Consider the following 115343-nt stretch of genomic DNA (forward strand, 5'->3'; position numbering starts at 1 on the left):
ATATTTGCGGATGGTGGAGGATGGAAAAAATAAAACCGGGCAGACCTCTCAGCCTGCCCGGTTTTTTATATCAATTTCAGTTAGGCCAGCATTTTATCTTTCAGGCCGTTCACAGCATCATCTTCTGTTTCGAAAAGATCGAAAACTTTGTGCAGGGCGGCGATGTCGATGATTTTTTTTACCCGCTCACTGATGTTGAACATGGCGATGTTGCCTTTTTCTTTCATCAGCTTGTTGCGCAGTGTGATCAGGGTTCCGATCCCCATACTATCCATAAAGTCAACACTATCCATATCAAGTGCTATATTGAATTGCTTTTCTTCAAAAATAGGCTGAATCTGGCGCTGAAAATCATGGCTTACAACATGATTCAGTTCCGGGGATTCAATTTTAACAACGGTAATTTCATCTATCTGTTTAAAGCTGAGTTCCATTTTTTTTCCTTCTTCTGTGGTTCTATTGCAAGGATCACGGGTAGCAAGCTACACCGCCTTTTGATTTCAATCAAGTCTGAGTTTAGCCCGGAAAACTGATTTGAAAGGTTGCTCCATTGTCATTAAAAAAATGAACTTCTCCATTTAACTGCTGCGCAAGTGTTTCCACAAGGGTCATACCCAAAGTTCTTGAACCGCTGATGGAAAAATCATCAGGTAAACCGACACCGTTATCAGATACTTCCAGTTTAATTTGTTCATTATCCCTGTGCATGGAGACTCTCAGTTCCCCGCCTGAATTCATTTCATAGGCATGGGTTAAGGCATTTGAAACCAGTTCATTAATGATCAATCCGCACGGGATGGCAGAGTCAATGCCCATGTGGATGTCATTAATGTTGTAGGTGGGGCTGACTTTGCCATCAACAGAGTACGAGCGAAGCAGGAAGTTTATTAGGGTCAGAGCGTACTCATTCATGTCGATGCGGGAAAGGTCTTCAGAGCGGTAAAGCTTTTCATGCAGCATTGACATGGAACGAACCCGGTGCTGACATTCCCGAAGCAGGTTGCTTGCTTCATCATCGTCTGTGTAGCCGCTTTGCAGGCTGAGCAGGCTTGAAATAACTTGCAGATTGTTCTTGACCCTATGGTGGATTTCCTTAAGCATGACCTCTTTTTCTGCCAAGGAGGCCCGGACCAGACCTTCTGATTTTTTACGGGCTGTAATTTCTTCCGAAAGGACTTTGTTCATTAATTGGAGTTCTTCGGTCCTTTCACGGATTTTGCGTTCAAGTTCTTCCTTGTAGCGTTCGTTTTCAACAAGGAGTCTCGCTCTAGCCCGGGTCCGCAGAATGGCATTCTCCAAATCAGTAAGATCAGTAATCGGCTTTGGGATATAATCCCATGAACCTAGTCTTACCGTGGCAATAACATCTTCAAACGATCCTGTTCCGGAGACTACTATTACCGGGGTTTGAGGTGCTTCCTGCCCTAGCTGTTTTAAAACGGAGAGGCCGTCCATTTCGGGCATTCTCAGGTCAAGAAGGACCACGTCAGGTTCCTGTTCGTGAAATATTCTTAATCCTTCATGTCCATTGCTGGCCTGTAGTACTTCGTACCCACTATCTTCAAGATAGTGGGCAATAGATAGACGTACGCTTTCATCGTCATCTATGGTCAATATTTTAGGAGTTTCACTCATGTACAGTATCCGATTTAGAGTTGGGTGGATTTTTGAATTATAAATATGCTGTCTTATGGTCTGAGATGTTGGTTGTTTGAAGTATGAGCTTAAGTTATATTAATGCCTGAAAACCTTTATAACTGTGTATTTTTTGATTTTGTGAGTATATATTGTTAATGGCTGTAAGCCAAGCGGATTTTATTTTATGGAGGGTAACTAAGGGTGGACAGAATGAGAATCCTGCTCGTTGCAGCCCCCGGGGATAACCGGGGGGTATATATTCAGGCTTTGAAAAGCTTTGATCTGGATTGCGACGTTGCTGAATCCCTTCATGAGATTTCTATCAAGCACAATAAGGTTAAATATAACGGGTTCTTGATTGATATTCCGACTTTGCTTCGCTCTACTGCAGCGGATAAAGCAGAGGCAAATCTTTTGAGTGACAATTTTCCAGTTATGCGGCTTAGTTATAAAGCTGCTGAGGGAATTCGTTGTATACCGACAGGTAAATTTTCAGGGCATGGGAATTCCTTGGATGAGTTCTTCAGGGAAAGTTGCCAGAACTTTACAGCGAGGTCTTTACGTGGCACCAAAAGGGCCAACAGGGTTTTAAATGTCTTGTTGAACAGGGATATCAGGTCTTCAAAAAGCCAGATGGAAAAAAGTGTAGCCTTAAACTTTTCAGCAGAAGGCTGTTTCTTGTTTTCTGTTTCAAGGTGGAAGAAGGGTGATACCCTCTGGGTGGCGTTTATGGAGTTGGATGATAAAACTCCCATTAAGTCGGAAGTCTTGTGGAGTGTGCCTTGGGGGGTAAAATCCCAGATGCCCGGTGTCGGGTTGAGGTTTTTGTCTTTATCTGAGGAACAGGCTGACCAGCTTGACGAACTAATTCAGGCTAAGAAGGTGTGAAGTGGGTGAATTAAAAGAAGATAAGAATTTTGAGAGACTGCTGGAATGCATGGCTCGCGGGATTCTTGTGGGTGGATCAGTAGGAGCCATTGCGGGATGGTTTTTCATGGACCTTCAGCGGGCATTATTGTTGGGAATGCTTGTGGGCTGCGTTGCTGGATTAACCATGAAGAATGTTCGCGATAAGCGTGATACAAAAGATTAAATTTTTACATATTTCTAATAAAAAAGGGCCGCTTCCATATGGAAACGGCCTTTTTTATTAATTTGTTCACAAAGACTAAAGAATCTGGCTCAAGAAAGCTTTGGTTCTGTCTGATTCAGGATTGGTGAAGAAGTGGTCCGGGCTGCCTTTTTCAATGAGCATGCCCTGATCCATGAAAACTACTTCATCAGCTACTTCACGGGCAAAGCCCATTTCGTGAGTAACCACGACCATGGTCATACCTTCTTTAGCAACGGTCTTCATTACATCCAGAACTTCGCCGACCATTTCAGGGTCAAGAGCTGAGGTAGGTTCATCAAAAAGCAGGACCTTGGGTTCCATAGCCAGAGAACGGGCGATGGCAACACGCTGCTGCTGTCCACCGGAAAGCTGGGTGGGATAGACACCAGCTTTGTCATGGATGCCTACTTTCTTGAGCAGTTCCATAGCCACTTCACCTGCTTCTTTCTTAGACCTTTTACGTACTACGGTCTGAGCGATGGTCAGGTTTTCCAGCACGGTCTTGTGCGGGAAGAGGTTGAAGGACTGGAATACCATGCCAACTTCTTCGCGGATTTTGTTGATATTTGTCTTGGGAGAAAGGATATCAATGCCGTCAATGAAGATGTGGCCTGAATCAGCGTATTCAAGTCTGTTCAGGCAGCGCAGGAAGGTTGATTTCCCGGAGCCCGAAGGTCCGATAACAACTACGACCTGTCCTTTGTCCACGGTATGGGAAACATTGGAAAGGGCTTGAACTTCATGGGGAACATAGAAAGTTTTGTATATATTTTTTACTTCAATCATTATCTCTGCACCATTCTTTTCTCAAGGTACTGTACAAACATGGAGAAAGCAAAAGTCAGCACGAGGTAGAGCAGAGCACAGAGGAACCACAGCTCAAAAGGCTGCAGACTTGTGGAAACTGCTTCTCTGGTGCCTTTGGTCAGCTCCCTGATGGCGATTACGCCGAGCAGCGAGGAGTCCTTGATCATGCTGATGAACTGTCCTGCCAGCGGGGGGAGGATTCTCCGGAAAGCCTGAGGCAGGATGATGTGCTTCATGGCATAGTATTTTGACATCCCCAGTGAGCGGGCTGCTTCCATCTGTCCGCGGTGCACGGACTGGATACCTGCACGCACAATCTCAGCAACATAAGCACCCGCGAAAATAGCGAGTGAGGCGATACCGAACCAGAGCGGTGGAATCTGGGATATATCGTATTTTGCGAGCATGTTGTTGACCAGAGTTCCCAGCACGAAATACCATATGAACATCTGTACCAGCAGCGGTGTGCCGCGGATGAGTTCAATGTAGGTAATTGCGGAAAGCCTCAATGCCGGGTTCTGTGAAATACGGGCCAATCCGGTAAAAAGGCCGAGCAGGATACCGAAAACAATGGCTATGGCACTTACCTTGAGGGTTACAAATAAACCGTCGAGGATAACACCGGGCTTCCATTCTTTTTCGATTCCGATAGTGTCGCCGACAAAAACAGTATCATCTTCGTAAACTCGTACTCCGGAAGCAGGCACTTCATATTGCTCGGATTCGTGGTTTTCCCCGGTTACAGTAACGATGGCGTTATCACCCTGTTCCTTAATGGATGTGATACTGCCTTCGATATCTGTATTGATGCTGATTTCATCCTGGTAGTAGAAGTAGTTCGGAATACGCTCCCAACGCCAGACGTAGTCAACCTGCTGTGTTGCCCAGTAAAGACCGAACATGGTGGCAAACAGGCCGATGAAAAATACAGTCTTCCAGAAAATTTCGTAGTTCCGGCCTTTGCCGGGAGCTCTCATTGATGTTCCACTCATAATATAAGCCGATTTTTAAAATTTATGTTCTTACTACAAAAAGCAAAAAATTCAGATTGCCGGGAAAGGGTCGATGAATATGGCGCTATCGACCCTTTGTCAACAATCTGAATAAAGGGGCGGATATACCGCCCCTCTTTAAAATCCTGGGTGTTACTACATGTTTTTACGCCAAGAGGTGCTTTCGAACCACTTGTGGTAAAGTTTGTCGTAACGTCCGTCGTTCTTGATCTGGTGCAGGAAGTTTCCGAGGAAGTTCAGGAAATCGGGATCACCCTTGCGGATACCCCAACCCAGAGGCTCGTAAGTGAAAGGCTTATCGAGGAATACGAGCTTGCCGTTGCCCTGCTCAGCCATGAAGATAGCGTTGAAGGGCAGGTCGTAGATCATAGCGTCAGCTTTGCCGTTGAGAACTTCAAGAGCAGCGTCGGTTTCAAGGTCGAAAGACTTGTATTTGGCTTTAGGGATAAAGCGTTTTGCAGCCTGTTCGCCAGTGGTACCGAGCTTGGAAACAATGGTGTACTCAGGCTTGTTCAGGTCTCTGTAGGACTTGATTTTGCCTTCAAGTTTTTTGTTCAGCAGAACAGTCTGACCTACAACCATAAAAGGCTCTGCAAAGTTGATCTGCAGGTTACGCTCCTGGTTGACGGTCATACCAGCGGTGATGATGTCAATTTTGTCAGTAAGGAGAGCGGGGATGATGCCGTCGAATTCCATGTTGACCGGAACGAATTTAACACCCATGGCTTTTGCCATTTCGCGGGCAAGGTCGATTTCGAAACCGACGATGCGGCCTTTTTTGTCAGTCATCTGAAAGGGGATGTAGCCGGAAGCGATACCGCAGCGGAGTTCACCGCTTTTCAGGATGGAGTTGAGGGTTGATTTCTTGGCCAGATCGATGTCGGATGCATTGGCAGTGGCTGCAAAGCCGAGTGCCAGCACCATGATCAGCATCATGCAAATTCTTTTCATAGCTGTCTCCTTTAAAGTCCTTGTCTGCAATTAAGTCAAAATACCTGTGGGAAATACCGATCAACCGTATTTGCCTTCAGTAAGTACTTCCTTAACAATCATTTCAACCTTGCAGACAGGGCAGGTCGGCATTGATTCCTTAGGAAAGTAGACGATACGTGTTTCACGGCACTTGGGGCAGATCACCTCAACGGCTTCCTGCCTTTCTTCTTTGACTTTGTTTTTCATGAGTAATGCCCCTTTGAAAAAAAGAATCTGGAAAATTAACTTTTTTTTGAATAAAGTTCAAGAAAACATTTTTTTACATGCTTTATAATTCAAAGAAAACAATATTGTCCATGGAAACCGTTATTGACACGGTTACTTTTTTGTATAATTTTCATGTTTGTTATTTAGAGGGTATTTTAACTTATTGGAGGAATATTTATGAAGAGGATTATAGTTGCTCTGTTGTTGACTATTCTTGCTGTAACACCTGCTCTTGCCGGAAAAAAGGTGATTAACATAGCATCTGACTGCACATGGCCCCCCATGGAGTTCGTCAATAAAGATAAACAGATCGTTGGTTTTTCCGTTGATCTTATGAAAGCTTGTGCTGTTGCAGCTGGCTACGATGTAAAGATCAAGAACGTTGCCTGGGATGGTATTTTTGCTGGTCTTGCTGCCGGAAAATACGATGCCATTTGCTCTTCAGTTACAATTAACGAAAAGCGCAAAAAAGTAATGGATTTTTCCGCTCCTTACTTTGAGGTTCAGCAGTCAGTTGTTACCGCAAAGGATTCCACTGCTAAATCTCTTGCAGATTTCAAAGGCAAAAACCTCGGTGCCCAGATTGGAACCACCGGTTATTTTGCAATCAAAGCGGTTGATGGTGTAACCCCCAAATCTTATGATGAAATCGGTCTCGCAATGGAAGATTTGTACAATGGTCGCCTTGCAGCGGTTGTTTGTGATGATCCGATCGCAGCTGACTTTGCTCTTCAGCAGGAAGAATACTCCAAGAAGCTCAAAATTGCTTTTGTTGTAAAAAGCGACAAAGCTGAATACCTCGGTGTTGCTGTTAAGAAAGGTAATTCCGAAGTTCTTGACATGATCAATAAAGGGCTCTCTGCTGTAAGAGCAGACGGTACTTACGATAAAATTAAAGCCAAGTGGTTCGGCAGCAACTAATTGCCCAGACCAGCAGGCTTGAGTTGAAAACAAATGGCCGGGATCGGACTTTAGCCGGTCCCGGCATTTTCATGCAGCCCGGATATTATATATGAAAGAAAAACAAGTTAAGATTGAGGTTACGGACGGGGCCAGCATTCCTGACAGCAGTGATAAAGGTCTGCTGAATGCGTGGTGGGTTTCCTTTATCGGTGCCGTAGGTATCATAACCTATCTGATCATCGCCAAGCCTGATCCTTATAGGGATATCCTGCTTTTTATTCCTGATGGAATTGTTGTTACGTTTGAGGTTACCATCTGTTCCATTTTCGGGGCGTTGATTATCGGCCTTTTTACCGGGCTGGGACGAATTTCAAGTAATAAATTTATCAATCTGATTGCTTCTACTTATGTTGAAGTTGTCAGGGGTATTCCGCTTCTCGTACAGCTTTTTTACATTTATTATGCAATGGGCCGGGTACTGCAGGTCCCGGACATGCTTTCGGCTATTATCGCCATGAGTGTCTGTTACGGTGCATATATGGGTGAAGTTTTCCGCGCCGGTATCGAGTCCATTGACGAAGGACAGACCGAAGCCGCAAGATCTCTCGGATTCAGTAAAAAAGAAACAATGTTTCTGGTTATCCTCCCGCAGGCATGGCGGACTATCCTGCCCCCGGTCGGTAACGAATTTATTGCTCTTTTGAAGGATTCCTCTCTCGTATCCATTCTGGCCGTTGCTGATATCCTCAGGCGCGGGCGTGAATTTGCTGCTGAGAGTTTCCAGTATTTTGAAACCTATACAATGATCGCGCTTGTTTATCTGTTGATTACTCTGATTCTCTCAAGAGCGGTGAGCCACATGGAAGAGAGGTTGAACCATTATGACCGCTAATCCCATTATTGAAATCAAGAATGTATACAAGTTCTTTGGCGATCTGGCTGCACTCAGTGATGTTTCACTTGATATCAAGCAGGGCGAAAAGGTTGTTATCATCGGGCCGTCCGGTTCCGGTAAAAGTACCTTGCTGCGTTCCATCAACCGCCTTGAGGAAATCAACAAAGGCTCCATCATAGTTGACGGCCTTGATGTGCATGACAAGGAAAACGACATCAACACCATCCGTCAGGAATTGGGTATGGTGTTTCAGTCATTTAACCTTTTTCCTCATAAGACTGTTCTTGAAAACCTGACCATGGCTCCGATTCGCCTCAAGGGCATGGAGAAGGAAGAAGCCAAGGCTATTGCGGTTGATCTGCTTAAGAAGGTCGGTATCCGCGAGAAGGCTAATGTTTATCCTTCCAAGCTTTCCGGTGGACAGCAGCAGCGTGTGGCAATTGCCCGTGCGCTGGCCATGAACCCCAAGATTATGCTTTTTGATGAACCGACTTCCGCTCTGGACCCGGAAATGATCGGGGAGGTTCTGGATGTAATGAAGAATCTGGCTCGCGAAGGTATGACTATGGTCGTGGTAACCCACGAGATGGGCTTTGCCCGTGAAGTTGCGGACAGGATCGTTTTCATGGAAGACGGCAGAATTATTGCTTGTGCACCGCCGGAGGAGTTCTTCAGCAGTGCCGATCATCCGCGCTTGAAGCAGTTTTTGGATCAGATTTTGTAAAGACGTATTTAAATCCACGTATCAAAAAGCCGACTCTGAATATTCAGGGGCGGCTTTTTGTTTATTAAATAAACAGAATGTGTTTTCAATTCTGTAAATATTTATTATACCGTGAATGATCCTTATTTTTAAATGAATGCTAATGGGGTAGAGTTGATGGCTGGTAAGCGGATTCTGGTTGTTGATGATGAAAAGATAGTTAATCTCGATATTCAGGCGACATTAAAGCGCTTAGGCTATATTATAGCCGGTGATGCCGGAACCGGAGATGAAGCAATTGATAAAGCCGGTGCGACCCGTCCAGACCTCGTTTTGATGGATATTAAGCTTCAGGGGGCAATGGATGGAATTGAAGCTGCTAATATTATTATTAAAACGTACGATATCCCTGTTGTCTTTCTTACTGCTTTCTCTGATGAAAAGACCCTATGCAGGGCTAAGCTTTCAGGCCCGTTCGGCTATTTGCTGAAGCCATTTGAAGAACGCGAGTTGCGCTCGTCTATTGAAATTGCCCTCTATAAACATGCTATGGAGCAGGAGTATCGTCAGGCTGTGGCTGATGCCGAGGCGGCTAATGAGGCCAAGAGTTCCTTTCTTGCAACCATAAGCCATGAATTGCGCACCCCTATGAATGGAATTTTGGGGTTGAGTGAAATACTGCTGGGCAGCGGGCTTAGTACCGAGCAGCAGGAGTATGTTGAATTGATCAAAGGTTCCGCTTCCTCATTGCTGCGGGTACTTAATGATATGCTCGACTATTCTAAGATTGAGCGGCGTATACTGGAATTGCGGGAAGGAACTTTTGATATCCGTCAGATCTTATCGTTGGTTATGAATTCGCATAATCCGAATGCCCTTAATAAGGGATTGAACATTGAGTGTTTTATCCATCCGGAAATTTCCGGTGAATTGCAGGGGGATTCCGGTAGATTGACCCAGATTTTGAATAATATTGTCAGCAACGCGATAAAATATACTGAAAAAGGCGGGATCACGATTGAGGTTATGCCGGATAATTGTGAGGAAGACCCATATCCCGCAGGTTGCGTTCGATTGCTTTTTGTTGTTTCCGATACCGGGGTAGGTATTTCCCGCAGCAAGGCTGACACCATTTTTGAAAGTTTTACTCAGCTTGAAGATTACATGACCCGCAAGCATGGAGGTATCGGGCTTGGCCTTGCGATTACCCATAACCTTGTCAATATGCTGCAAGGGGCCATATGGGTGGAGACCAAACCGGCGCAGGGCAGTCGTTTCTTTTTCACCGCTGTGTTCAAGCCGATAACGGATAAACTGGAAGATATGCATCCGGAATCTCTTTTTGAATGTATGGATTTCAGCAGTTTTAAGCGGATTCTACTCGCTGATGACAATATTATTACCCGTAGGGTTGTTTCTGCTTTTCTTGAAGATGCCAATTGTGAGTTGGAGATGGTTGAGAATGGTCAGGAAGCAATCAGTCTCTTGGCTACAAATCCTTTTGATCTGGTAATTATGGATATTCAGATGCCGGTTATGGATGGTCTGGAAGCTACCCGGCTGATTCGTACTGGATACATAGACAATGTTGATCCGCAGGTCCCTGTTCTGGCGCTTACAGCCCATGCTATGAAAGGAGACCGGGAACGATGCCTTGAAGTGGGCATGAATGGTTATCTGTCCAAACCATTTAATTCAAGTGAGTTGATGCAGGCAATGCTTTCAGTTGTGAGAGGGGGGGGCAGTGCCGATCCGGTACGGGTTGAACAGGATACTGAGATTGAAAAGGGTTCCAACCTTGATTTAAAGGGCACGATCAGGCGGCTTGATGGTAATGATAAGCTTGTCCGTGAGATTTATCGCCATTTTTTAAAGCTTGTTCCGGATCATCTTGCCAAGGTGGACGCTGCCATTGCTAACACTGATCTGGAGGTTCTGAAGACTGAGGTGGTCTTATTGCGTGGATTGTCTCTCGATGTCGGGGCTCATAAGCTGTCTGCTTTAGCCAGCGAGATTGAAAAATATCTCCAGCATGAAAGATTGGAGATTGTGGAAGGTTTGGTTTCTCGGATGAAGAAAGAGGCAGATAATACTTTTGAGGTAATGTCCGATTATATTTTCAAATCGACCTGATTTTAATTGTGCTTGCGTTTTTTATCTGGAAGTATGGGCATCCCTCAGCATAATTAATCAGATTCAAGGACTTGTTCATGACTCCCCCCGATGGCAAAATAATCAAATCCCCCGCAATCTATACTTTTTTTCTTATTCTATTGCTTATCTCCGCTATTGCGCTGGGATATTCTGTTATTAAGCCCTTCATTAATACGATCATTATTTCAGTTGTTTTGAGCGGGATATTTTATCCTTTGAGCAGGAAAATATGTCGTCGGCTAGGTGGCAGGCCTGCCCTTGGTGCGTTTTTGACTGTTTGTATTATCATTTTCGCCATTATTATCCCGGCGGTTATTTTCTTTTTCGGTCTGATCGGACAAGGGGTTGATTCTGTTACAGCCATTAACGAATGGTTGCGTACTACGGATTTCTCAACTCTTTTTGATTCACAGCATTACAATACATATCTGCAATGGGTTGAGCAGAAATTTCCTTTTCTTGAGATCAGTTCCAGCGATATTCAGGCCAGAGTGCTCGAAATTTCCCGAAGCTTTGGGCAGGCAATGCTGACTTCCGGGACATGGTTAGCCGCTAACATGGCAAGCCTTGTCGCTCATTTTTTGATCATGAACTTTCTGGTCTTTTCCTTTTTAAAGGACGGGGACAGGTTTATTGATCGGGTAAGATATCTTTCTCCTTTAAGAGCCGAACAGGAAGATTTTATTATTGAAAGCCTTAGAAAGGTCTCGAAATCTGTTCTGTTTGGAAGTCTTTTTATCGCCTTTCTTCAGGGTATTGTCGGCGGAATCGGGCTGGCAATAGCTGGTATTCCGGCTCTTTTCTGGGGCACCATGATGAGTTTCGCTTCCCTTATTCCTGTTTTGGGAACCGGATTGATCTGGGTTCCGGCCACTATTTACCTGTTGATTGTGGGTAAACTGAAAGTTGCTATTTTTCTGCTGCTCTGGTGCGGAGTGCTGGTAACCGGTATTGATACGGTGCTCCGGCCCATGATTGTTCGTGAAGCTTCACGGGTTTCAACCATTTACGTATTTCTTGCCATTCTTGGTGGTATTAATGCTTTTGGGCCCTTAGGAATTTTGTATGGTCCGCTGATTTTATCTTTCTTGATGGTTATGCTTCACATTTATGGTGTTGAATTTCAGGACGTGTTGAATCACAAGAAATAAGTATTTCTTTGAGTTTATTATTATGAGAGTTTTGTCCTGCCTGTAGGCAGGATGTGCAAGCTATTTTTTGTAAGGTGATCCGTCCGGAGTATAAATTACCGCCGGGAAGTCTGTTTTCAATGTTTCCATTTTCAGCATGCCGGACTTGATTACTTCGTTGACCTTTACAAATGTTGCGACTTTCTCCGGCACGTCTTTAAGCATGATGTAGCCGTCGCCGCCCCTTGCAAGGTATGAGTTGGTGGCAATGGAATATTTTCGGGTTTCGTTAAGAGATTTGTAGTTGCCGGATTTATCCATGATTTTAATGTTGGAAACCCGTGAACCGGAGGTTTTTATTTTAGTAGGTTTACCTTTGCTGTTTATTTCCAGTTCCTGTGTCTGTCCATTAAGATTCAGGGTAAATTTAAGGCCTGAAATTTGAAGGAATGCCCCTGAAGAAGCGGGCAGTTTGTGAACTGAGCGTTCAAGAAGTTGTTTAAGTGTTTTTCCTGAAACTTTAAGGACTGTCATCTTGTTTCCAAAGGGAAACATGGTGTTGATATCCTGATCCGTTATCGGACCCGCTGGAATAACCTTGTCGCCTCTGAATCCACCACCATTCTGGAATGCGATGTCAGTATTGAACTTTTCCCGCATGATGGAACTGACCAGCCTTCCGGCGATTGTTTCGCTTGTACGTATGGAAGCTGCGCGAGTGTCAAGAGGAACCGGAGAAATGGCGACAGGAACACTTGTGCTGTCTTTTACCTTTGAAGCGAGAAATGCTTTTATATGGCTATCTTCTGGAGTCTTGTCTGTTACCGGGATAATTGTCCATTCGTGTTTGTGGATAGACTTATCATCCATGTTGATTTTTAAAACTCCGACATAGCGTCCCTGACTTCCGCACTGAACCATCAGTCCGGGAGTCGCAGCATCACGGGCGATAATCTCCTGCCCGGGTAGTATGTCCTTGTAGCTTTGGCCGCCGCAGATAACGTCAATTTCAGGGACTTCCTGCAGGATGATTTTTTGTGTCTCCAGAGGCATGTGGCTCAAAAGGATAATCAGGTCTGCCTTTTGGTTTTGCTTCAAGTCTTGCGCTGTTTTTCGGGCGGATTTAATATAGTCGGCAGGAATCGAAATTGCCGAACCGGGGTTGGAAATGAGTTTGAGTTCAGGCAGAATCATACCCATGAAACCGACTTTAACAAAACTTCTTTCAAGTACTGCTGTATTGGTGATGTAATTGCGTAAGGGATTGCCTTTGGCTATCTCAAGGTTGCTGCATACTGTCGGGAATTTTTTTGCTTTCAGGCAATTGACCAGAAATTTAGTTCCTCTGTTGAATTCATGGTTACCAAGGGTGGAAATATCGAATCCCATCCTGTTCATGGCTTCAAAAACGGTCTTTCCCTTTTCGTTTGTCAGGGATTCCCCCATGAGGTCGTCGCCGGTAGCCACGGTGATTGTGGCTCCGGGATATTTGGCTCTATATGATTCAAATACTGACTGAATTCTTGCAAATCCTCCGAAAGTACGTACCATGCCGGTACTGTGTTGCTCATTTTTTTCTTCTGCTGGCAGCAATTGTCCGTTGAGGCCGGAGGTAGTAAGAATCACCAGGTCCCAACGGTCTGCTAAGCCGGGGGATGATGTCATCAAAATGGCAATGATAGCTGCTATGATAGGAAAGAAACGCATATTTGTTCCTTTGGCAGTGACATTTATTTATTGGATTGTGAGTGACAACATGTATTACGTGTATACTTATGATTATGTAAGCCAATATCAGTTTTTTTTCCAGTCTAATCGTTAATAATATATCATCAGATAAGGCGGGTTTAGGTGTTGTTTTTGAGTTTTAGAAAATATTTATCGGCCTTTTTTTGTGGGATACTTTTCCTTACTTTTTTGGGTGGTTGTTCGACTCATAGTGTGCGCATAGATGCTCCTACTAAGGGGTTTAACAAGGTAGATGATGCTCAAGTTACCGGGCTTATAAATCGTTTACAATATCAGGGCGGTGATGATTTTTCATGGTTGGATCTGCAAAATGGTATTGAACGGAATATCAGTTTTTTATCCCGTAAACCTGAGAAAGCTGTGGCTGCAAAGTACGGACGCATGCAGATAACATGGGGAATGCTCAAGCGTACCAATGAGGAAATGCTTAGCCTTCTTCCTTTGCTTAAGGAATCACCGGAGCTTTTGGAAGAGAAGTTTGTTTGGTATTCCATGGCGCCACGTACTTTATTGACCGGATATTATGAACCGTATCTGGAAGCTTCATTGGTTCCGCATCCGGATTACCCATACCCTCTTTACAGCATTCCCAGCGACCTCCAGACTCTGGATCTCGGGAAATTCCATCATCGCTGGAGAGGGCAGCACCTTATTTACCGACAGGAAAATGGTGAAGTTCACCCATATTACGATCGCGAGGATATCGATTTTGAAGGCGCCTTGCAGGGCAAGGGGCTTGAAATAGCATGGGTCAAAGATTTAGTTGATGTGTTCATTCTCCAGATTCAGGGTTCAGGACGTCTTGTGTTGCCGGACGGAAGTGTGAAGCATGTGCTGTATGCCGGTAAAAACGGATTGAAATATGTTTCACTTGGTAAAGTTCTGATTCAGCGCGGGCTTCTTCCTAAAGAAGGGATGAGCATGCAGAAGATCAAGGCTTTTCTTGATGCCAATCCTGATCTGGTTAAGGAACTGCTGACCACTAATCCCAGCTATGTCTTTTTTAGAATAGATGACGAAGGGCCGTTCGGTTCCATGGGGGCACCGCTTACTCCCATGGCCAGTGTTGCTGTGGACAGTAAGGTCCTTCCACTTGGCTCTCTGGCTCTTTTGACCACCCGTCTGCCTCAGCAGGATTCGAATAGTAAGACTCCTTTCGCTAAAATTGTCATGGCTCAGGATCGTGGTGGAGCTATCAAAGGTACACGGGTAGATTTGTTTTGCGGTTCCGGCCCTGAGGCGGAATATCTGGCAGGCCATCTGACTTCATGGTCTCATGTCTATCTTCCGGTCAGCCGTGCTTTTATGGAAGGGCAGGAAGCTGCAAAAGCCGAGTAGTTTTATGCAGGTTCGCATTGTTCACATTTTCCACAATTGTTTTGTGATTGAAGCTGGAGAAAACAGTTATGTTTTTGATATTCCGGCAGAGAGATTCAGAAGTAAAAAGGTTTTGTCCGTTTTGCAGGATGTTCTTGCCGGAAAAAAGGTGACCGCTTTTTTTTCTCACAGCCATCTCGATCATTTTGCTCCGGACTACCGTGATGTCTGCGTAAAGGCAGCTTCGTTACAGGCTGTGATTTCAGATGATATTGAAGAAATGTATCCCGACCTTGATTTCGGTGATGCTCTTATCGTTGAACCGGACGAGAAGTATGAATTCAATGGATTGGAAATCGAAACCCTCATGTCTAATGATCTGGGAGTAGCCTTTCTTTTCAGCACTCCTGAAGGTCTGAGGATATATAATGGAGGCGATCTGGCCTGTTGGGATTGGGAAACCGCGTCACAGAATGAAATCGATTTTACCCGCTCATTTTTCCGCTCTGCAGTGGATAGGGTTGTTGATTATGGTGTTCAGATCGCTTTCTCCAATGTGGATAGAAGGTTGGAAAGTCTCGCCGGAGGTGGAGAGCTTGCACGGGCGGTCAAGCCTCAGATCTTTGTGCCGACTCATGCTTTTGGGCGCACGCAATGGCTGGAAGGACTCCACGAGCGTCTAGGCATTGATGTAAATACCTGCTTTACCTACCGTCGATCAGGTGATGCGCAATCCGTTGATATTCGGACTTAAATTTTAAAAAATAAGCCCCCGAAAGCAAAAGTTTCCGAGGGCTTATTTTTATAAATTTTGGATTGTTTAGCCGCAGCCGTTACATCCTTTACACGGCTCTTTGTATCCGCCCATTCCTTTGGGGATACCGTTGGGACGGACATTACCCATGGAAAGTAGCTTCTCGCATTCTTTCTGGCCGCATTCGGGGCAGTCAGCCTTGGCTTCCTTGCCGGGCATAACCAGCTCATCAAATTCCTTACCGCATTTAGGGCATTTAAATTCATAAATCGGCATATCTACTTACTCCTTTCGGCCTGAAATTATATGTAAGGGAGCATTGCTCCGTTTAATTGCTGCTGGACTTAGGGGTAAGAAAAAATGACGCGCTTTTCAAGATAAATCTAAATGCTTCTTGAAAGCAGGGTGCCGCCACCCATCATTCCCAATTGTGAGAAGAAGCCGTTCAACTGTCCGTGGACCTGACTTGCCTGCTTATCCTGCTGTTCTTGGATTGCAGCTGCTTTGTCGAGCAGAGTGTTGATATTATTTGTGATTTTGGCAAGTTTGTCCTGCTCTTCGTCAGAAAGGCCTGTCTCCTTGGCCTTTGCTTTAAGAGCATCTGATTGGTCATCTAGCTTATAATAAAGAGTCTTTTCTGCATTGCTGAGACCGTGGGTTACCAGACTTCCGGCGATTCTTTCCATTTCAGCGAGGATCGTTTCCGCCCGTTTGCTTTCCTCTTCATTGAGTTCCTTTTTAGTGGTCCCCTTAATCTCGTCTATTTGAGCTCTTAACTCATCCGCTTTGGCTTGTTCTTCTTTAGTCAAGTTTTTGGGGCCGGTTATGCCGAACAGTTCTTTCAGTTCCTTCTGAATGGAAGCTTCCTTCTTCTTTTCCGCAGCGGAGAGCACCTTGCCTTCAGGGTAATACATCTTTTTAAGTTCCCATTTTAGACTTTCTGCCCTCTGGCGGTCTGCGCCCTGAGGATCTTTGGTGGGAACGATTTCATAAAGTTCGTCCAGTTTTGTCTGAATTTCGTCTACTTTCTTTTGCTCTTCGGAAGTGAGTTTTTTGGGTTCCTTATCAAGGCCGTAAAGTTCATCCAGTTCTTTTTTCAGTTCTTTGAATTTTTTTTCCTGTTCTTCGCGGATAGACGAATCGTTGACACCATAAATATTGTTCAGCTGTGAGAAGTATCCATTCACCTGCTGCTGTTCACTGGAGTCCAGTCCAAAGCTCATGGTTGCAAACTGCATCTGCAATTGTCTGCGTATCTGTGAAGGCGTTAAGTTGCTTGAGATATTAGGAGTTCTTGCGCTTTGAGAGTTGTTGGCTATGTTTGAAAAATAGCTTCCGGCAGTGCTGGATCCACTTAAAACTGAGCTGGTGAACATTTCAGGCTCCTGAGAGTATTGTTAGGAAATCTTTTCCGTAAATTTATTTTTATAAAGAAAAGCAAATATTGTGCCGGGATGTGATTATAAAGCTCAGGGTGTTCCGGTAAGTGGCTGTGCCCGGGGATTTTTTTGCGGTTAAAAAATTAAAGTGAATGTTTTGGAAATAACATGGTTGCGCTGGTTGGATATTTGTGAGAATCACGGAGTGTTTACAGGGAGGATGGATCAAAATTTTTAAAAAAGGTTTAAATTCTTGATTTGAAATCGTCCTTGCAGTATAGTCCTTTTTCGTTATAAACACGATCATTTAGGAGGAAAAAAATGAGCGCAGCAACTGAAAAAGTGCATCAGATGGAAGATTACCAGCAGACTGAAGAAGTGCTGGCTGAGGACGTCGCAGCAGGCGTCAGCGAAACTGCTCAGAAAGACATGGGTAAGGTAGCAATTATCATCTCTTTCATGGCAGTAGTTCTTCTCGTAGTATTTTTCTACGGCCTGAACCAGAATCTGACCAGCCTTACCGCTGAAGTTAAAGATCTGCAGACCGTACGCGGTGACGTGGAAGCCTTGAATTCCCAGATGGCTGTTGTAGACGGCAGACTGGTTGAACTCGAAAAACTTCCCACTAAAACCAGACATATTATTATGGACGGCATTATTGAAGAAATGAACCAGAAAGCTGCTTACGTTGGAGCTCAGCTCAGCGAAGAAGAGCAGGCTAAGCTTGCAAAGGTTCAGGAGCTCCTCAAGGACGTACAGTCCGGCCTCCAGAAATAATAACTTTGAGCGATCAAAGTTTAGGCGCACCGGGAATTCCCGGTGCGCCTTTTTTTATGCTCATTGTTCCAGTGTTTTTCTTGCGTCTTGCATCTGATGTTTTCTGAGCCGCTGATCTTTTTTAGCAGGCTGAGATCTATTCTACTTTTTCCCCGACCCGATTGGTAAATATGTTTTTCAGCGGAACATCCCGGTCATAGCAGATCAGCCCGCAGCGCAGGCAGCGAGATGTTTCGTAGCGCAGTTCCTCTTCATTGAGACAGCCTTCAATTTCCTTGAAGGTTGTTGTCCGGTCTTCTCCGGTGCAGTTGTGGGGCATCTCTGTACGTACTTTGTTTTTGCAGCCGTCAACATCCTTAAAAAGGGTGTAGGGAATCAGATCGCGCATGGTGTTGTCGGCCATAGGTATCTCACCTGTGGTCAGTAGATAGTGGATAGAACGGGCAGCGTGTCTTCCGGCTCCTACTGCAGATATGACCAGATCAGGTCCGGAAACAGCATCACCACCGGCAAAGACCAAGGGTATTGATGTTTGCAGGGTGTCCGGGTTTGCGTCGATGGTCCTCCAGCGGGTGAAGTCGATATTGCACTGCTCTTCGCCATCGGTATAAAAGCAGGAAAGCTGCGGCTTCTGTCCGATAGCGGAAATGATTGTATCCACAGGATAACGTTCTTCGGTTCCTTCTACCGGTACAGGGCGGCGCCGCCCGGATTCGTCCGGTTCACCAAGTGCCATTCTTATGCATTCCAGATGGGTGGCTTTGCCTTTATCATCAATGATGACTTTGGTGGGAGCGGCTAAAAATACAAACTTAATTCCTTCATCCGCTGCTCCTTCAATTTCTTCGGTGTTGGCAGGCATCTCGTCACGGGTTCTTCTGTAAAGCAAGGTAACATCACATCCTAATCGTATGCTGGTCCGGGCCGCATCGATGGCGGTGTTTCCGCCTCCGACAACGATGACTTTGGGCCCGATGCTGGGTGTCTGACCCAGTCCTACAGCGGTAAGAAATTCAGTTCCGGAAAGCACTCCTTGGGCGTCCTCTCCGTCAATACGCAGGGTCCCGCTGGCCCATGCTCCAATACCCATGAAAAAGGCTTCGAATCCTTCTTCTTCAAGGTCATTAATGGTGAAGTCCGTACCCAGTTTTTGCTCTGTGCGTACTTCCACACCCAGATCAAGTATACCTTGGATTTCCCATGCCAGATCCTTCTTAGGTAATCTGTATTCCGGGATGCCATAGCGCAGCTGTCCGCCCAGTTCAGGCATGGCTTCGATGATGGTCGGACTATGTCCGAGTCGGCGAAGGTAATTGGCGCAGGAAAGTCCTGCGGGACCGCCGCCGATGATGGCAACCCTGCGTCCGGTTTCCTTGGCGCAGGGGATAGGCAAACGCAGGTTGTTGTTCATTTCCCAGTCAGCCACAAACCGTTTGATCATGTTGATCCCTACCGGTTCATCCACATGGGTACGGCGGCAGACGGTTTCACAGGGACGCGGGCAGACCCGGCCGCAAACCAGTAGCAGAGGGTTGCGTTCACGGATGATGTTGACCGCTCCGGCGTAGTCTCCATTGTTGGCGGCTTCGATATAGCGGGGAATGTTGATATTAGCGGGACATTTTTGCTGGCAGGGAGCGAGGCAATCATTAACCTCTTCCACGTGGAGTAGTTTGGCACTCATAGAAACAATGGAAAGAACTCCGCGCGGGCAGGCTTCAACACATTTACGGCAGGCCCGGCAGGCCAGCGGATCGACAACGGGTAATCCTTCCGGTCCCATGTGGATAGCATCAAAAGGACAGACAGCTACACAGGTTCCAAGCCCGAGACATCCTTCAGGGCAGGTCTTGGCTCCGTCATAGAGCAGGGCCTGTGCGCGGCAGTTGTTTGCACCTTCGTAATTAAAAAGTTCTTCGGCCCGTTCTCCGCCTGTGCAATCCCGGAAGGCTAGTTCCGGTTCCATTTCTAATACTTCCAACCCCATGACTGCGCCTACGGCCTGCGCAGTTTCAATGCCGCCGATGACACAGACATTGGCCCCGGATTTACCTTCCACCACTGCATTGGCTGCACCATTACAGCCGGCATAACCACAGCCGCCGCAGTTAACCCCCGGAAGTACGTCTTCAACCTGCGCAATACGCGGGTCTTCCTTTACGTACAGGATTTTGGAGGCCACAGCGAGAATGGTTGCGGCAGTAAAACCCAGTCCCATGAGTACAAGAAGTGAATTAAGAATCATATGCTTTGCCTATTTTTTAAACTGATAGGGATTCTGTTTAAATTTAAATCATACCTTTAAAGGCAAAAAATGCCAGTGACATCAAGCCTGCCATGACCAGCGCAATGGGCGTTCCTTTCATGGATTTGGGTGTCCGGGAGACTTCAATCCGTTCCCGGATGGCTGAAAGAACAATCAGCGCAAGCATGAAACCCATCCCCGAAGCAAAGGAGAAGGTCACGGTTTTGATGAAAGTGAATTCTTCCCGCTGGCAGATAATGGCTATACCCATCACCGCACAGTTGGTGGTGATCAGCGGCAGGAAGATACCCAGCGATTTATAAAGCGGAGGTACTGCCTTTTTCAGGAACATTTCTACGAACTGGACTAGTGAAGCAATGACTAGGATGAAGGTCAGGGTCTGGAGGTATTGCAATCCCAGCGGATCAAGCAGGTATTCCTGCACAGCCCATGTGATTGATGCTGCCATAGTGGCGACGAAGACAACTGCGCTGCCCATACCTATAGCCACGGATATTTTCTTGGAAGTTCCGATGAACGGACAGTTACCAAGATACTGGGCAAGGACAATGTTGTTGACGAATATGGCCGAGATGAAGAGCAGGAAATATTCTTTCATGGCAGATTCTCCTTATCGGCTACAAATACCGCAGGTTTTGCAGTCATGGCCGGGATTATCCAGTATAGCCTGTCCTTTTCTCCGAGCCTGCCAACTGGTGAATATGTTCATGGCCGAGAGCATAAGTCCGAGGCAGACGAAGGCCCCCGGGGCCTCGACCATAAATGAAAACGGTTTGAAACTGGCGGGCATAATTTGATTGCCGAAAATGGTCCCGTAACCGAAAAGTTCGCGCAGTCCGCCGAGCAGGGTCAGGGAAATGGTGAAGCCGATACCCATTCCCAAGCCGTCCGCAGCGGAAAGAATGATGGGATTTTTGGAGGCAAAGGCTTCCGCCCGACCGAGAATGATACAGTTGACCACAATGAGCGGCACGAAGATGCCTAGTTGCTGGTAGAGCGGATAAGCAAAGGCCTGCATGAGCAACTCCACCGAAACAACCAGCGAGGCAGCGATTACGATGAAGCAGGCAATGCGCACCTTAGGCGGAATGATCTTGCGGAAGATGGAAACAAGGATGTTGGACATGGTCAGTACAAAGATTACTGCCATGCCCATGCCGAAACCGTTATCAGCAGTCTTGGTTACTGCCAGCACCGGGCATAGGCCGAGCACTACCTTGAACGGGGGCAGGTCCTTCCAGAGTCCTTTTGAAAATTCTTTCCATAATCTGCTCATCTTATGACCCCTGTGCCCAAGCTTGAGTTATCTGCGGTTTGATTTTTTGGAAAATGGAGACAGCCTGTTTGACGGCCTCAACCGAAGCAGTGGAGGAAATGGTCGCCCCGGCAATGCCTTCTATGCTTCCGCCTTTGGAGGTCAGTTCAACAGCCATGGAGTGCTCCTTGAATTGGCTGGTGAAACCGTGTCCGGCAACTTTGGAACCTACACCGGGAGTTTCTTTCATGGTGGTAATTCCGATGCCGGACAGATTGTCCTCACTTAAGTTGAACCCTACCATAACTCCCACATCTCCGCCGTAACCTTTGGCAAAAGTTTCAAGAGCTACGCCGAGCAGCTTTCCGTCTTTCAAAGCTGGGAAGACGGTTATTTGCTTTTCGCTGCCGTGAATGGTGAATTTCTTACGGTCTTTTACCGGGGAATTGTCATACCCGCTGAGCACTTGCTTGATGGCAGGCCCCTGCACATAAGTCAGTACCTGTTCTTCAATGCGAGCTTCAGTAACTTCTTTCAAGCTGGCGAGGGTTACGCTGAACATCCCGCAGATCAGGGTCAGCACAGCGATCATTTTTAAACCTTCTTTCATGACCGTCTCCGCAGGTGAATGTTGGTTATGCCGCCGAATGGTCCGGGCTTGATTTTATCAACCAGCGGAGTCATCAGGTTGGCCAACAGGATGGCGAAGGGTATTCCATCCGGGTAAATGCCATAGACCCGGATGATGACAACCAGTGTTCCGCCGATGAATCCGTAGACGAGCATGGGAATATGCCCTGCAGGTGAAGAAGGTCCATCCGTTGCCAGAAAGAATGCCCCGAACAGGGTAGAGCCGCAGAGCAGGTGGTATTCAGGGGAAGCGTATTCCAGAGGATCAATAAAAAAGTAAATTGCTGCGGTTGTTGCAACTCCGGCTATGAATGCAAGCGGAATGTCGGGCCGGACAATTTTGCGGCCCAGAAGATAAGCTCCGCCTAGTATGACCGCGCCGGCTTGAGTCGCTCCTGTTCCGCCCAGTTGAAAGCCGAGCAGCAGGGATTTAAGCGAATATTCATCCAGTGTTTCCGGACCGAAGTTTTTCAATTGGCTTAATGGGTAGGTCAGTTCTGAAGCAAGCATGGTCATGTCAAAATCCATTAGGTCCGGCCATGAAACAACCAGAACAGCCCAACCTACCAGCGGGACGCAGAGCGGGTTGGTGCCGAGGCCTCCGAAAATCATGCGCCCCATGAAAATTGAGATGAAGCTTCCTGAGACCACCAGCCACCATGGTGCTGCCGGAGGAATAAGAAAACCGAACAACAGGCCGTAAAGCAGGGCTGTGTAGTTGTCCGCTTCAATTTCCCTCTTCATAAAATACAGGCATATGGTTTCGGTAATTACCGCCGTAAAGCAGGAAAGTGCCAGTACTCGAACAGCCAGCATCTGATAATGCCAGACAGCAAAGGCCGCAGCAGGAAGCAGAGCAATAATTGTTTCCAATGCATCCTGCTTGAATGTCCTCCCGCAATGGGCATGGGGAGGAATGGAGACTGTCAGTACGGGGGACCCGTTTAATGGCTTCATTTCTGCCCCCTGAGGTCTTCGATTATCGGCTGGGCCGCCAGTTCTTTTTTTGCCAGTCGGATGTATTGCAGCAGCGGCCTTTGGGCCCTGCACCAGTATCCGCAAAGTCCGCATTCAATGCAGGAGGCGATGTTGTAGGCCAATGTATTTTCAAAGAGTCCGAATTCCGCGTGCCGGGAAATCATATTCGGTTCCAGCCGGGCCGGACAATGAATGACACATTCTCCACAGCCCACGCAGGGATTGTCTTTTACTGTTGGCCCCTTGTTTGCCTTAAGGATGGTTATGGCCTGTGTTTCCGGGGTTACTCCGTGTTTGAGACTGTATACAGCTTCTCCGGTCAGCGGTCCGCCGAGGATGACACGGTCATGTTCGGCGGGCCGGAATCCGGCCAGTTTGAGAAGTATGCCCACGGGTGTGCCCACCGGAGTAAGGAAAGCTGTGGCACCTACTTTAACAATGACCAGGGTTACAGGCTGGCATCCGTGGATGGTTCTTCCGATACGGTAAAGGGTTGTTGCATCAATTACGCAGACTTCGGAAGGCAGCTCTTGGCCTGTGATGGTCTTGGTAAGCAGTTCCGGGAGGCTGTTGGGATAAACCGGGTTGATATCATATCCTGTGCCGCCGGGAATGGTCCAATCCATTCCGGTAGGGTAGGCCAATGCACATGCCTTTGGGGAGAGTGCTTTCTTTAGATAATTAAGCCCGGTAACCATGACATCGTTGAATTCTTCAATCAGATAACGGTGCCCGTCCATACCGACTTCATGGGGCATGGCGTTGATTATCAGGGTGCAGTCTTGTTTTAGTCCCCGGACATTAATCCCATTCTCGCGCAGTGCGTTAAGCATCTTCCGGAAACCTGTCGCGGGAAATTCTGATGGTATGGCAACGCGGGTGCCTTCTTCCTTGATAGTGATAAAGTCTTTTTTGATATCGGTCACAGTGCCGGAGATAGAACTGTGAATTGTCGGCCTGCTACCGGCCGGATCTACTGCCACGGGTTGAGCTTTTGCTACCTGCTCATTGATTTGCACAAGCGGTTCAAGCCCGGTGATTTCAAGGGATATTTCTAACGGGCCGCCAAGATCCTGCTCCCATGTGTTGACTATGGGGCCGCGTTCAGATGGAACTAGTGAAAATAGAGGATTCATATTTAATATTCCTTTATTTTAAATGGCACTTAGAGCAGTCGCTGTCTTTGTAGGGGCCGCGTTGCAGTTTCTTGTGGCAGTCCATGCATTGGTCATGGAAAGCACTGGTTCGGTTGAGCACGAGATCCTTATCATTTTCCTGATGACACTGGCCGCAAGCGGTGAAGTCTCCTGAGTATTCCTTCATATCCTGCATTTTATGACAAGGCGTGCAGCCTTTAAGACCTGCCTCAAACATGTCGTCATGGCAGTCAATACAGCGGTCATGGGCAGCATCCCTTACGCTTGGTATCTCTGCTGTTCCCGCGTTGGTGTGGCAATTGCCGCATTTCTGCGGTTCTTCTTCTATGTCAGTGTCATGGTGACAGGCCTGACAATCATTGTCCGCATATTCTTCATGAGCAGTATGATCAAAATTAAGTTTGCCGAGTTCAGCATGGTGACACTGCACGCAATAACTGGTGTCCGGGAAGGAACGGATATGCTCTCGCACGTAATCTTTGTCGAAGGCTTCCGGATGGCATGATCCGCAGGGGAGCGGTTCCTGATCACTGGTTTCTCGCTCGTGATGGCACTTGTCGCAGGGGATTTCGTAATCCCGGTGATGGCGTATATGAGTGAAGATTACTTTACCGCCGCTGTTCTTGAATAGAATGCGGACGGGGATTTTCTCTTTCTTCTCAGGAGAGACATAACCTGCGACAGCAAGCCCGAAGAGAACTGTAAGTATAATTGAGATGGGAATAAAATTTTTACGCACCGGGGTTGTCCTTGTTTTGTTAAACAATATTAACTGTCTATTATATACTTAATGAGGCTGGAATTGTCTAGTATTAAGAAGTGTAATTGTTAGTTGTAAAATGCAACTGGGTTAAACAAGGGTTTGCATAATATCCTTTCTGCTGTGACATAATGGACACATTCGACTGATAAGACTCCCCTTGTGAAATGGGTCGTTATTCCCGTTTTTCAAATAAATAAATTATCAGGAGAAAGTGATGAGATTTTCCAACAAACTCAGAGTATTGATGGCTCTTCTGGTCTGTGCCATGTTTGTGGCTGCAGCACCTGCATACGCTAAGGCCAAAATGGTCCGTGTATACAAAGGCAAGCCTGCCAAGTACGTATTCCTCTTCATTGGTGACGGTATGGGACTGCCTCAGAAGGGCGCTACCGAAGCATTCACCGGCGAACAGCTCCTCATGAACACCTTCCCCGCACAGGGAATGACCACCACTTACGCTGCCGACAGATTTATTACCGGTTCCGCAGCTTCCGCTACTTCACTTGCCAGCGGCCAGAAAACCAACATTGGTATGCTCGGCATGGCTCCTAACCAGAAGCATGTTAAGTCCATTGCTGAAATGGCTAAAGCTGACGGCAAGAAAGTAGGTATTGTTTCCAGTGTATCCATTGACCACGCTACCCCTGCCGCATTTTATGCACACGTTCCCACCCGCGGACAGTACTACGACATCGACGTTGCTCTCTCCGAAAGTGATTTTGATTTCTTTGGTGGTGGCGGTCTGAAAGACATTACCAATAAGAAGAAAAATTCTAAAAACTACAAAGGTAACGCTCTCGAACTGATCAAGAAAGCCGGTTACAAAGTAGTTACTGACAAAGAAGAGTTCATGGCCCTTAAGCCTGCTGACGGCAAAGTTATTTCCTGGAACGCATGGCTGCAGGATTCCAAGGCTCTGCCTTACGCCATGGATATGCGTCCTCAGGATATCACTCTTCCTGAATTCACTTCCAAGGCAATCGAAATGCTCGACAACCCTGAAGGTTTCTTTCTTATGGTTGAAGGCGGAAAGATTGACTGGGCCTGCCACGCTAACGATGCTACCGCTTTTATTAAAAACACCATCGCTTTTGATGATTCCATCAAAGAAGCTGTTGAGTTTGCCAAAAAACATCCCAAAGAAACCCTTATCGTTGTAACCGGTGACCACGAGTGTGGTGGTCTTACTCTCGGTTTCGCAGGTACCAAGTACGGTTCCTACTACGATGCTCTTAAGTCCCAGACTATTTCCTTCCAGCAGTTCTCTGATGAAGTTGTTAAACTTTGGAAAGAAGAACACAAAGGCAATGCAAGTTTTGAAGACTTCCAGCCCACCATCACTCACTTTTTCGGCCTTGAGTTCGAAGGTGACGCCAAGAAGAATCCCCTTGTTGTAAAGGATTACCAGCTTGCAATGCTCAAGGAAGCTTACGAGCGCACCATGAAGGGCGAGAAAAAGTTCAAGAATCCCGAACTTTACAACCTCTACGGTGGTTATGATCCCCTGACCGTGACTATTACCCACGTACTGAACAACAACGCCGGTCTTGGCTGGACTTCCTACAAGCACACCGGTGTTCCTGTTGCGACTTCCGCAATGGGCGTTGGTTCTTCTTCCTTCAACGGTTACTACGACAATGTTGATATCGCGTACAAAATTATGGCTATCATGGGCATGACTCCTAAAGTTCATGCCAGCATCAATAACGCTGAGTTTGCTGTCAAATAGCATACCCTTCGTACTTTAGCTGTTTCGGGCGGGGCATCTCTCGATGTCCCGCCTTTAGCATATATGATAAATTTCCAACCCCTGAGATCATGTCCGGATTATTTAAAAACAGAGAATTCATTCTTGTAGCGGTGTTCGCGGTTTTGACTGCCATTCTTTATTTTATCCCCACTGAATTTGACCAGCGTGTTGCTGAAAATGCTGAACGATGTCGTGCGGAAGTTGTTTCGGTTGATAATTCGGATATTGACCAGTTCGGTATGGTAAAAACCGGCCCGCAAATTGTGACCATGAAGGTTCTTGAAGGACGGTTTGAGGGGCAGGTGCTTACGGGGACCAACGAACTTCTAGGTCAGATGGATAAGGATAAGTTCTTTGTTCCCGGTGACGAGGCTCTTGCGGTGATTACTTATGATGCAGATGGTAAGCCCATGTTTGCAGTGCCTCAGGATCATTACCGTATTGATCTTGAACTGACCATGCTGTTGCTGTTTTCATTTCTGTTACTTGTCTTCGGAGGCTGGACCGGGGCTAAGGCTTTATTCTCATTTATGTTCACGGCACTGGTGCTCTGGAAGCTGCTCGTTCCGGCTCTTTTAAAGGGAGTTGATCCGGTCTGGATTACTCTAGGAGTAGTGGCAGGACTTTGCGCGGTGATAATTTTTATGGTTGCCGGGTTTAACCGTAAGGGTGTGGTTGCTTTTCTGGGCTCATTTCTCGGGGTCTTCACCAGTTGCCTGCTGGCGATATATTTTACCGGAGAGTTGCATCTGCATGGGGCTGTGATGCCTTTTGCCGAGACATTGCTTTATTCCGGGTTCGGGCATCTTGATTTGACCCGTATTTACATTGCGGCGGTCTTTCTGGCCTGTTCCGGGGCTGTTATGGATCTTGCCATGGATGTGGCGGCCAGTATGGATGAAGTGGTGCGCGCTAACCCTGAAATTAGTCACATGCAGGCCCTTGCCTCCGGTATCCGAGTCGGCAGGGCGGTTGTGGGAACCATGACCACTACCTTGTTGTTGGCCTATTCCGGTGGATTTATTACCTTGCTTATGGCTTTCATGGCTCAGGGAGTACCACTGATAAATACCTTCAATTTTGTGTATGTTTCTGCTGAAATTTTGAAGACTTTGGTAGGCAGTTTCGGTTTGGTAACTGTTGCTCCCTTTACCGCCGTGGCTGGAGCTTTTGTTTTTATAAGGAAAAACAAATAGTTCAACAGGACGGACTTGTCGGCTGTGACTTACTTGTGCTAATTCCCCTTGAATAGGAAATTTGCTGGAGGGAATGATTTGAAGTTGCGGTTGATTTGTTTCATTTTGATGCTGGCTTGCGTCAGCGGGTGTGTTGCTTCAAAAAAGCGCAAGATTAAGGCTCCTGTGGAGATGGTTTCCCTGCCTGATGTTCGGGAGCGGATTGTAGCTTATCACGGGAGCGGTAAGTATAAGGAAGATGTTTCTCACAAGGCGGAGTCTGTTGCGGACTTGGCGGTCAAGGCTATTCGGGAGCAAGTGAAATATCCTGCAGTAGTGATGGTGGTGGAAGATGTTATGCTTTCCACCTATGAAGTGCGCAGGAAGCAGGGTTTTTCAGATAATAATGCTGCACATACAGTTTTAGAGTCTAATGTTATTTTGAGTTCTCTTCCAGCGGTTAAACCTTCTGTTGTTCTTTTTGAGTTTTTGCTGCAAAGGAATATTCCGGTTTTTCTTGTTTCCTATAGGGCTGAGGGCTTCCGGATTCCGCTCATGGAGAATCTATCCAAGGCCGGATTTTCCGGCTGGCAAAAATTGTTCATGTTGCCATCTAATTATCCAGAAAATTTGAATTATTGCGAGGCTGTGCGCAAGGGCTTACAGGGAGCCGGCTATAATATTATCGCCACCATCGGGGTGTTACCGGAGGATGTTTCGGGTGAATTTGCCGGGAAAGCGGTATTATATCCCAACTATATTTATTCAGAACGCTAAATAAGAAAACCGGGTTGCCCAAAAGGTTAGCCCGGCTTTTTTATGTTTAGTTGATTTAAAATTATTGAAAGTTTATGGGATTCTTAAACCCTTTTTTTAAAAAGGGTTTAAGCCGCCAGAGGCGAAATCAGTTCATCAAAGCGCCTAGCGCATCAGTTCTTAAGCCTTACGGACGTATTTGGCAGCGCTTAAACCTGCCACACATCCTTCACCAACGGCTTTAGCCATCTGGAGCGGCGGCCCGCAGATATCTCCGGCTGCGAATATTCCGGGAACATTGGTGCGCTGCTGCTTGTCGGTTTCAATAAATTTCATGGACTCATCAAGCTGGATACCCAGTTCTGCGGCGAGGGACATGACGCCCTTTGCGCCCAGTTCGATGAATACACCGGTTACATCAAGCTTGTTGCCATCCTTGAGCACCAGACCGTCAACACCGCTTCCGCCGGTGATTTCCTCAACCTCAACACCTTCGTGGATGATGATGTCTTCGGCTTTGAGCTTTTCCATGAGTTCCGGAGCAAAGTTGAATTCCTTAGAAACAAGGTGAACCTTGGATGCAAGGTGAGCGAGATGGAGAGCTCCACCTGCTGCGGCACTTTCTCCACCGACAATTGCAACCTCTTCACCGCGGAAGAAGTTGCCGTCGCATTCCACGCAATAACTCACGCCTTTTCCGAAAAGATCTTTTTCGCCGGGAACTCCCAGTTTGTTACGGGTGGTTCCGGTGCAGATGATGATTGCTTTGGTCTTGAATTCCTTTGTCTCGGTGGTCACGGTAAAACCGCCGCCGCTGAGGTCCATAAGGTCCGGGGTTTTGATTTTCAGTACGTCTTCGTTGAAGAAAATAGCACCGAAGCTCTCGGCCTGCTGTTGACCTGTTCTCAGAATCTGTTCACCGGAAATTTCCAGTGTGCAGCAGAAGTTTTCAATGTGCGCCCACCAGAGGCTGCTCTTGTCGTTTTTACCAAGGATAAGTACTTTGAGTCCTTTTCTTGCTGAATGAATGGCAGCCTGCAGTCCCGCAGGTCCTGCTCCCAGAATGATAATGTCGTAATTGGTTTCGGTCATATTCTAGCTGTCCGTGGTAAGTTGTTGTGTTTTTTAAGGTCTACTTGAAAAGGTAAGTTTAAATTTACGAATGACAAGAGATCTTGAATTTCATTATTCCATAAAATTGATCAAGAGTTAAGTTGTTCTATTATCGGAGTATGGAGCGCATGTATTTGATCTGTGTCAGGAAGCTGATTCATGAGTGTGTCAACGTATCCACGTTTAAGCATTTCCTTGCGTGACCATTCGAAATTGAGGTCATAAGCCCAGCTGAGCAGAAGTAGGCGGAAATCATTCAGGCAGCTCATAGCCTGATAGGCTCCCTGCCTTCCTTCCTTCACCGCTTGTAGAACGGCAGGAGTCACTTCGCCCGGTTTTTCTTTCAGTCCCATGAGTGGAACTTCGTTGCCTGACTGGACTCCGGTCATATGCGGAATCAGAATCTTGATAATATCGATTTTGTCTGAGTCCCGAACGATTTCGGTGCAAGTCCTGAGTTCGTCAGAGATGAACGCGGGTAATGCGCTGCGGTTATGCAGGGCTATGGCGCCGAGGACCGTATTACGTTGTTTTTTGGGAAGGCCGTTCAATAGGTTATGTTTTAAAACCGTTCTCGCTCCCAGTGTCCCGTGATTGCAGGACTCTGAATCCTTGAATGTTCCGTACGCACGGTATTGCGGAAATCTACCGGTATCATGGTAGATAGCCGCTATTTGGGCTGTCTCGGCCAACTCCGCTGAGAGTTGCAGGGAATTACAGATGTTTCGGCTGTTTTCGAAAACATCAAATGAGTGATCAATTTTCAATTGAATATCAGGCCGCTCCCTGTCATTTGCACTTTGCAGGTAAGGGCTGACAAATTCGTTGAAAATTTCTTTTAAGTGTTCCATCTGTCTACAGCATGATTCTTTTTTTCTTGAATTTATAGTCGATTTCGGAAATTTTGCCTGCCTTCAAGTCTTCCTCAAGTTGTGCGAGGGCTTTTTCACGCATTTCCGCTGCTTCGCGGTCAAGATCCGGGTCTCTGAATTTTCCGTTAGGACCGAAGAGAAAGCGCAGGAAAATTACAATTACACCGAGTATGGCTGCGACGAAAAGCATCTTTGTAACAGAAGCCCAGAAGTCTCCGTAACCGGGGCCGAACGGCCAGTGGTCCCAGTGCGGGTTGCTTTCGTATTTTCCTGATATAAATGAAAATATGGATGATATTGTTTGGATCATGAATACTTCCTGTTATGTTTTTGTGAATAACTACCCCTCATTTCAACTCTGCGCAACATAAACCGGAAGTGATAATTTTGTGTATATAATTGCATATATAATCCCAGTGTGATTTAATATAGAGCTAAAGCAGTACACTAAGGGATTAGGAGATAATATGAGGATTTTAATTGTTGAAGATGAACTCGCGAGCAGAAAATTTCTTACGCATGTAATGACGAGTTATGGTGAATGTGATGCCGTTGAGGATGGAGCCGAAGCTGTTCAGGCTTTTACTGAGGCTTTGGAGTCCGGGAACCGTTATGATTTGATCTGCTTGGATATTATGATGCCGGAAATGGATGGGCAGGAGGCATTAAAGGAAATTCGTGAGATCGAAAAAGAATTCAACATTCCCCATAATCTTGAAACCAAGGTTATGATGACCAGTGCCCTTGGTGATCCATCCAACGTTATTGAAGCTTACTATAAAGGTGGAGCCTCAATTTATCTAACCAAGCCCCTTGATGTGGAAAAGATACGGGAGGCAATGGTTGATCTCGGATTTCTGAAAAAAAGTCTTGAATAAGTCCGATATCACTGGACAGGTGGCGTTAGCGTAATTATCTAAAGGACTGCGGCTTCGGTCGCGGTCTTTTTTTATAACCTAAGTAAATGAGGTATTAGATGAAACTACTCGGGTATTTGGTTCTTCCCCTTACCGTTGTCTGCCTGCTGGCCGTGATGGCTGGTGATGCAGATGCGAAAAGAATGGGCGGGGGAAAATCCTTCGGCAGCAAGCCATCTTTTTCAAAGACTTACAATAAACCGACATCAACAGCTACTTCCCAGAAGCAGGCAGGCGGTGCCAACAAACAGCAGGGCGGTATTGCCCGTCCCGGTATGGGCCTCCTTGGCGGTCTGCTGGCCGGTACTTTTCTCGGCTCAATGTTAGGCGGTTTCGGTGGAATGGGTGGTGGATTTTTTAACATCCTGATCATCGGTTTGCTTGTTTATCTCGGATTTAAATTTTTCAAGTCCCGCAGCCGTGGGACGGACGATATGTATCGGCAGGGTAATTATCAGCGCGGCCCGGATTACTCCCAGCCTAGCCGTAACAACACTAATGCTGATCCCTACGTCCGCAGGGAGCAGGCTGCCCAGAATGCATGGGATCATCTCTCTTCCAAGCCTTCTGCTCAGCAGGCAGCAGGTTCCGCAGAACAGCAGAGCGGACCTACTGTGAATATTCCTGCCGGTTTTGATGAAGAGGAGTTCCTCGAAGGTGCAAAAGCCGTATACACCCGCCTCCAGAAATCATGGGATAACCGTGATATGGCGGACATTGAGCAGTTTGCTACTGCCGGTGTGGTGAATGAGATCAAGCAGCAGGCCAAGGAAGATCCCGGTCCGTCCCAGACTGACGTGCTGATGGTCAACGCGAGATTACTGGAGGTCAAGGAAGAGGGGGGCATTACTCATGTCACTGTCTACTATGATGTCCTTCTGCGTGAAGAATCTTCTCAGTCCCAGCCTTCTCAAGTGCGTGAAGTATGGCACTTTGTAAAGCCTGTAGTATCTGAAGGTATGTGGAAGCTGGACGGCATTCAACAACTTGAAGAATAGTAACTGTAAATAATCAGTCGTTTTTGGTAATTAGTTTTTGCATGCGGCTGTTCTAATTGATAATAGGTAAGGGTATCGCTGAAAAAGCGGTACCCTTTTCCATTTATTGGGATTTGTGGAAGCTATTTGCTTTGGAGCGACATGTACGGGTAGGGACTGTATGGTTTTTAAAATTATTGAGAAAATAGATAAAGATCTACAGGGTCTTATCCCGGGCTTTATGGAGATTACCCATAAAGAGATTAAGGACCTAGAACAGGCTCTGGGGTCCGGGGATATGGCTGTGGTCGCACGTATCGGGCATAATCTCAAAGGCTCAGCTTTGAATTATGGCTTTTTGCAGCTTGGTGGCATTGGGCGGAGAATAGAAAGTAGTGCAGAACGCAACCAGCTTGAAAAGGTCCATGCTGAGCTTGAGGCGCTCAAAGATTATGTCGATCGTGTAGAGGTGGAGTTTGTATAGCTGGCAGGTTTACCAGAGGAACCGGTCCAGTTCCAGTTTGAATGTTTTCGGGTGAATGCATTCGATAATTTCAAGATTATTGCCTTGGTTGTCGGCAGACCTTTTGGCTAAGTCAATAAATTCCGGATGAATAGCCCTGAACCTACTGCTGAATACAACCTTCACCTGTGGCAGAAGCGGGGCTTTCGGGGTGTTGGTTACTACCACTCCGTAGCGTCCGTCAGAAAGTTTTACAAAACAGCCCACCGGATAAATTCCCACACATTTAATGAAGCTTTCCAGATATCTGGGATGAAACGATGTATTGGCCATGGAGTATAGGTGCTTAATGGCCGAGTTCGGTGTCATGGCTTCGCGATAAGGGCGATCAGACGTTAGTGCGTCATAGGAATCACATATTGCTATGATGCGCGCAAATTGAGGTATTTCGTTCCCGGACAAGCCTTGCGGATATCCGGAGCCATCATATTTTTCATGGTGTGCTTTTATTGAGTCGATTATAGCCTGAGGTGAGTCCTGTCCGGCAAGGTATTCACAACCTTTTAAGGGGTGGAATTTAACTTTCTGGAACTCCTCTCTGGATAGCTTCCCCCTCTTATTCATCAGGTTCTTTGGCAGCCAAAGTTGACCTATGTTCATGAGCATTGCGGTCAAGGAAAGTTCTTCGACTGCTTCGCGTGAAAGTCCGATATATCTACCAAGTATAGCGCTGAGGATAGCTGTGTTCAGGCTGTGGGTGTAAAGGTACCTGTCAGCTCTAGCGAGCACAGTAAGGCTTGCTGCGGCACTGTTGTTTCTATCGATGGATTCTATTAGCGGTCTTACGCCTTCTTGATATTCAGTGATTTCAAGTGCCCCTTCTTTTTCTACGGTTTCAAATATTTTTTGAACGTAGTTGAGGGCATCATTGTATGCTTCGCGGGCGAAGAGAATTTCTTCAGAGTAGGTTGTCTGGGGAAATGAGTTTGTAACAGTGCTTTTGTCAGAATCAATCAGGACTTCATTGATGTTGAGCTGAAGGATAGAGGAAATATCTGCTTTAGAGGAAATTGTATGGTTGGAAAGTTCCGGTGGCAGGCTGGAATAGCCGTTTGCAGAACATACGACAAACATACCTTCCTGAAGATTTGTGGTCTTGATTTTTTCTAACATCTTGTAGTGCTTTATCCTTTCGGGCTGGGATTATGCCCGTTTCTCCTCAACGTTAAGTACACCTTAAGCATTAAGCAGGGCAAGAGAAAAGTGCGCATGCCACGCTACGTGGCTGTGGGATGTTACTCCGTCACTATACGCACTACAATCTTTTTTCAGAAAGGCGACTCAATTCGCATATTGTGTTTTGTTTAGATCCTATTTTCACATACCCTCCGTCGAGATTCTTCCCATCTATATATTAAATTAATCACTAAACTTGGTTTGTCTACATTGTCAGTCAGAGTGTTTAATTGTATTGTTCAATTGATCAATTTGTTTATTCTTTTGAGCGTTTAGTTGATCAATTGGTTGTTGACATGTTTTTTTATAGGGTGTAATGTTTGATCAAGGTGATAAATGAACAACAGGTGAGCAGGGGATATGTCAAATCAGTACTTAAGTTTGAGAGAGGTTGGCAGGAGGTTGGGTATTCCTCCGTCAACCGTGGTTTATTATAAGGATAAGTACTCTAAATTCCTGCCGTCAACAGGCGGGATGGGGCGTAGGCAGAAGTATTCTGTAGAGGTTGTTGAAATTTTCAGGAGGATACGTGAGATGTATGGAATGAATTGGACAACTGAACAAATTGAAAATGAATTAAGCTTAAAGTTCGGTGTTTTAGTTGAAAACATTAAAAATGATCAACAGTTGATCGATGGGGCCGGTCTTGAGTCCAGCTCGGACATGGAGACAGTTATTAAAGGATTGTCTTCGGTATTAGGCAAGGTTTCAGATCTGTTGTCCAATCAGGCTCTTTTTCAAGCTGAATTGCGTGATTTACGAGAAGAAGTGTCTACTCTCAGGACTGAAAAGCGTAAGCTTTCCGCAGAGACAAATGAACGGATCATGGACATGGCCATGGAGATCGGTCGCTTAAAGCGAGACCGGGCTGAGTTGTTCCGTTTGCTGAGAGCTGGGGAATCCGGGCCTGATGAGTCCTCTTTTCCTGCTTCTGATTATCTTGAACGTCCTTTAGTTATTCGTAATTCAGAGGGAGAGTATCTTGGTGTTGCAGGTAAGGGGCGCAAGCATTTTTCGTTGGAAGATTTTGTTAAACTGCTCGAGAACAGTATAAACTCACATAGAAGTGTGGACCTTGAGTGGCAGGAGAAGGGTGGGCAATGGACTCTTGTAATTGATGCCAGTGAAGGACAAGTTTCATCACAGAAAAAAATTGTGCTTGTGACCGAAGAAAATGTTACACCTAACAATAACACTGTCGTTCGCATTGATAGTATGGAAATTAATGGAAAGGCCGTTCCCGGAGCTCTTTTATTTAGTCTTTTTAAACAGATACGCGAAAGTTTTGATCGTTAAAATGTTTTGGTGTTTTTCTAGAAAAAGTCTTGATATATTTGGTTAATATAGTTATTAAGTGAGTGATATCAGTAGAGGAGTAGTCTTAGGAGGAAAAAATGCCGCAGGTTGCAGCTAGAATTACGCACGATCACGAGAAATGGCTTAAGAATTATTTCAAGACCAAGAGTGCAGGAGCGGAGTTTATTCTGCCTTGGGCTGTAGATATGTTTTTTAAGTCCATGCGCGCAGTTGCGCAGGAATTAAATGTTGCTGAACTGAAGACAGTTTTGGAGGCATATCAGGGTGTGAAAATTCTGCCCAACCAGTGCAAGGGAGCGTATCTCTTTTTGCAGGTTGAGGAAGCTTGTGAAACAGAGAATGTTCACAATAATCACGGTGTGAGCTGGCCTAATCTTGAGGCTAAGTTGAAACGCCTTTCAGATGTGCATTCTACTGCATTGATGATCTGGGCTTCCGCCTATTGGGTGAGTAAAGTCTGGAATGGCGTCAGTTTTGAGGAATATATTAAACTGACTTGCGGTTAAGAATTGTTTTAGACCTATTTGTTTTTTCTCCGGGCGGAATTATTTTGCTTCGGTGTTTTTGTTGCTGAAAGCTACAAGTCCCCGTTTACCTAAATCTCTCAGAAATGAAGCTGTAGCTACTTCAGCTTCGCGGGGCAGGACCTGATATCTCTTTGCAAAACCTGCCGCTATCTTGCGGACGCTGTTTCTTCCGTCGATCATATCCCATACTAGAGTTCCCATTTCATCAAGTTCCAGTTTTTTGATGGGTGGGTTTTCGTCTTTCCACATCCCGAATCTCTTTGCCACATCAGCGAAAAGCGGTTTCAGCCGCAATGGATAGGATAGCATTACCAGTCCATTATCCATGCGAGTTTCTGTTATGTCCCGGTTCTTCAGGGGCTTGCAGGCCATGGCTTCGCCCCTGGTCATTTCCGGGATAACAGCTTTTTTCTTACTGAATAATTTCATAATTTTTGAAAATATTTTTTGCCCTGTCTTCTGGAATCTGCTGGCGGGATTTAACCAGTACAGCCAGAATACGGTTGCTTTCTTGTGTGTAGCGGATTTCAATCTGTCCATATGGACGACGTTTGGAATTTAACTTTGCAAGGGCAAGTTTGGCGGTTGACGGGCTTTTCTCCTGACCGAACATACAGGTGGAACCTTTGTCGTATTCAAGCTCAGCGATGGAAAGTCCCAGTGCTTTAATATCCTCTTTGAAAAGTTCTCTGGAAAAATCACCCAGATTCCGGTCCTTGAGGATGACATCGGCAGGACTGAAACGGAAAAGTTCTATAGTATCTGTCTGGTCTGTGAGACTGATATTGAATCTGCCCGGTTTGAATTCAAATGATTCGAGTTCCATTGAACCGGGAAGAGCGGCTTTCATGTCGTATATCTGCCAGAGTCGCTCAGTTTCGGAGTCGTGGAATTGCAGGCTGCCAAAAAGCTTTACAGCAGCATTGTCGATCTGATTGTCACATTTACCGATAAATTGAATCAGCATGACTTTGGCAGCTGTTTTACAGTAAAACATGACCCCGCGACCAGTGGCGAGGTCCGACTGCCAGTAGAAGGCGGTAGTATCGTATCTCTCCAGCGGTGCTTTCCATGAAGCGGGCAGAACTGTGGATTCTATCTTAAGTCCGGAAGCAGACTCAATCTTTTTGGCAAGCTGCCTGAAGTATGTTTTTTCCTTATAAATCCTACCTGCGTCATACCAGCGAAGCTCAATACAGGGATATTCTCCGTTATCGAGCTGCAGGAATCTTTTATCAACTCCACTCACCTCGAAATTGGACGGGACTTCAAAGCTGATGCCGTCCCAAGCTATATTCTTAAAATCCATTATTAGTTCCTTATGGAAAGGCTTCTCCTGATTAGCAGAAAAGCCGAATAAATCATATTGCCGCAAATACAATGCGGATAATCAAGCCGGAGCAAGGTTACCTAAAACATTTTCCGGCCATCCGCAAAGTTTTAATTCTTAATCAGATTTGTTCTAAACAAAGAGCCCTATTGGATCAGTAAGCCATTTTGCCTAATGATTTCAGGATAAGGGTGCAACCCATGGCAAACATACCGGTTAAACCCATGCCGCAGGAGAAACCTGCAAGCAGGACCGGGGCATACTGGCGCCACATTGCGCCATATTTTTTCTGGAAGAAATAGCGGCCAATCAATGCCCCGGCAACTTCCAGAATAAATCCGTGGGGTGTACTTTGCCCAAGTCCCCTGACAACACCATATACCAGCAGGACCGGTAATCCCAGTGAATTCAGTATGGCGTAGAGCACAAGTCCCAGGCTTATTCCGCCCATGACTACCGGGCCGCTCAGGGCCTGAAAGAACAGAGAGTTACCTTCAAGTGTAGAGGTCTGCATGAGTAGGGTATTCAGGGCTTGCAAGTGCCAGAGTTCCTGCGCGTATGGATAGTTTGAAGACGGAATAGGTGCAAGCTGCCAGATGAATTGCGAGAAGAGCAGGCTGGCAATCATAACAACCGGGAAAACCACCAGTTCCGCTTTGATGATACCCCGGATTGATGTCCCGGTAAGTTCGATTTCACGGAAATGGACTGTGGCTTCACCATAGTTGTGGATAGGAATCGGTGCATACCAGATTTCAATACCCTGATAGCCGAAGAATTTTGCCCCGGCGATGAAGCTTGCTTCACGTACCAGCGGCAGGCTGACGAACTGTCCGGCAATACCTTCCATGCGCGCGGTAATGTATGAGATCACCGGGGTGTAGATAAAGCCGTAGAGCAGGAAGAAAATCCACGGGAAGTTGGGCACCAGCAGCAGGCTCATACCCACATAGGCAAGAGTAGAGAATACGTAGATGGCGATGGAGACCCAGAAGTTGATGTCTCCGCGTCCTTCCGGCGGTTCAAAAAGTTTACTCCATGATTCGCGATGCTTGGCATGCTCTCCACGGAAGGATTTGACTACGTACCAGATACCGATCAGACCGATAGCCAGACCTAAGCCGATGGAAAAACTCATGTAAAAGTCAAAGTTGTTGGCGAAAACTGTTTCTACGGTTTCCATGCCCGGATGCCAGCGGTGCAGGATGCCGTGCTCATAAAGAACCGGGTTGGCAACAAAGGTAATGATGATGCCGATCAGCCCGCCGATAACAGCCCAGAATGGCAGGACCATACCGATGAAGAACAGTCCGAGGTCAAACTGGATACCGGTCGCAACTGCCGGGAGTATTTTTTCCGTATACGGCGTCAGTTCTACCCATGGGATGGGAATGATCCTGATCGGTTCGGTAAACAGCAATCCTGAAACAGCGGGTAATAGTACATAAATAGCTCCGAAGGCCAGACCAATAACTCCCCCTACAGAGAAGACCCGCCATTTCCAGCTGGCCTTTTTCTCTTCGGTGGATTCAGCCAAAGCCATGGTCCCTAAAGCACCGACAGGAGCCATGGGGAAGGGCAGTTTCTCCACGTCAGAAGTGATGCGATAAAGGGCGTACCCCAATCCGAAATGGTCAATTCGCTGGACAATCTGCGCCCCAACCAGAAGCAAAATCGGTATGAGCCAGTCGCGGTGGAAGAAAGTCCTTTCAATGAGCGAATCAGAACCCGGTTGCGGGGCAATCCATGTGGGGATGAATTCGGTCAATCCCAGCATTCGTGCTGCGTCTGATTGCACTAAATACTGTTGCCATAGCAATCCCGAAAATGGCGAGGCAAGTGCCGCCCCGGCCATGTAGTATAGTAGGAAAATTTCCTGTTGTTTCAGCTCGGTATAGGAACGTTTTGCGATTTCGGCGAAAAGAATAATGGTCACCCAGCGGGCAGCAGGACCTATTCCCTGACCGATGACCAGTTGCAGGTACATACTACCAGGCATCATCAGGAAGCCGATGAAGATGGCACCGACAACGGTTTTCCAGTCAAAGCCTTCTTCAAAATGGGTCGGGGTTTTTAGTAGGTCCCGATATTCTTGTAGCTCTTTATCATTATGCATGTGTGTATCTCGTTATGCTTGTTAACTGGAATGACTAGCCGGGGAGTACTTGATAACTTTGTCCTGCGTAGAGACCGTAAAGAGCCCATGCTCCACCCATGAGGAAATCTCCCATGATCAGGCCGAAGAACAGGTAACGGACCCTTTTAAACAATCCGACCCCGCCATAACGCAGAGTCAGCTGGTTGCAGATCCAACCGAGGAAGAAGCTGAACCAGAGAATTTTCATAGCAGAGCTGTAGGCGGTCAGGTATCCGATGGGATGCAGGGGCCACCATGGCAGTCTGTTATAGGCTACCACCAGTGCAAACATGACCAGCGCGCCTACAGTGGCAAAGGTGGTTACCCAGTGCGAAGCTGCTGCAGGTTCCTGAATGACGCGTACTACGTTATCATAGACATTCATGGATGTGCGGGTCGCCCAGTCCAGCTGCAATTCGCGGATACCGTATTTGTAGCAGACCATAAGCATGGCCCCGAAAGATACGATCACACCCAGCAGGAGGATGATGGTTATACCGATCAGGAACAGGCGTTTATTCCTGATCCATTCATTGATCTTGGAACCGTGCACCAGTGAGGGCATAAGTGATTCTCTGAGGTCAACGAAAAGTATTTTTTGGCATATGGCGGTTATGGCGATACCGACAGAACCGAAGAATTTTGATCCGAAAATTGTGGTTACGCAGTCGATGGGCGCGGCGGTCAAGGTGAAGTAAGCGATACCGCCCTGACAGATTGCCTTGGATGCTACCAGCGTGAAGATGAAGAAAGCCAACAGGACCACTACAGCTACTAAAAGCGGGATACCGAAGTACATGCACCATGCGGTGAGCAGCAGCCCGGAAACAGCGAGTCCCCAGAAAGAGAAACGCAGGGACATCCATTCGGCTTCTCCGCGTGTGGATTCGGCACCGAAAGCTTCCTTAATGACTTGTTTGAGATGCTGGCGGGCCAGCCAGATAATAAAGATGAAGAATACGAGGTAAGCCCCGATCATTTGGGTTTCCTCAGGGCGGGTCAGGGTCGGGCCGAAGGTTACACCCAGTGCCGAGGCAGGAATGTTCAGGCCGGAAGCACTCAGGATTCCGTAAAAAAGACCGCCGAACAGGAAGAAGAACCAGAAGCTGAATGAAATCTGTCTTGAGGCCAGAAATGCAAAGCCCACAAACGCAGGGTAGAAGTAAATTTTAAGTTTATGGAAGCCTGAGAATAAGCCGGTTTTCGCAAAGTATTTACCGGCCAGAATCAGGGTCGGAACCTCCGGTACCGAGGGGATGTAGAAGTGCAACCCGTTGATCAGATGCAGGCAGATACAGAATATCAGGCCGATCAGGAAGAATTTATTGCCGAGAAATGAGCCGTACAAGCCCTGATCCATGGCTTCTTCCATGAAGCGGGGTAACTGCAGGAGCGGGAAGTTTAAACGTTCATTCTCTACCCATTGTCTGCTGAAAATATTGGTCAGGCAGAGCATCATAAAGTAGCAGAGCAGGATGAAGGCTCCCCACCACATGAGCGGGGTCAACCATGAAGCCCAAGGAATGGCGCTGAATATTTCAAGGTTGTCCATGAATGGACCGCCCTTGATGCCGTTGTAAAGCTGTTCCACTGCTTTGGGATCGGTAGGGTGCAGTGCGTCAGGTAACAGCGGCTGAAGCACCTCCTTCCACCTGTTGCCGATGGTGGCAAAGTGAAAGGGGGCGGTCAGGTTGATGAAAAATGTTCGGGCCAGTCCGGTGTAGGAGATACCGGAGACAATGACCATAAGAATCCACATGGTCATCAGGTCCAGTCCGGTCAGTAATGGATGCGAGCGCAGGAGTTTACGATGCAGTCCGCAGATTGCAGTAAGCCAGGCCAGTATGAAGAACGGGGCCAGCGGGAAATGTCCCCCGGCCAATGGAGTCGCATTCAAGTAGGCATTGTTGAAAGGCGTGAAAGCGCAGATGAGCAGCCCGAATAGGGTGCCCAGCAGAATCGCTCTTTTCCTTATTTTTCCATGCATCTGTGGAATCCTTATATTTAAAGGTCTGCAAGTTTTTTGCTAGTATTGAGTCCGGTGAAACCGAAAGCCATCATTTCCGGTACTTTTTCGCGGAAGCTCTTCTGTTTTTCCGGGTCAAGGGAGCGCCAGATCAGGAATTGTTTTCTGATGGCGTTGATAAAGTCTTTATTCAAACGTTTCCATGCTCCGATTTCACCTGATTCGCGGGTGATGAACAGCACAGCTTCAAGGAATTGCGGATGTGCCTTGGCAGGCTGGAAGCGGAGTTCGACCATCTGCTTGACCCCGAAGTCAAAGGGGGCCAGCCAGACCCGTACATTAAACCGGAAACAGGTAATGTGGTCCGGGCAGCCTTCCAGCAGGTCGCAGACCGATTCCGGTAAATGTTCCTGACTGAAGTTAACCTCGATCTCAGATGTGGAGAATAGACCGTGGGATACCTCGGTATGTGATTCAAGGTATTCAAGCAGGAAACCGCCGGCGTCCTGCTGTTCTTTGTGTTTGAGCAGGAAGGGCAGGGTAGCTTCGATGGTGTTGGTGTCGGTGTCGGGCATTTTCCATGAACGGTTGACGTCCGGGATGGCAATGTTTGCCGCTACCTTTGAGGGGTAGATTACCGAGATAAGTGTTACGGCAATGACCAGAATCATGGCCGCAACACCAGCCATGGATGAATAGTTGGCGGTCATGCCTGCCCAAAGCGGTGTTCCGGCCAGCAGGCCTGAGGCCGTCTGGGCAATCAGGTACCCGACTACAACGCTGATAACTGCAAAGGCAATGGCCTCGGCAATGAACAGGAATGAGACGTGGGTCGGGGCCATACCGATTGAAGTGTATACTGCGATTTCCTTCTTACGTTCGTAAACACTGGTAATCATGGTGTTAAGAACAATCAGTGCTGAAATGATCAGCGGGATCATGATATTGCCCATGCCCGAATAATTCATAGTGTCCGAGGCTTGGCAAATATATGTACCACTCGTGTCGCAAGCGAATATGGGCAGTCCGTATCGGTCTGTCATGCTATCCACTGTTTCCGTGGAGAACTTACCTGATATTGGTGCGATTGCTACTGCTTTGAGGTTTCCGCCCATAGCCATGAGGGTTTCATAGGGGATAATGGCGGTAACCTCACCGGGAACGTGGGTATAACGGCCCTGAAAGGTATCGATATCTTCTCCGGATTCAATAGCTTCAGCTTCAACTTCACTCAGTTCCTGCGCTGCGGCAGAAGGGAAAATAACCGGGGTCATAGACTCCCCGTCGAGGTCGGTGTGTTCGCTGAATTTATTACCGTCAAAGATGCCTGTGAGCATGAATTGGCTGCCCCAGACATTTACCACATCTCCGGCGGATGCACCGAGACGGGAGGCCATTTCCTTTGAAAGCAGAATCTGATTGGTTTTGTTTGGAGCGAGCCATTTACCTTCTACGAGAATACTATCAATGCCACTGACATGCGGCTCCATGGTTCCAAGACCTACAAGACCTTTAACTTCTTCCTGTTTGCCACCGAAACTTACTGGAGTGATAGCTGAGGTTGTTTTATCTTTCAGCTCCATCCAGCCGCGTGGGACAACAATACCATTTTCATCAAAGTCGTTGCTGACAATGCCTAGTGTTTCAGGGGGTAGATCGTGCCAGCCGAGATTTTTCATGAACAGGCCGTGGTAGGGCATGGCGTCACTGAATTTCACGTAGGTGTGCTGGCGCAGTGATTTCACTGCGGTGAAGCTCATGATGGTGAACGTCAGGATGGTCAGGGTCAGGCAGGTCAGGAAGGTCCTGAGTTTTCTGCGGCGCAGGTTGCTGACCCCGATGACAAATGCGGAAGTAAAAGCTTTCCATTTGCTGATCTCGGAAGTCTGGGTCTTATGTGCCCGCTGCTGGAGCAGGATCATTTCTTTTTCAAAGCGGAAGAAAATGATCAGCGAAACCATGACCGAGAGGCCGAGAATAAAGAAGGCCAAAATTACAACCATGGGGCTGTAAGTCAGCTCAAATGCGGGATGGACAGAGTAGATAACTGCTATAACCGCTGAAAGGATGGCCAGAAAACCGATGATTCGTTTATGGATATCTGCGAAAGAAAAGAGCAGCCGTTCCATGCAGTAGGCGAAGGGAATGAACAGGGCGATGTAAAAAAGTACACCTACCAGTACGTCCTTCTGGGTCTGATCCACATCAAGGTAGACTTTGGAGGCCAGCGCCCATGCACTGCGGGCATTGGTCATGAAGTCGTCGTAACGGCGTTCTTTCCATGCGGTTTCCGCTTCAGCAAGGGCCTTGGTGCCTTTCTGCTCCAGATGCCTGATCTGCTGGTTTACAATGCCGTGCGATTCGAGGTTCTTTATGCGTGGATCAAGCAGGGTCCACATATCCTTTGCAGCGCGATAGTCGGTAGCCGGGATAATGGGCCATTCCTTGAGGTTGTATCCCTTGCCTGCCGGATCATTTGGTTTGGACTTGATGAGGATCATCTTTCGGTTCAGAACCGTATCCGAAAGGGTCATCTTCAGCGGAACATCCGGCTCAAGAAATACACTGGCAATGGTCGAGGAACGTGTATCAATACGGCTGTACCAGTAATGCATAGGTGTTGCATCTCGGGTACCGTCCAGTACTTCCACCTTGGTCATGTAGCGGAAAGTTCTCGGAGTGAGCAGGTCGAACAGTGTGGTCTGTCGGCAGCCGAACATAACCAGTTTGGTTTCCATGTCCAGCCTGCGCATCTTCAGTCTGTAAGCGTTTTTACCTGTCTGTTCTTTATCAATGGCCCAGACAATTCTGCCGTCATCATTGTATTTATAGCCTTCAATGATAAGCTTGGACTGGACCAGCTTCTTAGAGGCTACCCCTTTGTATTTGAAATCCCCTTCGGAATCGGAAAGGGCGTAAAATCTGGTTTTGCCCTGAAAAGCCATGAATACGGCTCCGGGAGCCGGCTGGTCCGCAAAAAGTTCACCCTGACGGATAAAGCGGGCCTTGCCGTTAACCATGGCGTAGCCTTTGCGCGGAAGCTTGCTGGTTAGGGGACCTTCGCTGTTTGAAATTTTGCGGATCAAACCTTCTGTTAGTTCAGCCTGTTTTTCGATATTATCCCAGTTGACATTTTCAACAGTATCAAAAGGTGTTCCCCAGTATTCGCGACCATCGTTTACGGTGGCGAAAGTGAAACCGAGCTTTCCGGACATGGTGGCGACTTCACTGCTGAATTGCGGTTGGTCGAGTAACCATGTCTGCCAAGGGCGGGTCCGGTCCTGGCGGAGGGTATCTTTGTACATCCCGTCAGTCCCGGTCAGTTTTTCCACTTCCGGAACAGCGTCTTCAAGGATATCGTTGATTCGGGAAAATGTGCGTGAAAGATTGATACTGGGGCGGAGTTCGTAGAACCAGCCTTCACTAAAGGCTCCGACTCCCTCTCCATGACTGGAAAGGTGTAGGGAAACAGCACAGACCATTTCCTTTGAACGTACGATCTTACGCAGCTCACGGGCACTTTTGATTGCAGTGAGCTGTTGCTTGATGTCCTGTTTTGTGTTGAGGACTTTCTCTTTTACCTGCGGAAAAAGGTCTTTTACCGCTGCCATTTCTTCGGATGGCAGGGTGGAGTAATCAGTTTTCCATGAAATGCGGCGCAGGAGTTTGCGCTTTTCATCCAGCTTGGTGATGGCGTCCTGATCAGCGTCTTCCTGCAACCTGAGTTGCATGAGTTTTTTGCTGACAATGTCCACTTCATCTTTGATCTGGTTTTTCAGGGTTTCATAGAGCAAAGAGAAAAGTTGCGGATTCTCAGTGGCGAGTTCAGTTGCGAGCGGATTATCGAGCTCAAGGCCATCAAGGATTTTGGATGCGTCATTCTTTTTATTGCGCAGTTCGACTTTGATTTTTTTAAGGGTCTTGCTCTTTCCGGAAACTGCGGAAGCATATTCTCTTATGCCGCGCAGGGACTGTCCGTGTCCGGTGGTTGCCAGAAGCAGCACTGAACGCTTGGGCGGATTAGCTGCCATTTTTTTGCCGATCTCAAGGAGTGAGGCAATGGACAGGGCTTCGTCTGCACCCGGAGAATTGCCCATAACGTAGGCAGAACTGTCGTAAAAAGCATCAATTACGATCAGCTCTTCATTCATTTCCGGGTCACTGCCCTGAATCATGCAGTAGACGTTTTCCGCTTCAATCCGCTTCCACTTGCTTTGGGATTCAAGCTTCCCTGATTCGGCAATGAGTTTGTTTCCTATTCCCGCTTCAAAACCCAGTTCATCCTGTGCGTCTTCAGCACTCATGTAGTAGCGGGGGAAATCCAGAGGAGAAAGTTCGAGTTTCTCTTCGAAAAAGCCTTTTAAGGTCGGTCCGCTATCAACATAAATAAGGGCGGATGCTCCGAGGCTGGCCGCATTGAGCCAGTTCTTACCGGAATCCATGTCCATGAGCACAATGGCGTCTTTGACCGGAAGTCCGTTGAAATCGTTGAGTCTGCCTTTACCTACGTATATAACCGGGCCGCTAAGACCTTCAACAGGAGTAGCGGGAGGAGAAATAGCATTTAATTTAGCAGGCTTGATGCTGATCTGTTTTCCATTTGAAATACTGAAAACAGTATCTTTAGCAGTCATGGCCGGAGCAAGAAAAAGGTGTTTTCCTGTTTTGAAATCACCAAGTTCCTCAAATTTCATTTCAATATAGTCTGCAGCTCTTTTTGCTCCCGGGGAACCGAAAGAACGGTCGCCGAAGGAGGCAAGGTCGGTAATTGTCTGCTGGATGGATTCAGCGGAACTGTATGCCTTACCGGGAACTCCTGCGCAGAGCAGAAGAAGCGCGGCCAGCAGGAATATTGTTATCCTGCTGCGTTGGTGTGGAAATCTGTATTCAGATGACAGTATGGACATTGACGGGCGCCTCCGGGGATCAAGCCATGCGGATACAGCCCACGTCGATGTTGAGCTGGTCACGGTGTTCGATTTTTTTGATCAGTCCGTCTTCGATCCAGACAACCCGGTCGGAGGCGTTAAGCATCTTGTAGTCGTGGGTTGCGGTGATGATGGTCACGCCGCGCTCTTTGCTCAGCTCGTTCATCAGCTTGATGATTTCTTCCCCGGTGGAAAGGTCGAGGTTCCCGGTTGGTTCATCAGCGAGGATGATGGCCGGGTCGTTGGCCAGTGCCCTTGCGATGGCGACGCGCTGCTGCTGACCGCCGGAAAGTTCCTGCGGTTTATGGTTGTAGCGTTTGTGGAGCCCGACGAGATCGAGCAGTTCAATGCCTTTGGCGACCGCAGCGTCGTTATGCACCCCGGCGAAAATCATGGGCAGGGTGATGTTTTCCAGCGCGGTCATAACCTGAATGAGGTTGAAGGTCTGGAATATGTAGCCGATTTTGCGGTTACGGAGCCACGCAAGTTCAAAGGCGTCCAACTGGGCAATGTCCACTTCATCGATGTAGACCTTGCCTTCGGATGGTTTATCCAGCCCGCCTATCATGTTGAAGAGGGTGGACTTGCCGGAGCCGGAAGGCCCCATGATGGAAAGGTATTCTCCGGCAAAAATTTCAAGGTCCACGCCTTTCAGAGCCTGAACGTCAGTGCTGCCGAGTTTGAAATTACGTTTAACCCCGGTAACCCGGACTATTGTGTGCTGGTCGGCCATATCTCTCGCCTTTTATATAATTAAAGTTGGTGTTCTGTTTGAAATTTGTTCGTCTGTCTGGAATTTATTCTTCTACCCGCATGGCTTCAATGGGACGCATCCGTGCTGCAATGAAAGCCGGATAAAGTACGCCTAAAAGGCTTAAGCCGAAGCCTACGCCTATGGAATAAAGGAGTGATACGCCGACTTCATCAAGGGGGAGCATAGTTAAAGCATCGAAGCCGAATCTAAGCATGCCCACGAGGATTGCGATGATAGCTCCGAAGATGGAGCCGAGCAGTGCTCCTGTCGTACCCTGCATGGATGCTTCGAGCAGGAATAGGCGCAGCACAAAGCTGTCCAGTGCGCCGAGGCATTTCATGGTACCGATTTCGCGAAAACGTTCGGTAACGGCCATAAGCTGGGCGTTTATGATTCCCACGGTGCAAACCAGTAGCGAAAGAATGACTATCCAGCGTTCCTTGGCACTACCGCCCGGTTCATATCCGGTCTTGTCCAGTGCTTTGATCAGGCTGGGGTCTCCGGAGTGATAAAGGCCGCTGGAAATATCCGCACCCACTAGAACATAAGCCAGAAAGGATACCGCCAGAATCAGGCTGGTCACGGTGACCATGTTTCGTAAGAAGCGTGATTTCAGGCTTTTTATACTGATTTCAAAGGATTTTTTAAAGGGCAGAACAACTTGTGCCGCAATGTCCGGCTGAGCGTTCTGATCTTGGAATGGAATTTTCTTTTTCGACATGTCTTGCTCGGTAGATATGAATGTATCTGCATCTCATGATTCGACCCCGTGAAACATGAGTGAATAATTAGCGATTAGCTATTTATAAATAACTGAAACGGTCTGAAATGCAAAGGGAAAATGCAAAGATTGGCACTACTTCACCGTTATAAATCCTAATTTAGAAGGATATACAGCGAAAAGTGCCATTAATGCATTACAGTGATGTGAATTTGATTAGGAAAAAGTTATGGAAGCATGTCCCGGATGTCTTTTACGCGCAGTCCGGGAGTGCTGTTAATTTTAGCGAGCAGGTAATGAAGGAAGAGTTGGGAAGTTTTGTTCATACGCTGATGGTGGAGCATGAATCCTGCGATGCCTGACTTCACGGCATCTTCCATCAAGGATTGCAGGGTCTTAATTCCTTGTTCAGACGAAGGATTTTTCATTGTGTGCAGATCGATATTTACCGGAATATCCGGCAGTTCCTGCGGTGGCTGCGGGGAAACATTGGTGCTGCGTGAGATGGCTTTGAAGCCCAGCTCAACAAGACAATCCATTGTTACTGCTGAGCAGCGGTTCCATGGCGGGGTGAATATAGGACTGAAGTGGGCGCCTAGCAGTTTTGTCAGTTTGCCCTTTCCCCGGCCCAGTTCTGCGGCGATTACATTTTTCTCACGAGAGGGTCCGAACTCGAATTTCTTGCCTGTTCGTTCGTGATTTATGTGTCGGTATCCGTGTTGGTGCAGGCACCACAGCTTTAAATCCGGTCCTAATTCTTCAAGCAGCGCGTCCCTGCGCTGTTCGTTTAACCATGCCGGGGCGATCGCTTGAGCCAGAGGGGTGTTGTGTTCCTTTAAGATTTCAATCATGGCGGAAAACTGTCTGCCCGGATAGCCTATATCGTCAGCCCTGAAGAACACATCGCAACCGTCCTGCGGGATGGATCTGCTGAAATCATCCCACCAGAGATCAAAAGATTCGGTAAGGGTGGAAATATTGTTTTTCCAGATTGCTGAAACGGGCCTGCTGGGCATTAAATTTTCCTTAAATTTCTAATTGATTCTGCTGAGTTGTTCGCGCCGTTCAGATCAATGCCATGATCGGTCGTGTTACGGCTTTGGTTGAGCAGGGTGCTTATGGTTGAGGTTATTGCTGATTGATCTGCTGAGTCGAGAATTTCCAGCGGTATGTGTTTGGCAAGCCTCTCCGCGCGCATACGTTGTTCATGATTTTGGGCAAAGGGCAGTACTGCTGCCGGGATACATGAGGTCAGGATATCCATACAAGTATTATATCCGGCCATGGAGATCATTGCGTCCCCGGCAGTGAGTAGATCTGTGAAATCTGCGGCAAAGCGTTGGACGGTTACGCATTCATTTACCTTAGCTGTGACGCAGAGTTCATCAAACTTGTTCTTATCAAGAAACGGTCCGCTGAGCATTAGTAGTTTGGTGTCTCGCGGTTGTAAATGGATAAAAGATTCAAGAGTTGCCTGCATAAGTGGACCGCCGACTTTGCCGCCCCCGGCACTGGCAATGAGTAGTCTTTCATCCTTGTTTACACCTAAATTTGTACGGATTTTATCCCTTACATTATTAGCTGGTTTACGGGCTGCAAATCCGGTGTATTCACAAGGAATCTGAATTTGCTTGAAAGCTTGAAATGTTTCATCCAGTGCAGCAATCTTGGTGTCGGAATGGATAAGCAGCAGATCGAAATATTTGTTTAAGTATTTCACGACCCGGGCTTCGTGTTTGCCGCCGTCATTCCGCTCCACGAGGATGTCCCGCAGGGAGCAGACAACCTTTACATCCCCGAACTGACCTTCTTTGATTGCATCGAGGACGGGTAGTAGTTCAAAACGGAAAGCCTTACGTCCGAAAGGAAAAAGTTCAATGAGAAAAATATCAGGCTTTTCTGCTTCGAATATTTTAAAAAGAGTAGCGCTACGTTCCTCTTTGACTTCTTCAAGCTCGCGACCTTTATCGGTGGGCATGAGCCCGCCGAAATTTTCATTCATGCACAAGCCTGGAAGCTGGCGGTATTCCACATTAGGCGGCAATGGTTGATCCGGGCGTTCGCCTCCGGCTACGAAAAGAACTTCTTCCTTGTTCAAGGCCTTGGCAATTTCAAGGCTGCGGAAAAAATGGCCCATGCCCAGCACGTGCTGGCAATAATGAACAATTTTCATAATTCGTCGTTTAACCTTTCAATGGAAAGTTCCCCATCCCAGTTCAGCCAGTGCAGTCTGCGTCTTTTAAGCAGTTTTCTTTCTTCGGGCATGAAGTCATGATCCAACAGTTTGTAGATCACGGATTTTATAACGCCTTCGTGTGCAACTGCCAGAATCTTGATTTCATCTTTGTCTACAGACTTAAGAATCTCGCTTACTCCGGCTTCAAGAGCCTTGAGTCCGCGTGCGGCGCATTCGGTACGGTTTTCACCATTGCTTGGAGTAAAATCCCAGCCTTTGGCAACCTCTTCATCAAGCTTGCCGGGAAATTTTTCATGCAACTCATCCATGGTCAGCCCTGACCATTCTCCCCAATCCTGTTCGCGCAGTCCTTCAAGGTGGATCGTGGGAAGTTCCAGACCTTCGGTGATAATGTTGGCGGTCTCGATCGTTCTGCCAAGATCACTGGTCAGCACTGCATCGAAAGTTTGCGGTTCAAGTTTATTTTTCCATCCGGCAGCCAATTCCCGACCATGCTCAGTCAGAGGGGAATTAAAGTGGCCCTGAATGCGTCCTTCTTCGTTCCACTCAGTTACTGAGTGGCGAATAAATGCGATTTTTACTAATTTCATCGTTATCTCCAATGGCTGATACTGCTAAGTTTATGTTCAACATCTTGAAGGTTTTTATTCAGATCGAAATTATTCCTTATGTGCTTTGGAGCCGCTTCTGACATTTGCTTCCGCAAGCTTTCGTCTTCCAAAAGTCTGATCAGGTTAGCAGACATGGCTGCTATGTCTCTTTCCGGGGAGAGCAAGCCCGTTTCACTATGGATAACAGCTTCTTTTGGACCTCTCGTAGAGTAAGCTACAACCGGAAGTCCTGCGCACTGGGCCTCAAGGTAAACCATACCCAGTGCTTCATTAATTCCGGGATAGGCAAAAAAGTTTGCGGCGCTGTAATATTTGTAAAGTTCTTCCTGCTTGACCCGACCGAGGAAAATTATTTGATCTCCGGCTTTTTCTGCAGCCAGATTTTCAAGACGAGGTCTGGCTTCACCGTCCCCGGCGATGAGAAGTTTAGTTTCAGGTTTTTTGGCAGCAATCGGGGCAAAAGCATCTATCAAGTCAGTGATGCTTTCGGCCTTAACATCTTCACGAAGCATGGCAGTGCTGAGAATGACCTTTTTCCCATTCAGCTCGTATCTATTGCGTACCTCTTCCGCGCCTTGCGGGCAATAGTTGAAGTTGTCCGGTTCAATTCCGGGGTAAGTTCGCGAGAGTTTTTCCGGAAGAATGATTCGTGAGAGATTATGGAAATCGATGTCTTTGTTGGCAAAAACATGGTCGGCATGGAGCAGAGCATGTTTATTGGACATGTAGCCGGCCCAAGTTTTGTAATTGCGGCGGTATTTGGTGGCAAAGACTCCCTGATAGATAACGTAGGGGATGCCGAGTTTTTCGGAGATATACGGTCCCAGCAGATCCGGGGATTTATAATAGCTGTGGTAGGTCAGCCAGATATCCGGGTTGAATTTTTCAGCCCGCTTTAGGGTATTTTTGAATTCAAGGTAGAGGGTAGGCCATTTAAGCGGCTTGTTTGTAATGTGTCGCAGCCGGAAATGACTGGCAATCAGCAGTTCATGCCCTTGGGAACGCAGGAAGTCATGCAGAGTCTTCCCGATGATCAAATCTCCGGAAGGAAGCGGATGATCAATGGGTTTGTGGGGTGCGAAAAAAGCAATTCGCATCTGCATAGCTCCCGTTCAATTATATGATGCGCTGCGCGCTTTGAGACGATTTGATTTCGCCTCCGGCGGCCAAAGGGGATAATCCCCTTTGGAATCCCTATTAGTTAATTTTTATTTTATAAAATAAATTTGATGCGAAGCGGCGAAGCCATAATAAAAGGTTTTGGGATTCTTAAACCCTTTTGCAAAAGGGGGTAAGGCCCCGGCAGGGTCGCCGAAGGTAATTTTAAGCTTTAATACCGTATTGTTCGTATACATCCGCCAGTTTGTTGATCCAGTAGCGGTTGTCAAAGATTTCGTGGACTCTTTCTTTTGCTGCAGGAATGACGCTCTTGCGCAGGTCCTGATCGGTGAGCATGCGTTCCATGGCGTCGGCCATGGCTTCAGGATCACCCGGTTCAACCAGCAACCCGGTTTTGCCGTTTTCGATGAGCTCGGGAATACCGGAAACTGTGGTGGCAACAACAGGTACGGACATAGCCATGCTTTCAGCCAGTACGTTGGGGATGCCATCACGATCACCGTTGGGAGCGATCTCGCAGCCGATGGCAAAAAGATCGGCTGTGCGGTAATGCTCAAGCACTTCCTCGTGGGGTTTTGTACCCAGCCAATGGCATCTGCCGTTTAGATCCAGTTCATCCAGCAGCTTAAGGGTCTCTTCTCGCTCGTCTCCGTCACCGACAATGTTGTAGTTGAAGTCGATACCTTTTTCTTCAAGCTTTTTAAGGGCCTTGAAAACAGTGGGCAGACCTTTCTTGGTGGTAAAACGGGCTACAGTGAAAATTTTATAAGGACCGGAACAGGTGAATTCCTTGTCGGAGCTGAACAGGTTCAGATCAATGCCATGGTAAACCTTGTGGACCGGTTTGCCTTCCGGGGCAATGGATTGTAGGTAATCGCAATTGTATCCGGTGCAGGTAACGGCGAACTTGGCTTCGGAAATCTTAGCGGTGATCTTTTCCGGCTTCTGGGTGTAAATATCTTTGGCATGCGCTGTGAAACTGAAGGGCAGACCGGAAAGACGACTTGCGTTTCTGGCTACGGAGCAGGGGGAATGTGCGAAGTGGGCATGGAAGTGGAAAATATCTGATCCGGGCAGGATTTTTTCCACAATGTATTCGCCTTGCAGCATGTGCTTGAATGACGCTTCGCTTCCGGTTTGGCGGTAGACATTCCAGATTTTATCAATGCGCGCTGTAAATTCTTCGTCTTTACCGTAACGTTCATCCTTAAGGCCAGCGTCCATATCTGTGGAACCGAAAAGTTCTTCAAGACATCCTTCAACTGTGGAAGGCAGATAGGAAACTTCAGCCTTGATTTCAGATATGGATTTATGGGTGAAGCTCTCACGCGGTTTACGCATGGAAATGATATGAATCTTGACGCCCCGCTGTTCGAGGAGTCTGATTTCATTGGAAATAAAAGTCTCAGAGATACGAGGATATCCCTTGAGGATCATCGCAAGTACGGGCTGGGTAGAATTTGTCATTAGCAGTTGTCTTTAAAATAGCCCACGCGGTCATGCATGACCTCAAGGCCTGTGAAGTTGAAGTTCTTGATGGCTTCCCGGATGGAATTTGAATTATTCAGCAGGTGGTTGACCTTTTCCATAATTGCGTCAGGTCCGAGTTCGTGCCACGGGAGAAAATCGGCAAGATTTTGCTCTTTCAAGACATTGGCTCGGATAGTCTGTTCAAGGCGCGGAGTCTCGCGGGGGATAATCAGGCTCACCTGCTTGTGTGAAAGAATTTCGCAGATGGTGTTGTATCCGCCCATGCTGACTACGAGGTCGGCATTGCTGAAAAGTTTCTCCATCCTTCTATAAAAATGGTAGAAGGTAACGGAAAGATTCTTAGCCCTTTTGGAAAGATCAAGGCGCTGCTCCTTGGACATGAAAGGTCCGGTGACCATTACAGTCCTGAAGTCCTGCGGATTATATTTTTCAAGGGCTTTCAGGTAGGCATCCATCATGGGATAGCCGTCACCGCCGCCCCCGGCAGTGATTACAACCAGCTTCTTGCCGTTCTTTCTTTTTTCCGGGCAGGAGCGGCTATGGATTTTACGGGGAATATAGCCGGTAAAAACCATCTTTTTACTGATGGATTCGGGGATGGCGTATTCCTTGATGGGATCGTAATATTCTTGATGTCCGTAGACCCATATTTCTGAATACAGGTTTTCTAGAACATCGTAGATGCCTTTGTCTGTCCAGTCCTGAATGGTACTTTCTGAATCGTCCATGATGTCGCGCAGACCGAGGATGGTCCGGGTCTGGCCGATCTGTTTCATCCATTCAAGGGTGGGCATGATTTCATGCTTCATCCCTTTTGGGGCCTTATCAACAATGAAAAGGTCCGGGCGGAAACTTTTGGCAGTAGCATCAATGATGGACTGGCGGATGGACATGGCATGAACAGGTTCGATCTTGATGGAATGCGGAACATAAAGGTCGTTTGACCTTTTGATCATTCCGGGCACGCGGACAAAATCAATCTGTTCGGGAAATTCGAAGCGACCCACGATAGGGGAGCCTGTAAGGATGAGTATATTTACCCCTTTGCATTTCAGCTGTGAAGCTATCGCCATTGTACGACGGATATGCCCAAGACCATAAGTGTCGTGGGAGTACATTAATATGTTGTATGTCTTGTCCATTTATCGTACCGATTCTCAGGGGTTAAACAGTTTCCGTATAAGGCGGAATTATGTTGCATCGCCGTAGCCGTTGGCATATCTAGCGGAAAGGATAATTTATGTAAATCCTTAAACGCGACGAATGCATGCGTGCTAATTTCTATTATTTTTTTTAATTAGAAGCAATCCCTTTTCTGTATTTTTGTTGATATGAGAAATAGTTTTTATTTGTCTGTAATTATTGTGATTAATTTTTATAAAGGTGTCTGATGGATTCTAATTTGGATGTTTTGATCTATGCCCATGATGGTCGTGGCCTAGGGCATGTGAGTCGCAGTGTGGGAATCGGGTTGGCTCTACGTCGATTGTTTCCAGAACTTTCGGTGCTTCTGGTTACAGGATGTGCAACTACGGCGGAACTGATCGGTGACGGTTCTTTGGATTGGATCAAGCTGCCGTCTTATAAAACCAATGTCACTGCCGGAAAATCTTCCGGAGTGAAGGGTGATTCCAATATTGATGACAAGCTGCTTGGGGAGCTTCGGGCACGTAACATCCGTGATATTGTAGCGGCTTATAAACCGAAAGTCTTTCTCGCAGATCACACACCGCAGGGCAAACATAAGGAATTGCTGCCTTCCCATGATGTTTCGCCGGAGACTGTACGTGTTTTGGGAATACGTGCTGTTGTCGGAGAAGTTGGCAAGGTCTGGTCTGATTTTTCTTCCGAAATATTTGCCGGAACATATTCCAATATCCTCTGGTATGGCGATTCATCCGTAGCCGGGGCAGGGGAGCTTGAACGGCTTTCCGGTCATTATGGAGTTGCGCCCCACGAAGCCGGGTATGTCTCACGTTTGTCTGAGTTGCAGGTTTTGAACAAAGATAATGCGCAGGGTGATCGGCTGGCCGGAGTTATTTCTATTCCGTGGTCAGGTGAAGGCACGGCTGTGCTCATGGATACATTGGCAGAAACCCTCGGCGGGATCGATGCTTCATATGGAAAATGGAAAATTTTTATGAACCTGCGTGAGTCTGGAACTGTGACAGCTGTTGAAAATTTCAGCGGACTTGAGCATGTCAGCTTTGAGCAGGTGGGACCGCAGTTCCTCAGCGATTTACGCAATTCCCGTAGCGCGGTGATTTACGGTGGATACAACAGCCTGACAGATGTAATGGTTTGCGCTGTGCCTACTGTTGTTCTGCTGCGTGGCATGAAGGATGGTGAGCAGGAGGATCATGCTGCTGTATTGGCCGATAAGTCTTCAGTAATACAGAATGTTCTTGCTGATCAAACTGTTACAGTAGAAGAGTTGCGGAAGTCATTGGTTAAATGTCTTGAAGCAGAAGTGGATGAATCGGTCATAAATTTAAATGGTGCGGAAAACGCAGCCCGTTATCTGGCGGAGCTCGCAGGAGGTTGTGATGCTGACCGCTAGTCCCGAATTACGGCAAAAATTGCGCGTCCTGACCAAGGAATTCTCCCGTCACGAAATGAAGCAGTGGGACAAGATTCTTGCTCCCCTCGATCGCAATATGAGTATCCTTGAGGTTGGTTGTGGCCGAGGAGGTAAGACTGATTTTTTAAAGTCACAGGGGTTCAATAATATTCTTGGCGTTGAAAAGAATGAATTTCAGGTCAGGGAATGTTGTAAACGCGGATTGAACGTGGTTACTCTTGATGAATTTACTGACAAACATGGCGAGGATAAGTTTGATTTTATAGTACTTTCTCATATAATCGAACATTTTGATTTTGCAGGACTTGTCGAATTCATTGACGGCTATCTGGCTCATCTGAAACCGGGCGGCCTGTTGCTGATTGCCACTCCTATGCTGCATCCTCATTTTTGGCTCGATCTGGATCACCAGAAGCCGTATTACCCGCAAGGTATAAAGAATTTTTACAGTGGTGCGGATGAGCAGGTAGGTTTTACTTCAAATTATCGGCTCAAGCTTAAGGACATCCGCTTTCGTAAAAGTCCTTTGCGGGTTAAAAATGACCGCAGTCTACTATTAAAGAAGAATGATCTGCCAATGCTTCTCTTTAATCTGATCAGTGCGGCCTTGTTTAAGATTAGTTTTTCCCTGCTAGGATACAAGAGTGCATGGATAGGACTATATAAAATGCGCTCTTAATTAGTGCTAATTTAAAAAAGTGCTTGCGTATGGATTTTAGTTGGACTATTGCTTTTTGAACGTTTTTAAATTTTTACGGATTTTTTAGAGAAGAACTGAAATGCTACTATCTACCCTCGACCATATGAATGCAGTCGTCGCATCCGTCACCAACGTGGTGATGGTCGTGATTTCTGTCGTGGTCGTGCGAGGCTTAAGTGAGCCGGAGGGAAGGTTGTAAGCAGCAGTTTACATTCACAAAGTGTAGTTGTAACCCCCCGCCGGCTCAGCCAGTGGGGGGTTTTTTATTATCATCAGGAAATTGTGAGGGTGCGAAAATGGAAATCAGCGGTGCTAAATTGGTTATTAAACTCTTGGAACAACAGGGGATTGATATTGTTTGCGGTATCCCCGGCGGTTCCAACCTGCCCATCTATGATGCCTTACGGGACAGCCCGATCAGGCATATCCTTGCCCGTCATGAACAGGGTGCGGGATTTATGGCTCAGGGCATGGCTCGGACTACTGGAAAGGCTGCCGTTTGTATGGGCACTTCCGGTCCCGGAGTAACCAATCTACTCACCGCCATTGCTGATGCAAGGCTTGATTCCATTCCCGTTGTCGCCATTACCGGGCAGGTAACTAGTACCCTTATCGGCACAGATGCCTTTCAGGAGGTTGATACCTATGGGCTGACCATTCCTATCACCAAGCATAATTTTCTGGTTCAGTCCGCAGCCGATCTGCTGGAAATTATACCTGAAGCATTCAGGCTTGCGGAATCCGGCAGGCCCGGTCCTGTTGTCGTTGATATCCCCAAGGATGTTCAGAAGGAAATTATTGAGATCTCAGAAATATCAGGTGCTGCTTTTCATAAGCCGGAGATTATTGAGGGGGATGAGGAACTGATCGGAAAAGCTGTAAGTATGATTAACGGGGCCCGCCGGCCCATTATTTATGCCGGGGGCGGGGTAGTTGCTGCTGATGCTTCTGCTGACCTGCTTAAATTCGCGCGCAGGAATTCCATACCGGTTGTAACCACACTCATGGGTCTCGGCGCATTCCCTCATGGCGATCCAAATTATCTGGGTATGCTCGGTATGCATGGCTCCCGTTCCACCAATATGGTTATGGAAGAGGCGGATCTGATCATTGCACTGGGTGTACGTTTTGATGATCGCGCTGTCGGTAAAGCCTGTGAATTCTGCAAACATGCTGACATCCTGCATATTGATATCGACCGTTCTGAAATCGGTAAGATCAAGTCATCGAATCTTTCCATCGTTGGTGATGTTGGGCATGTTCTGCACGAATTGGTTGAGAAGGTTGAGGCTTCTATCAGGATTGGCTGGAGTGCGCGCATCGCTTCCATTCGCATGATGTATCCCGATGTTCGTCCTGATGAGCAGGATACCTTTCATCCGCTTAACCTGATTCGGGTAATGGGCGAGACTCTCCCTGATGACGCCATTATTACTACTGACGTAGGGCAGCACCAAATGTGGGTTGCTCAAGGTTATCCATTCCGCAAGCCCCGGACCTTGCTGACTTCCGGTGGTCTCGGAACCATGGGCTTCGGCCTTCCCAATGCCATTGGTGCGGCGCTGGCCAAGCCTGATAAAAAGGTTGTCTGTGTAAGTGGGGACGGCTCTTTTCTGATGAATATTCAGGAACTCGCTACTCTTGCTGAGCAGCGTTTGAATGTTAAGGTTTTAATTATGAACAACAATCGCCTTGGCTTGGTTCGCCAGCAGCAGGAATTGTTTTTTGAAGAGCGTTTCTTTGCTTCCACTTTTGAAAGCAATCCTGATTTCGCGTCAATCGCCAGAGGGTTCGGGCTTCCCTCATTTGATCTTGGTGAGCAGGAAAATCCTGAACTCTTTCTGCGTAAGGTTTTGGGGCAGGACGGTCCTTGTGTAATCAATATCCCCATTAATTTTGAAAACAAGGTTCTTCCCATGGTTCCGCCCGAGTGCGCTAACAGGGAAATGATAGGAGGCTAGCCATGTGTAAACATAATTTTGTTATTGATCTGCAGGTACGCAACCATGCTGGAGTTATGAGCCAGATTACCGGGCTTTTTTCCCGTCGTAATTTTAACCTTGAGGGAATTATCTGCGGTCCTGTGGGAGATGGGGGGCAGAGTAGAATGATTCTTACTGTTGCTGATGACAGCAAGCTTGAGCAGATTATGCTGCAGCTGGAAAAATTATACGATGTGTTGAAGGTGGAACAGGTTGAAAGCCATCCGCTTACAGATGTTCTCAGTCAGCTTTAATAAAATAAAAGGGGCCGGATTTAATTCGGCCCCTTTTAATTATCAACTAAAAAACTGTCACTGTTGAGTATCGTCCAATCTTTTGTGGCTCTGCAGTAGAATCCACCTTGGGTTAGAAGTTTCTTAATCACCCCTTTTTCACGCATTATCTTGATGCCTTTTTGTAGAGCCTCAAATATTTTTTCACCATCGGGGTGTTCTTTTGAAACTATAAAATGTCGACTTTCAGTTAATGAAAACTTGATCCCTTTTACGGGAACGAGAGTTATTCCGCTTCGAGTGACACTTAGGTCTTTTGAGTTATGAAAACCAAGCGGAATCCAATCCGCGCGACCAGCTTTAATCATTCTGAACAGACAGTCTATGGTGGGGCCTTTTTCAATTGTTTCTATCCCCAAATTATTCAAGGTTTGACATTCATTGGACCAGTGGATTCCAATTAAGGGTTTTCCTGCTTTTTTTAAGTCCTCAATTGTACGGGCGTTCATGACTTTGTGGTTGCTTGGAAGGCAGAAGACGCCTTTCTCAAATTCTCCGTCATTAATAACCGGATCACTGACATATATTTTATCTTTATATTTAGGCTGATCAATGGAGCTGAGGTTGAAGAGATGGGAGCTTACAACTGCGTATCCTTTGAGCAGTCCATCTTCTTCTCGTCTGACATTGGGCGCTTGCATAAAGTTTAGTTGTGCGTCGATTCCACCCAGTTTGAGTGCATTTTTCAAGATCATCAGGCTGGCAATGCATCTGGTTTTTATTTCCGGGGGAAGTTTCTGGTCGGAAAGTGGAACTGTTTTCGCTGATTCTGGCAGATTGCCATACTTTTCGATTGCGTTTTTGGTTGTGGCAACCGCAACGAGCATTTTTTCCGCAGCCAGTGCCGGGAAAGTGTAGGTCACAGCAAGAAGGAAAGCTGCGGTAAATATAATGGGCGCGCGATTTCTGCTCATTTGTTTAAGCTATTATGTGTTGTTCAAAAATGCTTTGATAAATTTTTTAGGTTCCGTTTAATGGTTTTATAACTTAATTGGTTTTGGTTTTGCACCAATGTTTTGTGAGAATCAAGTAATAATTTTTTAAATTTAGTTATGGAGATTAATTTAATCAACTATATCGCAATATAACACAAAAAGTATATTGCGTCTATTTTGACATAATAATAGGGGGCCGATTTCGATGTTGCTGATTTTAAATTATTCTTCGTTCCATTTTTGAAAGGTAGGGGGAGTGCTGACGCAGGCAAAAAGTTGTTTCCATTCGCAGATGGCGGTGAGTTCGACTCCGCGTTGAATAATTGAAACAGGCTTGTCGGCTGAAACAACGATTACGATCAGGTTGTCATGCTTGGCGGTGAATCGTAGGGCGGAGTTAAAGCGCGCACCTCTGGCCCGGTTTTCTCCTGATACAGCTTTACCGTCCAGTAGGCATGCAAAGCCGTGCAGCTTTAAATCCTTACAGATGTGGACAGCTCCATCTAGTTTGGTGAGTGATCGGGCGAGTCCGCGAATCTCAGGTTCTCGCAGGTCCAGAGGTTCTTCAATAGTTTGTCCGGCAATAGTGACCGGTTCATCGTTAAAGTCGAGGACAAGTGTACAACCATGGGCACGGTGATTGGCCGTGGTGATCATCTGGATCACCAACTGGAAAAGGCTGTGTCGTATATCTGCACTCAAATCCAGTTCCAGAAGGTATTCTTCCAGATGGACAAGGTTCGGCTTGTAGTTGGTGGAAGAAAATTTGGCGTCAGCAAAACTGCATACAGCTTCCGTTCCGAGATAAACCATTCCCCAATCTCCCTTGAACTGAACGGAGATGGAGTTGTTTGTGGGCGGGATAGAAGCAATCCCGACTACACACTTGCCGTCAGAAACAAGTTTGCGGCTAGAGCTTTCAACGGATTGCAACAATTTCCGGACGTGTTTATGATTCTTTAGGGAAGGCCTTTCATTTTCAGGAAACTTGGCCATGTACTTGATTGAATCAAGTTCCGAAGGTTCAATGAAGATCAGTTCTCCACGGGCCCATGCGCCTTCCTCTCTGGTTTTGGAAATTCCCAGTACCGCGTCCAGTATGGGGTAAACCCGCAACTGTGTATCCCAGCCCATAATGCGGTTGCGCTGGTCCACAATATAGTCGCGCACTGCGTGAGTGGAATATTCGCGCAGCAGGTGGCCTGAACTGTCGATGCGCAGAATGTTCTGGGTGGCAAAATCCTGAGAGAGCAATAGGGCGGCGTATTCCATCCAGCTTTCAGTTGGGCCGATGGAACACATGTCCGGGTGCTGCTCAGTAAACCAGCATTGGTAGAAGATACTACTGGAGCGGGCACTGCAGGTAATTAACCCTGCAAGGGCCAGATCTTTGGTGCGGACTACTTCTATGAGTCTTGTGTTGTCGTCATGGTTGCCGCCTTTGCGCCAGTCCTCAGAGTCAAGATAATACTCCTTGAGTTTGGGCTGGTGCTCCCTGAGCAGGTCCTGAGGATCATAGATACGCAGCGGATCATCAGGAGTCACTGCATAAATCAGGGCTGTACGGCTATTGGATGAAAAGTGGGAAAGTCCATCCCGCAGTCCGTCCATAATGTGAAAAATACACAGGTTGGCAAATGATTCTGAGCTCATAGAGTAATCCGCTGTTGAAGTTCAGGTTAAGGCGTATGTTATATTAATTGCCTTCTGTTTCCAACAGGAATTACTTCGTTTTTTTCTTCCTTGTGAAGCTCTTTCCTTTTTCCTTACGGTTAAAAATTTTGGGCTTGTTGTTTCCCTTTCCGCCGCTATGCTCCTGTTCCGGCTTTCTGCCTTTTCTGCCGCCTTTTTTCCCTTTGGGTGCAGAAGCGGGGCGGTTTTCGGTAGAAGGTTTTTTTTTGCCCTGCTTACCACCTTGTTTACCTGCTCGTGGGTCACGGCCCGGATCAGGTATGAGGATGCGGTGCTGCTTCAAACGCTGGGCGTCTGTCTTGGCTACGTAAATTTTATTGCCTGCAGGATCGGTCTCACAATAGAACATGGCTGTTGCAACGGTCCCCGGAGTGGGAATAAAGCACTGGACCTGACGCGGTTTCCAGCCCCTTGCAGCCAGCCATGAAGCAAGATGGCGCATGTCATTATCTGTGCACCCGGGGAAGGCACTCATCAGGTATGGTATGACATACTGCTCTTTGCCTACTTTTTTAGACTCTGCGGCGAACATTTCCAGAAAGCTTTCGAATATCGGCAGGTCCGGTTTACGCATATGCTTGAGCACTGAAGGCGCAATATGTTCCGGGGCCACTTTCAATTGGCCGCCGACGAATTCCTTGAAAATATCTTTAAGGCTGGTTCTGTCTTTCTGCCCGAGATCATAGCGCACACCGCTGGCAACCCGCACGTGTTTGATGCCGTCCATCTTTTGCGCATCACGTAAAAGTTTGAGGTTGGCTTTCTGGTCATATTTGAAATTGGGGCAGACCTTGGGCACAAGGCAGCTTTTGCGTTTGCATTTGCCCCGTTCCAGTGAACAGTGTGCGTTCCACATATTGGCGCTGGGACCGCCGATATCTGAAACAGATCCTTTGAAATCCGGATGGTCCTGCATGCGTTTAAGTTCATTCATGATCGATTTCCTGCTTCGGGAGCGGATGTGCCGTCCCTGATGCATGGCAATTGAGCAGAAGGAACAACCTCCGCCGCAGCCACGGTGAGATGTGATGCTGAATTCGATCATGTCCGCTGCCGGAATGCGCCCCTTATTATTATAGATGGGGTGGGGCAACCGGGCATAGGGCAGGCTGTAGAGCCAGTCCAGTTCTTCAGTGGAAAGATGTTTTGAGGGCGGAGTGATGACAACGTGCCTTTTATCGACCGGTTGAATGGCCCAGGAGTCCCCGAAGTGAACTTGTTCTTCAAGAGCAAGGGTAGCAGTCATTAATTGCCGGGATTTATCAACGATTTCTTGATGGGAAGGGAGTTCGGTTAGTTTTGCGCCGGCTTCAACGTCTTCCGGAGTGCCCATGAAAGCTGTGCCGGGGATACCCTTGAGGTCAGATGCGGATGGTTCCTCAGCTTGTGAAAGCAGGATAGCCGCTTCGAGCATGGCCCGTTCACCCATGCCGTAGACCAGCAGGTCGGCCTTGCTGTCCATAAGGATGGGCTTGCGGATTTTATCGGTCCAGAAATCGTAATGGGAGATTCGACGCAGCGAAGCTTCAATCCCACCGATAACTACCGGGAGGCCTTTGAAGGCTTTTTTGATCAGGTTGGTATAAATAATACAGGCCCGGTTGGGACGTGTTCCTGCCTTGCCGCCGGGGGTGTAGGCATCATCGCTTCTTTTTTTACGGAAAGATGTGTAGTGGGCGACCATGGAATCCAGCGCTCCGGCGGATACTCCGGCATAAAGGCGAGGGCGGCCCAGTTTTTCCAGTGCCTTGGGATCATTCCAATCCGGCTGGCAGGCTATGGCTACCTTGAAGCCGTGTGCGGAAAGAACGCGTCCCAAAAGAGGAATGCCAAAGCTCGGGTGGTCGATATAGCTGTCGCCGGAAACAAGAATGATGTCCGGTCTGTCCCAGCCCAGCTTGTCCATTTCCGCTCTGGTCATGGGCAGGAATTTAGGCTGGGGCTGCTTTTTTGCGATAATGCTTTTTGTCATGGGGCATACATATAGCCGAACCCCGCAGCTGGCAAGAGCAGACTTTTGATAAAGCACCATCTGCGTCGTAAAGTGAATTGTTAGCGTTTCTTAGAGCTTACAAGACCTTACCCCTGTGGGGTGCTGCATAAAAAGCTGAAACTCGTGTATATAGTATACGCGTCGTTCCAGCCTTTTTCTTGCGCCTAGCATCTGGCACTTTCTTAAAAGTCTGCTTTAAATTTGTTATTTAAAGGGCAGCTTAATTATAAATCTTGTCCATTCTCCGGGGACGGACTGTACATCCATGAAACCGTTGTGCTGATCGGTGACAATGAAATATGAAACAGAAAGACCCAGTCCCGTTCCTTTTCCTACTTCTTTTGTTGTGAAGAATGGCTCAAAAATGCGTTTACGCACGTTTTCGGGGATACCCGGTCCGTTATCTATGATTTCAACCACAGCCTTGCCAGCCTTTTCGTAGACTTTACATATGAAGCGGGATGGGGCCGGTGATTCCATCATAGCTTCAGCACCATTTTTTAGGATGTTGAGGAAAACCTGCTGAATCTCATTCCCTTCGCAATATACCGGAGTTGTTTTGGTCTCATATTCTCTTACAATTTCAATCTGTTTAAAATCGTATTGTTGCTTCAAGTCATAGTCGCTGGACGCAAGCTCGATGGTTCTGTCGAGCAGTTCTGAAAGGTTTTGTGGGGTGAAATTCTGTTCGCTTTTACGGCTGAAAGTAAGCATGTTGCGGACTATTATCGCCGCTCTTTCTGCCGCTTGACTTATTCCGTCCAGCATGCGGGGGATGTCTCTTTGATCCAGATAATTGCGCATGTCGAGAAGGGTAATGCCACAATTCTCTGCTGCTGAGATATTAGGGGTGAGGTCTTCGTAAATGCGTTTTTTTATGTTGCTTGCATGTCCCATGATCCCTGAGAGAGGATTGTTAATCTCATGGGCCATGCCTGCGGCTAATCCGCCCACAGACATCATTTTTTCTGATTGGAGCATCATGCGTTCAAGGTTGACCCGTTCTGTCACATCATCAATACGGATAACCGCGCCGCGTACTCCATTTGCAATGAGGGGATAGATGGTCACATCCTCACATGTTGCATTGTCCTCTTCCGGTCCGGGTCTGTTTATGTAAGCCTGCTTGCGGCGGGTGTTAATTGCTTTGCGGATACGGTCCATTTCCGATCCAAGGGTGGGGATGGTGTCTTCAAGCTTGGCCCCGATTGCCTTGTCCTGTCCGATTCCTGATATTGATTCCGCTTCCTTGTTCCATTGGGTGATTTTTCCCTCCGGGTCGACCCCGATCAGGGCAGAGGGCATGGAATCAATAATATTTGCGAGATAGTTACGAAGGCTTTTTATCTCTTTTTCTGCTTCCTTGCGTTGTTCGATTTCGTAAAAATTACTCATGGATTTGGAAGCAGAGTCAGAGAGAAAGGCCGCAAGGGCAATGTTGTATTTAAGAGTTAATTCAACCCGTTCGCGTGAAAAGCGGGGGACTGAGTCCAAAGCCTTAAGGTATTCCTTTTGGTCAAACCCGTACTTGTCTGCTTGCTTAACGAAAAAATCGCGGTCCGGTTCTTCTCCTTCATAAAAAAACTGACCCAGAAAAAAAGTAGCAATGTGCTGCTCCATACACATGATTGGTACTCCGATATCCCAAAGACCGTTAGTACACTTGTAGCCGTAGTGTTCTCCTTTTTGGATTTTATCAGTAATGGCGGTGTCGCTGGTAATACAATTGGCACAGGTCTCCGGATGTACACGGTGAAAATCAGTACATATTTTCTGCCAGCCAGCACCGGCATATATTTCTCCTGTAACTGAATCAATTATTCCGGAAGGCATTTCTGTGGCAATGTAGCTGACATCAAGCATATTTTGCAATTCATCCAGTTTGACTAGATCTTTGAGCAGGAGTCCGGAGAGCTTCTTCTTTATTGCCTCTGAAGAACAGTTTTCTAGGAGTGATATTTTCATTTTCGCTTGTGGGGAAAAGTGTTTTTTATAAAATTTTTTCAATTTAAATAAAACATAGGGTGGCTTTCCTGTCCAGATTATATGTTTAATCCAATTATTAAACGGCACATGTTGACCCGGAGCGGGGGCGTGGGTAAAATTCTTCAATCAAAAATAAAAAAATTGCCCAAGGAGGCATAATGAAACCGCTTCCATGCGTTTTAACTATTGCAGGTTCTGACTCCGGCGGAGGGGCCGGTATTCAGGCCGATCTCAAAGCTATTTCCATGGCTGGATGTTACGGGGCCAGCGCTATTACAGCGCTTACCGCCCAGAACACAACCGGAGTAACTGGAATTGAAGCTGTCTCTCCTGAGTTTGTAGCCCTCCAGATTGAAACGGTTTGTAAAGATATTAAAGTTCGGGCCGCTAAAACCGGGATGCTTTTTTCAGCACCCATCATTAGAGCGGTTGGCGAAATCCTGAAAGATAAGGATATTCCGCTGGTAATCGATCCTGTATGCGTGGCAACCAGTGGGGCGAAGCTGCTTAAAGACGATGCAGTGGAAGCTATGAAGGAAATTTTCCCGCTGGCAGATCTGCTTACGCCCAATGTGCCTGAGGCGGAGCTTTTTACCGGTATGGAAATCAAGAGCCGTGAAGATGTGTTCAGGGCAATCGAAATCCTGCTTGAGATGGGACCCAAAGCCGTACTGGTAAAGGGGGGGCATTTTGATTCCGTAGCCGCAACTGACTGGTTGGGCATCAAGGGACAGCAGCCTATCCCGCTCATGCAGCAAAGGGTAAAGACCAAGAACAGCCACGGGACCGGATGTACTCTTTCTGCTACTATCGCTTCTGGATTGGCAAAAGGGTATGATATGGTTACCGCCGTACGTAAGGCTCAGGAATACCTTAATCTTGCCTTACGGGCCGGATTTGATCTCGGTGAGGGCAGCGGACCGCCTAACCACCTTGCGCCCATGTTGATTGAACAGATGAAGCAGGGGATTTTATCAGAGCTGCATGAATTCGGGTTGCGCCTTGAGTGCATGGAGGGGTTAAATGAATTAATTCCGGAAGTGCGTATGAATGTGGCTGCAGCCCTACCGCATGCCGGGGATATCGATGATGTTGCTGCATTCAGCGGCAGGGTTTCCTGTACGCGCAAAGGGGAAGTTATGGTTTGCGGGCACCCAGAATTCGGTGCTTCCAGCCATATTGCCAAGGTGCTGCTCTGTGCGCGCAAGTCAAACCCTGAAGTAGGCTGCGCTGCAGGTTTAAGGTTCAATGAACGCATAATAGCTTCTGTTGCTGAGTGCGGATTTGTTGAAGCATGGTTCGACCGGGCGGACGAGCCGGGGGAAGTTCCCGGAACTGAGGAGAATACCCTTGAGTGGGGAACTTGCAAGGCTATGTCCGAACATCCCGATCCGGAGATGGTTGATGTGGTTTGTGATTCCGGAGCAAAGGGCATAGAGCCCTGTCTGCGCCTGCTTGCAAAGGATTTCAAGGACATGGAGGCTAAGCTTGAAAAGCTGCTTGCGGCCATGTCCGGTTAATAGAAGTTGCCGTTTCTATAGAATTATTTGCGATTTTTGTTGACAAGCGATAGCCCTGCTTATATTAACGCAACGGCTGCACGGGACAGCGCCCTTGTTTGGGTTAATCCACAAGGAGCAAAGTCCAATAAATAGCCCATAATATTTGGTTGCGAGAGTGGCGGAATTGGTAGACGCACTGGATTTAGGATCCAGCGGTTAATCCGTGAGAGTTCGAGTCTCTCCTTTCGCACCATTGCAAATATAAACAGCCCCTTACACCATCATCCGCATAGATGTTGTAAGGGGCTGTTTTTGTTTTTTTAAACCTATTTCTAGCTGGATAGTTTAGGTGTTAGGTTTCATCCTCTTTGTACCAGTCTGGTTTTTTGAATAGGTGTGGATGTGTTTCTCTTAGTTCTTTTTCAATTTTTTTTGGGAGTTTAGCTTTGTATAGAGTTTTTGATTGTGAAAGCTGTTTTGGTGTAAGGTTTACTGTATCAGTAAGGTCTGCTTCAACAAAAGTAACATTTGTTAAATTTGCTGAAATAAAATCTGATTTACGCAAGTTTGTTCCAAGAAAAATGGCATTTTTCATGTTTGCAAATTGAAAATCACACTCTGTCATCTCAGAATAACTAATCTTTGCTTGGTCAAGCCTTGCATGGGAAAAATTTGTTGCTACTATTGTTGCATTTGCCGCTTTGCTTTTTCTTAGCTGCGCATAAGATAAGTTGGAGCCCACTATAATCGCACTTGTAAGGTCTGCTTTATTTATGGTTGCTTTTTTGAGATTTGTCCCAAAAAAATGGATTTGAGTACAGTTAGCTTTGACAAAACTGGCTTTTTCAAGATTCGACCATGAGAAATATGTGCCTATCAAATTTGATTGATAAAAGGATGATTTTGCTAAGTTTCCATTTGAGAAATCTGCATTTGATAAATCGCACTGCGAAAGTCTAGCTCTGGTTAAAACATTTTTATAAGATTCTAGAGTGTCGATTATTAATGTTTGTCCTCTCTTGTATTTAGTTACTTTAAAGAAGGAAAGGATAGTTTGCCATATGTTAAATAGGTTTGGCTCAAGAGGGATTGTTGCTTTTTGAAGTTTAGGTATTTTTGCACAAGAGTATCCTTTAAGGTCCGTTGACATTTGTGTTTGAAATGATGCCATTTGCATTTCATGAGTGCTTACAGCTCTTTCATATCTATTAGATGCTAATCCAAATATCGCAATATATATGCTGAAGATCCAGAGCACAAAGGTGCTGGGGTTTCTGTAGTTATCATCCTCAAGCTCTTTTTTAGACGGAGGCCGGATCAGCTGTTTGATCGCACGTGCGCCGGAGTATTCATATAGGTTGTAAAACGGTCTGGATGAGTTCGAGATCAGGATCAGAATTATAATTCCTATGTGGGATGTGATGTATGTTTCCATGGCAGCGCCTCTGTTTGTTTATTCTTTTCCTGTATACCAGTCTGGTTTAACGAAAAGTTGGGGTTGCGTTTTTTGGAGTAACTTTTCTGTCTCAGGAGGGAGTGTAGCTTTATACAGAGAGCTAACTTTGGTTAAATCAACACCATGGAGTTTGGCTTCCGAAAGATTAACTCTTATAAGACAAGCTCCTTTGAGATTAGCTCCTTTTAGATCAGCTTTTTCAAGATTGGCACGGGTAAGGTCTGCTCCTCTGAGGTCCGCTCCATTTAAGACGGCTTCCGTGAGTCCGGCTTTTTTTAGACATGCAAGCGTGAGGTTGGCCTTTTTGAGGTTAGCTTTGGTAAGGTTGGTTTTTAGGAGTATCGCTGTTGAAAGACCAGCTCCTGATAAGTTGGCTCTCCAGAGGTTGGCTTCTTTTAGGTTGGCGCTTTTTAGGTTAGCTCCTTGGAGGTTGGCATATGAGAGGTTGGCCTTGTTGAGCCTGGCAAGCTTTAGGTTGGCTCTCTTTAGTTCTGCTCTCCAGAAGTTTATTCTCGAGAGGTTGGCCTTTATGAGAAACGCTCTTGAAAGTTTATATTTATACATTTCTATTGTAGAAATAAGTAGTTTTTGACCTTCCGCATATTCCTCCTTTGAGAAGAAGGAGTTAATTGTAGAAAAAACATCGAAAATTTCAGGTTTAATTGGAGTTTTTATGCTTTGCAGCCTACTTAAATCTCCACACGCAACAGCTCTATATTCAGAAGTCATTTGATTTTGAAAATTGGAAATTTGCATTACGTAAGTATTTACTGCTCCCTCATACCGATTAGAAGCAAGCCCAAATATTGCAACATAAATACTAACAATCCATAGTATAAAGGTGCTGGGGCTTCTGTAGTTTGCATCGTCGAGTTCTTTTTTGGGTGGGGGAGAAAGCAGCTGCTTGATAGCCCGTGCTCCAGAGTAGTTATATAAAAAGTAAAAAACTTCGTAATTGTATGAGTATAGGTACACAAGAACGAGTGGGGTAAATGCGAGTCCCAGCAGTATCCAGTCTTTGTTCTCCATTAGTGATACCCTCGAAATAGTTTTATTGAGCCTCGCTTTTTGTATCTAATTATTTTGAAAACAACAATTCCTCCCTTGCATTTCCCCCAACCTAATGTATCCATACCCCCCATGAATCACCTAAAGAAATATGCAGACCAAGTGACATTCATATCTAATGAGATGAAGGCTGGGCACATGACAATGGCTCAAGGGGCTGTTCAATTGCAGGCAGTGGCAACTCTTGCGGAGCAGGATGCTGCTGTAGTCGAGGATGAACAGTATGCCGCAAGGCTGCGGAAGTTTGCGGAAATGATTTATGATGTGATTGAGAAGATGAATCCGGAACAGCGGGTTATCCAGTAGATATTAATAGATATAGTTGACTGGGGTCTATAGACTAAAATTTCCATTTTTAACGTGTCAGGTTACAGCTCATTTATTTGTGCCAATCCGGCTGTAATGAATTTTCCTGTGGGGCCAAGGGACTCTGAAGGACTCCATGTGAGAATTATGGGAACCTGCGCAACTGTTTTCATAGAAATAAGAGATAGGCGGGCAAGTTTTCCTGATTTTTCGCCTTTACGAATAAGGTGCTCTGGAAGAAACCCCCAGCCCAAATTTTCCCGGATCATATCTCGGACAACATGCACTCCTTCCACCCACCATGCTGATTTGCTTAGTACAAATTCTTCTGGATCTTTATCTCCGCTTCTGCTGGTAGGTAGTAATTGGCGATGCGGATATAAATCTTCTAATGTAATACTGGAAAGATTCGCCAAAGGATGGCTTGGGCTTGCTGCTGGGTACATGCGCATATTGCCGATGTGTTTCATGTTCTCCTCTAAGGGAGGAGTGTAAAAAGGAATAATTATACCAATATGAGCTCTGCCCGATTTTACCATTTTTTGTGCGTCACCTAGAGAAGCATTGAGAAGTTCTAAATCTACTAGAGGATAGGCGTCACCAAATTGTTTAAGAAGGGCCCGAATTCGTTCTTTAGGTAGAGCTTCATCAAGAGCAAGCGTGAGTCCTGGCTTAATCCCCATGCATAGGCTGCGTGCCTTTTCTTCAAAATCGTTCCCCTTAGCGAGAAGTGTTCGGGCATCTCTTAGGAGCGATTCTCCTTCTGGGGTAAGGCGCGGGTATTTTCCGGACCTGTCGAAAAGTTCCACTCCTAAATCTATCTCCAAATTCATGACTGCCGTGCTTACGGCTGATTGAACTTTACCTAGAGCGCGTGCAGCAGCAGAAAAAGAACCGCATTCTGCCGTTTTCGCAAAAGCAGATAGTTGTTCAAAGTGTAACGCCATAGTCTTTCTCCTTTTGTTCCCGAAATAGTCTTGCTTTGGGATATATCAATAATCCGAGGCAAAGTTTACGGAGGGGCATTACCTAATGTTACCCGCTCAAAGCTATAAAGGGAAGTCCTGTCTCATCTATCCATGCTTGAGATGGTAACTAACTACACACGCTTTAGCAGGTGAGTTAATTGTCTCACATAATTTGAGCGGGAGTTTCTTAGATTGGTAGAAACTCTCAGAGAGCACTAAAAACAAGGGAGAATTAATTATGACAAAGAATGAAATTTTAAAATTTATTAACGATAACCCTTTTTTCTTTTTAGCCACAAATGAAAGTACACAGCCACGTGTCCGGGTAATGACGTTAATTGAAGCCAGCGATGAGCAAATATTGTTTGGTACAGATAAATATAAGGATGTATATGAACAGCTTGCCCGGAATCCCCTTATAGAAATGTGTTTCTATACTTCCAAAGGGCAAAATCAGGTACGTGTTTCGGGAGAAGTCGAGTTGGTGGAGGATATTGAAGTGAAGAAAAATGTCGTAAGTACGCGTCCATTTCTGAACGGTCTTATTGAAAAAGGCGGTTACGATGTTCTTGCCATATATCGTTTGAAAAATGGCAAAGCAACACCATGGTCTTTAAAAACGAGCTACGGTGAAAAGAAATATATAGAATTATAATAGAGTGTTGAGGATGTTACGGCTTCTTTTTTTTATAGGCCTTTAATATAGAAAGCGGTCAGCATTTTCATGCTGGCCGCTTTCTACGTTCTGTTTAAAGTTAATAGTTATTCTTGGGTCTGGTTTGATTGCATGATGATTGTTTGATTTGTTGCGGTCCCATTCTGTGGTGGAGGTGGGACTCTGTTCATGTGGATTGATAGTGAGATTCCGAGGATGATCAACCCGGGCAGTATGTAGAAGAATCTTTTGGCTCCCTTGGCATGGGCTATAATCACGCCGATGGAAGTGGTAAGCACCCCGATCTGGCCGAGGATGTCGACCAGCATGAACGGCTTACCTTCGGGTAGGGTTACAGTATATACGATGATTGAAACTATGCAGTAGAGCGCAAAGAAAACCCCTAGTCCGCTATGGCCTTTCTTCCTTGCATAAAATGATATTCCGATAATGCTCAGCAGGGTGAGTCCGGCGAGTATGAGTGTGGTCAATGTTAACCTCGTTTGTTCGTTGTTTACATGTTCTATTTTTCTGTGAAGAGGGAGAAAGTGTCAAGTTGAGTAGGGCGTGTTGAGAATTATGAATAATGTTTTTTGGGGAGCGACTGTTTTGAGTGATACTCTTCGTCTGTAATGAACTTCAAATGAAAATAATGAACTTTTTGAATGAAAAACTGAATATTTTAATCTGTATTGCTCAGATAGCCGTACAATCAACGCTGAAAAAAAATATCTTGTACACAATGCTCAGGATGGTTAAATAGTAGCCCCTTTTTACGTTTTAGGTTGTTTTTGTTTTCTTTACTTGTTCAAAAAGGATTTATTGTGATTCAGACTGAGACTTTGCTTACTTTTGGTGTTTATCTGGTCTTCCTGCTGGCGGTGGGTTGGTATTTTTACAAACGTACTTCTAATATTGAAGGCTATATCCTTGGCGGGCGTGGACTCGGCGGATGGGTTACCGCTCTCTCCGCGCAGGCCAGTGATATGTCCGGCTGGCTGCTCATGGGCCTCCCTGGTGCTGTTTATCTCGGCGGTATGACCGAGGCTTGGATTGCCATTGGCCTGTTCGTGGGTACTGCCCTGAACTGGATTTTTGTTTCCGCCCGTCTGCGTGCTTATACCGAGATGACCGATACCCTCACAATTTCATCCTTTTTTGAAAAGCGTTTTAATGATCCAACCAGCCTACTGCGGGTCGGTTCTGCGGTCATTATTCTGATGTTCTTTACCATCTATTCTTCTTCCGGTCTGGTTGCTGCGGGTAAACTCTTCGAGTCCATGTTCAATATTGATTACTCCGTGGCTGTTATCACCGGGGCAGTCGTAATTGTTTCCTATACCTTCCTTGGCGGGTTTATGGCTGTATGCTGGACTGACTTCTTTCAGGGCGGCTTGATGTTCTTCGCTATTGTCCTTGTTCCGATTCTTGGAACAATTGATAACGGTGGCATCTCCGTTATCGAAGCTGAAATGGCGGCCAAGCATATTTCTACCAGTCTTTTTCACACCGGTGCTGGCGCACCTCTCTCCATAGTTGCGGTTATTTCCACTATGGCTTGGGGGCTGGGTTACTTTGGGCAGCCACATATTCTGACCCGTTTCATGGGAATCAGCTCCATTAAGGAACTGCCCAAGGCTACTGCTGTTGCCCTTATCTGGGTTGTGATCTCCCTTGCCGGTGCGGTTGTTGTCGGTATGGTCGCGATCCCCATGTTTGATGGTCTGCATGGCGGTGAGCAGGAGAAAGTTTTTATTTACATGATTTCCAAGCTCTTCAACCCGTGGGTCGGCGGTGTGCTGCTGGCAGCGATCCTTTCCGCGATCATGTCTACTATTGATTCCCAGCTGCTGGTTTCCTCATCCGCTTTGACCGAGGATTTTTATAAGAAGATTCTGCGCCGCGATGCTTCTGAAAAAGAACTCATGCTCGTAGGCCGTCTTTGCGTTCTGGTCATTTCCATCATTGCCATGAGCATGGCTTTGACACCGGGTAACACTGTCCTTGGACTCGTTTCTTACGCTTGGGGCGGGTTTGGTGCTGCATTCGGTCCTGTCGTTTTGTTTTCTCTATTTAGCAGAAAAACAACTTGGATTTCAGCACTTTCCGGTATGATTGTCGGAACTCTTGTTCTGATTTTCTGGAAAGATGCCGGTCTTGGTGCAACAATGTATGAAATCGTTCCCGGATTTGTTGCTAACTTCCTGACCATCATGGCTGTGAATATGTTTGCTCCCCAGCAGGACGAGCAGATTCTGGCTGATTTTGATAAAATGGAAGCTATTCTTAAGAAATAAGGGCTTGTTGTTTAGCTTAGTTATGTTTATAAGGCTCTGCCGTCTTGGCAGAGCCTTTTTTTATTGAGCTAAAGGGTGTATGCAGGAATTTGATCTGCACCCCACATCAAATATATTTTTAGGGCATTCATTTGCCCGGTGAGGTTTATATGTTGGATTTTGAACGCAAAAGTATTGTGTTGGTTACTTGTCCTAAGAATTTCAGTCCTTATCTCGCTGAAGAGATGGGGCGTTTGGGATATAAAATCCGGGCTGAATTGCCTGCCGGGGTAGAGACCAAGGCATCTCTAAATGATTGTATGCGTCTCAACCTCTGGGTGCGCTGCGGACATCGGGTTATGTACCAGCTCAAGAGGTTCAAAGCCGATACTCCGGACCAGATGTATAAGCAGGTCAAGGATATGGTTTGGGAAAAGATTCTCGGACCGGATGATTATCTGACTGTTACTTCTTCCGTGCGTACTGAAACCGTTAATGATTCCCGTTTTGCCAATGTGAAGGTCAAGGATGCAATTGTTGACCGTATTCGCGAGAAATCTGGCAGGCGTCCTTCTTCTGGTCCTGATATGTCCGGTATTGTTGTTTTTCTGCACTGGAAAGATGACGAATGTACTGTTTATCTTGATACTTCCGGTGTACCTCTTTCCCGTCGTGGTTACCGTAAGTTTCCCGCCAAGGCTCCCTTGCAGGAAACTCTGGCCGCAACCCTGATTCGGGCTGCCAAATGGTACGGACGTGGAAATTTTGTTTCTCCCATGTGCGGTAGCGGAACCCTTGCCATTGAAGCTGCTCTTGTGGCTTTGAATGGTGCTCCGGGGCTGATGCGTGATAATTATGCCTTTATGAATCTTCCCGGCTATAATCCTGAATACTGGGACAATCTCTGCATTGATGCCGAAGACAGGGAACGCGATTCTATCGAAGGTAAGATTATTGCTACCGACATTGATCCTGAAGTGGTAGAGGCGGCAAGAAAGAATGCCCGTGCTGCCGGGGTTGAGCATCATATTGAATTTGATGTGTGTGATTTTCGTGAGACACAGGTTCCTGACGGAGGCGGCATAGTCATTATGAACCCGGAATATGGGGAGCGTCTCGGAAGTAGAACCAAGCTGGAAAAGATTTACACCGCTATTGGTGATTTTTTGAAGAACAAGTGTCAGGGCTACAAGGGGGTTATCTTCACCGGAAATCTTGAACTGGCAAAGTTTATCGGGCTTAAATCCTCTCGTAGATTGATTTTTTATAATGCCAAGATTGAATGCCGTTTGCTGGAATTCGAAATTTTCAAGGGCAGCCGTAAGTCACGCTTCTAAGATTTTTTCTTTAAAGTCTTGAAAATAATTTTTATAGAAGTTAATTCCTAGCGTGATAGCTGTGTAGTGATGCCTGCAACAACTATCAATATATTATCTGAGTAATTATTTTGGGAAGTTAAGGAGATTTTTATGCCCCGGATTCTCGTCGTAGATGATGATCCAATTTCACGTCAGGTTCTTAAAGCAATGCTTGAGAAAGAAGGGCACCTTGTTACGGAAGCCGAAGATGGAGTCAAGGCTGTAAAGGGGTACGACCGCAATCTGATCGACTTGGTTATCACAGATATTTTCATGCCGGAGAAGGAAGGCGTACAGACTGTCAGGGAATTAATGAAGGAAAACCCGGATGTAAAGATTATCGCAGTGTCCGGTGGCAGCTCTTCAGCAAATTATGATTCGCTTGATTGGATTAAGATGTTCGGGGTGAAATACACCTTCACCAAGCCGTTTAACGCTAATGCCATATTGGCTGCAATTGATGACCTTCTCGGATCATAATTTAATCTTGTTTTTAATTGGTTGCATCTTCGCTCGTCCTGCCGTATTCCATCTTTCAAAAAAAGAACGGGAAATAATTAATGGCAGATAAACAAACATTTAAGGTTAAACTTGAATTTGATGATGTGGGACTGGCCAGTGTGCTGTTCGGTGCCCAGAATTCAAATCTTGATCTCATTTCACGCCAGTCCGGTGTAAGGATAGAGAGTAGGGGGAACTCCCTGCATCTTATCTCTGAAAATGAAGAACTCATAGATCCGGTAGCAAAGTCTTTTACCCAGCTCTACAAGCTGCTCAAGTCCGGTAAAGAGGTCTTTCCGCAGGATGTGGAAGCCGCTTACCGTATCCTCTGCCGTGATCCGAAAGCAGATCTGATCAAAATTTTCCGTGACGAGCTTTTTGCGGTTTCGCCCAAGAAATCGCTTACACCGCGTACGCTTACTCAGCGCGCTTATTTTTCCGCCATCCGTGAAAATGACATGGTTTTCTCTGTCGGTCCTGCCGGAACAGGTAAAACCTATCTGGCAGTTGCCATGGCCGTTTATGCCTTGCAGCGCAAAGAGGTCAACAGGATCATCTTGACCCGTCCTGCTGTAGAAGCAGGGGAGAAACTGGGGTTTCTGCCCGGTGACCTTGTTGATAAGGTCAATCCCTATATGCGGCCTCTCTATGATGCCCTGTATGATATGCTCGATATGGGCAAAGTGCAGGATATGATAGAAGAAAATATCATTGAGATCGCACCCTTGGCCTTCATGCGCGGGCGTACTCTTTCCAATGCTTTTGTCATTCTTGATGAAGCCCAGAACACCACTCCGGAGCAGATGAAAATGTTCATCACCCGTCTGGGATTTGGTTCCAAGGCAGTTGTTACTGGAGATATTACCCAGATTGACCTGCCTAACCGTGAGCCTTCCGGGTTGGTGGATGCCATAAATATCCTGCATGATGTGCGCGGAATCAGCTTTATTAAATTTGAAGATTCCGATGTTATCCGTCATCCTTTGGTGGCCCGGATTGTTAAGGCTTACGATTCCTATGAGTGTAAGGGCGGAAAGTAATGGGCGTGAACCTGAGCATAGAATGCATGCCGGATGCTAATTTCCCTCTTGCTAAGCGGGAATTATATCGCATGTCGGACATGTTGCTTGAGGTTTTAGGGCTGGAAGGCTTTGACTTTGATTTAAAAATAGTCAATGATGCCGCCATTGCTGAAGTTAATGAAGAATTTTTGGGATGCGTAGGGCCTACCAATGTGCTCAGTTTCCCTTTTTCCGAGACACCAGATCTGGAAAAGAACAGTTTTTTAGGAGAGATAGTTTTGTCTGTGGATACACTTACCCGTGAAACCCGACTCTACGGTCAGCAGCCGGAAGAGCATACTGTAAGGTTGCTTGCGCATGCAATGCTGCACCTTGCCGGGTATGATCACGGTCCTGAAATGTATTCTCTCACTGACACTGCTGTTGAATCCGTATCTCCTGAGGTTCGACTGCGAACCTTGGGTTGGCAATAACTTAAAGCCAACCCGTTTCCTTGCAGCATGTTCCCGGTCGGGAATGTCCATATGCTGCGCATGAGCAAATCCCGTTTTTGTCCTCTTTTTTAGACCATGAACATGTATTTATGGTTTACAATGGCGGGTCTTATAGGCAATAATTCCCGATTGCAATTTTTCATTGTCAGTTAAGGCTCACCTCAAATATCTCTGGAGTTTTACGATGATCAGACATCTTCTCAAAATCAACGATGTTCCCCGTTCAGAACTCGGCCAGCTCCTGCTGCGTGCAAAAGAGCTGAAAGATAATAAAATTAGGAATAACGCCCTTGAAGGGAAAACCGTTATCATGATTTTTGAAAAAGCTTCCACCCGTACACGAGTTTCTTTTGACGTTGCTATTGAGCAGCTCGGCGGTCATTCCATTTTTATGACCCCGGCTGAGTCACAGCTCGGCAGAAGTGAACCGCTGGAAGACACTGCGCAGGTTCTTTCCCGCTATGCGGATGCACTTGTTGTCCGTACTTTCGGGCAGCAGAAGGTTCGCACTCTTGCGGAGCACGGTTCTGTCCCGGTCATCAACGCCCTGACTGATAGATATCATCCCTGTCAGGTGCTGAGCGATATGCTGACCATCTATGAGAGAACTCCTGATCTTGAGAACGTGCACGTGGCATGGGTTGGTGACGGCAACAATATGGCCCATTCATGGATCAATGCCGCCATTTACTTTCCGTTTTACCTGACTCTTGCATTTCCTAAAGGATATGAGCCTGATCACGATATTCTTTCCCGCGCACTGTCAATGGGAGCAAAGATCAATCTGAGCCATGATCCGGTTGAAGCCGTCAAAGGGGCGCATTACGTCAATACTGACGTTTTTGCTTCCATGGGACAGGAAGAAGAGCAGAAGAAGCGTGAAATGGCTTTTGCCGCTTATCAGGTGAATGACGAGCTTCTCAAGCATGCTGATCCAGATTGCAAGGTAATGCATTGCCTGCCCGCACACCGTGGTGAGGAAGTTACTGCTGAAGTTCTGGATGGCCCCAGATCAATCATCTTTGATCAGGCTGAAAACAGACTGCACATGCAGAAAGCAATCCTCGAATGGGCTGTTAACGGCATTGAAGTGGACTACGACGCAGTAGAAAAGCTGCTCGGCCCCGTACAGGCTGTCCCGCACATGCATACTATTGAATAATAAAAATATAGTTTTTAAGGATTTATAGAAAATGAGTAAGATTAATAAAGTAGTATTGGCATATTCCGGTGGTCTGGATACCTCCATCATTCTGAAATGGATCAAGCAGGAGTACAACTGCGAAGTTATTACCCTTACTGCTGACCTCGGTCAGGGTGAAGAGTTGGATGGTATTGAGGAAAAGGCCCTCAAGACCGGCGCAACCAAGGCTTTCGTTGAAGACCTGCGTGAAGAATTTGCACGTGATTTCATTTTTCCTGCATTCCGTGCCGGTGCCATCTACGAAGGCCGCTACCTGCTCGGAACTTCCATCGCACGTCCGCTGATCGCCAAAAGAATGGTTGAGATTGCGGAAATGGAAGGCGCACAGGCTTTGGCCCACGGTGCTACCGGTAAAGGTAACGATCAGGTTCGTTTTGAATTGGGCGGCATGGGCATGAACCCCAAGCTGAAGCATATTGCTCCTTGGCGTGAATGGGATCTTAAATCCCGTACTGATCTCATGAAGTTCGCGGAAGCTAACGATATTGAAATTCCCACCACCCGCAAGAAGCCTTGGTCCATGGATGCCAACATGCTGCACGTAAGCTTTGAAGGTGCTGAGCTTGAAGATCCTTGGAATGCTCCTTCCCCTGAGTCTTACCGTTACTGCCGTCCCATTGAGGAAGCACCGGATGAGCCTGAAATCATCACTATTGATTTTGAAAAAGGTGACCCTGTAGCAATTAACGGTACCAAGTATTCCCCGGCAGCTCTGGTTGAGAAACTTAATGAGCTGGGCGGCAAGCACGGTATCGGCCGTGTGGATATGGTTGAAAACCGTTTCGTGGGCATGAAATCCCGCGGTGTTTACGAAACTCCCGGTGGAACCATCATGCACATCGCGCACCGCGACCTCGAAGGTCTTTGCATGGACCGCGAAGTCATGCACCTGCGTGACAGCCTGATACCCAAGTATGCTGAAATGATCTACAACGGTTTCTGGTTCGCACCTGAGCGTATCGCGCTGCAGGCAATGATCGATGAAACCCAGAAGACCGTAACCGGTACCGTAAGACTGAAGCTCTACAAGGGTAACGCAATTCCCGAAGGCCGTAAGTCTCCTTACTCCCTGTACCGCGAAGATCTCGCTACCTTCGAAGAAGACGAAGTATACAACCAGAAAGACGCTGAAGGCTTCATCAAGCTGGTGGGCCTGCGTCTGAAAGGCAAGACTTCTTCCGGCTCTGAATGGATCAAAGAAGGCGACGTCGAAGACGTAGATTAAGTTTGTTTTTACAGCCCGGACGGACGCGAGTTCGTCCGGGATTTTACTAATAGGGATTCCAAAGGGGCTTAGCTCCTTTGGCCGCCGGAGGCGAAATCCCATATCAAGAGCGCGAAGCGCAACATATCAAAACATGGCAGATAATAAATTATGGGGCGGCAGATTTGCTGCCAAGACAGCTCAGTCCGTAGAAGATTACACTGAATCCGTAAGCTACGACCAGAATCTGTACCGCGAAGATATTTCCGGCTCTCAGGCTCATGCTAAGATGCTCGCAGAGCAGGGCGTGCTGACCGCTGAAGAAGCCGAAACTTTGGTCAAGGGCCTTGATCAGGTGCTGGAAGAGATTGAATCCGGCAAATTTGAATGGAAAAAGGAGATGGAAGATCTCCATATGAATATCGAAAGCAGGCTGACTGATATCGTCGGGCCTGTGGGCGGTAAACTGCATACTGGACGCAGCCGTAACGATCAGGTTGCCACTGACTTCCGCCTGCACGTGCTCCGTTCTCTTGAAGCATGGAAGACTGCCCTTGAAAAGTTGATTGCATCTTTTACTGCCAAGGCAGATGATAACAGAGAAGTGCTGCTGCCCGGTTACACCCACCTGCAGCCCGCACAGCCCGTCAGCCTTGCGCACCACATGCTGGCTTATGCATGGATGTTCAAGCGCGACCACAGCAGGGTAGTGGATTGTATCAACAGAGCTAATGTCTGCCCGTTGGGTGCTGCGGCTCTGGCCGGAACCACCTATCCGCTCAAACCTGCAACTTCCGCAAAATATCTCGGCATGGAAGAGACCTTTCGCAACAGCCTTGATGCTGTTTCCGACCGTGATTTTGTCATGGAAGCAATGTTCGCCGGAAGCTTGATTATGACCCACCTGAGTCGCATTTGCGAAGAGCTGATCATCTGGGCCAATCCCTGCTTTGGCTTCATTAAGTTGCCTGATGAATTCTCCACCGGATCATCCATCATGCCCCAGAAGAAGAATCCGGACGTCTGCGAACTCATGCGCGGTAAAACCGGGCGTGTCTATGGTGATCTTTTTTCACTGATGACTACCTGCAAAGGACTTCCGCTGGCATACAACCGTGACATGCAGGAAGACAAAGAGCCTTTCTTTGATTGTGATAAGACCGTGCATGCTTCCGTGGTCATCATGGCTGATATGATGGATGCCATGGGTTTCAACCCCGAAAATATGGAATCCGCGCTTAAGAAAGGCTTTCTAAACGCTACTGAACTGGCTGACTACCTCGTTGGTAAGGGCATTCCTTTCCGCGAAGCCCACCACATTACCGGTTCTGCTGTTGCCAAGGCTGAAGAGGAGAGCAGGGGCCTTGAAGATATGAGCCTTGAAGAACTGAAGACTTTCTCTGATAAAATTGAAGAAGATGTCTTTGAGGTCCTTTCCTACGAAGCAGCTGTAAAACGCAGGGTTTCCCCCGGCAGTACCGGACCGGAATCCGTTGATACGCAGATTACTGAACTGAAGGCATGGCTGGATAGCTAAGCTTTATTCGACATAGAATTATTTGAAGGTCGAAATCTGCTAGCAATGCTATCGGGTTCCGGCCTTTTTCTTGTTGCCAAGAAAGTGCCAGAGCGATTATTATTTGAAAGATATTGAGAAAAAATTAGGCTGGTAAAAAAGAAGTGGCGGAAGTGTATAGGAGTCGAACCTACCGACGAGGGTTAACCCGTCCACTGGATTTGAAGTCCAGGCGCAACACCGGTTACGATACACTTCCGCGTCGAAGAAGAGTTTGCTAACAATTTTGATGGCAAAGCGCAAGTACAATAATATTTTTGAATATGACTTGCCTTTTGCCAAATTAGTCTTATTAATAGCTGATTGAAACTGAAGAAAAAATGTAAATACAGTCCGATGCTTGCCGCATATTGACAGGTTTAGGCAGGCCGGACGCATATCCAAGGAGATTGACTTTGAATAGTTTTGCCAAGAATCTCTTGGTCTGGGTAACCATCATGCTGGTGATGATTGTGTTGTTCAATCTGTTTAATCAGCCACAGACTTCCCAGCTCAAACTTTCCTACACCGACTTTTTAAGCAGGGTCGATGAAGGAGAAGTCCTTCAAGTTAAGATTCAGGGGCAGAAAATCAGCGGGGTAATGGTCGGTGACAAGCGTTTTGTCACTTTCAACCCTGATGATCCGGCCCTTGTCCAGCATCTGCTGAAAAACAAAATCGAGGTTGTGGCCGAGCCTGAAGAAGAGGCCCCATGGTATATGACTTTGTTTATATCATGGTTCCCCATGTTGCTTCTGGTCGGGGTTTGGATTTTCTTCATGCGACAAATGCAAGGTGGCGGTGGAGGCCGTGGCGGAGCCATGTCCTTTGGACGTTCCCGTGCGCGCATGATAAATGAAGAGACTGCCCGGGTTACCTTTGAAGATGTTGCAGGGGTTGATGAAGCCAAGGAAGAACTTTCCGAGGTCGTTCAGTTCCTCAGCGAACCCAAGAAGTTTACCCGCCTCGGCGGACGCATCCCCAAGGGTGTGCTGCTGGTGGGCCCCCCCGGTACCGGTAAAACCCTGCTTGCCCGCGCTGTTGCCGGTGAAGCAGGTGTTCCCTTCTTCTCCATTTCCGGTTCCGACTTTGTTGAAATGTTTGTCGGTGTTGGTGCTTCCCGTGTGCGTGACCTTTTTTCACAGGGTAAGAAAAATGCACCTTGTCTGATTTTTATTGATGAAATTGATGCTGTTGGCCGTCAGCGTGGCGCTGGCCTCGGCGGCGGACACGATGAGCGTGAACAGACCTTGAACCAGTTGCTGGTTGAAATGGACGGTTTTGAGTCTAACGAAGGTGTTATCCTCATCGCCGCAACTAACAGACCTGATGTTCTCGACCCTGCGCTGCTGCGTCCCGGTCGTTTCGACAGGCAGGTTGTTGTGCCTACTCCTGACGTTCAGGGACGTGCGCACATCCTTAAGGTTCATACCCGCAAGACTCCTCTTGCCGGTGAAATTGATCTTGATGTTATTGCCCGCGGTACTCCCGGTTTCTCCGGCGCAGACCTTGAAAACCTCGTTAACGAGGCTGCTCTGTACGCTGCGAAAAATAATCAGGACTACGTCAAGATGGTTGATTTTGAAGAAGCCAAAGACAAAGTCCTCATGGGTCGCGAACGCCGCAGCCTGATTCTTACTGATGAAGAGAAAAAGACTACTGCTTACCATGAAGCAGGTCATGCTCTTATTGCCAAGCTGCTTGAAAACTGTGACCCCGTACACAAGGTTACTATCATTCCCCGTGGCCGCGCTCTGGGTGTAACCCAGCAGCTGCCTGTGGATGATCGCCATAACTACAATAAAGCATACCTCGAAGATACTCTGGTCATGCTGCTCGGCGGACGTGTGGCTGAAGAACTGATCCTTGATCAGGTCACTACCGGCGCCAGCAATGACATTGAACGCGCTACCAAGATGGCCCGTTCCATGGTTTGCCAGTGGGGTATGAGTGAGAAGCTCGGTCCCATGACTTTCGGTGAAAGTCAGGATCAGGTTTTCCTCGGCAAGGAACTGGTTCAGCATAAGGATTTCAGTGAAGATACTTCCCGCCTCATTGATTCCGAGGTAAGAAGAATCATCGACACTGCTTATGAAACAGCCAATAAGCTGCTCAGTGAAAATGAAGATCTCCTGCACAGCGTTTCCGATGCCCTTCTGGATCGTGAAACTATTAGCGGTGATGATATTGATACTCTCATGGACGGCGGTGAACTTGCTCCAGTTGAGACTGTTGCTCAGGCGAAGCCTTCTTCTCCGGCACGGGCTTACGGTTCTGCCGGTAAATCAGGGTACACTCCTGTTTCCGAATCCCAAAAGGATGAGGACGCAGCTGAAGGAGATTTCTCCTTTGATGAGCAGCCTGAAGAGAAAGAGGAATTCAAGCTCTCAGAAGATACTGAAGAGCCTGAAGTAAAAGAAGAGAAAGTCGAAGAAGCTAAGGCTGAAGAGGCCAAGCCTTCTGAAGATAAAAAGAGTTCCGAATAAGGAATCAGGATTTATGTCCCGAAGTTATTCATGGACCGTTAAGGGGGGCAGGGTGTTAGGCCCTGCCCCTTTTTTTATTGCCGGTATTGTCAATGTTACCCCGGATTCATTTTATGATGGGGGAAAGAATTATGATCCTCAGCAGGCTGTAGAGCATGGTCGCCTGCTAGCCTCTCAGGGTGCTGATATTCTTGATGTCGGCGGTGAGAGTACAAGGCCTTTTGCCGACCCCGTTTCTCTCGATGATGAGCTTTTACGTGTAATTCCGGTTATCAGTGAGCTCAGCCGTGACCATGTAGTGTCGGTTGATACGGTGAAGAGCGAAGTTGCCAGACAGGCTGTTGAGGCCGGGGCGGCAATTGTGAACGATGTTTCAGCTTTTGCTCAGGACCCGGCTCTTCTGGATGTTGTGGCCGATCTCAAGCCCGGTTACGTGCTGATGCATAGTCAGGGAACACCTGAAGAGATGCAATTGTCGCCGAGTTATGATAATGTCATAGAAGATATTTTGAGTTTTTTTGAAAAAAGTCTTGAAAAACTCGTAAAGTCAGGCTTACCGGAAAATCGTATAGTACTTGATCCCGGTATAGGTTTTGGGAAGACCCTAGAGCACAATCTTCATATTTTACGCAGGATTGACCGCTTTATGGATTTGGGATTTCCCATCTATATGGGCCTTTCCAATAAATCCCTGTGGGGTAAGTTGCTGGGACTGGAAGCTGATGAGCGACAAAATGCCACTCAGGCAGCTACAGCAGTTCTGGCGGCCCGGGGAGTTCCTATCCACCGGGTACATGAGGTTGGCTTGACCAGCCAGACCTTGAGAATAGTGAAGGAGATCGGCGGAGATATTTGATGTTTGAATTTCTGGGCTTTCAAATTTCCTGGAAAGAGCTGCTGGATATCGGTCTGGTGGCGATTGTCTATTTCTACATCATCCTGCTGGTGCGCGGAACACGTGCGGCTGCTGTTATCTGGGGGTTGTTGCTGGTTCTTTTAGTTTACTACCTCTCCGATGTTTTTGGCCTTTACACTCTCAATTGGCTGCTGACCAATTTCTTAAGTTCCATCTTCCTTGTAATTATTGTCCTTTTTCAGCGGGATATCCGTAAAGGTCTGGCCCAGATGGGAGCAGGCCGTTTTTGGCGTAAACAGGATTTTGAGATTGCAGTAATCGATGAAATCTGTGCAGCCATGGATTCCATGGCCCGCCAGAAAATCGGGGCATTGCTGGTTATTCAGAAAAATGTCCCCTTGGGAGATATCCTTGAGAAGGGCGTTGAGGTTAATGGCCGGGTCAGCAAGCAGTTGCTAATAAATATTTTTTGGCCGGATACCCCGTTACACGATGGGGCTGTGGTCATAAAATCAAATAAAATTGTTGCCGCTTCCTGTATTTTGCCTCTGGCTCAGGTTTCAACCCGCCAGAGTGCCATCGGAACCCGTCATAGGGCGGCTTTAGGCATCAGTGAGGAAACTGATGCCATTGCTCTTGTTGTTTCCGAAGAACGAGGAACAATGTCTGCGGCAATCGGTGGTAAATTGACCACCAGCCTCGATATTGTCCGCCTTAAAAGGGTTTTGAAAAACGTTTTGACTTGATGGTATGAAAGTACAACATTGGAAAATAGCAGCAACCGCCTTCATGATGGCCATGTTGACCTGGTATCTGGTTACCGGGCGAGATCTGGTTGAGACATGGGTGGAGTTCCCGCTGGAGATTATCAACCCGCCGCAGGGTATGATCATCCGTGATGGTATGATTAGCAAGGTCTCGGTGCGTTTGCGCGGCCCCAAAGGCCTGATCCGCAATCTTGATACCAAAAAAGTTGCATACTCCCTTGATACCGGGCATCTGGTAGTAGGGAACAATCCGGTGACCATTGTGCCGGAAAATTTAGGCTTGGGCAGTGCTCTCGAAGTTGTGGAGATAAGTCCCTCGCATATAAATCTGGTCATGGATATGTTCGTGAAGAAGCGGGTCCGGGTGATTCCCTCATGGGATGGTGACCTGCATCGCGATTATACTTTAAAGAAAAAATACAGTTCGCCTGATGAAGTGACCTTGCGTGGTCCTGCTTCTGTTTTAAAAAAGATTAAGCAGGTTAAAACCCAGCGGATCATGCTTGATACGGATTCTCCGGGTAACTGGCGCGGAGAAGTTCCCCTGCAATTACCGGAGGCTGTGGAGTCAAATCCCGGTCTGGTCAGCGTTGGGCTTGATTTTGCTGTGCGTTCAGGAAAGATGTGGGTCAAGGTGCCACTTTATATTTTAGGGCCTGATGATGTTGACTTTGCGGCCAGCCAGAATTACGTCAGGCTGCTTGTGGAGGGGCCGAAACCCTTCTTCAGGAAGAAAGGATTCAGAGATGAGATTACTGCTTCAATTGATTTGAATGCAACGATTCCTGCGGGTGATAACGTTGTTCCTTATGATGTTGCTCTGCCTAGAGGCTGTTCAGTAACAAAGAGAAAACCTGAAGCAATAACTGTAACTATATCGAGGCAGCTGCCGTAGTTAATTTAAGCGGCCTGCATTTTTTTGGAGAGATGGATGAGTAAACGTTTGTTTGGAACTGACGGCGTACGCGGTCAGGTGAATATTTTTCCTATGACCGCTGAAGTGGCTCTGAGGATGGGCCTCGCTGCCGGTTCTTATTTCAGAAACGGAAAACAGCGCCATAAAGTTATTATCGGTAAAGATACCCGCCTTTCGGGTTATGTGTTTGAATCAGCGCTGACTTCCGGTCTTTGCGCCATGGGTATGGATGTCTTTCAGGTCGGCCCCATGCCTACGCCGGCAGTTTCCTTCCTTACCCGCAACATGCGTGCGGATTTGGGGATTGTGATTTCTGCTTCCCACAATCCGTTCATGGATAACGGCATCAAATTTTTCGATTCCTGTGGTTACAAGCTGCCCGATGCAGTTGAAGATGAAATCGCCGCTATGGTTTTGTCTCAGGATACCCAGTGGGATTATCCGCAGTCTGAAAAAGTGGGGCGTGCGTATAAGATTGAAGACGCTCGCGGACGTTACATTGTTTATCTCAAATACAGTTTTCCGCAGGATATGACTCTGAACGGTGTTAAACTCGTTCTGGACAGTGCAAATGGTGCAGCCTACAGCCTCGGACATATGTTTGAAGAGTTGGGTGCGGAAGTAGTACATATCGGTGACAAGCCTGACGGTCTCAATATTAACGATAAATGCGGTTCCCTTTACCCCGGGCTCCTCGGTCAAAGGGTTGTGGAAGAGCATGCTGACCTCGGGTTGGCACTCGACGGTGATGCCGACCGCCTGATTGTCGTTGATGAAAAAGGGCAGGTCCTTGACGGGGACGTGATTATGGCCATGTGCGCGGCTGATCTTATGGAACGTGGAAAGCTGAGCCATAATATGCTGGTGTCTACTGTAATGAGTAACATGGCTTTGGAAATTTTCATGAAGGAAAGGGGCGGAACTTTGCTGCGTACCCCGGTCGGTGACCGTTACGTGGTTGAGGCCATGCGTCGTGAAGGAGCAATCCTCGGCGGAGAGCAGTCCGGCCACCTTATTTTCAAAGAATTCAGCACCACAGGTGATGGGCTGCTTGCAGCCTTGCAGTTATTGCGTATACTGTGTGTGAAGAACAGGCCGCTATCCGAACTTTCCGGACTGCTTGAACTTTATCCGCAAAAATTACAGAATGTTCACGTTAAGCGGAAAAGGCCTTTTGAAGAGGTTCCTGCTGTGCAGGATGCTCTCAAGCAGGTTGAGCAGGAACTGGCCGGTAAGGGACGTGTCCTGTTGCGTTATTCCGGGACTGAATCCGTAGCCAGAGTAATGGTTGAAGCGGAAGACAGTTCCAAAGTTGAACTTTATACTTCCGAACTTGCAGGAGTTTTGGAAGAACATTTACGCTGATAATTCTTTCAGTCGCTGACTAAGTGCTGAATATCATAAGGAGATTGTGATCAATGGTCATCAAGAAAGTTATTGTTCCGGTTGCTGGATGGGGTACAAGATCATTGCCTGCCACCAAGAATATTCCCAAGGAAATGCTGCCTATTTTCAAAAAGCCGGTTGTGCAGCATGTGGTGGAAGAGGCCATGTCCAGCGGACTGACCGATGTTGTTTTCATTAACAACCAGAACAAGAAGATCATTGAAGACCACTTTGACTACAACCTCTCCCTTGAAGATGTGCTTGAGCGCGGCGGCAAGACCGAAGCTCTTGAGGAAGTTCGTAAGGTTGCGGAAATGGTTAACATCATTTCCGTGCGCCAGAAAAAGCAGCTCGGACTTGGCCATGCCGTTCTTTGTGCCAAGGAAGTCTGCAAGAATGACCCCTTTGCCGTAATGGTCGGTGATGACCTCATGTTCGGTCTGGAGCCGGGCATCAAGCAGCTTATTGATGCAGCCCGCACTGAGAACATGGCTGTTGTCGGGGTTATTGAAGTTCCCGAGAACAAGGTTGACCGCTACGGCATCATTCAGGGTGAAGAGTTCGCACCAGGTATGTACCGGGTTCGTTCTCTGGTTGAAAAACCCGCCATAGGTCAGGCTCCTTCAAGGCTGGCAATTGTTGGACGTTATGTCCTGCTGCCTGAGATTTTTGATCATCTGGAAAGCCTTGAGCCGGGTGTGGGCGGAGAAATTCAGCTCACAGATGCTCTGCAGGGCCTTGCTCAGGATAACAAACTGCTGGCCGTGAAACTTCGCGGACAAAGGTTTGACGCCGGAGACTGGGTAGATTATCTTACCGCAAATATTTATTTTGCCCTTCAGGACGAAGGGTTGCGTGATGATGTTGTATCCAGATTGCGGGAGCTTTTGTCTTGTTCGTAAAGAATTTAAATACTTATGTGATACTTTCAGTCCTTGCCGTGAGTCTGTTTTTCAGCAGCCCGGCAAGGGCTTTTTTTCCGTCTGACGAGGGAATCAATGAAACAATGTACAAGAAATACGGTGCATTGACTTCATTTGAAGCGGAATTGACTTTCCCCTCAGAACCGGGAGCTAAGCTTGTCATCAAGCGTGGTCATGATCACTGGCAGCAGATTTTTACCGAGGCGGGCAGTAATGCCACCGTTGAGGCCAAATCTGTCGGGCAGTATTTCAAGACCATTGCCCAATGTCCTGCCACTGCGGAAATGCCTGTGTCCATGCTCCAGTTATGGGCCCCAGATGATCCTGTTTCGGATTGGATGTCTATTGGTATGACCAATGCAACTAAAAGCTACGGCTTCCATGAAGATACCCCGGCCTTTGTTTTCGGCGCAGAGCAGGGTGATGATGTTTCCCCCCAGATCTGGTTTAATAATGAAAATTTTGCACCGCTCAAGATAGTGCTCGGTCCACAGCAGGAAATAACTTTCGGTACTTATTCCAAGTTTGCCGGGTTCATGCTGCCCCATACCGGGACCCTGAAAATGGGCGAAGAAGTCCTTGATTTTAATATCCAGTGGAAAAGTATCCGTAAGAAAATGGCTCCGGCTGTTTTTTCTCCGGTTGCTATTAAGACATCCAAGGGATGTGGAGTTCCTTCCGGACAGGTGTATGAATTTTTGAAGAAATGTCTCAGACTTAATAAATCGGAATAAAAATGACTACTCTCTGGCAGGCCTGCCTCGCCAGCCCACCATATTCAATTTATACTTACGAAGCACCCGCCGACCTTCCTAAACTTGTAGAAGGACAGCGGGTTCTCGTGCCTTTGGGCCGTTCTGTGCGCGTGGCTTTCCTCATTGAAACAGTGGAGACTCCACCGGAAGGGGTGGAACTTAAGTCCATTATCTGGCCCCTTGAGCGTGATCCGCTTTTAAATTCAAATCATTTCAAGTTATATCGCAATATCGGCGCACGTCAGATGCAGCCCTTGGGTAAGGTGCTGGAAAATGTCGTGCCTAAGCGGTTCCGCAGTGCAAAAGTTTCTTTCAAGGTCGCAGATCGGTTTTTCCCTGCAAGGCTGAAAGCTCTCGATATAGGACGTATGCCCGCTGAAAAGCGTATGGAACTGGTCAGGATTTACGACGAGGGGCGGATGAATGTCAGCCTGCCTGCTTCCATTGAAAAGGAAGAGTACGTCAGCCTGACTTCCGATCCTCCATGGCCTGTGCGTCCCAACGCCGCCCGCCAGTTGCAGATTCTGGAGTTTATTTTCGAAAACGGCCCGCGTGAAAAAGGTTTCTTGAAAAATATCATGGGTGACTGGACCACCGGGGTGATCAAGAAACTTCACTCCGATTCGCTGGTCAAGATCGGGCCTCCCCCTGAGGAAGAGCGTAATCCGGCTGAGAAATGTTCAGCAACCGGACCGAAATGGGACTTTGTGCCTTCCGAACAGCAACAGGGAGCCATTGATGAATTGCTCTCTGCTCTCGACGAACCGAAAAGCACGGTTAAGCTTCTGCACGGGATTACCGGGAGCGGTAAGACTCTCGTTTACATGACTGCGGCCCGCAAGTGCATGGAGCAGGGGAAGTCTGTAATTGTTCTGGTTCCGGAAATAGCCCTTGCTTACGCCCTTTGGAACGGCATTTGTCCGTTGTTCCCTGATACCCGCAAATATCTCTATCACGGTTATCAGACCCCGGTGCGCAAAGAGGCGATTTTTCGTGCCCTTGCAGAGGATGATAGTCCGGCCCTGATCGTGGGGACTCGCTCAGCTCTATTTCTTCCGGTGCGCAATCCCGGACTGATCATTCTGGATGAGGAGCATGACGAATCCTACAAGCAGGAAGAGCGGTTGCCCTATCAGGCCAAGGAAGTGGCCTATGTGCTGGCCCATATGACAGGAAGTCTGCTGGTGCTCGGTTCGGCAACACCAGATATCAAGACTTACCACGCTGCACAGCAGGGCGCATTTGAAGTTATTTCCATGGAAAAACGGGTTGGTAAATCCGTGCTTCCGGCGGTCAAGGTGGTCGATACCAGCATGATCAAAGACCCGGAAAAGCCTTTTGCCCCGGAAACCGAAGTCCGTTTGAAAGAGGTGGTGGCGAAAGGTGAGCAGGCTGTGGTCATGCTTAATCGCCGTGGTTTTTCTCCGCTTATTTATTGCACAGATTGTGAAGAACCGTTTAAGTGTCCGCATTGCAATGTGAGCATGACTTATCATAAGGGCCGTGAGCGGGTGATTTGTCATTATTGCGGCAATGCCTATCATTTTCCCTTGCCGTGTTCCATCTGCGGGGGCAGCAATCTTCTACCTCTTGGTGGTGGAACTGAGCGTCTTGAGGAGCAGGTTGCCAAGGCCTTGCCGCCGGAAACGAAAATTTTACGCATGGACCGTGATTCCACTCGCAGGCAGGAACGGCTGGATGAAATCCTGAAGAGTTTTGCCCGTGGCGATGCGCAGATTCTGGTTGGAACCCAGATGCTTTCCAAAGGGCACAACTTTCCCGGCGTGACCCTGGTGGTTGTTTCCGAGGGCGATCTCGGGCTTAATTTGCCTGATTATCGCTCAGCAGAACGTACCTTCCAGCTTCTGGTGCAGGTCTCCGGTCGTGCGGGCAGGGGCGAGAAGCCCGGTGAGGTCATTATCCAGACCCGTAACCCGCAGAATCCCATCTGGTCTGCGGTTACTTCCGCCGATTATAAGACTTTTTTTGAAAAGGAGATTGAGAAGCGGCGCAGGTTCCGATATCCGCCGTTTACCAAGCTGACCCTGATCCGCATCAGTCATCCCATGGGCTGGGAGGGAGAGCATCTTTGTCCGCAATTTTTCAGTATTATCCGCGAGGCTGCAAAAGAGGCCGGGATCATGGCTATGGGGCCTGTTCCCGCTCCGCTGGCCCAGTTGCGCGGGCGTAAGCGTTTTAATTGTCTGCTCAAATCAGATGATTGGTTGAAGACTCGCGAACTCTATGCGCAGATATTACGCCGCAATCCCGATAAGAAGCAAATCCGTATTACTATGGATCTTGATCCGGTGAATATGTTGTAAGAAGCCTCTGGCGTCTGGGGAAGGGAATTTTCAATATGCTTCGCAAGTAGCGCGTTTAGGTTGGCTTCGAATTAAAATTCGGAAAATGAGCTTATGAAATAACTACAATTCGTTTTGGATTCCCGGATAATTTTCAAAGTACTTCATGGCACCTGAACGGTGCAGGGTGTTTTGCAGGTTGTTGGAGATTTCGCTTATAGCGATATCTTTCCCTGCTTCACGAAATTTGCGGCTTAGAAAGCAGAGTGCTTCCATTCCTTTTATCGAGGCTGCGTTAGTATTGGATAAATCCAGCGCAGGGATGAAATTCCTTTCCAACATGCGGCTTCCGGTTCTCATCAAGTCAGGGACTATTCCGGCATCGAGAGTGCCTGATATTTCAATTTTGGGCGGGATGCTGGTTTCGTCATGGCTTACAGAAGAGGGCAGGGCCATTGAGGCTGTACGTTTAATCTCTTCATGAAAATTCATTTCTTCGCGTAGAAGCAGTAGCGGAATAAATATATTGTCCAGCTTATCCGTAATCTTGTTCTTGTCCACATCCTGTGGGATGCAGATCAATACGCAGTCAGGCAACTGCTCATAGATTTTAGGAATACAACTGCTGATGGATTCCGGTGGGGCGGAGATGAGCACAATGTCCGGGTGCAGATTATTGGCGCTGCCCACAATCGACTGAATATCGATTTCGTCCAGATCACCCGTAGTTTTGAAATGAGTGAAGAGGTCCCAAGACAGTGGGACGAATCCATCGCGGACCAGGATGTCAGTTTTTAGGGCACTTTCTGAAACATGAAGCAGGCTGAATCCGTAATGGGCGCAGATGCGGGCGATCTGTTCCGGGAATTCAAAATATTCCAAGGGCATTTTCAACTTGATTTCCGCTTTTTGGGCCAAGTTGATGATTTCCGAATCCGTCGGAAGGATGAAGTCTGCACAGCTCGGGCAGATATTGGGAGATTTTGCATAATCCAGCAGCCAAGGGAATGAGGGCGCAAAGATCATGGTTTTCTCTTTTGCGCCAGCCCGTTCTCCCACGGTCAGCATCAGCTCATTGAAATCCATATTGAAAAAAGGGATTCCAAAAGCCAATTTTATGCGATCCGGATTATCAAATATTTCCATTTAAATGTCTTTTCCCCAATTAATGCCTTTGTCCCATTTGACCTTGCCTTGAACTTTTTTTTGTTTGCGCAGCAGGATGTAGAGTGCTCCGGCACCACCATCCTTAGGCTGGGCAGTACAGAAAGCGAGTACTACACGGCGGAAGGGATCTCGGGTCAGCCACTCCTGAATTTCGCGTTTAAGAACGGAGTGACCGCCGGGGGAGTTCTTGCCTCGTCCCGTAACAGCCAATACACAGCGCTTGCCCTGCAGGAATGATTCACGGATAAAAAAGAGCAGGTTGTCGAAAGCCTGTTCGGAATTCATACCGTGCAGGTCGATGTGGGATTCGTAGCTGAAAGCTCCCTGTTTCAGCTTCTGGAAAACTTTGGAATCTGTTCCGCGCACATAGCCGAACATGAATTCATCAGAATATTCCAGTTCAAATTCAATTTTACCGGAAACAAGGCTGCTTAAATATTCCTTGCCCTCATCTTCTTCTGTCATTTTGGGGGCCGGTGTAGGTTTTTTCTTTTTGGGGGCAACGGTGGAGCGATCCATGCGCTCGACCCCAGCCATGGCGTCCATGAAGGCCTGATCATCGTCCACTTCAATTTCCTTTTCTTCCGGCTCAATGGGGGCGGGCTTTTTTTTCACAGCTTCAAGCGCTTTTCTGACCGCCTTGGGTACATGTTCTTCTTTCTTATCTTTTTTGAATTTCAAACCTTTCAGGTCGGAAAGGGAATTCATTTTCTTTTTAACCATAAAAATCTCCTGAAAAAAATGAGTTATCAAATTAGTCATTATCCGGTGCGAAGTAAATCTTTGTGTTCAGGAAATTTGAGTTTTTTTGTTTTGAGCCTTGACTTTTCCGGAGTCATTACCATTTTTCATATCGTGCGCGAGGATTCCGGGTAAGGATATTGTGAAATTAATCATTATTTATTCTGGACTTGAAAAGTGAATTTTATTAGCTCTTCAAGGCGTACTTAATTCGACTAAATAACTCCATTTTTGGCTTTTCGCTTATAAAGTGAGGAATTTCAATGCTTAAAATAGAAGACTTGCACGTCAGTATCGGCGACAAGGAGGTCATCAAAGGCCTCAACCTGCATATAAAAGAAGGTGAGACCTTCATTCTTTTCGGACCCAACGGTTCCGGTAAGACATCTCTGCTTATGACCCTGATGGGTTTCAGTAACTACAACGTTACCAAGGGCAAGATTACTTTCAAAGGTGAAGACATCACCTACGCCCCCATTTATGAGCGTGCCCGTCTCGGTATCGGCATGTCATTCCAGCGTCCCCCGACCATTCACGGCCTGAAGACCCGCCATCTGGTAAAGATGTGTGGCAACGGTTCTGATGTGGACGTTGAAATGTTGGCCCAGCGCGTGAATATGAGCAATTTTCTTGACCGTGACATCAACTCCGGTTTTTCCGGTGGTGAAATCAAGCGTTCAGAGCTGCTTCAGCTCATGGCCCAGAATCCCAGCCTGCTTCTTTTCGATGAGCCAGAATCCGGCGTTGACCTCGAAAATATGCACTTGATCGGTAAAATGGCCCGCACCCTGCTCGATGGCGAAATCAAGCCCAACATTGACTTGAGCATGAAAGAGCAGAAGATGAAAAAGGGCACAAATACTTGCGGCCTGATCATTACCCATACCGGGCACATTCTGGATTACATCAATGCTGACCGTGGACAGGTTCTTTTCAATGGACATCTCTGCTGTGAAGCCAGGCCCCGCGACATTCTGGAGCACATCCGTAAGTACGGATATAAAGAATGCGTGAAATGCTTGAACTAGCAGTGTAAATCCACGGAGAAATATCATGAAGAAAGTTGATCTGAACGATTTTAAATTTGAAGGTCTGGAACACGCTGTAATTGAAGATCTGACTTCAATTGAAGCTGATGAGAAAGAGCAGTTGATCATGGCCGGTGTGGACGTGGACTCCAAGGATGTCAGTGCTACCTTTATGCAGGTGGACCACTCCAACGTACACTGCGGTACCAACGATAAAGATGTTGAAGTAATGGACATCAAGAAGGCCCTTGAAAAATACGACGGCCTGCCTGATTACTATTTCAAGCTCATCGATAAAGAGAAGGACGAGTTCACCCGCAATGCTGCAGCCAACCTGCACGGCGGTTACTTTGTGCGCACCAAAAAGGGTGCAAAGATCGAAAAACCCGTCCAGTCCTGCCTGTTCCTTAAAGCTGAAAATTCCGGTCAGAACATCCACAACATCGTTGTTGTAGAAGAAAATTCCGAATTGCACATCATCACCGGTTGTGCCGCTGCGCACGAAAAGTTTTCCGGCGGCCATTTCGGACTTTCTGAAATTTACGTCAAGAAGGGCGGTAAGCTGACTTTTACCATGGTTCACAACTGGGGTGAAAATACCGTTGTACGTCCCAGCACCATGGGTGTTGTAGAAGAGGGCGGAACCCTCATCAACAACTACGTGCTCATGAAAAAGGTTAAGGACCTCAATTCCTACCCGACCATTTTCCTGAACGGTGAAGGCGCGGTTGCCCGCTTCAACTCTGTACTGGTCGCTCCTGAAGGTTCCTACATTGATACCGGAACCCGGATCATCCAGAATGCACCTGATACCAAAGCCGAGACTATTTCGCGTACCATTACCACTGGCGGTACCATTATTTCCCGTGGTCATATTCAGGGTAATAATGTTCCCGCACGCGGACACATTGAGTGTCAGGGCCTTATCCTCGGTGGTGGACGCATTCATGCTGTTCCCGAACTGGAAGCTACCGTGGAAGGCGTTGAGCTTTCTCATGAGGCTGCAGTCGGTAAGATTGCTCAGGAAGAGATTGAATATCTCATGGCTCGCGGAATGGACGAGGACGAAGCAACCTCAACCATCGTACGCGGCTTCCTGAACGTAGACATCATGGGTCTGCCTGAAAAGCTGCAGAAAGAAATCGATAAGCAGATCGAGGAACTTGACGCCAGCGACGCTATGTAAGCTTTTGCGCATATGCAATATACAGAGTGCCTTTCCTTAGGGAAGGGCACTCTTTTTTTTGCGGATAGACAATAACTGCGTAATTTTATATACGCAGGAACAGAAAGTTTAGGTTTTACTTTAAGTTTATGTCTTTTAAAAATAAGTGGTTATGAAATGCCGGGATATAAGGTTCATGTGAGCGGCTCTATTGTGGCCGGGTTGTTGGTTCTTTTGGGATTGTTGAATCTTGGGCTGTATGTGATTGACCCGCAGCAGGTTGTGGCCTTGTTTGTGCTTTGTGTTCTGGGCGCGCTTTTTCCGGATATAGATACGGATTCAAAGGGAAAGAGAATTTACTATTCAGGTATGCTGCTGTTGTCCCTGACCCTGATCTATTTCGATCATTTTCAGTGGGCGGCATATCTGGGTATTCTGGCAATGCTTCCCGGAATAAGCGCTCATCGAGGTTGGACTCATACATGGTGGGCCATGCTGATGGTGCCTATGCCGATGCTGATTCTGCCATACTATGTATATGGTCAACCGTTTCCGACTTTACTGCCGTATTATGTTGCTTTTGTGACTGGGTATTTTTCACATCTGCTGCTGGATAGAGAGTTATTCTAAATAAAAGGGATTGAGTGTGGCACTCAATCCCTTTTTTGGTTGCTGCGAGAAAAGTCAGCACAGAAAGGAGTGCGCTGAAGTTTCAGGAGGAGGGTGTTTTAGTCGTCGCTTTGCTCCAGTGCTTCCATCAGACTGATGGTCAGTTTGAGGAAATCTGCTTCAGTCAGGATTCCGATTAATCCGTTCTTTTCATTGACCACTGGAAAACAGCCGTATTTATGATCCAGAAGAAGTGTGGCTGCGTCTTTTAGGGAAGTGTCTTCTGAAATGGTTTTAATGTCCGTACGCATTATTTCCCCGACCGGAATTCCCGAGTCAATCTCGCCTTGAGTGGCGGGGTCAATGTCGGCCAGTTGGGAGATTGTGGCCCGTAGGATGTCACGGTGGGTTACAAGTCCAATGAATTCTCTATTGTCATTTACAATGGGGATATGTCTGATGCGTTGCAGGTCCATAAGTGATCTGGCCATTTTTAAGTTGTCAGATTCGCTTAGGGTGAAAAGTTCCGTAGTCATGAGATCATTGACTTTCAGCATGTGGTCCTCCTTTTGTCCTTACTATAATCTCTCTTTATGTAGCTTTTGTGTCAAGATGTATGTGGAAAAAACAGCTTTAAATGCCAATTAATGCCATTCTGGTTGACTTGGCCGCTAAAATCTGATTTTCAACTGCAAACAATGAATTAATCCGGTTGTCTTATTTGTTCGGGAATTCATAGTTAAAAATAAATTTTCAGGCCTTGCCATAATCGGTTTTCGGCTGACGGGGGATAAGTGCGTATAGACCCAAAGCGTTCCAGATTAAAGATGGTGGAAGAACAGATTGCAGCCCGCGGCGTTGCGGATAAGAATGTTCTTGATGCCATGCGTAGAGTTCCGAGACACATGTTTGTACAGGACGCCCTTGCTTCACGTGCCTATTCTGACAGTGCCCTGCCTATCGGCGAAGGGCAGACCATTTCTCAGCCCTATATTGTCGCAGTTATGTCCGAGCTACTTAAGATCGAGCCGGGACATAAGGTTCTGGAGATCGGAACCGGTTCCGGTTATCAGGCTGCCGTACTTGCTGAAATGGGGGCGGAAGTGTTTTCTGTGGAAAGAATTCGCAAACTGTTCATTTCTGCTCGCAAACTTCTATTCGATATGCGATATTTCAACATCCAGCTTAAGTTGGATGATGGAACAATGGGCTGGCCGGATAATGCCCCTTATGACCGTATAATTGTTACCGCCGGAGGGCCGGAAATCCCTCAATATCTCATAGACCAATTAGCTGACCCCGGAATACTGGTTATTCCCGTTGGCGGACAGAGGCGGGTACAGCGGCTTATGCTGGTCACTAAAACAGACGGTAAAATCGAAACCACCGACATGGGCGGATGTGCCTTTGTCGATCTGGTGGGTAAACAGGGCTGGTAGGTCACAATGAATTTTATCCAAGCTTGGAAGAATGGCCCGGGGCCGGAATCAATCCGTGATTACCTTGTACTTATCCTCAAAGGGGTTTGTATGGGGGTGGCCGATATTATCCCCGGTGTTTCCGGCGGCACCATGGCCTTCATTACCGGAATATATGACAACCTCATTGATTCGATCCGTTCTTTCAACGGAAAGTTTATCAAAAGCCTCCTTAAGTTTGACCTGACCGGGGCTGTTGCAGAGGCACACCTTAAATTTCTGCTTCCACTCCTCTTTGGGATTGTGGTGGCCATGGTTTCCATGGCCCGTGTCATCCATACCTTGCTTGGTACACATCCGGTACAGGTCTGGTCCCTTTTCTTCGGACTTATTGCCGCATCCATTCTGGTTGTAGGTAGAAGGGTCGGGGAGTTTTCGGTCAAGAATGTGCTTTCCGGTGTCATCGGTGCTATCTTCAGTTATTTTTTGGTGGGACTTATCCCTGTAACAACACCAGATACTCTCTGGTTTGTTTTCATCTGTGCATCGATTTCTATCTGCGCCATGATTCTGCCCGGTATCAGTGGCGCGTTTATTCTCTTGTTGCTGGGTAAATATGAATTTATTACCGGAGCCATCCGTAATCCCACAACCCTTGAAAACGGGGCTATCCTGATGGCTTTTGTTTGTGGCTGTGCTTTCGGTATTTCTCTTTTTTCCCGTGTCCTGCATTTTCTGCTGGAAAAACACCATGCATTGACCGTGAGCCTGCTGACCGGCTTTATGGCCGGGGCCATGCGTAAAATTTGGCCATGGAAAGAGGTCATTGATTCTGTGGTGATACGGGGTAAGACTCATGTCCTTAGCGAGGCAAATGTTTTGCCTCCCGCTTATGACGGAGAATTTGCGAGTGCCGTGCTGTTGATGGTTGCCGGATTCGCAGCAGTGATTATCTTGGAATGGGTATCTTCAGCCAAAGACAGCTGAAGTTGACTGGGGAGAGGGTCCCCAAGTTTTTAATATACAACAAAGGCATTGATATGAGTTCATCATGTAGTTCCTGTTCTTCTGCTCCTCAGAAGGGCGGGGACAAGAAAGCGAGTGCTGCCCAGGCTCTGCAGAATGAGTTGATTTCTTCAACTCTGCAGAAGATCAAATACAAAATTTTTGTAATGAGCGGCAAAGGCGGTGTTGGTAAAAGTTCTGTGGCGGTCAACATTGCCGCAGCTCTTGCTGACAAGGGTTTTAAGGTCGGTATCCTTGATGTTGACATCCATGGTCCCAGTGTTCCCCACCTGCTTGGAATTACCGGTCAGCTTGATGTTGAGCGCGGAAACCTCGTTGTTCCCAAAAAGGTAAACGACAACCTGCACGTTGTTTCCATGGAATCCCTGCTCAAGGACCCGGATCAGGCCGTTCTTTGGCGCGGTCCCATGAAAACTTCCGCTATCAGGCAGTTTATTTCCGACGTTCAGTGGGGCGAGCTTGACTTCCTCGTAGTCGATTCCCCTCCGGGTACCGGTGACGAGCCCATGACCGTTCTTAAGACTATTCCCGAATCCCTTGCTGTGGTTGTAACCACTCCTCAGGAAGTTTCCCTTGCCGACGTAAGAAAGGCTATTAACTTTCTGCAGTACGCCAAGGCCAATATCATGGGTGTTGTTGAAAACATGAGCGGACTTATCTGTCCTCATTGCCACGAGAACATCGACCTCTTTAAGAAGGGCGGCGGTGAAGAACTTGCTGAGAAATACGGCCTGCCTTTCCTCGGTGCGGTTCCTCTTGACCCCACTACTGTTGTTGCCGGTGATCTCGGTAAGCCTGTGGTTCTTCTTGATGAAGATTCTCCGGCCAAGCTTGCTTTCCGTAAAGTAGCTGATGAGATTGCTGACGCAGCTGAAAGTAGTTTTGAGGTTGCTTCCAGCACTCATACCTAAGAAAAAACGCCTTTTTTTGGGCGTAATTCCATTGCCGGGTTGACATACGGTCCGCCTCGGCACAGAATCATGCAGTTCCTGCAGGGGGCCGTTTTGCGGCTCCCTGCATTATACAAAGGCTTGCAGGCTTCAGGGCAATTGCTCTGACTAAATGAATTTCACGACCCGGGACTCCTTATGTTCAACCTTGCCAATTCCCTGACTCTTGGACGCATTCTTGCTGTACCTTTAATTGTTGTTCTTCTTTACTACCCGAACAAATTGACCATGTTTTTGGCGGCCTTTGTCTTTTTTCTGGCATCGCTGACCGACTTTTTTGACGGATACATCGCCCGTCGCAGCAATCAGGTTACCAACCTCGGCAAGTTCCTTGACCCGCTGGCTGATAAACTGCTTATCTGTTCGACCTTAATCATGCTCAGTTATATGGGGCATGTAAGCGGTTGGATTACTGTAGTTATTATCTGCCGTGAACTGGCTGTTACCGGACTCCGCGCTATTGCAGTGGATATGGGACTGGTGCTTGCTGCCGACAAGTTCGGAAAACTTAAGACTGTTGTCCAGAGTTTCGCGCTTGGTCCCTTGCTCCTGCATTATCCCTATTTCGGAATTGATATGCACCAGCTGGGAATGTGGATTCTCTACGTGGCTGTCTTCCTGACTGTGTTTTCCGGTGCTAATTATATGTACAATTTGCATAAAGTCTGGTTAACTAGCGAATAATAAAAATTTATTAGAAAATGTCACAGACAGGACAATCAATGAACGGCAATGACCGACAGAATCTTGTGCTAAGGCTCAATAATTGTCTTGAAACAATTCTTGAGATGGAGCAGGAGCTTGAAAAGCTTGACTTAAACAGCAGGTTTATTGAAGAACTTGAAGTGCTTAAAGGGTTTATGAGTAAAATGGAAAAAATCAGGGTGAGCGAAGCCGAAGTTGAACGGATTGAGTCCGCTACTGATAATTTTCTGCATGAACTCAGGGTTCCGCTGGGGCAGGTTGAGTCTCCTAGAAAAATATTTACCCGGCTTCAGTAGGAGCTTGATTAATGCTGCGACGTAGAGTCTTGCTGGGTTTACTGGTGGTAATCAACCTTGTGCTGCTTATTCGGCTCGGGATGAGTGAACAGGGATTTTTCGGTTACCTTGAACTTGATGACAAAGTTCAGGAGCTTGAACGGAAAATTGAAGCTGCTGACAACCGGACTCTCGAATTGAGTAGAGAGATCAGAAGACTTAAGACTGATCAGGCTTATCAGGAGAAGGTCATTCGCAGCAGGATGAATTACGTTAAGGAAAATGAAGTGTTATATATTTTCCCCAAATCTGGGGAGCTAAAGACTCAGGGAGCAGGTACAGATGCAAAGCAAGATTGAGTGGTATCAGGAAGTTCTGGCTCTGGAGCCCAGCTCGAAAGTTTTTTTTCCTCTGGCCCGTCTTTATGTAGAAATGGGTAATCATGAAAAGGCTGTAACCACTCTCAGGATGGGACTTGATCGTCATCCTGACTATCTTGAAGCCCGCCTGTTGCTGGTTGAAACCCTTGCCAAACTTGACCGGGATTCTGAAGCAAAGGCTGCTGTTGCTCCGCTGACCAGACTTTTTTCATCCTACCCCTCATTCTGGAAAATGTGGGGTGCTTCTGTTTCTGAAGGCAATGATGATGTAGCCGGGGCTATGGCATTTCTTTTTTCCGCTCTCCATGGTTCGCCTATGTCATGGTCTGACGTCATGGCTGAGGGCATTAAGCAACTTACCGGTGTTTCTGTTGGTGAACGGGTGCAGAAGGCAGAGTCCGTTATTTCTGAAGACAGTTATGACACTCCAGGTGATTTTGTTCGCCCTGCACCAGAAGAAAGCGCATTGTTGGTTGATGAAATTTCCGAAGCCGCCGCACTCGTTGATTTTGATGGCGATTCCGGTGAAGATTTGACTAGTCCTGTTGTCATGGACAATCTCAAGACCAAGACCATGGCAGAAGTTCTTGCTTCACAAGGTGATCTTGAGGGAGCCCTTGAAATTTATCGCGACCTGCTTTGCAAAGCATCAGACGAGGATAAAGAGGAATTGATGTCATTTATGGCCGATATTTCAAGTCGTATCAGCCAGACTCCGATGGAGGATGTGGCTGGCGATGACGCAAGCAAAGATCCTTATTTTAAACACGCTAAAAGTAAATTGATGAGTACCCTTGAACTTCTTGCCGAGCGTCTTGAGGCAAGGGCGACCAGATAAGAATTATCCTGATTTTCGGTCTTATTTAAAGATATAACTTAATAATATACAGAAGGATTCGTGCTGACTATGCACGGAATCCGGGTATGAGATATGGAATTAAAAAATTCTGTGCGTTCTGTCGCACTTTTTGTTTTTTTGGTGGGTATGCTCTGTGCCGGAGGTTGTGAATACGGCAGTAAGGTATGGCACGATGCGCAGCAGACTGTAGACCCCAACCCTGAAATCAATCTTGAGCACGGTGGGATTAAAAATCCTGATGAGAATAAGCTGGCTCTTCTCTTTACCCCCGTGGATGCGAAGATTCTTTCTCTTTGTGAGATTCTTTCAACTGTTGATTCTCACCCCGATGAAAACTGGTTTAAACTACTTTTTATGCGTTTCCCATGGATCAGCGGTGTCTTAACTGTTGATGATGAAGCCAGTATTCTTGTCAAACTGCCTGAGGCCGAGATCAAGCCATTTAAGCCCGGACCGCTCATTGAGTACGAAGGGGACTGGAATGAGATCAATCTGAAATCTTTTGTCAGCTATTCTGAATTCGGTCCTGAAATGTATCTGGCAACTCCTTTCTTCAAGGATGCCGTATTTAAAGGACTTGTTGTCGTCCATTTTGATCCCCGGATTCTTTTGAATTTTTGTCCGGACCCCAAAAAGTTGATAATTATGCAGCCTGATGGCGGTGGTGTCTGGACCGGAGCTGAAGATCTGGACAAAGAAGCTCTCCTTAAAATCGATTGGGATGAGCTCCTTGATAATCAGGTCAGAGGTGTCGTCTCTGTAGCCGGAGTACGATATGTCTGGCTGGCTCGCTATGTTGGTGACACCCAGATTGTCTACATGACTAAAGCTGTTTCAAAAGAAGATGAGGATGATGGCATACTCTTTTTCTAAATTTATAGGTCTTATTCAAAAAATCTGGTATTAAAGCTTAATTCTTTCTGAAAATCGCGCAGCAGGGACATTCCGAAGGAGGATAAATGACCCAGCAGATTACTGTTACTGAACACCTGTTACTGCACCAGAAACAAATACCCGGAGCTACCGGGCAGTTTACACATCTTTTTAACGAACTTGTTCTTTCGGCAAAAATTATTTCCAGGGAAGTAAACAAGGCTGGACTTGTAGATGTTCTGGGCTTCACGGGTGAAGTTAATGTTCAGGGTGAGGAAGTAAAAAAGCTTGACGAATACGCCAACCGGATTCTGATTCACCGCATGGCCCGTTCAGGCGTACTTTGTGCCATGGCTTCTGAAGAGAATGCCGATATTATTGAGATTCCGCACGGTCTTCCTCAGGGGAACTATATCATTATTTTTGATCCCCTCGATGGTTCATCCAATATTGATGTGAACGTTAATATCGGAACTATTTTCTCCATTTTTCGCCGCAAGAGTAAACTTGGCACTCCTGTTCAGTCTACTGATGTTCTTCAGGCGGGCTGTGAGCAGGTGGCAGCCGGATATATTCTTTACGGTTCGTCCACAATGTTGGTCTTTACTACCGGTGATGGGGTTCATGGATTTACTATGGACCCCGGTGTTGGTGAATTTCTCTTGTCTCATCCAAACATGAAGATTCCGGATAACGGTAATATTTATTCCGTGAACGAAGGGTATTGGCCATATTGGTCTGAGGCGACGAAGAAAGTCATCGGTCATTTTAAATCCAAAGATAACATTCACGGCAAACCTTATAGTCTGCGTTACATCGGCTCCCTTGTTGCCGACTTTCACCGCAATTTAATTTACGGTGGTGTCTTCATGTATCCGGCAGACCATCGTGATCCTGCAAAGCCGCGCGGTAAGCTGCGTCTGCTCTGTGAAGCATCACCCATGGCTATGCTCATTGAGCAGGCCGGAGGGCGGGCTACTGATGGAACCCAGCGTATCCTTGATATTGTCCCTGATGATCTGCACCAGCGCGTGCCTTTGTTTATCGGTTCCCGTCATGAGGTAGAGACTATCTGTGACATTTATAAGGAGCACGAGGGCTAATGCTCTGTCTTGGTATTGAAAGTTCCTGTGATGAAACAGGTCTTGCCCTTGTCCGGGACGGAAAGCTGATTGCTGAAAAACTTGCTTCGCAGGTTGATGTGCATGCCGTCTTTGGCGGTGTGGTTCCGGAAATCGCATCCCGTGAGCATTTACGTGTCCTGCCAGTGCTTCTGCGTGAATTGCTGAAAGAGCAAAATCTGACCATTGATGACATCGATGTTGTTTCCGTAGCCAGAGGGCCGGGGCTTCTGGGCTGTCTGCTCATGGGATTAAGTTTTGCCAAGGGGCTGGTGCTTTCCAGCAGGGCCAAGCTCATCGGAGTCAACCATCTTTGGGCGCATTTGACTGCTGCCGGACTTGAGCAGGATTTGCAGTTCCCCTCCTTGGGATTGCTGGTTTCCGGTGGGCATACCCATATTTACCTTATTGAAAGTCCCTCGCAATTTACCTTGCTTGGCAGAACCCTTGACGATGCTGCCGGGGAAGCTTTTGACAAGACTGCCAAGTCTTTGAATCTTCCATATCCCGGCGGTAAGCTTGTTGATGATCTGGGCAGGCAGGGTGTTGTAGATAAGAAGCTTTTTCCCGTACCTTATATTAATAACGACAATCTTGATTTCAGTTTCAGCGGTTTGAAGACTGCGGTGGCTAACTACGTGAATCAGCATTCCGGATTGCGTCTTGATGTTATGGGAGTGCCGGAAGATGGTGCTGAAGATTCTGTGATTTCCGAAGAACGCAAGAACATGTTGGCTTCTTTCAATTATACTGTAGGCCGCACTCTTGAAGTTAAGGTCGAAAGGGCCTTGCAGCGTAACCGTGGTGTGAAGTCCCTTATTGTGGCCGGCGGTGTTGCAGCGAATTCAGTTGTGCGTTCAGTCATGGCTGATGTTGCTGCAAAAATTTCCATACCGCTGGTTTTACCTTCCATGCATCTTTGCACTGATAACGGAGCAATGATTGCCTATGCCGGATATCTTATGGCCAGTGCCGGATGCAGGCATGATCTCGATCTTGAGGCAATTCCCCGGGGTAGGGTAGTGCCTTCGGACTGGATTTGTGAAGGTTAATTTAGTTAAGCGGGTGTTGCCTTTGCCCTGAAGGGTGGGTAGTATCTATTTTGATAGTTGCTAAACCATTGTGTCTGTTCACCTTGACACATGGAGCAACGGGAATTAAATTTTAAAAATTGAATTCCACTATTATGGGTGGAATCCGGACGAAGACAATTTGATGTGTCTGTTCTCAGGCACAGCTACCTGAATACTGTAACAAGGAGAAAAACATGGCTTTGCAGGTTACCGATTCCAATTTCCAAGAAGAAGTTCTCAATAGTGATAAGCCTGTTCTGGTTGACTTCTGGGCTCCGTGGTGCGGACCCTGTCGTGCAATGGGCCCTGTGATTGACGAGCTTGCTGAAGAATTCTCCGGCCAGATTAAGATCTGCAAGATGAATGTAGATGATAACCCTGCGTCTCCCGGAAAGTATGGCATCCGTGCTATCCCGACCCTCATCCTTTTCAAGGATGGTGAAGTTGTAGACCAGACCACTGGTGCAGTTTCCAAGAGCAGCATTAAGGAAATGATCAGCAGCAAGGCTCTGTAAATAATGAAGTCTTATGACGCCGTTGTAATTGGGGGCGGCCCAGCCGGAATGGCGGCCGCCCTTTATCTTGCGAGGGCAGGAGTTAATTTTCTTGCCGTCGAAAAGTTGTCCCATGGCGGACAGATGCTCTTGACCGATGAGCTGGAGAATTTTCCCGGGTTCCCTGATGGAATCAAGGGGTACGAGCTGGCCGACAGAATGGACAGACACGTTAAGCATTACAAGTTTGACCATGTCTATGATGAGGTGCTGCAGATCATTCCCGGTGAAGAGTTTCATGAAGTTGTGGTTGCGAGCGGTGATCATGTAAAAACTCAGGTTGTTATAATCACATCCGGGGTTACTTTCAGAAAATTAAGAGTTCCCAACGAGGAAAAACTGCTTGGACGCGGGGTGTCTTATTGCGCCCTGTGTGACGGCCATTTTTACCGCGACAAGGTTGTTGCTGTTATTGGCGGCGGTAATTCCGCGCTTGAGGAATCCATCTATCTTTCCAAGCTTGTAAAGAAGCTTTACCTTGTGCATCGCAGGGAAGAATTCAGGGCGGACATGGTCTATCAGGATAAATGTCTGGCAAACCCGGTGATTGAGCCGGTCCTTAATTCTGTTGTTTCGAAGATTGTCGGTGATACCGAAGTGTCCGGTGTTGAGCTTAAGAGTGTAGCTACCGGAGATTATTCCGTCCTTGATGTGGACGGAGTTTTTATTTTTGTCGGCTTTGATGCCGTGTGCAGCTTTTTTCCCAAGGAGCTGGCACTCGATAAGTATGGATTTATAAAAACAACCTGCGAAATGGAATCAAGTATTCCCGGAATATACGCCGCAGGTGACATCCGCTCTAAGAAATGCAGGCAGGTTGTCACTGCCGTAGGTGACGGCGCTACAGCCGCCACGGCCGCGTATGCGTATCTGGAACATAAATAATGCGAAATAAATTTCTTTCTATTTTTTTAGCTTCTTTTCTTCTTATCAGCCTGACTGGCTGTGGAGTTATTGACTACTACTTCCTTCCCAAGCCGGAAGATACCGCACAGGAACTCTTTGAAGCCGGTGTGGAGGCTATGAAGGATAAAGAATATTACGATGCAGCTGAGTTTTTCTCCAAGTTGAAAGACCGTTATCCTTTTAGCCCGTATACTGTGAAAGCTGAGATCAGCCTTGGAGATGCATATTTCCTTGATGAGAAATACTTTGATGCTTCAGAGGCATATAAAGAATTTGCTGCATTGCATCCGGGTAATGAAGAGATTCCTTATGTTCTTTACCAGATCGGCTTGAGTAATTATAACCTTTTTAGCTCGATTGACAGGCCGCAAAGCAATATTACTGAGGCGCTTGAATATTTTTACAGGGTTGAGGAAGCATACCCCGATACTCAGTATGCAAAGTCTTCCAAGGAATATATCATCAAATGCCGCCGTGCATTGGCTGACCATGAGCTTTATATCGCGGATTTCTTCTGGAGATCTTCAAAGTTCGGTTCTGCGTGGAAGCGTTATGCGTACGTGGTCAGGAACTTTAAGGATCTGCCGGAAGTGCGTAAATACGCCATGAAGCAGGCGGAGATGTCCTACTACGAATATCAGAAAACACTCTCTCAAGATGAACGTGAGCGTCTTCAGGGAAGTTGGAAAGAGCTGGTCGATTGGCTCTAATTTTTATCCCATGTTAAAAAGCAAAGCCCGGTAGGCGTAGGTCTGCCGGGCTTTTATATAGTGAAGTTGTCCTTGGAGGCAGATATGTTTGAATTTCCGCTTTGGTTGCAGGATTACCAGATAGACGACGAAATTTTCGGTGAAGCTTATGAAGCTACCTTGCCGCCCCAGCGTGCTTGGTTGAAAAAGACCATTGCGCAGGTTTACGGAATTAATTCCCCTGAAGCGCCGAGCAAAACCTGGAATGTGAATACATGGCGCGGAGGTTTTGAGACGGAAGTCTCTACCGCACCTTTGGCATGGACCGTTCTGCTGCTGGATGAAAAATCGGTTTCACCGGTCAGGATTCTGGCTGCGCTGGTCCCGGCCCTTGCCGCCGGGGTTAAAAATATCTTGGCAATATACAGCGGCGAAGGGGACATTTCACAGTCCGTACTGGCAGGATTTGAGCTTGCCGGACAGGAGGATGTGGTTCACTTGCCTCAGAATAAGGTTAAAGAGTTGCTTGATCACCTCATGCGTAGTGGTGTTGACGGTGCAATTCTTGATTTGCGGGTAAGTCATGTACTTCTACCGTGCGGTCCTTGTGTGCGTTACTGGCGTGCACCGGAAATTTCCAGTATATCAATCTGTAAGGAAGAAGATTCCCCTGATATGGATGTACTTTCCTTTGTTCATCCTGATGTTGAATTTGTTGAAGTGGATGAGGATTCCCTTGAAGATGCTCAATCCGATGCTGCGGTTGTTCCTGCTGAGATTGTCGGCGATGCGCTGATGAATTATAATATTGTGTTGGCTCACGGGCAGGAAGGTTGCTGGCTCTGGAACGGCTTTAACAGTTCTTTTTTCAAGCGCGAATCTGTAGCTCTAGCTGTGGCTGAATAAGTATTTTTACCGGGAAGGTGACCTGTGAATGCAAAGCCTGATTTCTCTACAAAAGGTATTGGAAAGATACGCAATATTGGAATTATTGCTCATATTGATGCCGGTAAGACCACGGTTACCGAGCGTATGCTTTATTTTTCAGGCAGGATTCACAGGTTGGGTGAGGTTCATGAAGGAACCGCTACCATGGATTACATGCCTGAAGAGCAGGAGCGCGGGATTACTATCACCTCAGCTGTAACCACCTGCTACTGGGAAGATAAAACAGTTAATATTATCGATACTCCGGGGCATGTGGATTTTACCATTGAGGTGGAGCGTTCTTTGCGTGTGCTGGACGGAGCGGTCGGTGTTTTCTGTGCTGTTGGTGGAGTAGAGCCGCAGTCGGAAACAGTCTGGCGCCAGAGCGAGGCTTATGGCGTTCCCAAACTGGTCTTTATTAATAAAATGGATCGTTTGGGTGCTGATTTTGAGGCTGTGCTAGAATCCATGACTGACAAACTTTCCATTAAAAGCCTTCCGGTTCAGGTTCCGGACGGTGCCGGAGATGAGTTTTCTGCTGTTTATGATCTCATCCGTATGAAAAAGCTGGTCTTTGATCAGGACAGCAACGGCGAAGAATTTGATGTGCTTGATCTTGATGATCAGGATGATGAATTTGTTGCACCGTGGCGTGAGCGTATGTGCGAGACCCTTTCCGAGATAGATGACGAGTTTATGGAAAGGTATCTGGAGGATGACATTGATCCCAGGTATATTGATGAAGTCATCCGCAAGGCGACTCTCGGACTTAAGCTGGTACCTGTTTTTTCCGGTTCAGCATTGAAGAATGTCGGCGTTCAGCCCTTGATGGATGGAGTTGGAAAATATCTGCCCAGCCCGTTGGAAGCCCATAAGGTAACCGGGATAAATCCCCAGACCGGAGCAGGGCAGGAAGTTGAGCCTTCTGCCAATGGTCCCTTTCAGGCTCTTGCCTTCAAGGTGGTAATGGATTCCGGGCGCAAGATGGTGCTTATGCGTATTTATTCCGGTAAGATAGAGGCCGGGGATACCGTGCGAAATTTTACACAGGGTAAAGATGAACGCATTGCCCGTCTTTTCAAGATGCATGCAGGGCGTAAAGAACGTCTTGATATGGCTGGAATCGGTGATATCGTAGGGGCTGCCGGTTTAAAGGATACCCGCACCGGAGATACGCTTTCCACTGCTGAAACCCCGCTTGTTCTGGAACAGATCGAAATGTACAAACCGGTAATCTCCATGGCTATCGAACCACGTAATGTGGATGAATCCGAAAAGCTGGAAGAGGTTCTGGATAAATATCTGCAGGAAGACCCGACACTTACTCTGAAGACCGACGAGGATACCGGACAGATTATTCTTTCAGGTATGGGAGAACTTCATCTTGAGGTTGTTCTGGATCGCATGCGTCGGGAATACAAGCTTGAACCTCGTTCCGGTAAGCCGCAGGTTGTTTATCAGGAAGTACCGGGTGGCAATGCAGAAGCCGAGGAAGAGTTTGATAAGCTCCTTGGTGAGGATAAGCATTACGGGTACGTGCGTCTGGCGGTTGAGCCGCAGGAACGCGGTTCCGGTCGGGATGTTATATTTGAGATTGACCCTGATGAATGGTCTTCCGATTGGATGGACGCGGTTGCGGAAGGAGTGGATGACGGCTTGCAGAGCGGCGTTATAAAGGGATTTCCGGTTCAGGATGTGAAAGTACGTATTCTTGAACTGCGTAAACGGGACGGGGAATCAAGCGTTCCGGGATATCATATGGCAGCCGGCAAGGCTCTGAAGGCAGCTTTGGCTGCTTCTAAGCCGAAGTTGATGGAACCGATCATGGATGTAGAGGTTTCGGTTCCTGAAGAGTTTGTCGGTGATGTTATCGGGTTGCTTGGGGCTAAGGGCGCGCGCATCGAAAATATGCTCGACCGAAATAGTCAGAAGATTGTTCAAGCATTGTCACCGTTGCGGAACATGTTCGGTTTTTCAACTGATTTAAGATCGGCTACTCAGGGACGGGCCGGTTTTGCCATGAAGTTCCACAGCTTTGATGTTTTGGACTAAATTCAACAAAGGGAAGTTGATGCAGAGGAATTTCAGCAGATGGGAGAAGTTTAAAAGACTTCTCAAATTATATTACCTTAAATTGATGCGTATTAACGGATCACCGCATAGCATTGCCATGGGGGTGGCTTGCGGTGTTTTCGGAGGGTGTTTTCCCGTTATTCCGGGGCTTCCCCTGCAAACGATAATCGCTGTTGTAATGGCTTTCATTACCCGCAGCAGCAAAATTGCCGCGGCCATTGCTACATGGGTTTCCAATCCATTTAACTGGCTGCTGTTTTATTATGTGCAGTTCAAGATCGGTACATTTCTGCTACCTATCGATGTGCAGTTTGATCCGGCCAAATGGCAGGTTGCCGATTTTATGGAAATCGGTTGGCAGGGGGTAACCATCCTCATTTTCGGTGGAGTTGTTCTTGGAATTCCTATGGGGATACTCTCCTATTTTATTGCTCTTTATTTTGTGCGCCGTTACCGCAGGCGTAAAACTTTACGGATGCTCGCCCGTAGGAAGAAATTGTGAATTTACCGATTCTATTGTCGTGCATAGGCGAAAGTTGCTTCTTTTTGTGAGATTTCGTGATAATTAAGAAAGGTCCTTTGGTTGCAAAGGGCCTTTTTTGTATTTTTTACGCCTTTGATAATGATACTGCTTGATTGAAACTGATTAAATGTTTAAAAATAGAAGTGTTTATCAGCCTATTCAAATGACTTGGAGAATTTTTTATGTCTGATGATATGACAACTCAAGTATTCAAGGAAGAAGCGTACGAACTACTTGGTGAGCTTGAAACCTCTTTGCTTGAGCTTGAAGATGTTCCTGAGGATATGGATATAATCAACCGTGTCTTCAGAGCCTTGCATACGATTAAAGGTTCCGGGTCTATGTTTGGCTTTGAAGCCATTGCTGAATTTACCCATGAAGTGGAGACCATATTTGATAAGGTCAGGAATGGGGAACTTGAGATAACCAAGAATCTCTTGAGTCTTTCTCTTTCTGCACGAGATCATATTTATTCCATGCTGGAATCCTCGTCCGGTGAAGGGGATAGCAGTGTTGGTAATGGTATTCTCGAAGGTTTAAAAGATATTGCAGCTGACGGAGGCGAAACCGAACCGGAGATTGAAGATGAACCTGTTATTGCTACAGCCGAGGAAGCAGAGGCCGTAGAAGTCCCGCCTGTTAATACTGGAGAGTCTGCAGCTGACCAGTCGTTGAAAAGTCTTTATCAGATTGTAATTAAGGTTGCTCCGGGTAATGACGTTGAAGAGGAAAACCTTGATCCATTGCTGGCGGAACTCGGGCGGATTGGTGTTGTCCGTTCAAAAGTCCTGCACAGGGATGATGAATTCTGGTGGGACGTCATTTTTGAGAGCGATGCGGATTCTATGTCCATTGAGGAAATTTTCTTTTTTACCGACATTCCGGTAACCGTGAATGTGCGCGAAGTAGCACGGGAAGACGTTGCGGATGTCCTTGATATTTCAGACGATGATGGCGATGGTGAGGACTTTGCCGTTTCAGCAGGACCAACCAAAAAGCTCGGTGAAATTCTTGTGGAGCGCGGAGATGTAGCTTCCGAAGATATTGCTGAGGTTTTGGCTGACCAGAAACCTTTAGGTGAATTGCTCACTGAAAAAGGGGTAGTCAGCAAGGAAAAAGTGGAAAGTGCTCTAGCAGAGCAAAGTGCGACAAAAGAATTTAAGACGCAAGCTAAGCAGTCACGTAAAAAGGCTGACACCGCTTCGTCTATTAGAGTCTCCGCTGAGAAGCTAGACTATCTGGTGGACCTTGTGGGCGAACTGGTTATAGTTCAGGCCCAGATCAGTCAGGTGGTTAGCTCCAAGGCTGACCCGGCTTTGACCGCTCTTTCTGAGGAACTTGAGCGTCTTTCCGATGAGCTCAGGGACAGTACCCTCGGAATCAGGATGCTGCCCATCGGGACAACTTTCAGCAAATTCAGACGTCTTGTCCGTGATCTTTCCGAAGATCTCGGAAAAGAAATTGATCTCAACACCAACGGAGCGGAAACCGAGTTGGACAAGACAGTTATCGAGCGTCTCGGTGATCCTCTTGTGCATCTTTTGCGCAATTCAATCGACCACGGCATCGAAGGCCCTGAAGCACGTGTTTCAAAAGGCAAGCCGCGCCGGGGAACCATTACTCTTTCCGCAGAGCATTCCGGTGGCGATGTAATGATTCTTATCGAAGATGACGGTAAGGGCATGTCCAAGGAAGCCATTAAGGCTAAAGCGGTTGAGAAGGGACTCATTTCTGCTGACCAGGATCTTAGCGATAAGGAAGTTTTCAATCTTATTTTCGAACCCGGATTTTCTACTGCCCAGAGCGTAACCAATGTTTCCGGGCGTGGGGTGGGGATGGACGTTGTAAAACGTGCCATTGATTCCCTGCGTGGAAGCATTGATATTACCAGTGAAGAAGGCAAGGGAACAATCATAACCATCAGGTTGCCGCTTACCCTTGCAATTATCGATGGCTTGCAGGTCCGGGTCAGTGATGATTATTTCGTGATTCCGCTTTCCCTGGTTGAAGAGTGTGTTGAGCTTACCCGCAAGGATGTAGAAGAAGCCAATGGTCAGCAGTTCGTGAATCTGCGCGGAGAGATTGTTCCGTATATCAGGATTCGTGAATGGTTCGAGGTCGAGGGAGAATCCCCGCCCATTGAGCAGATTGTCATTACCGGACTTGATGGCAACCGGATCGGGGTTGTCGTGGATACGGTCATCGGCGAGCATCAGACTGTAATCAAGAGTCTGGGACGTGTGTACCGTGATGTAGAAGGCATTTCCGGAGCTACCATCAAAGGAGACGGAACCCTTGCATTAATCCTTGATATCCCGAAATTGTTTCGGACAGTTTTGGCTGAAATAAAGGCGGCTGGCTGATGGTCTTCAAAAAGGACAAGAAGGACAAAAAAAAGTCCAAGAAAGGGGAGCAGGCCACAGTATCGCTTACCCCGAAGATGACTGAGTCTGATTTTGGTAAATTCAGTAAGCTGATTAAGGAGGAGTTTGGAATTAAGATGCCGCCTTCCAAGAAGACAATGCTTGAGGCTCGTCTTCAGAAAAGATTACGTGCTCTTGGTTTCAGCAGTCATTCACAGTATTGCGATTTCCTGTTCAGCCCCGGGGGATTTGAAAAGGAACTTACACAGCTTATTGATGTAGTCACAACGAACACCACAGATTTCTTTCGGGAACCTAAGCACTTTGAATTATTGCTAAGCACTGTGTTGCCTGATCTTTGTCAGCGCAACAGCAGGCCTGTTAAACTTTGGTCTGCGGGGTGCTCCAGCGGTGAGGAACCTTATACTTTGTGTATGGTCCTGAATGAGTTTGCCCAAAAGAATCCCAGCTTCAAATATTCTTTGATGGCCACGGATATTTCGACTGATATTTTGCGCAAGGCTATGAATGCAGTTTATCCTATGAGCAAGGTAGACGTAGTCCCTATGGCTATGAAGAAAAAGTACCTGCTTAAGAGTAAGGATAAAGCTAAACCATTGGTCCGGGTGGTCCCGGAGTTGCGTAATAAAGTTGATTTCCGGCGGCTTAATTTTATGGAACCTTTTCCGTTTAAAGATCAAAAAGATATAATTTTCTGTCGCAACGTTGTCATATATTTTGACAGAGCTACTCAGTACACCCTGTTCAAGAAGTTCTGCTCCACGTTGTCTAAAGGCGGATATTTGTTCATCGGGCATTCGGAAAGTATTTCAGGAATGGAACTTCCGGTCAGACAGATTGCACCCACTGTTTATCAAAAGGTTTAGATATGAATAAGAAAACCAAGGTCTTGATTGTTGATGATTCCGCTTTGGTCCGTCAGGCATTACAGCAACTTTTTGCCACTGATTCCAGTATAGAGATTGTAGGCAGTGCCGGTGATCCTTTTGCTGCAGCAGAAATAATGAAGAGGATTGTTCCGGATGTAATTACCCTTGATATTGAAATGCCTAAAATGGACGGCCTTACTTTTCTGCGTAAATTGATGACCCAGCATCCAATTCCTGTTGTAATTTGTTCTACCCTCACTGAACAGGGATCTGATGCTTATATGAAAGCCCTTGAATACGGGGCGGTTGATGTAATTACCAAGCCGAAGATAGGTACTAAGCAGTTCTTTGAAGAGTCCAGCATCCGGGTTTGCGATGTGGTCAAAGCTGCTGCCATGACCAGACCACGCAAGCTTTCTGCCCGGCCCATGACTGTTCAGCCCAAGCTTTCCGCCGATGCTGTCCTGCCTAAGTCCCGACCTAGAACAACAACCCTGCAAACTACTGAGAAAGTAATACTTGTGGGTGCTTCTACCGGAGGAACTGAAGCCATTCAAAGCTTTTTACAAAGCATGCCCCTTGATTCTCCGGGAATCGCCATCGTTCAGCATATGCCGGAAAAATTTACAGCAGCTTTTGCTTCAAGGCTTGATACCATCTGCCGTATTACTGTTAAAGAAGCCCGGGACGGCGACAGTATTTTGAGGGGGCAGGCGCTGATAGCACCCGGAAATAAACATATGTTAATCAAGCGTTCCGGTGCGCGTTACTATGTTGAGATTAAGGATGGTCCTTTGGTCAGCCGTCACAGGCCATCTGTTGATGTGCTTTTCCGTTCAGGTGCTTCCAGTGCCGGGAAAAATGCCGTGGGTGTGATCATGACCGGAATGGGTGATGATGGAGCAAAAGGTATGAAAGAAATGCATGATGCCGGAACATACTGCATCGCACAGGATGAGGCCTCCTGCGTTGTTTTCGGTATGCCGCAGGAAGCCATCAAGCTAGGTGGGGTGGATAAGATAATGCCGCTCAGGAATATCCCCGGAGCAGTGGTTAATTATTGTAATCGTTAAAGATATATTTACAGCTTTTCGCCTTTATTGTGCTTATGGATGACTACGTTCACCTCTTCGGAGGTGACCAGTCCTTCAGTCATGTTTTCGTCTAAAAATTCCGTAAATTTTGCAATTTTTTCAGGTCTGTCAATGATCTCAATGATCAGGGGCAGGTCTTCTGAAAGCCTGAGGATAGAGGTTGTGCGGACTTGACTGTTGGCCCCGTAGCCCATCACACCCCGGTATACTGATGCTCCGGCGAGCTCTTGGTTTCGTGCTTCTTCTACGATTACTTCGTAAAGTGGGCGGTGCTTGATTCTATTTTCCTCTCCGGTGAAGATTTTGAGTCTTACAGCTTTTTCCGTTAAGGTCATGGTGAGTTCTCCGTATTAAATGGTTGCTTGAAATCAGGAGACAATCAATCTGCCCAGTGCCAGCCCGCCTACAATGCAGGCGAACCCAAGTATACTCTGACCGCCGATGTTTAGGGCAGTCATGGCCCATTGGCCTGATTTAATCAGGTTGGTTGACTCAAACATATAGGTTGAAAATGTTGTGAATGCGCCCATGAATCCGGTCAGGATAAGGAGTCGCATTTCCGGTGGGAAACCGAGACGTTCTTCAAATAGTCCGGTAACCAGTCCGAAAAACAGACAGCCGAGCATATTCACTGAAAATGTTCCGATGGGAAAGGATGTGGCAAACATCCGTTGGGTGATGCCGGAAACAAGATAACGGCAGAGGCTTCCGGCTGCTCCGCCTGCCGCGATGTATAAATATTTATGCATTTCAAAATCCTTCAGTACCGTTCATTTATTAATATTTTGTAGCACTTCAAGTTAAGAGAGAAAAGGAAAATGGCCCTAGAAACTGAATTGAAATATCTGGATGCCGACCACGACAAAGCTCGG

General features: G+C 47.0%; 111 protein-coding genes and 2 tRNA genes (2 of these 113 cut by a window edge). 65 read left to right on the forward strand and 48 right to left on the reverse strand.

All coding sequences use genetic code 11. The features are described from left to right. The 3 genes from ACO05Z_RS08055 to ACO05Z_RS08065 all read right to left on the reverse strand — a co-directional run. Positions 1–2, reverse strand: partial view of a hypothetical protein gene (locus ACO05Z_RS08055; protein ID WP_421901649.1) — a 2-nt sliver only. It extends 982 nt beyond the left edge of the window; just 2 of its 984 coding nucleotides fall inside the window; its start codon straddles the left edge of the window (only 2 of its three bases are visible, at positions 1–2); its stop codon lies off the left edge, out of view. A 78-nt stretch (positions 3–80) separates the two neighbouring features. After that, on the reverse strand, positions 81–434 hold the full coding sequence (locus ACO05Z_RS08060) for an STAS domain-containing protein (RefSeq protein WP_421901650.1): 354 nt from the start codon (positions 432–434) through the stop codon (positions 81–83). Between the two features lie 82 nt (positions 435–516). Further along, positions 517–1635, reverse strand: coding sequence for a histidine kinase dimerization/phosphoacceptor domain -containing protein (locus ACO05Z_RS08065; RefSeq protein WP_421901651.1), 1119 nt, complete (start codon positions 1633–1635; stop codon positions 517–519). Between the two features lie 270 nt (positions 1636–1905). Here ACO05Z_RS08065 and ACO05Z_RS08070 point away from each other — a divergent pair, with 270 nt between their 5' ends. Together ACO05Z_RS08070 and ACO05Z_RS08075 are read left to right on the forward strand one after the other, a co-directional pair. Further along, complete coding sequence (locus ACO05Z_RS08070) at positions 1906–2526, forward strand: PilZ domain-containing protein (RefSeq protein ID WP_421901652.1); 621 nt, start codon at positions 1906–1908, stop codon at positions 2524–2526. A 1-nt stretch (position 2527) separates the two neighbouring features. After that, positions 2528–2731, forward strand: a complete 204-nt coding sequence (locus ACO05Z_RS08075) for a hypothetical protein (RefSeq protein WP_421901653.1) — start codon at positions 2528–2530, stop codon at positions 2729–2731. Between the two features lie 75 nt (positions 2732–2806). Here the strand turns inward: ACO05Z_RS08075 and ACO05Z_RS08080 are convergent, their stop codons facing one another. From ACO05Z_RS08080 to ACO05Z_RS08095, 4 genes are all read right to left on the reverse strand, one after another. Next, complete coding sequence (locus tag ACO05Z_RS08080) at positions 2807–3538, reverse strand: amino acid ABC transporter ATP-binding protein (RefSeq protein WP_421901654.1); 732 nt, start codon at positions 3536–3538, stop codon at positions 2807–2809. Beyond that, the gene (locus ACO05Z_RS08085) at positions 3538–4551 is read right to left on the reverse strand and encodes an amino acid ABC transporter permease (protein WP_421901655.1); all 1014 of its coding nucleotides are present in this window, start codon (positions 4549–4551) and stop codon (positions 3538–3540) included. The genes ACO05Z_RS08080 and ACO05Z_RS08085 overlap by 1 nt, the downstream gene beginning before the upstream one ends. 156 nt (positions 4552–4707) lie before the next feature. Beyond that, a complete protein-coding gene (locus ACO05Z_RS08090; RefSeq protein ID WP_421901656.1) occupies positions 4708–5523 on the reverse strand; it encodes a transporter substrate-binding domain-containing protein in 816 nt (271 codons plus the stop codon). Between the two features lie 60 nt (positions 5524–5583). Continuing rightward, a complete protein-coding gene (locus tag ACO05Z_RS08095) occupies positions 5584–5751 on the reverse strand; it encodes a hypothetical protein (protein ID WP_420246958.1) in 168 nt (55 codons plus the stop codon). Between the two features lie 198 nt (positions 5752–5949). On the opposite strand from ACO05Z_RS08095, the gene ACO05Z_RS08100 reads away from it, so the two are divergent. The 5 genes from ACO05Z_RS08100 (at position 5950) to ACO05Z_RS08120 (ending at position 11578) form a co-directional block, all read left to right on the forward strand. Beyond that, entirely contained in the window at positions 5950–6693 is a 744-nt protein-coding gene (locus ACO05Z_RS08100) for a basic amino acid ABC transporter substrate-binding protein (protein WP_421901657.1), read from the forward strand. 91 nt (positions 6694–6784) lie between these two features. Next, positions 6785–7567, forward strand: coding sequence for an amino acid ABC transporter permease (locus ACO05Z_RS08105; protein ID WP_421901659.1), 783 nt, complete (start codon positions 6785–6787; stop codon positions 7565–7567). Beyond that, on the forward strand, positions 7557–8294 hold the full coding sequence (locus tag ACO05Z_RS08110) for an amino acid ABC transporter ATP-binding protein (protein ID WP_421901660.1): 738 nt from the start codon (positions 7557–7559) through the stop codon (positions 8292–8294). Before ACO05Z_RS08105 ends, ACO05Z_RS08110 begins: the two co-directional genes overlap by 11 nt. A 156-nt stretch (positions 8295–8450) precedes the next feature. After that, the gene (locus ACO05Z_RS08115; protein ID WP_421901661.1) at positions 8451–10406 is read left to right on the forward strand and encodes a response regulator; all 1956 of its coding nucleotides are present in this window, start codon (positions 8451–8453) and stop codon (positions 10404–10406) included. 77 nt (positions 10407–10483) lie between these two features. Next, entirely contained in the window at positions 10484–11578 is a 1095-nt protein-coding gene (locus ACO05Z_RS08120; RefSeq protein WP_421901663.1) for an AI-2E family transporter, read from the forward strand. Between the two features lie 60 nt (positions 11579–11638). On the opposite strand, the gene ACO05Z_RS08125 is transcribed toward ACO05Z_RS08120, so the two are convergent. After that, on the reverse strand, positions 11639–13264 hold the full coding sequence (locus ACO05Z_RS08125) for a bifunctional metallophosphatase/5'-nucleotidase (protein WP_421901665.1): 1626 nt from the start codon (positions 13262–13264) through the stop codon (positions 11639–11641). A gap of 234 nt (positions 13265–13498) precedes the next feature. Between ACO05Z_RS08125 and ACO05Z_RS08130 the strand changes: the two genes are divergently transcribed. Together ACO05Z_RS08130 and ACO05Z_RS08135 are read left to right on the forward strand one after the other, a co-directional pair. Further along, on the forward strand, positions 13499–14644 hold the full coding sequence (locus tag ACO05Z_RS08130) for a murein transglycosylase A (RefSeq protein ID WP_421901666.1): 1146 nt from the start codon (positions 13499–13501) through the stop codon (positions 14642–14644). Between the two features lie 4 nt (positions 14645–14648). Next, entirely contained in the window at positions 14649–15377 is a 729-nt protein-coding gene (locus ACO05Z_RS08135; RefSeq protein ID WP_421901667.1) for an MBL fold metallo-hydrolase, read from the forward strand. Between the two features lie 66 nt (positions 15378–15443). Here ACO05Z_RS08135 and ACO05Z_RS08140 read toward each other — a convergent pair whose 3' ends face one another. Together ACO05Z_RS08140 and ACO05Z_RS08145 are read right to left on the reverse strand one after the other, a co-directional pair. Next, the gene (locus tag ACO05Z_RS08140; RefSeq protein WP_421901668.1) at positions 15444–15653 is read right to left on the reverse strand and encodes an FmdB family zinc ribbon protein; all 210 of its coding nucleotides are present in this window, start codon (positions 15651–15653) and stop codon (positions 15444–15446) included. Positions 15654–15760: 107 nt separating this feature from the next. Next, entirely contained in the window at positions 15761–16753 is a 993-nt protein-coding gene (locus ACO05Z_RS08145) for a hypothetical protein (protein ID WP_421901669.1), read from the reverse strand. Between the two features lie 324 nt (positions 16754–17077). Here ACO05Z_RS08145 and ACO05Z_RS08150 point away from each other — a divergent pair, with 324 nt between their 5' ends. Next, on the forward strand, positions 17078–17533 hold the full coding sequence (locus tag ACO05Z_RS08150) for a hypothetical protein (protein WP_421901670.1): 456 nt from the start codon (positions 17078–17080) through the stop codon (positions 17531–17533). 136 nt (positions 17534–17669) lie between these two features. On the opposite strand, the gene ACO05Z_RS08155 is transcribed toward ACO05Z_RS08150, so the two are convergent. From ACO05Z_RS08155 to ACO05Z_RS08185, 7 genes are read right to left on the reverse strand one after another with little or no spacing between them, the layout of a single operon-like run. Continuing rightward, positions 17670–19778 carry an FAD-dependent oxidoreductase gene (locus tag ACO05Z_RS08155; protein ID WP_421901671.1) on the reverse strand — a complete coding sequence of 703 codons (2109 nt, stop codon included), beginning with the start codon at positions 19776–19778 and terminating at the stop codon, positions 17670–17672. A gap of 43 nt (positions 19779–19821) precedes the next feature. Continuing rightward, positions 19822–20397 carry an electron transport complex protein RnfA gene (locus ACO05Z_RS08160; protein ID WP_421901672.1) on the reverse strand — a complete coding sequence of 192 codons (576 nt, stop codon included), beginning with the start codon at positions 20395–20397 and terminating at the stop codon, positions 19822–19824. Between the two features lie 12 nt (positions 20398–20409). Beyond that, entirely contained in the window at positions 20410–21075 is a 666-nt protein-coding gene (gene rsxE / locus ACO05Z_RS08165) for an electron transport complex subunit RsxE (protein WP_421901673.1), read from the reverse strand. 1 nt (position 21076) lies between these two features. Then, positions 21077–21664, reverse strand: a complete 588-nt coding sequence (rnfG, locus tag ACO05Z_RS08170) for an RnfABCDGE type electron transport complex subunit G (RefSeq protein ID WP_421901674.1) — start codon at positions 21662–21664, stop codon at positions 21077–21079. Beyond that, the gene (locus tag ACO05Z_RS08175) at positions 21661–22641 is read right to left on the reverse strand and encodes an RnfABCDGE type electron transport complex subunit D (protein WP_421901675.1); all 981 of its coding nucleotides are present in this window, start codon (positions 22639–22641) and stop codon (positions 21661–21663) included. The genes rnfG and ACO05Z_RS08175 overlap by 4 nt, the downstream gene beginning before the upstream one ends. After that, positions 22638–23798, reverse strand: a complete 1161-nt coding sequence (locus ACO05Z_RS08180) for a 4Fe-4S dicluster domain-containing protein (protein WP_421901676.1) — start codon at positions 23796–23798, stop codon at positions 22638–22640. Before ACO05Z_RS08180 ends, ACO05Z_RS08175 begins: the two co-directional genes overlap by 4 nt. Positions 23799–23811: 13 nt before the next feature. Continuing rightward, the gene (locus ACO05Z_RS08185; protein ID WP_421901677.1) at positions 23812–24558 is read right to left on the reverse strand and encodes a cytochrome c3 family protein; all 747 of its coding nucleotides are present in this window, start codon (positions 24556–24558) and stop codon (positions 23812–23814) included. 238 nt (positions 24559–24796) lie between these two features. On the opposite strand from ACO05Z_RS08185, the gene ACO05Z_RS08190 reads away from it, so the two are divergent. The 3 genes from ACO05Z_RS08190 (at position 24797) to ACO05Z_RS08200 (ending at position 28284) form a co-directional block, all read left to right on the forward strand. Continuing rightward, positions 24797–26311: an alkaline phosphatase gene (locus ACO05Z_RS08190; RefSeq protein ID WP_421901678.1), complete on the forward strand. Its 1515-nt coding sequence runs from the start codon at positions 24797–24799 to the stop codon at positions 26309–26311. Positions 26312–26400: 89 nt separating this feature from the next. Continuing rightward, positions 26401–27528, forward strand: coding sequence for a YibE/F family protein (locus tag ACO05Z_RS08195; protein WP_421901679.1), 1128 nt, complete (start codon positions 26401–26403; stop codon positions 27526–27528). Between the two features lie 171 nt (positions 27529–27699). Beyond that, entirely contained in the window at positions 27700–28284 is a 585-nt protein-coding gene (locus tag ACO05Z_RS08200) for an HAD family acid phosphatase (protein ID WP_421901680.1), read from the forward strand. Positions 28285–28443: 159 nt separating this feature from the next. On the opposite strand, the gene ACO05Z_RS08205 is transcribed toward ACO05Z_RS08200, so the two are convergent. The 3 genes from ACO05Z_RS08205 to ACO05Z_RS08215 form a co-directional block, all read right to left on the reverse strand. Further along, positions 28444–29355, reverse strand: a complete 912-nt coding sequence (locus tag ACO05Z_RS08205; protein ID WP_421901681.1) for an NAD(P)/FAD-dependent oxidoreductase — start codon at positions 29353–29355, stop codon at positions 28444–28446. A gap of 110 nt (positions 29356–29465) precedes the next feature. Then, complete coding sequence (locus ACO05Z_RS08210; RefSeq protein ID WP_421901682.1) at positions 29466–30227, reverse strand: HD domain-containing protein; 762 nt, start codon at positions 30225–30227, stop codon at positions 29466–29468. A 4-nt stretch (positions 30228–30231) separates the two neighbouring features. Further along, entirely contained in the window at positions 30232–30558 is a 327-nt protein-coding gene (locus ACO05Z_RS08215) for an SHOCT domain-containing protein (RefSeq protein WP_421901683.1), read from the reverse strand. Positions 30559–30715: 157 nt separating this feature from the next. Here ACO05Z_RS08215 and ACO05Z_RS08220 point away from each other — a divergent pair, with 157 nt between their 5' ends. From ACO05Z_RS08220 to ACO05Z_RS08230, 3 genes are all read left to right on the forward strand, one after another. Then, positions 30716–31126: a response regulator gene (locus ACO05Z_RS08220; protein ID WP_421901684.1), complete on the forward strand. Its 411-nt coding sequence runs from the start codon at positions 30716–30718 to the stop codon at positions 31124–31126. Between the two features lie 98 nt (positions 31127–31224). After that, on the forward strand, positions 31225–32163 hold the full coding sequence (locus ACO05Z_RS08225) for a Tim44 domain-containing protein (protein ID WP_421901685.1): 939 nt from the start codon (positions 31225–31227) through the stop codon (positions 32161–32163). Positions 32164–32323: 160 nt separating this feature from the next. Next, complete coding sequence (locus tag ACO05Z_RS08230; RefSeq protein ID WP_421901686.1) at positions 32324–32626, forward strand: Hpt domain-containing protein; 303 nt, start codon at positions 32324–32326, stop codon at positions 32624–32626. A gap of 9 nt (positions 32627–32635) precedes the next feature. Here ACO05Z_RS08230 and ACO05Z_RS08235 read toward each other — a convergent pair whose 3' ends face one another. Beyond that, the gene (locus ACO05Z_RS08235) at positions 32636–33778 is read right to left on the reverse strand and encodes an HD-GYP domain-containing protein (protein ID WP_421901687.1); all 1143 of its coding nucleotides are present in this window, start codon (positions 33776–33778) and stop codon (positions 32636–32638) included. 423 nt (positions 33779–34201) lie between these two features. On the opposite strand from ACO05Z_RS08235, the gene ACO05Z_RS08240 reads away from it, so the two are divergent. Further along, complete coding sequence (locus ACO05Z_RS08240; protein ID WP_421901688.1) at positions 34202–35137, forward strand: MerR family transcriptional regulator; 936 nt, start codon at positions 34202–34204, stop codon at positions 35135–35137. A 98-nt stretch (positions 35138–35235) separates the two neighbouring features. Then, positions 35236–35664, forward strand: a complete 429-nt coding sequence (locus ACO05Z_RS08245; protein ID WP_421901689.1) for a hypothetical protein — start codon at positions 35236–35238, stop codon at positions 35662–35664. 39 nt (positions 35665–35703) lie between these two features. Here the strand turns inward: ACO05Z_RS08245 and ACO05Z_RS08250 are convergent, their stop codons facing one another. From ACO05Z_RS08250 to ACO05Z_RS08310, 13 genes are all read right to left on the reverse strand, one after another. Next, positions 35704–36114 (reverse strand): PqqD family protein, encoded by a 411-nt coding sequence (locus tag ACO05Z_RS08250; protein ID WP_421901690.1) that lies wholly within the window; start codon positions 36112–36114, stop codon positions 35704–35706. Then, positions 36098–36994 carry a hypothetical protein gene (locus tag ACO05Z_RS08255; RefSeq protein WP_421901691.1) on the reverse strand — a complete coding sequence of 299 codons (897 nt, stop codon included), beginning with the start codon at positions 36992–36994 and terminating at the stop codon, positions 36098–36100. Before ACO05Z_RS08255 ends, ACO05Z_RS08250 begins: the two co-directional genes overlap by 17 nt. A 175-nt stretch (positions 36995–37169) precedes the next feature. Further along, complete coding sequence (locus ACO05Z_RS08260; protein ID WP_421901692.1) at positions 37170–39131, reverse strand: peptide transporter; 1962 nt, start codon at positions 39129–39131, stop codon at positions 37170–37172. Positions 39132–39165: 34 nt separating this feature from the next. Beyond that, positions 39166–41139, reverse strand: a complete 1974-nt coding sequence (locus tag ACO05Z_RS08265) for a DUF6785 family protein (RefSeq protein WP_421901693.1) — start codon at positions 41137–41139, stop codon at positions 39166–39168. Between the two features lie 17 nt (positions 41140–41156). After that, complete coding sequence (locus ACO05Z_RS08270) at positions 41157–46025, reverse strand: FtsX-like permease family protein (RefSeq protein ID WP_421901694.1); 4869 nt, start codon at positions 46023–46025, stop codon at positions 41157–41159. A 19-nt stretch (positions 46026–46044) separates the two neighbouring features. Next, a complete protein-coding gene (locus tag ACO05Z_RS08275; RefSeq protein WP_421901695.1) occupies positions 46045–46779 on the reverse strand; it encodes an ABC transporter ATP-binding protein in 735 nt (244 codons plus the stop codon). 64 nt (positions 46780–46843) lie between these two features. Continuing rightward, a complete protein-coding gene (locus ACO05Z_RS08280) occupies positions 46844–47521 on the reverse strand; it encodes an ABC transporter permease (RefSeq protein ID WP_421901696.1) in 678 nt (225 codons plus the stop codon). Positions 47522–47748: 227 nt separating this feature from the next. Next, positions 47749–48537: a polysaccharide deacetylase family protein gene (locus tag ACO05Z_RS08285; RefSeq protein ID WP_421901698.1), complete on the reverse strand. Its 789-nt coding sequence runs from the start codon at positions 48535–48537 to the stop codon at positions 47749–47751. Continuing rightward, positions 48537–49694, reverse strand: coding sequence for a glycosyltransferase family protein (locus tag ACO05Z_RS08290; RefSeq protein ID WP_421901699.1), 1158 nt, complete (start codon positions 49692–49694; stop codon positions 48537–48539). The genes ACO05Z_RS08285 and ACO05Z_RS08290 overlap by 1 nt, the downstream gene beginning before the upstream one ends. After that, positions 49691–50308, reverse strand: coding sequence for a histidine phosphatase family protein (locus ACO05Z_RS08295; RefSeq protein ID WP_421901700.1), 618 nt, complete (start codon positions 50306–50308; stop codon positions 49691–49693). The genes ACO05Z_RS08290 and ACO05Z_RS08295 overlap by 4 nt, the downstream gene beginning before the upstream one ends. Before the next feature lie 2 nt (positions 50309–50310). Beyond that, on the reverse strand, positions 50311–51426 hold the full coding sequence (locus ACO05Z_RS08300) for a glycosyltransferase family 4 protein (RefSeq protein ID WP_421901701.1): 1116 nt from the start codon (positions 51424–51426) through the stop codon (positions 50311–50313). A 226-nt stretch (positions 51427–51652) separates the two neighbouring features. After that, positions 51653–52915: a glycosyltransferase family 4 protein gene (locus ACO05Z_RS08305; protein ID WP_421901702.1), complete on the reverse strand. Its 1263-nt coding sequence runs from the start codon at positions 52913–52915 to the stop codon at positions 51653–51655. Beyond that, positions 52915–54081: a glycosyltransferase family protein gene (locus ACO05Z_RS08310; RefSeq protein WP_421901703.1), complete on the reverse strand. Its 1167-nt coding sequence runs from the start codon at positions 54079–54081 to the stop codon at positions 52915–52917. Before ACO05Z_RS08310 ends, ACO05Z_RS08305 begins: the two co-directional genes overlap by 1 nt. Before the next feature lie 248 nt (positions 54082–54329). On the opposite strand from ACO05Z_RS08310, the gene ACO05Z_RS08315 reads away from it, so the two are divergent. The 4 genes from ACO05Z_RS08315 (at position 54330) to ilvN (ending at position 58456) form a co-directional block, all read left to right on the forward strand. Beyond that, positions 54330–55499 carry a hypothetical protein gene (locus ACO05Z_RS08315; RefSeq protein WP_421901704.1) on the forward strand — a complete coding sequence of 390 codons (1170 nt, stop codon included), beginning with the start codon at positions 54330–54332 and terminating at the stop codon, positions 55497–55499. Further along, complete coding sequence (locus ACO05Z_RS08320) at positions 55486–56199, forward strand: class I SAM-dependent methyltransferase (RefSeq protein ID WP_421901705.1); 714 nt, start codon at positions 55486–55488, stop codon at positions 56197–56199. The genes ACO05Z_RS08315 and ACO05Z_RS08320 overlap by 14 nt, the downstream gene beginning before the upstream one ends. A 317-nt stretch (positions 56200–56516) precedes the next feature. Beyond that, positions 56517–58181 (forward strand): biosynthetic-type acetolactate synthase large subunit, encoded by a 1665-nt coding sequence (gene ilvB, locus ACO05Z_RS08325; protein ID WP_421901706.1) that lies wholly within the window; start codon positions 56517–56519, stop codon positions 58179–58181. Positions 58182–58183: 2 nt separating this feature from the next. Continuing rightward, on the forward strand, positions 58184–58456 hold the full coding sequence (gene ilvN / locus ACO05Z_RS08330) for an acetolactate synthase small subunit (RefSeq protein ID WP_421901707.1): 273 nt from the start codon (positions 58184–58186) through the stop codon (positions 58454–58456). A 35-nt stretch (positions 58457–58491) separates the two neighbouring features. On the opposite strand, the gene ACO05Z_RS08335 is transcribed toward ilvN, so the two are convergent. From ACO05Z_RS08335 to ACO05Z_RS08350, 4 genes are all read right to left on the reverse strand, one after another. Continuing rightward, positions 58492–59409, reverse strand: a complete 918-nt coding sequence (locus ACO05Z_RS08335; protein ID WP_421901708.1) for a hypothetical protein — start codon at positions 59407–59409, stop codon at positions 58492–58494. Between the two features lie 243 nt (positions 59410–59652). Further along, positions 59653–61083, reverse strand: a complete 1431-nt coding sequence (locus tag ACO05Z_RS08340; protein ID WP_421901710.1) for a DNA integrity scanning protein DisA nucleotide-binding domain protein — start codon at positions 61081–61083, stop codon at positions 59653–59655. Positions 61084–61153: 70 nt separating this feature from the next. Next, positions 61154–63094, reverse strand: coding sequence for a YgiQ family radical SAM protein (locus ACO05Z_RS08345; RefSeq protein ID WP_421901711.1), 1941 nt, complete (start codon positions 63092–63094; stop codon positions 61154–61156). A 225-nt stretch (positions 63095–63319) separates the two neighbouring features. Next, the gene (locus ACO05Z_RS08350) at positions 63320–65080 is read right to left on the reverse strand and encodes a PocR ligand-binding domain-containing protein (RefSeq protein WP_421901712.1); all 1761 of its coding nucleotides are present in this window, start codon (positions 65078–65080) and stop codon (positions 63320–63322) included. A gap of 179 nt (positions 65081–65259) precedes the next feature. Between ACO05Z_RS08350 and thiD the strand changes: the two genes are divergently transcribed. Both thiD and ACO05Z_RS08360 read left to right on the forward strand, forming a co-directional pair. After that, positions 65260–66621: a bifunctional hydroxymethylpyrimidine kinase/phosphomethylpyrimidine kinase gene (gene thiD / locus ACO05Z_RS08355; RefSeq protein WP_421901713.1), complete on the forward strand. Its 1362-nt coding sequence runs from the start codon at positions 65260–65262 to the stop codon at positions 66619–66621. 151 nt (positions 66622–66772) lie between these two features. After that, positions 66773–66856 (forward strand) — tRNA-Leu (locus ACO05Z_RS08360). A 99-nt stretch (positions 66857–66955) separates the two neighbouring features. On the opposite strand, the gene ACO05Z_RS08365 is transcribed toward ACO05Z_RS08360, so the two are convergent. Both ACO05Z_RS08365 and ACO05Z_RS08370 read right to left on the reverse strand, forming a co-directional pair. Next, a complete protein-coding gene (locus ACO05Z_RS08365; RefSeq protein ID WP_421901714.1) occupies positions 66956–68038 on the reverse strand; it encodes a pentapeptide repeat-containing protein in 1083 nt (360 codons plus the stop codon). An 18-nt stretch (positions 68039–68056) separates the two neighbouring features. Further along, entirely contained in the window at positions 68057–69088 is a 1032-nt protein-coding gene (locus ACO05Z_RS08370; RefSeq protein WP_421901715.1) for a pentapeptide repeat-containing protein, read from the reverse strand. Between the two features lie 141 nt (positions 69089–69229). Here ACO05Z_RS08370 and ACO05Z_RS08375 point away from each other — a divergent pair, with 141 nt between their 5' ends. Further along, on the forward strand, positions 69230–69433 hold the full coding sequence (locus ACO05Z_RS08375; protein ID WP_421901716.1) for a hypothetical protein: 204 nt from the start codon (positions 69230–69232) through the stop codon (positions 69431–69433). A gap of 62 nt (positions 69434–69495) precedes the next feature. Here the strand turns inward: ACO05Z_RS08375 and ACO05Z_RS08380 are convergent, their stop codons facing one another. Continuing rightward, positions 69496–70380, reverse strand: a complete 885-nt coding sequence (locus tag ACO05Z_RS08380) for a LysR family transcriptional regulator (RefSeq protein WP_421901717.1) — start codon at positions 70378–70380, stop codon at positions 69496–69498. Between the two features lie 259 nt (positions 70381–70639). Between ACO05Z_RS08380 and ACO05Z_RS08385 the strand changes: the two genes are divergently transcribed. Then, entirely contained in the window at positions 70640–71056 is a 417-nt protein-coding gene (locus tag ACO05Z_RS08385; protein WP_421901718.1) for a pyridoxamine 5'-phosphate oxidase family protein, read from the forward strand. A gap of 107 nt (positions 71057–71163) precedes the next feature. Here ACO05Z_RS08385 and ACO05Z_RS08390 read toward each other — a convergent pair whose 3' ends face one another. Continuing rightward, entirely contained in the window at positions 71164–71547 is a 384-nt protein-coding gene (locus ACO05Z_RS08390) for a hypothetical protein (RefSeq protein WP_421901719.1), read from the reverse strand. 333 nt (positions 71548–71880) lie between these two features. Between ACO05Z_RS08390 and putP the strand changes: the two genes are divergently transcribed. From putP to argH, 8 genes are all read left to right on the forward strand, one after another. Next, positions 71881–73353, forward strand: coding sequence for a sodium/proline symporter PutP (gene putP, locus ACO05Z_RS08395; RefSeq protein WP_421901720.1), 1473 nt, complete (start codon positions 71881–71883; stop codon positions 73351–73353). A gap of 149 nt (positions 73354–73502) precedes the next feature. Next, a complete protein-coding gene (locus ACO05Z_RS08400) occupies positions 73503–74669 on the forward strand; it encodes a THUMP domain-containing class I SAM-dependent RNA methyltransferase (protein WP_421901721.1) in 1167 nt (388 codons plus the stop codon). A gap of 132 nt (positions 74670–74801) precedes the next feature. Then, a complete protein-coding gene (locus ACO05Z_RS08405) occupies positions 74802–75170 on the forward strand; it encodes a response regulator (RefSeq protein ID WP_421901722.1) in 369 nt (122 codons plus the stop codon). A gap of 80 nt (positions 75171–75250) precedes the next feature. Next, positions 75251–76231 carry a PhoH family protein gene (locus ACO05Z_RS08410; RefSeq protein ID WP_421901723.1) on the forward strand — a complete coding sequence of 327 codons (981 nt, stop codon included), beginning with the start codon at positions 75251–75253 and terminating at the stop codon, positions 76229–76231. Then, the gene (gene ybeY / locus ACO05Z_RS08415; protein ID WP_421901724.1) at positions 76231–76686 is read left to right on the forward strand and encodes an rRNA maturation RNase YbeY; all 456 of its coding nucleotides are present in this window, start codon (positions 76231–76233) and stop codon (positions 76684–76686) included. Before ACO05Z_RS08410 ends, ybeY begins: the two co-directional genes overlap by 1 nt. A 205-nt stretch (positions 76687–76891) precedes the next feature. Continuing rightward, positions 76892–77869: an ornithine carbamoyltransferase gene (argF, locus tag ACO05Z_RS08420; RefSeq protein WP_421901725.1), complete on the forward strand. Its 978-nt coding sequence runs from the start codon at positions 76892–76894 to the stop codon at positions 77867–77869. A gap of 31 nt (positions 77870–77900) precedes the next feature. Further along, positions 77901–79136 (forward strand): argininosuccinate synthase, encoded by a 1236-nt coding sequence (locus tag ACO05Z_RS08425; RefSeq protein ID WP_421901726.1) that lies wholly within the window; start codon positions 77901–77903, stop codon positions 79134–79136. 133 nt (positions 79137–79269) lie between these two features. Then, the gene (gene argH / locus ACO05Z_RS08430) at positions 79270–80652 is read left to right on the forward strand and encodes an argininosuccinate lyase (RefSeq protein WP_421901727.1); all 1383 of its coding nucleotides are present in this window, start codon (positions 79270–79272) and stop codon (positions 80650–80652) included. A gap of 144 nt (positions 80653–80796) precedes the next feature. Here the strand turns inward: argH and ACO05Z_RS08435 are convergent. Then, positions 80797–80890, reverse strand: a tRNA-Sec gene (locus ACO05Z_RS08435). Between the two features lie 196 nt (positions 80891–81086). On the opposite strand from ACO05Z_RS08435, the gene ftsH reads away from it, so the two are divergent. From ftsH to priA, 8 genes are read left to right on the forward strand one after another with little or no spacing between them, the layout of a single operon-like run. Continuing rightward, positions 81087–83156, forward strand: coding sequence for an ATP-dependent zinc metalloprotease FtsH (gene ftsH / locus ACO05Z_RS08440; RefSeq protein ID WP_421901728.1), 2070 nt, complete (start codon positions 81087–81089; stop codon positions 83154–83156). 13 nt (positions 83157–83169) lie between these two features. Then, positions 83170–84012: a dihydropteroate synthase gene (gene folP / locus ACO05Z_RS08445; protein WP_421901729.1), complete on the forward strand. Its 843-nt coding sequence runs from the start codon at positions 83170–83172 to the stop codon at positions 84010–84012. Beyond that, a complete protein-coding gene (gene cdaA, locus ACO05Z_RS08450) occupies positions 84012–84758 on the forward strand; it encodes a diadenylate cyclase CdaA (protein WP_421901730.1) in 747 nt (248 codons plus the stop codon). The genes folP and cdaA overlap by 1 nt, the downstream gene beginning before the upstream one ends. Positions 84759–84762: 4 nt before the next feature. Beyond that, positions 84763–85674 carry a YbbR-like domain-containing protein gene (locus ACO05Z_RS08455; RefSeq protein ID WP_421901731.1) on the forward strand — a complete coding sequence of 304 codons (912 nt, stop codon included), beginning with the start codon at positions 84763–84765 and terminating at the stop codon, positions 85672–85674. Between the two features lie 36 nt (positions 85675–85710). Then, on the forward strand, positions 85711–87060 hold the full coding sequence (glmM, locus tag ACO05Z_RS08460) for a phosphoglucosamine mutase (RefSeq protein ID WP_421901732.1): 1350 nt from the start codon (positions 85711–85713) through the stop codon (positions 87058–87060). 53 nt (positions 87061–87113) lie between these two features. Continuing rightward, on the forward strand, positions 87114–87983 hold the full coding sequence (gene galU / locus ACO05Z_RS08465) for a UTP--glucose-1-phosphate uridylyltransferase GalU (protein ID WP_421901733.1): 870 nt from the start codon (positions 87114–87116) through the stop codon (positions 87981–87983). Continuing rightward, positions 87974–88738: a hypothetical protein gene (locus ACO05Z_RS08470; RefSeq protein ID WP_421901734.1), complete on the forward strand. Its 765-nt coding sequence runs from the start codon at positions 87974–87976 to the stop codon at positions 88736–88738. Before galU ends, ACO05Z_RS08470 begins: the two co-directional genes overlap by 10 nt. Before the next feature lie 2 nt (positions 88739–88740). Next, entirely contained in the window at positions 88741–91083 is a 2343-nt protein-coding gene (gene priA / locus ACO05Z_RS08475; RefSeq protein ID WP_421901735.1) for a replication restart helicase PriA, read from the forward strand. A gap of 102 nt (positions 91084–91185) precedes the next feature. Here priA and ACO05Z_RS08480 read toward each other — a convergent pair whose 3' ends face one another. Beyond that, positions 91186–92208 (reverse strand): anti-sigma factor antagonist, encoded by a 1023-nt coding sequence (locus ACO05Z_RS08480; protein ID WP_421901736.1) that lies wholly within the window; start codon positions 92206–92208, stop codon positions 91186–91188. Further along, positions 92209–92952 carry a Smr/MutS family protein gene (locus ACO05Z_RS08485; protein ID WP_421901737.1) on the reverse strand — a complete coding sequence of 248 codons (744 nt, stop codon included), beginning with the start codon at positions 92950–92952 and terminating at the stop codon, positions 92209–92211. It lies immediately after the preceding gene. A 281-nt stretch (positions 92953–93233) separates the two neighbouring features. Between ACO05Z_RS08485 and ACO05Z_RS08490 the strand changes: the two genes are divergently transcribed. The 3 genes from ACO05Z_RS08490 to ACO05Z_RS08500 all read left to right on the forward strand — a co-directional run bounded on the left by ACO05Z_RS08490 (position 93234) and on the right by ACO05Z_RS08500 (position 95793). Next, positions 93234–93998 carry an ABC transporter ATP-binding protein gene (locus tag ACO05Z_RS08490; protein ID WP_421901738.1) on the forward strand — a complete coding sequence of 255 codons (765 nt, stop codon included), beginning with the start codon at positions 93234–93236 and terminating at the stop codon, positions 93996–93998. 25 nt (positions 93999–94023) lie between these two features. After that, positions 94024–95184: a SufB/SufD family protein gene (locus tag ACO05Z_RS08495; RefSeq protein WP_421901739.1), complete on the forward strand. Its 1161-nt coding sequence runs from the start codon at positions 94024–94026 to the stop codon at positions 95182–95184. Positions 95185–95340: 156 nt separating this feature from the next. Continuing rightward, positions 95341–95793 carry a metal-dependent hydrolase gene (locus ACO05Z_RS08500; protein WP_421901740.1) on the forward strand — a complete coding sequence of 151 codons (453 nt, stop codon included), beginning with the start codon at positions 95341–95343 and terminating at the stop codon, positions 95791–95793. Between the two features lie 98 nt (positions 95794–95891). Here ACO05Z_RS08500 and ACO05Z_RS08505 read toward each other — a convergent pair whose 3' ends face one another. Next, positions 95892–96329, reverse strand: a complete 438-nt coding sequence (locus tag ACO05Z_RS08505) for a CBS domain-containing protein (RefSeq protein ID WP_421901741.1) — start codon at positions 96327–96329, stop codon at positions 95892–95894. A gap of 237 nt (positions 96330–96566) precedes the next feature. Between ACO05Z_RS08505 and ACO05Z_RS08510 the strand changes: the two genes are divergently transcribed. The 19 genes from ACO05Z_RS08510 to ACO05Z_RS08600 all read left to right on the forward strand — a co-directional run bounded on the left by ACO05Z_RS08510 (position 96567) and on the right by ACO05Z_RS08600 (position 114450). Beyond that, positions 96567–97211 carry a protein-L-isoaspartate(D-aspartate) O-methyltransferase gene (locus tag ACO05Z_RS08510; protein WP_421901742.1) on the forward strand — a complete coding sequence of 215 codons (645 nt, stop codon included), beginning with the start codon at positions 96567–96569 and terminating at the stop codon, positions 97209–97211. A gap of 6 nt (positions 97212–97217) precedes the next feature. Continuing rightward, on the forward strand, positions 97218–98177 hold the full coding sequence (locus tag ACO05Z_RS08515; RefSeq protein ID WP_421901743.1) for a DUF368 domain-containing protein: 960 nt from the start codon (positions 97218–97220) through the stop codon (positions 98175–98177). Between the two features lie 53 nt (positions 98178–98230). After that, positions 98231–99127 carry a P-loop NTPase gene (locus tag ACO05Z_RS08520; protein ID WP_421901744.1) on the forward strand — a complete coding sequence of 299 codons (897 nt, stop codon included), beginning with the start codon at positions 98231–98233 and terminating at the stop codon, positions 99125–99127. Between the two features lie 177 nt (positions 99128–99304). After that, positions 99305–99850 carry a CDP-diacylglycerol--glycerol-3-phosphate 3-phosphatidyltransferase gene (pgsA, locus tag ACO05Z_RS08525; protein ID WP_421901745.1) on the forward strand — a complete coding sequence of 182 codons (546 nt, stop codon included), beginning with the start codon at positions 99305–99307 and terminating at the stop codon, positions 99848–99850. 38 nt (positions 99851–99888) lie between these two features. After that, positions 99889–100167 carry a hypothetical protein gene (locus tag ACO05Z_RS08530; protein WP_421901746.1) on the forward strand — a complete coding sequence of 93 codons (279 nt, stop codon included), beginning with the start codon at positions 99889–99891 and terminating at the stop codon, positions 100165–100167. 11 nt (positions 100168–100178) lie between these two features. Continuing rightward, positions 100179–100505, forward strand: coding sequence for an FtsB family cell division protein (locus ACO05Z_RS08535; protein WP_421901747.1), 327 nt, complete (start codon positions 100179–100181; stop codon positions 100503–100505). Next, complete coding sequence (locus ACO05Z_RS08540; protein ID WP_421901748.1) at positions 100489–101364, forward strand: tetratricopeptide repeat protein; 876 nt, start codon at positions 100489–100491, stop codon at positions 101362–101364. Before ACO05Z_RS08535 ends, ACO05Z_RS08540 begins: the two co-directional genes overlap by 17 nt. 93 nt (positions 101365–101457) lie before the next feature. Beyond that, a complete protein-coding gene (locus ACO05Z_RS08545; protein ID WP_421901749.1) occupies positions 101458–102258 on the forward strand; it encodes a hypothetical protein in 801 nt (266 codons plus the stop codon). 86 nt (positions 102259–102344) lie between these two features. Next, positions 102345–103361 carry a class 1 fructose-bisphosphatase gene (fbp, locus tag ACO05Z_RS08550; RefSeq protein WP_421901750.1) on the forward strand — a complete coding sequence of 339 codons (1017 nt, stop codon included), beginning with the start codon at positions 102345–102347 and terminating at the stop codon, positions 103359–103361. Further along, complete coding sequence (gene tsaD / locus ACO05Z_RS08555; protein ID WP_421901751.1) at positions 103361–104431, forward strand: tRNA (adenosine(37)-N6)-threonylcarbamoyltransferase complex transferase subunit TsaD; 1071 nt, start codon at positions 103361–103363, stop codon at positions 104429–104431. Before fbp ends, tsaD begins: the two co-directional genes overlap by 1 nt. Before the next feature lie 215 nt (positions 104432–104646). Further along, entirely contained in the window at positions 104647–104967 is a 321-nt protein-coding gene (gene trxA, locus ACO05Z_RS08560; protein WP_015851695.1) for a thioredoxin, read from the forward strand. A gap of 3 nt (positions 104968–104970) precedes the next feature. Next, the gene (gene trxB, locus ACO05Z_RS08565; RefSeq protein ID WP_421901752.1) at positions 104971–105891 is read left to right on the forward strand and encodes a thioredoxin-disulfide reductase; all 921 of its coding nucleotides are present in this window, start codon (positions 104971–104973) and stop codon (positions 105889–105891) included. Continuing rightward, the gene (locus tag ACO05Z_RS08570) at positions 105891–106622 is read left to right on the forward strand and encodes an outer membrane protein assembly factor BamD (RefSeq protein ID WP_421901753.1); all 732 of its coding nucleotides are present in this window, start codon (positions 105891–105893) and stop codon (positions 106620–106622) included. Before trxB ends, ACO05Z_RS08570 begins: the two co-directional genes overlap by 1 nt. Positions 106623–106706: 84 nt before the next feature. Further along, positions 106707–107507 (forward strand): hypothetical protein, encoded by an 801-nt coding sequence (locus ACO05Z_RS08575; RefSeq protein WP_421901754.1) that lies wholly within the window; start codon positions 106707–106709, stop codon positions 107505–107507. A 24-nt stretch (positions 107508–107531) separates the two neighbouring features. Continuing rightward, positions 107532–109580, forward strand: coding sequence for an elongation factor G (gene fusA, locus ACO05Z_RS08580; protein WP_421901755.1), 2049 nt, complete (start codon positions 107532–107534; stop codon positions 109578–109580). Positions 109581–109599: 19 nt separating this feature from the next. After that, entirely contained in the window at positions 109600–110103 is a 504-nt protein-coding gene (locus ACO05Z_RS08585) for a DUF2062 domain-containing protein (protein ID WP_421901756.1), read from the forward strand. A gap of 203 nt (positions 110104–110306) precedes the next feature. Further along, the gene (locus ACO05Z_RS08590) at positions 110307–112487 is read left to right on the forward strand and encodes a chemotaxis protein CheW (protein ID WP_421901757.1); all 2181 of its coding nucleotides are present in this window, start codon (positions 110307–110309) and stop codon (positions 112485–112487) included. Next, positions 112487–113374 carry a CheR family methyltransferase gene (locus ACO05Z_RS08595; RefSeq protein ID WP_421901758.1) on the forward strand — a complete coding sequence of 296 codons (888 nt, stop codon included), beginning with the start codon at positions 112487–112489 and terminating at the stop codon, positions 113372–113374. The genes ACO05Z_RS08590 and ACO05Z_RS08595 overlap by 1 nt, the downstream gene beginning before the upstream one ends. Before the next feature lie 2 nt (positions 113375–113376). Next, positions 113377–114450: a protein-glutamate methylesterase/protein-glutamine glutaminase gene (locus ACO05Z_RS08600; RefSeq protein WP_421901759.1), complete on the forward strand. Its 1074-nt coding sequence runs from the start codon at positions 113377–113379 to the stop codon at positions 114448–114450. An 8-nt stretch (positions 114451–114458) separates the two neighbouring features. On the opposite strand, the gene ACO05Z_RS08605 is transcribed toward ACO05Z_RS08600, so the two are convergent. Together ACO05Z_RS08605 and crcB are read right to left on the reverse strand one after the other, a co-directional pair. Next, complete coding sequence (locus tag ACO05Z_RS08605; protein ID WP_421901760.1) at positions 114459–114806, reverse strand: DUF190 domain-containing protein; 348 nt, start codon at positions 114804–114806, stop codon at positions 114459–114461. Positions 114807–114839: 33 nt separating this feature from the next. Further along, complete coding sequence (gene crcB, locus ACO05Z_RS08610) at positions 114840–115220, reverse strand: fluoride efflux transporter CrcB (RefSeq protein ID WP_421901761.1); 381 nt, start codon at positions 115218–115220, stop codon at positions 114840–114842. 69 nt (positions 115221–115289) lie between these two features. Between crcB and ACO05Z_RS08615 the strand changes: the two genes are divergently transcribed. Beyond that, a protein-coding gene (locus ACO05Z_RS08615; RefSeq protein ID WP_421901762.1) for a class IV adenylate cyclase crosses the window boundary here: on the forward strand, positions 115290–115343 show its start. Its footprint extends 522 nt past the window's final position; the window shows 54 of its 576 coding nt (coding positions 1–54); the start codon lies at positions 115290–115292; its stop codon lies beyond the right edge, outside the window.

It is taken from the genome of Maridesulfovibrio sp. (assembly GCF_965230075.1).
Lineage (GTDB): Bacteria > Desulfobacterota > Desulfovibrionia > Desulfovibrionales > Desulfovibrionaceae > Maridesulfovibrio.

Bases quoted from the DNA above. Each gene is read 5' to 3' on its own strand.
- pgsA (WP_421901745.1), top strand. From the start codon at position 99,305: ATGTTCAACCTTGCCAATTCCCTGACTCTTGGACGCATTCTTGCTGTA.
- ACO05Z_RS08200 (WP_421901680.1), top strand. From the start codon at position 27,700: ATGGTTTCCCTGCCTGATGTTCGGGAGCGGATTGTAGCTTATCACGGG.
- ACO05Z_RS08275 (WP_421901695.1), bottom strand. From the start codon at position 46,779: ATGGCCGACCAGCACACAATAGTCCGGGTTACCGGGGTTAAACGTAAT.
- ACO05Z_RS08065 (WP_421901651.1), bottom strand. From the start codon at position 1,635: ATGAGTGAAACTCCTAAAATATTGACCATAGATGACGATGAAAGCGTA.
- ACO05Z_RS08205 (WP_421901681.1), bottom strand. From the start codon at position 29,355: ATGACCGAAACCAATTACGACATTATCATTCTGGGAGCAGGACCTGCG.
- ACO05Z_RS08120 (WP_421901663.1), top strand. From the start codon at position 10,484: ATGACTCCCCCCGATGGCAAAATAATCAAATCCCCCGCAATCTATACT.
- argH (WP_421901727.1), top strand. From the start codon at position 79,270: ATGGCAGATAATAAATTATGGGGCGGCAGATTTGCTGCCAAGACAGCT.
- ACO05Z_RS08215 (WP_421901683.1), bottom strand. From the start codon at position 30,558: ATGATCCAAACAATATCATCCATATTTTCATTTATATCAGGAAAATAC.
- ACO05Z_RS08235 (WP_421901687.1), bottom strand. From the start codon at position 33,778: ATGTTAGAAAAAATCAAGACCACAAATCTTCAGGAAGGTATGTTTGTC.
- ACO05Z_RS08605 (WP_421901760.1), bottom strand. From the start codon at position 114,806: ATGACCTTAACGGAAAAAGCTGTAAGACTCAAAATCTTCACCGGAGAG.
- ACO05Z_RS08315 (WP_421901704.1), top strand. From the start codon at position 54,330: ATGGATTCTAATTTGGATGTTTTGATCTATGCCCATGATGGTCGTGGC.
- ybeY (WP_421901724.1), top strand. From the start codon at position 76,231: ATGGGCGTGAACCTGAGCATAGAATGCATGCCGGATGCTAATTTCCCT.
- ACO05Z_RS08595 (WP_421901758.1), top strand. From the start codon at position 112,487: ATGGTCTTCAAAAAGGACAAGAAGGACAAAAAAAAGTCCAAGAAAGGG.
- ACO05Z_RS08530 (WP_421901746.1), top strand. From the start codon at position 99,889: ATGAACGGCAATGACCGACAGAATCTTGTGCTAAGGCTCAATAATTGT.
- ACO05Z_RS08590 (WP_421901757.1), top strand. From the start codon at position 110,307: ATGTCTGATGATATGACAACTCAAGTATTCAAGGAAGAAGCGTACGAA.
- thiD (WP_421901713.1), top strand. From the start codon at position 65,260: ATGAAACCGCTTCCATGCGTTTTAACTATTGCAGGTTCTGACTCCGGC.
- ACO05Z_RS08140 (WP_421901668.1), bottom strand. From the start codon at position 15,653: ATGCCGATTTATGAATTTAAATGCCCTAAATGCGGTAAGGAATTTGAT.
- ACO05Z_RS08495 (WP_421901739.1), top strand. From the start codon at position 94,024: ATGAAGAAAGTTGATCTGAACGATTTTAAATTTGAAGGTCTGGAACAC.
- ACO05Z_RS08230 (WP_421901686.1), top strand. From the start codon at position 32,324: ATGGTTTTTAAAATTATTGAGAAAATAGATAAAGATCTACAGGGTCTT.
- ACO05Z_RS08195 (WP_421901679.1), top strand. From the start codon at position 26,401: ATGTCCGGATTATTTAAAAACAGAGAATTCATTCTTGTAGCGGTGTTC.
- ACO05Z_RS08085 (WP_421901655.1), bottom strand. From the start codon at position 4,551: ATGAGTGGAACATCAATGAGAGCTCCCGGCAAAGGCCGGAACTACGAA.
- ACO05Z_RS08335 (WP_421901708.1), bottom strand. From the start codon at position 59,409: ATGAGCAGAAATCGCGCGCCCATTATATTTACCGCAGCTTTCCTTCTT.
- priA (WP_421901735.1), top strand. From the start codon at position 88,741: ATGACTACTCTCTGGCAGGCCTGCCTCGCCAGCCCACCATATTCAATT.
- ACO05Z_RS08290 (WP_421901699.1), bottom strand. From the start codon at position 49,694: ATGAAAATTGTTCATTATTGCCAGCACGTGCTGGGCATGGGCCATTTT.
- rnfG (WP_421901674.1), bottom strand. From the start codon at position 21,664: ATGAAAGAAGGTTTAAAAATGATCGCTGTGCTGACCCTGATCTGCGGG.
- ACO05Z_RS08245 (WP_421901689.1), top strand. From the start codon at position 35,236: ATGCCGCAGGTTGCAGCTAGAATTACGCACGATCACGAGAAATGGCTT.
- ACO05Z_RS08350 (WP_421901712.1), bottom strand. From the start codon at position 65,080: ATGAAAATATCACTCCTAGAAAACTGTTCTTCAGAGGCAATAAAGAAG.
- ACO05Z_RS08090 (WP_421901656.1), bottom strand. From the start codon at position 5,523: ATGAAAAGAATTTGCATGATGCTGATCATGGTGCTGGCACTCGGCTTT.
- ACO05Z_RS08255 (WP_421901691.1), bottom strand. From the start codon at position 36,994: ATGGATTTTAAGAATATAGCTTGGGACGGCATCAGCTTTGAAGTCCCG.
- ACO05Z_RS08265 (WP_421901693.1), bottom strand. From the start codon at position 41,139: ATGCATGGAAAAATAAGGAAAAGAGCGATTCTGCTGGGCACCCTATTC.
- ACO05Z_RS08400 (WP_421901721.1), top strand. From the start codon at position 73,503: ATGTTGGATTTTGAACGCAAAAGTATTGTGTTGGTTACTTGTCCTAAG.
- ACO05Z_RS08600 (WP_421901759.1), top strand. From the start codon at position 113,377: ATGAATAAGAAAACCAAGGTCTTGATTGTTGATGATTCCGCTTTGGTC.
- ACO05Z_RS08405 (WP_421901722.1), top strand. From the start codon at position 74,802: ATGCCCCGGATTCTCGTCGTAGATGATGATCCAATTTCACGTCAGGTT.
- ACO05Z_RS08370 (WP_421901715.1), bottom strand. From the start codon at position 69,088: ATGGAGAACAAAGACTGGATACTGCTGGGACTCGCATTTACCCCACTC.
- ACO05Z_RS08210 (WP_421901682.1), bottom strand. From the start codon at position 30,227: ATGGAACACTTAAAAGAAATTTTCAACGAATTTGTCAGCCCTTACCTG.
- ACO05Z_RS08180 (WP_421901676.1), bottom strand. From the start codon at position 23,798: ATGAATCCTCTATTTTCACTAGTTCCATCTGAACGCGGCCCCATAGTC.
- ACO05Z_RS08095 (WP_420246958.1), bottom strand. From the start codon at position 5,751: ATGAAAAACAAAGTCAAAGAAGAAAGGCAGGAAGCCGTTGAGGTGATC.
- ACO05Z_RS08260 (WP_421901692.1), bottom strand. From the start codon at position 39,131: ATGCATAATGATAAAGAGCTACAAGAATATCGGGACCTACTAAAAACC.
- ACO05Z_RS08190 (WP_421901678.1), top strand. From the start codon at position 24,797: ATGAGATTTTCCAACAAACTCAGAGTATTGATGGCTCTTCTGGTCTGT.
- folP (WP_421901729.1), top strand. From the start codon at position 83,170: ATGTCCCGAAGTTATTCATGGACCGTTAAGGGGGGCAGGGTGTTAGGC.
- ACO05Z_RS08135 (WP_421901667.1), top strand. From the start codon at position 14,649: ATGCAGGTTCGCATTGTTCACATTTTCCACAATTGTTTTGTGATTGAA.
- galU (WP_421901733.1), top strand. From the start codon at position 87,114: ATGGTCATCAAGAAAGTTATTGTTCCGGTTGCTGGATGGGGTACAAGA.
- ACO05Z_RS08150 (WP_421901670.1), top strand. From the start codon at position 17,078: ATGAGCGCAGCAACTGAAAAAGTGCATCAGATGGAAGATTACCAGCAG.
- ACO05Z_RS08175 (WP_421901675.1), bottom strand. From the start codon at position 22,641: ATGAAGCCATTAAACGGGTCCCCCGTACTGACAGTCTCCATTCCTCCC.
- argF (WP_421901725.1), top strand. From the start codon at position 76,892: ATGATCAGACATCTTCTCAAAATCAACGATGTTCCCCGTTCAGAACTC.
- ACO05Z_RS08110 (WP_421901660.1), top strand. From the start codon at position 7,557: ATGACCGCTAATCCCATTATTGAAATCAAGAATGTATACAAGTTCTTT.
- ACO05Z_RS08295 (WP_421901700.1), bottom strand. From the start codon at position 50,308: ATGAAATTAGTAAAAATCGCATTTATTCGCCACTCAGTAACTGAGTGG.
- ACO05Z_RS08300 (WP_421901701.1), bottom strand. From the start codon at position 51,426: ATGCGAATTGCTTTTTTCGCACCCCACAAACCCATTGATCATCCGCTT.
- ACO05Z_RS08520 (WP_421901744.1), top strand. From the start codon at position 98,231: ATGAGTTCATCATGTAGTTCCTGTTCTTCTGCTCCTCAGAAGGGCGGG.
- ACO05Z_RS08310 (WP_421901703.1), bottom strand. From the start codon at position 54,081: ATGGACAAGACATACAACATATTAATGTACTCCCACGACACTTATGGT.
- ACO05Z_RS08155 (WP_421901671.1), bottom strand. From the start codon at position 19,778: ATGATTCTTAATTCACTTCTTGTACTCATGGGACTGGGTTTTACTGCC.
- glmM (WP_421901732.1), top strand. From the start codon at position 85,711: ATGAGTAAACGTTTGTTTGGAACTGACGGCGTACGCGGTCAGGTGAAT.
- ACO05Z_RS08225 (WP_421901685.1), top strand. From the start codon at position 31,225: ATGAAACTACTCGGGTATTTGGTTCTTCCCCTTACCGTTGTCTGCCTG.
- ACO05Z_RS08105 (WP_421901659.1), top strand. From the start codon at position 6,785: ATGAAAGAAAAACAAGTTAAGATTGAGGTTACGGACGGGGCCAGCATT.
- ACO05Z_RS08365 (WP_421901714.1), bottom strand. From the start codon at position 68,038: ATGGAAACATACATCACATCCCACATAGGAATTATAATTCTGATCCTG.
- ACO05Z_RS08500 (WP_421901740.1), top strand. From the start codon at position 95,341: ATGCCGGGATATAAGGTTCATGTGAGCGGCTCTATTGTGGCCGGGTTG.
- ACO05Z_RS08060 (WP_421901650.1), bottom strand. From the start codon at position 434: ATGGAACTCAGCTTTAAACAGATAGATGAAATTACCGTTGTTAAAATT.
- ACO05Z_RS08570 (WP_421901753.1), top strand. From the start codon at position 105,891: ATGCGAAATAAATTTCTTTCTATTTTTTTAGCTTCTTTTCTTCTTATC.
- ACO05Z_RS08080 (WP_421901654.1), bottom strand. From the start codon at position 3,538: ATGATTGAAGTAAAAAATATATACAAAACTTTCTATGTTCCCCATGAA.
- ACO05Z_RS08485 (WP_421901737.1), bottom strand. From the start codon at position 92,952: ATGGTTAAAAAGAAAATGAATTCCCTTTCCGACCTGAAAGGTTTGAAA.
- ACO05Z_RS08145 (WP_421901669.1), bottom strand. From the start codon at position 16,753: ATGTTCACCAGCTCAGTTTTAAGTGGATCCAGCACTGCCGGAAGCTAT.
- ACO05Z_RS08535 (WP_421901747.1), top strand. From the start codon at position 100,179: ATGCTGCGACGTAGAGTCTTGCTGGGTTTACTGGTGGTAATCAACCTT.
- cdaA (WP_421901730.1), top strand. From the start codon at position 84,012: ATGTTTGAATTTCTGGGCTTTCAAATTTCCTGGAAAGAGCTGCTGGAT.
- ACO05Z_RS08220 (WP_421901684.1), top strand. From the start codon at position 30,716: ATGAGGATTTTAATTGTTGAAGATGAACTCGCGAGCAGAAAATTTCTT.
- ACO05Z_RS08490 (WP_421901738.1), top strand. From the start codon at position 93,234: ATGCTTAAAATAGAAGACTTGCACGTCAGTATCGGCGACAAGGAGGTC.
- ACO05Z_RS08425 (WP_421901726.1), top strand. From the start codon at position 77,901: ATGAGTAAGATTAATAAAGTAGTATTGGCATATTCCGGTGGTCTGGAT.
- ACO05Z_RS08160 (WP_421901672.1), bottom strand. From the start codon at position 20,397: ATGAAAGAATATTTCCTGCTCTTCATCTCGGCCATATTCGTCAACAAC.
- ACO05Z_RS08285 (WP_421901698.1), bottom strand. From the start codon at position 48,537: ATGCCCAGCAGGCCCGTTTCAGCAATCTGGAAAAACAATATTTCCACC.
- ilvB (WP_421901706.1), top strand. From the start codon at position 56,517: ATGGAAATCAGCGGTGCTAAATTGGTTATTAAACTCTTGGAACAACAG.
- ACO05Z_RS08385 (WP_421901718.1), top strand. From the start codon at position 70,640: ATGACAAAGAATGAAATTTTAAAATTTATTAACGATAACCCTTTTTTC.
- ACO05Z_RS08585 (WP_421901756.1), top strand. From the start codon at position 109,600: ATGCAGAGGAATTTCAGCAGATGGGAGAAGTTTAAAAGACTTCTCAAA.
- ACO05Z_RS08250 (WP_421901690.1), bottom strand. From the start codon at position 36,114: ATGAAATTATTCAGTAAGAAAAAAGCTGTTATCCCGGAAATGACCAGG.
- ACO05Z_RS08575 (WP_421901754.1), top strand. From the start codon at position 106,707: ATGTTTGAATTTCCGCTTTGGTTGCAGGATTACCAGATAGACGACGAA.
- ACO05Z_RS08100 (WP_421901657.1), top strand. From the start codon at position 5,950: ATGAAGAGGATTATAGTTGCTCTGTTGTTGACTATTCTTGCTGTAACA.
- ACO05Z_RS08345 (WP_421901711.1), bottom strand. From the start codon at position 63,094: ATGACAAAAAGCATTATCGCAAAAAAGCAGCCCCAGCCTAAATTCCTG.
- ACO05Z_RS08455 (WP_421901731.1), top strand. From the start codon at position 84,763: ATGAAAGTACAACATTGGAAAATAGCAGCAACCGCCTTCATGATGGCC.
- ACO05Z_RS08280 (WP_421901696.1), bottom strand. From the start codon at position 47,521: ATGTCGAAAAAGAAAATTCCATTCCAAGATCAGAACGCTCAGCCGGAC.
- ACO05Z_RS08380 (WP_421901717.1), bottom strand. From the start codon at position 70,380: ATGGCGTTACACTTTGAACAACTATCTGCTTTTGCGAAAACGGCAGAA.
- ACO05Z_RS08480 (WP_421901736.1), bottom strand. From the start codon at position 92,208: ATGGAAATATTTGATAATCCGGATCGCATAAAATTGGCTTTTGGAATC.
- fbp (WP_421901750.1), top strand. From the start codon at position 102,345: ATGACCCAGCAGATTACTGTTACTGAACACCTGTTACTGCACCAGAAA.
- ilvN (WP_421901707.1), top strand. From the start codon at position 58,184: ATGTGTAAACATAATTTTGTTATTGATCTGCAGGTACGCAACCATGCT.
- ACO05Z_RS08540 (WP_421901748.1), top strand. From the start codon at position 100,489: ATGCAAAGCAAGATTGAGTGGTATCAGGAAGTTCTGGCTCTGGAGCCC.
- ACO05Z_RS08545 (WP_421901749.1), top strand. From the start codon at position 101,458: ATGGAATTAAAAAATTCTGTGCGTTCTGTCGCACTTTTTGTTTTTTTG.
- ACO05Z_RS08320 (WP_421901705.1), top strand. From the start codon at position 55,486: ATGCTGACCGCTAGTCCCGAATTACGGCAAAAATTGCGCGTCCTGACC.
- ACO05Z_RS08125 (WP_421901665.1), bottom strand. From the start codon at position 13,264: ATGCGTTTCTTTCCTATCATAGCAGCTATCATTGCCATTTTGATGACA.
- ACO05Z_RS08240 (WP_421901688.1), top strand. From the start codon at position 34,202: ATGTCAAATCAGTACTTAAGTTTGAGAGAGGTTGGCAGGAGGTTGGGT.
- trxA (WP_015851695.1), top strand. From the start codon at position 104,647: ATGGCTTTGCAGGTTACCGATTCCAATTTCCAAGAAGAAGTTCTCAAT.
- ACO05Z_RS08305 (WP_421901702.1), bottom strand. From the start codon at position 52,915: ATGACAAATTCTACCCAGCCCGTACTTGCGATGATCCTCAAGGGATAT.
- ACO05Z_RS08410 (WP_421901723.1), top strand. From the start codon at position 75,251: ATGGCAGATAAACAAACATTTAAGGTTAAACTTGAATTTGATGATGTG.
- tsaD (WP_421901751.1), top strand. From the start codon at position 103,361: ATGCTCTGTCTTGGTATTGAAAGTTCCTGTGATGAAACAGGTCTTGCC.
- ACO05Z_RS08505 (WP_421901741.1), bottom strand. From the start codon at position 96,329: ATGCTGAAAGTCAATGATCTCATGACTACGGAACTTTTCACCCTAAGC.
- ACO05Z_RS08270 (WP_421901694.1), bottom strand. From the start codon at position 46,025: ATGTCCATACTGTCATCTGAATACAGATTTCCACACCAACGCAGCAGG.
- rsxE (WP_421901673.1), bottom strand. From the start codon at position 21,075: ATGAGCAGATTATGGAAAGAATTTTCAAAAGGACTCTGGAAGGACCTG.
- trxB (WP_421901752.1), top strand. From the start codon at position 104,971: ATGAAGTCTTATGACGCCGTTGTAATTGGGGGCGGCCCAGCCGGAATG.
- crcB (WP_421901761.1), bottom strand. From the start codon at position 115,220: ATGCATAAATATTTATACATCGCGGCAGGCGGAGCAGCCGGAAGCCTC.
- ACO05Z_RS08340 (WP_421901710.1), bottom strand. From the start codon at position 61,083: ATGAGCTCAGAATCATTTGCCAACCTGTGTATTTTTCACATTATGGAC.
- ACO05Z_RS08515 (WP_421901743.1), top strand. From the start codon at position 97,218: ATGAATTTTATCCAAGCTTGGAAGAATGGCCCGGGGCCGGAATCAATC.
- ACO05Z_RS08115 (WP_421901661.1), top strand. From the start codon at position 8,451: ATGGCTGGTAAGCGGATTCTGGTTGTTGATGATGAAAAGATAGTTAAT.